Origin of the sequence: Enterobacter sp. GD03975 (assembly GCF_029838645.1) — a bacterium.
GTDB classification, from domain to species: domain Bacteria; phylum Pseudomonadota; class Gammaproteobacteria; order Enterobacterales; family Enterobacteriaceae; genus Enterobacter; species Enterobacter quasihormaechei.
In genome coordinates this window covers 1-97,536 of sequence record NZ_JAOBZC010000016.1, presented here as the reverse complement: position 1 = coordinate 97,536, position 97,536 = coordinate 1, and the positions used below count along the sequence as shown (strand labels likewise).

At 58.0% G+C, this 97,536-nt stretch carries 87 protein-coding genes and 3 tRNA genes; 61 read left to right on the top strand and 29 right to left on the bottom strand.

The window, feature by feature from the left end; translation table 11 throughout:
• The 3 genes from N5C09_RS19695 to queF all read right to left on the bottom strand — a co-directional run.
• Positions 1-1,265: HAAAP family serine/threonine permease (locus tag N5C09_RS19695; RefSeq protein ID WP_279749716.1), on the bottom strand; the 1,265-nt coding region annotated here is incomplete at its 3' end.
• A gap of 504 nt (positions 1,266-1,769) precedes the next feature.
• Positions 1,770-3,134, bottom strand: coding sequence for a nucleotide 5'-monophosphate nucleosidase PpnN (gene ppnN, locus N5C09_RS19690; protein ID WP_063451916.1), 1,365 nt, complete (start codon positions 3,132-3,134; stop codon positions 1,770-1,772).
• Positions 3,135-3,250: 116 nt separating this feature from the next.
• A complete protein-coding gene (gene queF, locus N5C09_RS19685) occupies positions 3,251-4,093 on the bottom strand; it encodes an NADPH-dependent 7-cyano-7-deazaguanine reductase QueF (RefSeq protein ID WP_279749715.1) in 843 nt (280 codons plus the stop codon).
• A 69-nt stretch (positions 4,094-4,162) separates the two neighbouring features.
• On the opposite strand from queF, the gene syd reads away from it, so the two are divergent.
• The 8 genes from syd to N5C09_RS19645 all read left to right on the top strand — a co-directional run bounded on the left by syd (position 4,163) and on the right by N5C09_RS19645 (position 12,483).
• Positions 4,163-4,708 (top strand): SecY-interacting protein, encoded by a 546-nt coding sequence (syd, locus tag N5C09_RS19680; protein WP_193034958.1) that lies wholly within the window; start codon positions 4,163-4,165, stop codon positions 4,706-4,708.
• 632 nt (positions 4,709-5,340) lie between these two features.
• On the top strand, positions 5,341-5,670 hold the full coding sequence (locus tag N5C09_RS19675) for a YqcC family protein (protein ID WP_063869323.1): 330 nt from the start codon (positions 5,341-5,343) through the stop codon (positions 5,668-5,670).
• Positions 5,667-6,452, top strand: a complete 786-nt coding sequence (truC, locus tag N5C09_RS19670; protein ID WP_236328615.1) for a tRNA pseudouridine(65) synthase TruC — start codon at positions 5,667-5,669, stop codon at positions 6,450-6,452. The genes N5C09_RS19675 and truC overlap by 4 nt, the downstream gene beginning before the upstream one ends.
• A gap of 15 nt (positions 6,453-6,467) precedes the next feature.
• The gene (locus tag N5C09_RS19665; RefSeq protein WP_279749714.1) at positions 6,468-6,917 is read left to right on the top strand and encodes a flavodoxin; all 450 of its coding nucleotides are present in this window, start codon (positions 6,468-6,470) and stop codon (positions 6,915-6,917) included.
• A 294-nt stretch (positions 6,918-7,211) separates the two neighbouring features.
• Positions 7,212-8,567 (top strand): galactarate/glucarate/glycerate transporter GudP, encoded by a 1,356-nt coding sequence (gene gudP / locus N5C09_RS19660; RefSeq protein WP_063451910.1) that lies wholly within the window; start codon positions 7,212-7,214, stop codon positions 8,565-8,567.
• Positions 8,567-9,907 carry an enolase C-terminal domain-like protein gene (locus N5C09_RS19655; RefSeq protein WP_193527756.1) on the top strand — a complete coding sequence of 447 codons (1,341 nt, stop codon included), beginning with the start codon at positions 8,567-8,569 and terminating at the stop codon, positions 9,905-9,907. The genes gudP and N5C09_RS19655 overlap by 1 nt, the downstream gene beginning before the upstream one ends.
• A gap of 15 nt (positions 9,908-9,922) precedes the next feature.
• Complete coding sequence (gudD, locus tag N5C09_RS19650) at positions 9,923-11,260, top strand: glucarate dehydratase (RefSeq protein ID WP_063869329.1); 1,338 nt, start codon at positions 9,923-9,925, stop codon at positions 11,258-11,260.
• Between the two features lie 77 nt (positions 11,261-11,337).
• Positions 11,338-12,483: a glycerate kinase gene (locus N5C09_RS19645; protein WP_193527700.1), complete on the top strand. Its 1,146-nt coding sequence runs from the start codon at positions 11,338-11,340 to the stop codon at positions 12,481-12,483.
• A 50-nt stretch (positions 12,484-12,533) separates the two neighbouring features.
• On the opposite strand, the gene barA is transcribed toward N5C09_RS19645, so the two are convergent.
• Positions 12,534-15,293: a two-component sensor histidine kinase BarA gene (barA, locus tag N5C09_RS19640; RefSeq protein WP_279749712.1), complete on the bottom strand. Its 2,760-nt coding sequence runs from the start codon at positions 15,291-15,293 to the stop codon at positions 12,534-12,536.
• Positions 15,294-15,350: 57 nt separating this feature from the next.
• Between barA and rlmD the strand changes: the two genes are divergently transcribed.
• From rlmD to eno, 5 genes are all read left to right on the top strand, one after another.
• Complete coding sequence (gene rlmD / locus N5C09_RS19635; protein WP_279749711.1) at positions 15,351-16,649, top strand: 23S rRNA (uracil(1939)-C(5))-methyltransferase RlmD; 1,299 nt, start codon at positions 15,351-15,353, stop codon at positions 16,647-16,649.
• A gap of 51 nt (positions 16,650-16,700) precedes the next feature.
• Complete coding sequence (gene relA / locus N5C09_RS19630; protein ID WP_063451905.1) at positions 16,701-18,932, top strand: GTP diphosphokinase; 2,232 nt, start codon at positions 16,701-16,703, stop codon at positions 18,930-18,932.
• Positions 18,933-19,000: 68 nt separating this feature from the next.
• Complete coding sequence (gene mazG, locus N5C09_RS19625) at positions 19,001-19,792, top strand: nucleoside triphosphate pyrophosphohydrolase (protein ID WP_063869337.1); 792 nt, start codon at positions 19,001-19,003, stop codon at positions 19,790-19,792.
• Positions 19,793-20,015: 223 nt separating this feature from the next.
• Complete coding sequence (gene pyrG, locus N5C09_RS19620; protein WP_063451903.1) at positions 20,016-21,653, top strand: CTP synthase (glutamine hydrolyzing); 1,638 nt, start codon at positions 20,016-20,018, stop codon at positions 21,651-21,653.
• An 82-nt stretch (positions 21,654-21,735) separates the two neighbouring features.
• Positions 21,736-23,034 carry a phosphopyruvate hydratase gene (gene eno, locus N5C09_RS19615; RefSeq protein ID WP_013098515.1) on the top strand — a complete coding sequence of 433 codons (1,299 nt, stop codon included), beginning with the start codon at positions 21,736-21,738 and terminating at the stop codon, positions 23,032-23,034.
• 52 nt (positions 23,035-23,086) lie between these two features.
• On the opposite strand, the gene N5C09_RS19610 is transcribed toward eno, so the two are convergent.
• Positions 23,087-23,911, bottom strand: coding sequence for a MurR/RpiR family transcriptional regulator (locus N5C09_RS19610; protein ID WP_279749710.1), 825 nt, complete (start codon positions 23,909-23,911; stop codon positions 23,087-23,089).
• Between the two features lie 168 nt (positions 23,912-24,079).
• Here N5C09_RS19610 and N5C09_RS19605 point away from each other — a divergent pair, with 168 nt between their 5' ends.
• From N5C09_RS19605 to queE, 3 genes are read left to right on the top strand one after another with little or no spacing between them, the layout of a single operon-like run.
• The gene (locus N5C09_RS19605; RefSeq protein ID WP_279749709.1) at positions 24,080-25,639 is read left to right on the top strand and encodes a maltose/glucose-specific PTS transporter subunit IIC; all 1,560 of its coding nucleotides are present in this window, start codon (positions 24,080-24,082) and stop codon (positions 25,637-25,639) included.
• Positions 25,639-26,346 (top strand): N-acetylmannosamine-6-phosphate 2-epimerase, encoded by a 708-nt coding sequence (locus tag N5C09_RS19600; protein WP_063869342.1) that lies wholly within the window; start codon positions 25,639-25,641, stop codon positions 26,344-26,346. The genes N5C09_RS19605 and N5C09_RS19600 overlap by 1 nt, the downstream gene beginning before the upstream one ends.
• A 54-nt stretch (positions 26,347-26,400) precedes the next feature.
• Positions 26,401-27,072: a 7-carboxy-7-deazaguanine synthase QueE gene (gene queE / locus N5C09_RS19595; RefSeq protein ID WP_006811780.1), complete on the top strand. Its 672-nt coding sequence runs from the start codon at positions 26,401-26,403 to the stop codon at positions 27,070-27,072.
• A gap of 17 nt (positions 27,073-27,089) precedes the next feature.
• Here the strand turns inward: queE and N5C09_RS19590 are convergent, their stop codons facing one another.
• The gene (locus N5C09_RS19590) at positions 27,090-28,487 is read right to left on the bottom strand and encodes an MFS transporter (RefSeq protein WP_204643343.1); all 1,398 of its coding nucleotides are present in this window, start codon (positions 28,485-28,487) and stop codon (positions 27,090-27,092) included.
• A 26-nt stretch (positions 28,488-28,513) separates the two neighbouring features.
• Complete coding sequence (locus N5C09_RS19585) at positions 28,514-29,683, bottom strand: M20 family metallopeptidase (RefSeq protein ID WP_279749708.1); 1,170 nt, start codon at positions 29,681-29,683, stop codon at positions 28,514-28,516.
• Positions 29,684-29,854: 171 nt separating this feature from the next.
• On the opposite strand from N5C09_RS19585, the gene N5C09_RS19580 reads away from it, so the two are divergent.
• Positions 29,855-32,209, top strand: coding sequence for a helix-turn-helix domain-containing protein (locus tag N5C09_RS19580; RefSeq protein ID WP_279749707.1), 2,355 nt, complete (start codon positions 29,855-29,857; stop codon positions 32,207-32,209).
• Here the strand turns inward: N5C09_RS19580 and queD are convergent.
• On the bottom strand, positions 32,194-32,559 hold the full coding sequence (gene queD / locus N5C09_RS19575) for a 6-carboxytetrahydropterin synthase QueD (RefSeq protein WP_006811776.1): 366 nt from the start codon (positions 32,557-32,559) through the stop codon (positions 32,194-32,196). The two genes, N5C09_RS19580 and queD, sit on opposite strands and share 16 nt — an antisense overlap.
• 303 nt (positions 32,560-32,862) lie before the next feature.
• Here queD and cysJ point away from each other — a divergent pair, with 303 nt between their 5' ends.
• The 3 genes from cysJ (at position 32,863) to cysH (ending at position 37,214) form a co-directional block, all read left to right on the top strand.
• The gene (gene cysJ / locus N5C09_RS19570) at positions 32,863-34,668 is read left to right on the top strand and encodes an NADPH-dependent assimilatory sulfite reductase flavoprotein subunit (RefSeq protein WP_063869351.1); all 1,806 of its coding nucleotides are present in this window, start codon (positions 32,863-32,865) and stop codon (positions 34,666-34,668) included.
• Entirely contained in the window at positions 34,668-36,380 is a 1,713-nt protein-coding gene (gene cysI, locus N5C09_RS19565; RefSeq protein WP_131636309.1) for an assimilatory sulfite reductase (NADPH) hemoprotein subunit, read from the top strand. Before cysJ ends, cysI begins: the two co-directional genes overlap by 1 nt.
• Before the next feature lie 99 nt (positions 36,381-36,479).
• Positions 36,480-37,214 (top strand): phosphoadenosine phosphosulfate reductase, encoded by a 735-nt coding sequence (gene cysH / locus N5C09_RS19560; RefSeq protein WP_003862694.1) that lies wholly within the window; start codon positions 36,480-36,482, stop codon positions 37,212-37,214.
• Positions 37,215-37,307: 93 nt separating this feature from the next.
• Here the strand turns inward: cysH and N5C09_RS19555 are convergent, their stop codons facing one another.
• Entirely contained in the window at positions 37,308-38,351 is a 1,044-nt protein-coding gene (locus N5C09_RS19555) for an aminopeptidase (protein ID WP_107533615.1), read from the bottom strand.
• Between the two features lie 237 nt (positions 38,352-38,588).
• Between N5C09_RS19555 and cysG the strand changes: the two genes are divergently transcribed.
• The 13 genes from cysG to rpoS all read left to right on the top strand — a co-directional run bounded on the left by cysG (position 38,589) and on the right by rpoS (position 49,591).
• Positions 38,589-39,947 carry a siroheme synthase CysG gene (gene cysG, locus N5C09_RS19550; protein ID WP_279749706.1) on the top strand — a complete coding sequence of 453 codons (1,359 nt, stop codon included), beginning with the start codon at positions 38,589-38,591 and terminating at the stop codon, positions 39,945-39,947.
• A gap of 9 nt (positions 39,948-39,956) precedes the next feature.
• Positions 39,957-40,865, top strand: a complete 909-nt coding sequence (gene cysD / locus N5C09_RS19545; RefSeq protein WP_008499613.1) for a sulfate adenylyltransferase subunit CysD — start codon at positions 39,957-39,959, stop codon at positions 40,863-40,865.
• 9 nt (positions 40,866-40,874) lie between these two features.
• On the top strand, positions 40,875-42,299 hold the full coding sequence (cysN, locus tag N5C09_RS19540; protein ID WP_193034938.1) for a sulfate adenylyltransferase subunit CysN: 1,425 nt from the start codon (positions 40,875-40,877) through the stop codon (positions 42,297-42,299).
• Positions 42,299-42,904 (top strand): adenylyl-sulfate kinase, encoded by a 606-nt coding sequence (gene cysC / locus N5C09_RS19535; protein WP_063451890.1) that lies wholly within the window; start codon positions 42,299-42,301, stop codon positions 42,902-42,904. The genes cysN and cysC overlap by 1 nt, the downstream gene beginning before the upstream one ends.
• A 58-nt stretch (positions 42,905-42,962) precedes the next feature.
• A complete protein-coding gene (locus tag N5C09_RS19530; protein WP_063869363.1) occupies positions 42,963-43,289 on the top strand; it encodes a DUF3561 family protein in 327 nt (108 codons plus the stop codon).
• Positions 43,290-43,368: 79 nt separating this feature from the next.
• On the top strand, positions 43,369-43,680 hold the full coding sequence (gene ftsB / locus N5C09_RS19525; RefSeq protein ID WP_003862095.1) for a cell division protein FtsB: 312 nt from the start codon (positions 43,369-43,371) through the stop codon (positions 43,678-43,680).
• Between the two features lie 19 nt (positions 43,681-43,699).
• Positions 43,700-44,410 (top strand): 2-C-methyl-D-erythritol 4-phosphate cytidylyltransferase, encoded by a 711-nt coding sequence (gene ispD, locus N5C09_RS19520; RefSeq protein WP_064909830.1) that lies wholly within the window; start codon positions 43,700-43,702, stop codon positions 44,408-44,410.
• Complete coding sequence (ispF, locus tag N5C09_RS19515) at positions 44,410-44,889, top strand: 2-C-methyl-D-erythritol 2,4-cyclodiphosphate synthase (RefSeq protein ID WP_063451887.1); 480 nt, start codon at positions 44,410-44,412, stop codon at positions 44,887-44,889. The genes ispD and ispF overlap by 1 nt, the downstream gene beginning before the upstream one ends.
• On the top strand, positions 44,886-45,935 hold the full coding sequence (truD, locus tag N5C09_RS19510; RefSeq protein WP_279749705.1) for a tRNA pseudouridine(13) synthase TruD: 1,050 nt from the start codon (positions 44,886-44,888) through the stop codon (positions 45,933-45,935). Before ispF ends, truD begins: the two co-directional genes overlap by 4 nt.
• Positions 45,916-46,677: a 5'/3'-nucleotidase SurE gene (gene surE, locus N5C09_RS19505; RefSeq protein ID WP_006811764.1), complete on the top strand. Its 762-nt coding sequence runs from the start codon at positions 45,916-45,918 to the stop codon at positions 46,675-46,677. Before truD ends, surE begins: the two co-directional genes overlap by 20 nt.
• Positions 46,671-47,297 (top strand): protein-L-isoaspartate(D-aspartate) O-methyltransferase, encoded by a 627-nt coding sequence (locus N5C09_RS19500; protein WP_063451884.1) that lies wholly within the window; start codon positions 46,671-46,673, stop codon positions 47,295-47,297. Before surE ends, N5C09_RS19500 begins: the two co-directional genes overlap by 7 nt.
• Positions 47,298-47,413: 116 nt before the next feature.
• Positions 47,414-48,538, top strand: coding sequence for a murein hydrolase activator NlpD (gene nlpD, locus N5C09_RS19495; protein WP_063869369.1), 1,125 nt, complete (start codon positions 47,414-47,416; stop codon positions 48,536-48,538).
• 60 nt (positions 48,539-48,598) lie between these two features.
• Positions 48,599-49,591 carry an RNA polymerase sigma factor RpoS gene (gene rpoS, locus N5C09_RS19490; RefSeq protein ID WP_022649182.1) on the top strand — a complete coding sequence of 331 codons (993 nt, stop codon included), beginning with the start codon at positions 48,599-48,601 and terminating at the stop codon, positions 49,589-49,591.
• 51 nt (positions 49,592-49,642) lie between these two features.
• Here the strand turns inward: rpoS and N5C09_RS19485 are convergent, their stop codons facing one another.
• A complete protein-coding gene (locus N5C09_RS19485; protein WP_279749704.1) occupies positions 49,643-50,020 on the bottom strand; it encodes a DUF4440 domain-containing protein in 378 nt (125 codons plus the stop codon).
• Complete coding sequence (locus N5C09_RS19480) at positions 50,017-51,219, bottom strand: MFS transporter (RefSeq protein ID WP_107533610.1); 1,203 nt, start codon at positions 51,217-51,219, stop codon at positions 50,017-50,019. The genes N5C09_RS19485 and N5C09_RS19480 overlap by 4 nt, the downstream gene beginning before the upstream one ends.
• A gap of 109 nt (positions 51,220-51,328) precedes the next feature.
• Here N5C09_RS19480 and N5C09_RS19475 point away from each other — a divergent pair, with 109 nt between their 5' ends.
• On the top strand, positions 51,329-52,216 hold the full coding sequence (locus N5C09_RS19475; protein ID WP_279749703.1) for a LysR family transcriptional regulator: 888 nt from the start codon (positions 51,329-51,331) through the stop codon (positions 52,214-52,216).
• Here N5C09_RS19475 and N5C09_RS19470 read toward each other — a convergent pair.
• Positions 52,213-52,620, bottom strand: coding sequence for a MarR family transcriptional regulator (locus N5C09_RS19470; protein WP_063451879.1), 408 nt, complete (start codon positions 52,618-52,620; stop codon positions 52,213-52,215). The genes N5C09_RS19475 and N5C09_RS19470 overlap by 4 nt on opposite strands.
• A gap of 172 nt (positions 52,621-52,792) precedes the next feature.
• Between N5C09_RS19470 and N5C09_RS19465 the strand changes: the two genes are divergently transcribed.
• From N5C09_RS19465 to N5C09_RS19455, 3 genes are read left to right on the top strand one after another with little or no spacing between them, the layout of a single operon-like run.
• Positions 52,793-53,395, top strand: coding sequence for a non-oxidative hydroxyarylic acid decarboxylases subunit B (locus N5C09_RS19465; RefSeq protein ID WP_063451878.1), 603 nt, complete (start codon positions 52,793-52,795; stop codon positions 53,393-53,395).
• Complete coding sequence (locus tag N5C09_RS19460) at positions 53,385-54,812, top strand: non-oxidative hydroxyarylic acid decarboxylases subunit C (RefSeq protein ID WP_063451877.1); 1,428 nt, start codon at positions 53,385-53,387, stop codon at positions 54,810-54,812. Before N5C09_RS19465 ends, N5C09_RS19460 begins: the two co-directional genes overlap by 11 nt.
• Before the next feature lie 10 nt (positions 54,813-54,822).
• Positions 54,823-55,044, top strand: coding sequence for a non-oxidative hydroxyarylic acid decarboxylases subunit D (locus N5C09_RS19455; protein WP_033146398.1), 222 nt, complete (start codon positions 54,823-54,825; stop codon positions 55,042-55,044).
• Between the two features lie 141 nt (positions 55,045-55,185).
• On the opposite strand, the gene mutS is transcribed toward N5C09_RS19455, so the two are convergent.
• Both mutS and N5C09_RS19445 read right to left on the bottom strand, forming a co-directional pair.
• Positions 55,186-57,747 (bottom strand): DNA mismatch repair protein MutS, encoded by a 2,562-nt coding sequence (mutS, locus tag N5C09_RS19450; RefSeq protein ID WP_107533607.1) that lies wholly within the window; start codon positions 57,745-57,747, stop codon positions 55,186-55,188.
• A gap of 113 nt (positions 57,748-57,860) precedes the next feature.
• Positions 57,861-58,091, bottom strand: coding sequence for a SymE family type I addiction module toxin (locus N5C09_RS19445; protein WP_063869382.1), 231 nt, complete (start codon positions 58,089-58,091; stop codon positions 57,861-57,863).
• A gap of 174 nt (positions 58,092-58,265) precedes the next feature.
• Here N5C09_RS19445 and N5C09_RS19440 point away from each other — a divergent pair, with 174 nt between their 5' ends.
• On the top strand, positions 58,266-58,610 hold the full coding sequence (locus N5C09_RS19440) for a nitrous oxide-stimulated promoter family protein (protein ID WP_063452023.1): 345 nt from the start codon (positions 58,266-58,268) through the stop codon (positions 58,608-58,610).
• 5 nt (positions 58,611-58,615) lie between these two features.
• Here N5C09_RS19440 and N5C09_RS19435 read toward each other — a convergent pair whose 3' ends face one another.
• The 10 genes from N5C09_RS19435 to hypA all read right to left on the bottom strand — a co-directional run bounded on the left by N5C09_RS19435 (position 58,616) and on the right by hypA (position 68,544).
• Positions 58,616-59,836, bottom strand: a complete 1,221-nt coding sequence (locus N5C09_RS19435; protein WP_279749719.1) for an MFS transporter — start codon at positions 59,834-59,836, stop codon at positions 58,616-58,618.
• 15 nt (positions 59,837-59,851) lie between these two features.
• Positions 59,852-60,613 (bottom strand): ABC transporter ATP-binding protein, encoded by a 762-nt coding sequence (locus N5C09_RS19430; protein ID WP_102750418.1) that lies wholly within the window; start codon positions 60,611-60,613, stop codon positions 59,852-59,854.
• Positions 60,613-61,650, bottom strand: a complete 1,038-nt coding sequence (locus N5C09_RS19425; RefSeq protein WP_063869386.1) for an iron chelate uptake ABC transporter family permease subunit — start codon at positions 61,648-61,650, stop codon at positions 60,613-60,615. The genes N5C09_RS19430 and N5C09_RS19425 overlap by 1 nt, the downstream gene beginning before the upstream one ends.
• A complete protein-coding gene (locus N5C09_RS19420) occupies positions 61,650-62,648 on the bottom strand; it encodes an ABC transporter substrate-binding protein (RefSeq protein ID WP_279749702.1) in 999 nt (332 codons plus the stop codon). The genes N5C09_RS19425 and N5C09_RS19420 overlap by 1 nt, the downstream gene beginning before the upstream one ends.
• A 150-nt stretch (positions 62,649-62,798) precedes the next feature.
• Positions 62,799-64,871, bottom strand: a complete 2,073-nt coding sequence (flhA, locus tag N5C09_RS19415) for a formate hydrogenlyase transcriptional activator FlhA (RefSeq protein ID WP_063451870.1) — start codon at positions 64,869-64,871, stop codon at positions 62,799-62,801.
• A 60-nt stretch (positions 64,872-64,931) separates the two neighbouring features.
• Positions 64,932-65,942 carry a hydrogenase expression/formation protein HypE gene (hypE, locus tag N5C09_RS19410; RefSeq protein ID WP_279749701.1) on the bottom strand — a complete coding sequence of 337 codons (1,011 nt, stop codon included), beginning with the start codon at positions 65,940-65,942 and terminating at the stop codon, positions 64,932-64,934.
• Positions 65,939-67,060, bottom strand: a complete 1,122-nt coding sequence (gene hypD / locus N5C09_RS19405) for a hydrogenase formation protein HypD (protein WP_279749700.1) — start codon at positions 67,058-67,060, stop codon at positions 65,939-65,941. Before hypD ends, hypE begins: the two co-directional genes overlap by 4 nt.
• A gap of 3 nt (positions 67,061-67,063) precedes the next feature.
• Entirely contained in the window at positions 67,064-67,336 is a 273-nt protein-coding gene (locus N5C09_RS19400; protein WP_063869393.1) for a HypC/HybG/HupF family hydrogenase formation chaperone, read from the bottom strand.
• Positions 67,327-68,190 carry a hydrogenase nickel incorporation protein HypB gene (gene hypB, locus N5C09_RS19395; protein ID WP_112792747.1) on the bottom strand — a complete coding sequence of 288 codons (864 nt, stop codon included), beginning with the start codon at positions 68,188-68,190 and terminating at the stop codon, positions 67,327-67,329. The genes N5C09_RS19400 and hypB overlap by 10 nt, the downstream gene beginning before the upstream one ends.
• Before the next feature lie 3 nt (positions 68,191-68,193).
• The gene (gene hypA / locus N5C09_RS19390; RefSeq protein WP_022649168.1) at positions 68,194-68,544 is read right to left on the bottom strand and encodes a hydrogenase maturation nickel metallochaperone HypA; all 351 of its coding nucleotides are present in this window, start codon (positions 68,542-68,544) and stop codon (positions 68,194-68,196) included.
• A 210-nt stretch (positions 68,545-68,754) separates the two neighbouring features.
• On the opposite strand from hypA, the gene hycA reads away from it, so the two are divergent.
• The 9 genes from hycA (at position 68,755) to hycI (ending at position 76,535) form a co-directional block, all read left to right on the top strand.
• Entirely contained in the window at positions 68,755-69,219 is a 465-nt protein-coding gene (gene hycA / locus N5C09_RS19385; protein WP_063451864.1) for a formate hydrogenlyase regulator HycA, read from the top strand.
• Positions 69,220-69,291: 72 nt separating this feature from the next.
• Positions 69,292-69,900 carry a 4Fe-4S dicluster domain-containing protein gene (locus N5C09_RS19380; RefSeq protein WP_279749698.1) on the top strand — a complete coding sequence of 203 codons (609 nt, stop codon included), beginning with the start codon at positions 69,292-69,294 and terminating at the stop codon, positions 69,898-69,900.
• The gene (gene hycC / locus N5C09_RS19375; protein ID WP_279749697.1) at positions 69,897-71,711 is read left to right on the top strand and encodes a formate hydrogenlyase subunit 3; all 1,815 of its coding nucleotides are present in this window, start codon (positions 69,897-69,899) and stop codon (positions 71,709-71,711) included. The genes N5C09_RS19380 and hycC overlap by 4 nt, the downstream gene beginning before the upstream one ends.
• 1 nt (position 71,712) lies before the next feature.
• Positions 71,713-72,636 (top strand): respiratory chain complex I subunit 1 family protein, encoded by a 924-nt coding sequence (locus tag N5C09_RS19370; protein ID WP_279749696.1) that lies wholly within the window; start codon positions 71,713-71,715, stop codon positions 72,634-72,636.
• 15 nt (positions 72,637-72,651) lie between these two features.
• Positions 72,652-74,361 carry a formate hydrogenlyase subunit HycE gene (hycE, locus tag N5C09_RS19365; RefSeq protein WP_236328594.1) on the top strand — a complete coding sequence of 570 codons (1,710 nt, stop codon included), beginning with the start codon at positions 72,652-72,654 and terminating at the stop codon, positions 74,359-74,361.
• A 9-nt stretch (positions 74,362-74,370) separates the two neighbouring features.
• Complete coding sequence (locus N5C09_RS19360) at positions 74,371-74,913, top strand: formate hydrogenlyase complex iron-sulfur subunit (RefSeq protein ID WP_063451859.1); 543 nt, start codon at positions 74,371-74,373, stop codon at positions 74,911-74,913.
• On the top strand, positions 74,913-75,680 hold the full coding sequence (locus N5C09_RS19355; RefSeq protein WP_028014210.1) for an NADH-quinone oxidoreductase subunit B family protein: 768 nt from the start codon (positions 74,913-74,915) through the stop codon (positions 75,678-75,680). The genes N5C09_RS19360 and N5C09_RS19355 overlap by 1 nt, the downstream gene beginning before the upstream one ends.
• Positions 75,677-76,087, top strand: a complete 411-nt coding sequence (locus N5C09_RS19350; protein ID WP_063869405.1) for a formate hydrogenlyase maturation HycH family protein — start codon at positions 75,677-75,679, stop codon at positions 76,085-76,087. Before N5C09_RS19355 ends, N5C09_RS19350 begins: the two co-directional genes overlap by 4 nt.
• Entirely contained in the window at positions 76,080-76,535 is a 456-nt protein-coding gene (hycI, locus tag N5C09_RS19345) for a hydrogenase maturation peptidase HycI (protein ID WP_107533599.1), read from the top strand. The genes N5C09_RS19350 and hycI overlap by 8 nt, the downstream gene beginning before the upstream one ends.
• 79 nt (positions 76,536-76,614) lie before the next feature.
• On the opposite strand, the gene N5C09_RS19340 is transcribed toward hycI, so the two are convergent.
• Together N5C09_RS19340 and ascF are read right to left on the bottom strand one after the other, a co-directional pair.
• The gene (locus tag N5C09_RS19340) at positions 76,615-78,039 is read right to left on the bottom strand and encodes a 6-phospho-beta-glucosidase (protein WP_107533598.1); all 1,425 of its coding nucleotides are present in this window, start codon (positions 78,037-78,039) and stop codon (positions 76,615-76,617) included.
• Between the two features lie 18 nt (positions 78,040-78,057).
• Entirely contained in the window at positions 78,058-79,509 is a 1,452-nt protein-coding gene (gene ascF, locus N5C09_RS19335) for a PTS cellobiose/arbutin/salicin transporter subunit IIBC (protein ID WP_063451854.1), read from the bottom strand.
• Positions 79,510-79,723: 214 nt separating this feature from the next.
• On the opposite strand from ascF, the gene N5C09_RS19330 reads away from it, so the two are divergent.
• The 4 genes from N5C09_RS19330 to N5C09_RS19315 all read left to right on the top strand — a co-directional run bounded on the left by N5C09_RS19330 (position 79,724) and on the right by N5C09_RS19315 (position 84,662).
• Positions 79,724-80,737, top strand: coding sequence for a LacI family DNA-binding transcriptional regulator (locus N5C09_RS19330; protein ID WP_279749695.1), 1,014 nt, complete (start codon positions 79,724-79,726; stop codon positions 80,735-80,737).
• A gap of 132 nt (positions 80,738-80,869) precedes the next feature.
• The gene (gene hydN, locus N5C09_RS19325) at positions 80,870-81,415 is read left to right on the top strand and encodes an electron transport protein HydN (RefSeq protein ID WP_063869411.1); all 546 of its coding nucleotides are present in this window, start codon (positions 80,870-80,872) and stop codon (positions 81,413-81,415) included.
• A gap of 6 nt (positions 81,416-81,421) precedes the next feature.
• Entirely contained in the window at positions 81,422-83,638 is a 2,217-nt protein-coding gene (gene hypF / locus N5C09_RS19320) for a carbamoyltransferase HypF (protein WP_279749693.1), read from the top strand.
• Position 83,639: 1 nt separating this feature from the next.
• A complete protein-coding gene (locus tag N5C09_RS19315; RefSeq protein ID WP_112792758.1) occupies positions 83,640-84,662 on the top strand; it encodes a HoxN/HupN/NixA family nickel/cobalt transporter in 1,023 nt (340 codons plus the stop codon).
• 113 nt (positions 84,663-84,775) lie between these two features.
• Here N5C09_RS19315 and norW read toward each other — a convergent pair whose 3' ends face one another.
• A complete protein-coding gene (gene norW, locus N5C09_RS19310; protein ID WP_279749692.1) occupies positions 84,776-85,909 on the bottom strand; it encodes an NADH:flavorubredoxin reductase NorW in 1,134 nt (377 codons plus the stop codon).
• Positions 85,906-87,348 carry an anaerobic nitric oxide reductase flavorubredoxin gene (gene norV, locus N5C09_RS19305; RefSeq protein ID WP_063869418.1) on the bottom strand — a complete coding sequence of 481 codons (1,443 nt, stop codon included), beginning with the start codon at positions 87,346-87,348 and terminating at the stop codon, positions 85,906-85,908. Before norV ends, norW begins: the two co-directional genes overlap by 4 nt.
• A 187-nt stretch (positions 87,349-87,535) precedes the next feature.
• Between norV and norR the strand changes: the two genes are divergently transcribed.
• Positions 87,536-89,050 (top strand): nitric oxide reductase transcriptional regulator NorR, encoded by a 1,515-nt coding sequence (norR, locus tag N5C09_RS19300; RefSeq protein ID WP_279749691.1) that lies wholly within the window; start codon positions 87,536-87,538, stop codon positions 89,048-89,050.
• On the opposite strand, the gene gutQ is transcribed toward norR, so the two are convergent.
• The gene (gutQ, locus tag N5C09_RS19295; RefSeq protein WP_279749689.1) at positions 89,047-90,012 is read right to left on the bottom strand and encodes an arabinose-5-phosphate isomerase GutQ; all 966 of its coding nucleotides are present in this window, start codon (positions 90,010-90,012) and stop codon (positions 89,047-89,049) included. The genes norR and gutQ overlap by 4 nt on opposite strands.
• 189 nt (positions 90,013-90,201) lie before the next feature.
• Here gutQ and mltB point away from each other — a divergent pair, with 189 nt between their 5' ends.
• The 9 genes from mltB to N5C09_RS19250 all read left to right on the top strand — a co-directional run bounded on the left by mltB (position 90,202) and on the right by N5C09_RS19250 (position 97,493).
• A complete protein-coding gene (gene mltB / locus N5C09_RS19290) occupies positions 90,202-91,302 on the top strand; it encodes a lytic murein transglycosylase B (RefSeq protein WP_279749688.1) in 1,101 nt (366 codons plus the stop codon).
• A gap of 132 nt (positions 91,303-91,434) precedes the next feature.
• Complete coding sequence (gene pncC / locus N5C09_RS19285; RefSeq protein ID WP_063869426.1) at positions 91,435-91,932, top strand: nicotinamide-nucleotide amidase; 498 nt, start codon at positions 91,435-91,437, stop codon at positions 91,930-91,932.
• Positions 91,933-92,021: 89 nt separating this feature from the next.
• On the top strand, positions 92,022-93,080 hold the full coding sequence (recA, locus tag N5C09_RS19280) for a recombinase RecA (protein WP_022649140.1): 1,059 nt from the start codon (positions 92,022-92,024) through the stop codon (positions 93,078-93,080).
• Positions 93,081-93,149: 69 nt separating this feature from the next.
• The gene (gene recX / locus N5C09_RS19275; RefSeq protein WP_193527730.1) at positions 93,150-93,650 is read left to right on the top strand and encodes a recombination regulator RecX; all 501 of its coding nucleotides are present in this window, start codon (positions 93,150-93,152) and stop codon (positions 93,648-93,650) included.
• Between the two features lie 131 nt (positions 93,651-93,781).
• Positions 93,782-96,409: an alanine--tRNA ligase gene (gene alaS / locus N5C09_RS19270; RefSeq protein ID WP_279749687.1), complete on the top strand. Its 2,628-nt coding sequence runs from the start codon at positions 93,782-93,784 to the stop codon at positions 96,407-96,409.
• A gap of 241 nt (positions 96,410-96,650) precedes the next feature.
• Entirely contained in the window at positions 96,651-96,836 is a 186-nt protein-coding gene (gene csrA, locus N5C09_RS19265; protein ID WP_000906486.1) for a carbon storage regulator CsrA, read from the top strand.
• 342 nt (positions 96,837-97,178) lie between these two features.
• Positions 97,179-97,271, top strand: a tRNA-Ser gene (locus N5C09_RS19260).
• A 4-nt stretch (positions 97,272-97,275) separates the two neighbouring features.
• Positions 97,276-97,352: transfer RNA gene (locus tag N5C09_RS19255), tRNA-Arg, on the top strand.
• Positions 97,353-97,416: 64 nt separating this feature from the next.
• Positions 97,417-97,493, top strand: a tRNA-Arg gene (locus tag N5C09_RS19250).
• The last annotated feature ends 43 nt before the right edge of the window (positions 97,494-97,536 follow it).

The window sequence follows — 97,536 nt, the reverse complement described above, 5'->3', positions numbered from 1 at the left end:
GCGGAGATGGCAATCAGACCCATCACAACAACGAAGACGTTGCTGATATGGCCGCTGTATTTGCGCATCGCAGGCACTTTCTGAATCGCGTACATCGGCATCAGGAACAGGATCATCGCGATAATCGGGCCGCCCAGGGTTTCAATCATGCCCAGAATGCTTGGGTTCAGGGTGGCTACCGCCCAGGTGGTCACCAGCATGAACAGCGCGGTGATTTTGTTCAGACGGTTGATTTCAATGCTCTTGCCCTTACCGCGCAGAGATTTAATCACCATACCGTTGAAGCCTTCACGTGCGCCCAGGTAGTGGCCCAGGAAGGATTTGGTGATGGCGATAATCGCGATAATCGGTGCCATCCACGCAATCAGCGGTGCGTTAAAGTGGTTTGCCAGGTAAGACAGAATAGAGATGTTCTGCTCTTTCGCCGCCGCCAGATCCGCCGGGGAGAGGCTCAGCACGCAGCTGAACACGAAGAACATTACGGTCAGTACCATCATGATGTGCGCGCGAGCCAGGATGCTGGAGCACTTCTTCTCTGCGCCGTCGCCGTACTCTTCACGCTTCGCTACCGCGAAGGAGGAGATGATGGGTGAGTGGTTGAAGGAGAACACCATTACCGGGATTGCCAGCCACAGGGTCAGCAGCAGGCCGTTACCGGTCGCGGATGCGCTGCTCAGAGACAGGGTTTCCAGGGCAGCACCGTTCCACTGTGGGATCAGGTACAGCGCCAGCACCATCAGGGCCGCAACAAACGGGAATACCAGCACGCTCATCGCTTTCACAATCATCTGCTCGCCGAAGCGCACGATGGTCATCATACCGACGATCAGGATCAGGGAGAGGATCGCGCGCGGCGGCGGGGTCATCTGAAGCTGATGCATCATGAAGCTTTCAACGGTGTTGGTGATAGCGACGCTATAAACCAGCAGAATCGGGTAAATCGCAAAGAAGTAGAGCAGGGTAATCAGCTTACCAGCGCCGACGCCGAAGTGTTCTTCAACAACTTCAGTGATGTCTTCGCCCGGGTTTTTACCGGACAGCACGAAGCGGGTCAGGCCGCGGTGTGCAAAGAAGGTCATCGGGAAAGCGATGATTGCCATGATGATCAGCGGGATCAGACCGCCGACGCCCGCGTTGATAGGAAGGAACAGTACACCAGCGCCGATTGCCGTGCCGTAAAGGCCAAGCATCCACATGGTATCCGTTTTGCGCCAACCGCTTCGGGAATCAATCGAAGCAACGGTGCTGGTTTGAGTGGTTTCCATCTGTATCTCCTGGAGGAAGCAAATTGTCAGGTTTTTAGTCAAATCCGATGAAAAAGTGCCTGACGGTAATATGAAATTCGTTCAGTGACGGTTTTTTAATAATTTTTGCCCGTAACTATTGGCGGGCGGAAAGATACATTCTAGTTATGAATCTATCAGTGATCGCGATCCCAAATGCAATAATCCACTTATGATGTGGGCATCTTTAGACCAATTATCTGTTAAAAAAACATCAAAGAGAATTTACGGGCGCGAAGGCTACCATTAGCAACATGTTTTAGAAAAGGCTGGCCCGCGAGATAGGTGTCTTTCGCTGTAAAGAAATGGGATTTTAGTATTTTCTGGCGGGTAATTTTGATTAAGGCTGATTATTTACGGTTTCAGAAACCAGGTAATCGTTTGCGTTGGCGTCAGATTAGCTAATAACATTTAAGAGCGCTATGAATTGCATCACTAATAAAAAAGCCGGATGACGATCCGGCTTGAGTGGAAGGAAATGACGCTTTACTTGATGATTTCGTAACACGGAATATAGGCGGAGCCTGGAAGCTTCATGCGGTGCTGGGCGACAAAGCCCTGCAACATGTCATCCATACGGCGCATCATCTCCGGGTCACCGTGGATCTTATACGGCCCGAACTCTTCAATCGCGCGGATCCCCACCTCTTTCACGTTCCCCGCCACAATGCCGGAGAAGGCGCGACGCAGGTCGGCAGCCAGCACTTCCACCGGCTGATCCGGATAGAGTTTCAGGTTCGCCATGTTCTCATGCGACGGCTCGAAGGGGATCTGGAGATCCGGTGCGATACGAATGGACCAGTTGAAGCTGTAGGCATCCCCGGTATCACGACGGTTCTCTTTCACCAGCGGCATCGCTTTTTTCATCTGGCGGGCCACTTCTGCGGCATCGTCAATGATGATGCGGTAGTGACGGCGCGCGTCTTCACCCAGCGTATGCACGATAAACTCGTCCAGCACGCGGAAGTAGTCGGCGCTCTCTTTCGGGCCGGTCAGGATCAGCGGCAGAACCTGGTCTTTGTTGGCCGGGTTCATCAGGATCCCCAGCAGATAAAGCAGCTCTTCCGCCGTGCCTACGCCGCCCGGGAAGATGATGATGCCGTGCGCGATACGGACAAACGCCTCAAGACGCTTTTCGATATCCGGCATAATAATCAGTTCGTTAACCAGCGGGTTAGGCGGCTCAGCGGCGATGATCGACGGCTCGGTCATGCCGATAAAGCGACCATCTTTATAGCGTTGCTGCGCGTGTCCTACTGCCGCGCCTTTCATCGGCGCTTCCATCGCGCCAGGACCGCAGCCGGTACAGATGTTCAGCTCGCGCAGGCCGAGCTGAGTCCCCACGCGGCGGGCGTACAGGTATTCGGTTTCGTTAATGGAGTGACCGCCCCAGCAGACGACCATGTTCGGCGCCTCGCCCACGTGCAGGGCACGGGCGTTACGCAGAATGGAAAAGACCAGGTTGGTGATATGAACGGAGCTTTCCAGATCAAGATGCTGGAAACGACCGGCGTTGCTGATCTGTCCGTTAACAAACAGAATATCGCGCAGCACGGCAAACAGGTTGGCCTGAAGTGAGCGAATAATACGCCCGTCGACAAAAGCGTCCTCCGGCGGGTTGATCACTTCCAGCTTCACGCCGCGCTCGCGGCGCAGCACGTTGATATCAAAACTTTCGAAGCGGGACAGCAGCTCTTTACTGTTGTCGGTCAGGCTTCCGGAGTTCAGTACGGCAAGTGAACAGTTACGAAACAGTTGATAAAGGTCGCTACTGGCGGTGCGTTTAAGCATGTCCACTTCCAGCTGCGACAACATATCCATAGAGCCAAGCGGGCTAATATGTGTAATCAAGTGAGCTCCTTATGGGACGATTATCGTCTTTCCCTGTTGATTACAATAGCCCTGGCTTATGACGTTTCACAACACTTCGGGCGGAATACCGCCCGCATATTGTGAAAATATTTATCTTACTGGCGTACCAGCCGTCCGGTGGCAGGCACAAAATCGGTATTGGTGCGCCACGGGTTGATATCCAGACCCCCACGACGGGTATAGCGGGCATAAACGCTCAGCTTTTCAGGCTGGCAGAAACGCTGGATGTCATTGAAGATGCGTTCCACGCACTGCTCGTGGAATTCGTTGTGGTGGCGGAACGACACCAGGTAACGCAGCAGCTTTTCCCGGTCAATTTTCGGGCCGCGATACTGAATCTGAACGGAGCCCCAGTCCGGCTGGTGGGTAATGAGGCAGTTGGATTTGAGAAGGTGGCTGACCAGCGTCTCGTCCACACGCTTTCCGCTCGCCGCGTTTTCGAGGTAGTCGGTGCTAAATTCGTAGCTCTCTATCTCAATATCCTGGTCGTCGATGCAGGTGCCGTGGAAATGGGCAATGGGCTGTCCTTCCAGCTCGTGCAGACGGTATAACGAGACGGATACGTTCCCCTGCGCGCAGGCGGCTAAATCCCGCTCCAGCGTTTGCTGAACCTCGTCCCAGCTGTTGAATCGGGTCTGGTTGAAGCTGTTGAGATAGAGCTTAAAGCTTTTGGACTCGACCAGGTTCACGCTGGCGTAGTCCAGCTCAACGTGGCCCACGGCCACCTGCGGCAGCCCGCGCGCGTTCAGCCAGGAGAGTTCATACAGCGTCCAGATATCGCCGCCAACAAACGGCAGCGCATCGGCATGAAGGCCAAGCGGATCGCGGTTCAGGCTGCGCGGCACGCCCTGAAGCAGGCTTGCGTCGTAGGTGTCGCGGTAATCGGTCGATTTACCCAGCGTTAAGCCCGTTAACGCCTGATGATTTACGTAAGACATGTTTCATAGCCACTTTACAGGTACACTTAGGGGCTGAGTTTATCCTGTCTTACAAGAAGAGAGAAATCGGTGGATATCGAAACTGCAAATGCCCTGACGAGCTTCACGACCCGCTATTGCGATGCCTGGCATGAAAAGCGGGGGACGTGGCCGCAAAGCACTGAATTATATGGCGTGCCGTCACCGTGCATTATCGCTTCGCAGGATGATTACGTACTCTGGCAACCGAAACCGTTCGCGGGCGAGCAGAACGTAAATGCGGTTGAACGCGCCATGGACATTGTGGTACAACCTGCGCTTCATGCGTTTTATACCACGCAGTTTGCCGGGGATATGACGGCATGCTTTGCACGACAGCCGCTGACGCTGCTGCAAACCTGGAGCGAAGACGATCTTCAGCGCGTTCAGGAAAACCTCATTGGTCACCTGGTCACGCAAAAACGCCTTAAGCTCTCTCCGACTCTCTTTATTGCGACGCTCGACAGTGAACTGGACGTCATTTCTGTCTGCAACCTCTCTGGCGAGGTGATTAAAGAGACGCTCGGCACCCGCAATCGCGACGTTCTCGCGCCTTCACTTGCGGATTTCCTCACCCGCCTTGAGCCGCTTCTGTAATCCATGATGCTACTGGACGTGTGAGAGATCTCTTACACGCTCTGTGAGACATCGCCGAAACAATTAGCATTGTCTTATGGATTTAAGATTAATATTAACTTTCCTTTCAACAGGTTAGCGATTTCCTTAATCGATAATACCCGTTTCGCCTGGCTTACACTGCGCACAAGGTGGGTTGTAAGACGACGCAGAATAGCGGATTCTATCTCTGTCGACAGGATGCCGACGCAAGAAACGAACATCAGGATGATGGCGTTTCTTATCAGGGACACGTCAGGACGACGCCGCAGGAAGGCTTCAGGATGAAGCAAAGTGGATCACGCAGGATGCGTAAGGGACACCTCCAGGAAGGAGAACGAGAGCCGGTCATGATGGTCGGTGGGTCAGGATGGCCAGGACGTTTCAGGATGAAACCTACACATCAGGACGATGTGAGCAGGAAGCAAAAGGTAAAGGGATGACCAGGCCTTCGGGCATCAGGAAAAGTTGTCACGGATGAGCAGGGAGCACGTATTGTAGCTGGAATGCTGCGAAACGAACCGGGAGCACTGTTTTTACAGTGCTCCCTTTTTTTATTTCTGTCTTCCGCAATGCTATGCTTCGCGCCATTCCGTTTTTCAGTTGAGGTTACTATGACGCATCACGATAGCGTTCGTGCGCAATTGCACGCCATCGAAGCCCTTATGCGCCAGCATCAGCTGTGGCAGGATAATGCGCCGCAGCCAGAAGCGTTCGCCAGCACCCAACCGTTTTGTCTGGATACGCTGTCCCCGTTCGAATGGCTCCAGTGGGTATTAATTCCGCGCATGCACGCGCTGCTGGAAGGGGGACACGCCTTGCCCCAGGCGTTTGCCGTCTCTCCCTATTACGAAATGGCGCTGGAGGCGACCCACCCGGCGCGCGACGTTATGCTGGTTGAGCTGGAAAAGCTGGATACGCTTTTCGCCGGTGACGATGCATGACGCTTGAGATCCTGTATCAGGATGAGTGGCTGGTGGCGGTGAATAAACCGTCCGGCTGGCTGGTACACAGAAGCTGGCTCGATCGCGATGAGAAAGTGGTGGTGATGCAAACCGTGCGCGATCAAATTGGTCAGCACGTCTTTACTGCCCATCGTCTGGATCGGCCAACCTCTGGCGTTCTGCTGATGGGACTTTCCAGCGAGGCCGGGCGCCTGCTGTCGCAGCAGTTTGAACAGCACCAGATCCAGAAGCGCTACCACGCCATTGTGCGCGGCTGGCTGACGGATTCCGCCACGCTGGATTATCCGCTGGTGGAGGAACTGGATAAAATCGCCGATAAATTTGCCCGCGAGGATAAAGGCCCGCAGCCTGCGGTGACGGAGTATCGCGGTATGGCGACCACAGAACTGCCGGTGGCGACCAGCAAATTTCCTACCACGCGCTACGGTCTGGTTGAGCTTTTGCCCAAAACCGGGCGCAAACATCAGCTTCGCCGCCACCTTGCGCACCTGCGCCACCCGATTATCGGCGACAGCAAGCACGGCGATCTGCGCCAGAACCGCAGTGCGGCAGAGCATTTTGGCTGTAACCGGCTGATGCTGCACGCCAGCGAGCTGCGCCTGACGCATCCGTTTACCGGCGAACCGCTGACTATTCGTGCGGGGCTGGATGAGGTCTGGATGCAGGCGCTGTCACAGTTTGGCTGGCTGGGACAACTCCCCGAAAATGAAAGGGTTGAGTTTGCCGCAGGCAACGTTCAGGATGAACAGCAAGCGAAATAATGACGGGAGCAAAGCATGGCTGAAGTAGGTATTTTTGTCGGCACGATGTACGGCAACTCGCTGCTGGTGGCGGAGGAAGCGGAAGCAATCCTCGTCAATCAGGGCCATAAAGCCACGGTCTATGAAGATCCGGAGCTGGCAGACTGGGAAAAGTACGCCGATAAATACATTCTTATCGTGACCTCGACCACGGGGCAGGGCGATTTGCCGGACAGCATCATGCCGCTTTTCCAGGGGATTAAAGATCGGCTTGGCTACCAGCCGGACGTGCATTACGGCATCATCGCGCTGGGAGACAGCTCGTATGCAAACTTCTGCGGCGGCGGCAAGCAGTTCGATGCGCTGTTGCAGGAACAGAGCGCTCAGCGCGTCGGCGAGATGCTGCTGATCGACGCAGGTGAGCACCCTGTACCGGAAAGCGTGTCGAACCCGTGGGTTGAACACTGGGCAACGCTTCTTAAATAGTTTCGTATGCCGGGTAAGGCGTAGCCGCCACCCGGCAACAAAGCCGCACCAAATCCTCAATTCCGTGAAGTATCTTCCATCACTTTGGGCTTATGCCCCAAACCACGTTCCCCACACTCTTCAATGTTGTGTTCCTGCACGGTGAGAGAACGCATCACTCCTTCATATACTTTTCTCGTCACTATAAAACGGCTTGATGCCGTACCAAAACCAAACACCAATCTCTCATTCTGATTACCCTACAGGTGCTGTACAGAATGAACCAGGCGAAAGCTATGTTTCAGGAGTGCAACAATGAGTACATTAAGCCACGCGGCGAGCAGCGCTGAGAAGCGCACCAACGCTCGCTACTGGATAGTGGTGATGCTGTTTATCGTCACATCTTTCAACTACGGCGACCGCGCCACGTTGTCCATTGCCGGCTCTGAGATGGCAAAAGACATCGGGCTCGATCCGGTTGGTATGGGTTATGTTTTCTCCGCATTTTCATGGGCCTACGTTATCGGCCAAATCCCTGGCGGCTGGCTGCTTGATCGCTTCGGCTCAAAACGGGTCTACTTCTGGTCCATCTTTATCTGGTCGATGTTCACCCTGTTGCAGGGCTTCGTGGATATCTTCAGCGGCTTCGGCATCATCATCGCGCTCTTTACCCTCCGCTTCCTGGTGGGCTTAGCGGAAGCACCGTCTTTCCCCGGTAACAGCCGCATCGTGGCCGCCTGGTTCCCGGCGCAGGAGAGGGGAACGGCGGTAGCCATTTTTAACTCGGCGCAATACTTTGCAACGGTCATTTTCGCGCCCATCATGGGCTGGCTGACGCATGAAGTGGGCTGGTCACACGTCTTCTTCTTCATGGGCGGGCTGGGGATCGTCATCAGCTTCATCTGGCTGAAGGTGATCCACGAACCAAACCAGCACCCGGGCGTGAACAAGAAAGAGCTGGACTATATTGCGGAAGGCGGGGCGCTGATCAACATGGATCAGAAAACCCAAAAGGCTAAGGTCCCGTTCAGCCAAAAATGGGCGCAGATCAAGCAGCTCGTCGGCTCACGTATGATGATCGGCATCTATCTCGGCCAGTACTGCATTAACGCGTTAACCTACTTCTTCATCACCTGGTTCCCGGTTTACCTGGTGCAGGCGCGCGGCATGTCGATTCTGAAGGCGGGGTTTGTCGCCTCCGTACCGGCCATCTGTGGCTTTGTGGGCGGGGTCCTCGGCGGGGTTATTTCCGACTGGCTGATGCGTCGTACCGGTTCGCTGAACATTGCGCGTAAAACGCCCATCGTGCTCGGGATGCTGCTCTCCATGACCATGGTGTTCTGTAACTACGTTAGCGCGGAGTGGATGATCATCGGCTTTATGGCGATGGCCTTCTTCGGTAAGGGCATTGGCGCGCTGGGCTGGGCTGTAATGGCAGACACCGCGCCGAAAGAGATCAGCGGCCTGAGCGGCGGTCTGTTCAACATGTTTGGCAACATTTCCGGCATTGTCACCCCAATCGCTATCGGGTACATCGTCGGCACCACCGGCTCGTTCAACGGCGCGCTGATTTATGTTGGCGTCCATGCGCTGGTGGCGGTACTCAGTTACCTGGTGCTGGTGGGCGATATCAAACGTATCGAACTGAAACCTGTTGGGGAGCGCGGATGATGACAACGCAATCAAGCCCTATCGTAACGGAGATGAAGGTCATCCCGGTGGCGGGGCAGGACAGCATGCTGCTCAACATTGGCGGCGCGCATAACGCCTGGTTTACCCGCAACATCGTGGTGCTGACCGACAGTGCAGGAAATACCGGCGTCGGGGAAGCGCCTGGCGGAGAGGTGATTTACCAGACGCTGGTCGACGCCATCCCGCAGGTGGTTGGGCAGGAGATCGCCCGCCTGAACAAGGTGGTCCAGCGCGTGCATAAGGGCAACCAGTCGGCGGATTTTGATACCTTCGGAAAAGGCGCCTGGACCTTTGAACTGCGGGTTAACGCGGTGGCGGCGCTGGAGGCGGCTCTCCTTGATTTACTGGGCAAGGCGCTGAACGTGCCCGTCTGCGAGCTGCTGGGGCCTGGCAAACAGCGTGATGCGGTAACGGTGCTGGGCTATCTGTTCTACATTGGCGACCGGACTAAAACCGATCTGCCGTATCTGGATCGCTCGCCGGGCAGCCACGAGTGGTATCACCTGCGTCATCAGGAAGCGCTCAACGCCGAGGCGGTGGTACGCCTGGCAGAGGCGGCGCAGGATCGCTACGGCTTCAAAGACTTCAAGCTGAAAGGCGGCGTCCTGCCGGGCGAGCAGGAGATTGACAGCGTACGGGCGTTGAAAAAACGCTTCCCGGAGGCGCGCATTACCGTCGATCCGAACGGCGCATGGCTGCTTGATGAAGCTATCGCGCTGTGCAAAGGGCTGGGCGACGTGCTGACCTACGCGGAAGATCCGTGCGGCGCGGAGCAGGGCTTCTCTGGCCGCGAGGTGATGGCGGAGTTCCGCCGCGCCACCGGACTGCCGGTCGCAACCAACATGATCGCCACCAACTGGCGCGAAATGGGTCACGCGGTGATGCTGAATGCGGTGGACATTCCGCTGGCAGACCCGCACTTCTGGACCCTTTCCGGCGCGGTGCGCGTGGCGCAGCTGTGCGATGACTGGGGGCTCACCTGGGGCTGCCACTCCAATAACCATTTCGACATTTCGCTGGCGATGTTTACCCACGTTGGCGCGGCGGCGCCGGGCAACCCGACCGCCATCGACACCCACTGGATCTGGCAGGAGGGCGAAGCGCGCCTGACCAAAAATCCACTTGAAATCAAAAACGGCACCATTGCCGTACCGGATGCGCCGGGGCTGGGCGTGGAGCTTGACTGGGATCAGATCCACAAGGCGCATGAAGCGTATAAAAAATTGCCGGGCGGCGCGCGCAATGACGCGGGCCCGATGCAGTACCTTATCCCCGGCTGGACATTTGACCGTAAGCGCCCTGTTTTTGGACGTCACTGAAAAAAGGATCGAACGATGAGCACATTTTCTACCCCCGTAGTCACCTCCATGCAGATTATCCCCGTCGCGGGACATGACAGCATGTTGATGAACCTGAGCGGCGCGCACGCGCCGTTCTTCACCCGCAATATCGTGGTGATCAAGGACAACTCAGGACACACCGGTGTGGGTGAAATTCCGGGCGGGGAGAAGATCCGTAAAACGCTGGAGGACGCCATTCCGCTGGTGGTGGGTAAAGCGCTGGGCGAGTACAAAAATGTGCTGACCAGCGTGCGTAACACTTTTGCCGATCGCGATGCGGGTGGCCGTGGTCTGCAAACGTTTGATCTTCGCACCACTATCCACGTGGTCACAGGCATTGAAGCCGCGATGCTGGATCTGTTAGGCCAGCATCTGGGCGTCAACGTTGCCTCCCTGCTGGGGGACGGCCAGCAGCGCAGCGAAGTGGAAATGCTCGGTTACCTGTTCTTTATCGGCAACCGCAACCTCACCCCGCTGCCGTACCAGAGCCAGCCGGACGAAAAATGCGACTGGTATCGCGTGCGCCACGATGAAGCGATGACGCCGGACGCGGTGGTGCGCCTGGCGGAAGCGGCGTATGAAAAATATGGCTTCAACGACTTCAAGCTGAAGGGCGGCGTGCTGGCCGGTGAACAAGAGGCGGAAGCGATTACCGCGCTGGCGAAGCGTTTCCCGCAGGCGCGCGTCACGCTGGATCCGAACGGCGCCTGGTCGCTTGATGAAGCGATCGGCATTGGCAAGCAGCTCAAGGGCGTGCTGGCCTACGCGGAAGATCCGTGCGGCGCAGAGCAGGGTTTCTCCGGACGTGAAGTGATGGCGGAGTTCCGTCGCGCCACCGGGCTGCCAACCGCCACGAACATGATCGCAACCGACTGGCGCCAGATGGGGCACACGCTCTCGCTGCAATCGGTGGATATTCCGCTGGCAGATCCGCACTTCTGGACGATGCAGGGCTCGGTTCGCGTGGCGCAGATGTGCCACGAGTTTGGCCTGACCTGGGGCTCGCACTCCAACAACCATTTCGACATTTCGCTGGCGATGTTCACCCACGTGGCGGCCGCTGCGCCGGGCAACATTACCGCCATCGACACCCACTGGATCTGGCAGGAGGGCAACCAGCGCCTGACCAAACGGCCGTTTGAGATCAAGGGAGGCATGGTGCAGGTTCCCGCCACGCCGGGTCTTGGCGTTGAGCTGGATATGGATCAGGTCATGAAAGCGCACGAGCTGTATCAGAAACACGGCCTGGGCGCACGTGATGATGCGCTGGCGATGCAGTACCTGATCCCTGAGTGGTCATTCGACAATAAACGTCCGTGCATGGTACGATAAGCGCATTGGGACCGCTCCCATGGGCGGTCCCTTACGTGGTGTATGCTTAACGTAACTAACATGCGTAAGGATGGCTTATGAAAATTGTTATCGCTCCGGACTCGTATAAGGAAAGCTTGAGCGCGCTTGAGGTGGCGACAGCGATAGAGGTCGGTTTTCGCGAAATCTTCCCCTCAGCGGAATACGTCAAATTACCGGTTGCCGATGGTGGCGAAGGGACGGTGGAGGCTATGGTGGCCGCCACGCAGGGGCGCCTTGTCCATGTTCCCGTTACCGGGCCTTTGGGTGAACGCGTGGAAGGGTTTTTCGGCTTATCCGGAGACGGGAAAAGCGCGTTTATCGAAATGGCGGCCGCGAGCGGCCTGGAGCTTGTTGCTCCGGCAAAGCGTAACCCGTTAATCACCACCTCGTGGGGAACCGGGGAACTCATCCGTCATGCCCTGGACGCGGGCGTTAAGCATATCATTATCGGCATTGGGGGCAGCGCGACCAATGACGGTGGCGCGGGCATGGTGCAGGCGCTGGGGGTAAAACTGCTGGATGCTAAAGCGCAGCACGTTGGGCCGGGCGGCGGTGAACTGGCTAGCCTTGCTCATATCGATCTCAGCGGGCTGGACAAGCGGCTGGCATCCTGCCGAATCGAAGTGGCCTGCGATGTGACCAACCCTCTGATCGGCGAGGCTGGCGCGTCTGCGGTATTCGGTCCTCAGAAAGGGGCGACGCCGGAAATGGTCAGGACGCTGGACGACGCGCTTGCGCATTTCGCAAAAATTATCGCTCGGGATCTGGATATTGACGTTTTAAACCTGGCGGGCGGCGGTGCGGCTGGCGGGATGGGGGCGGCGCTGTACGCTTTTTGCGGCGCGCAGCTTCGTCAGGGCATTGAGATTGTCACCGATGCGCTGCATCTTGATGAACAGGTCGCGAACGCCGATCTGGTGATCACGGGCGAAGGGCGTATCGACAGCCAGACGATCCACGGCAAAGTGCCCGTTGGCGTAGCGAGAGTCGCGAAACGCTACAACAAACCGGTTATCGGCATTGCCGGCAGCCTGACGGCGGACGTTGGCGTGGTGCACGAGCATGGGCTGGATGCCGTGTTCAGCGTGATTTACACCATCTGTTCCCTGGAGGACGCGCTGGAAAATGCGCAACAGAACGTGCAAATGGCCGCAAGGAATATTGCGGCGGTCATAAAGGTGGGGCAGGGGATTTCGCGTTAACGATCGTGCTCCTGTAGGCCCGGCAAGCGAAGCGCCACCGGGCTATTGTCTTAGTTCCCCAACACCTTCATCGCTTCCCGCGTCACGTTGTCCATCTCGTCCAGCAGCTCCAGGAATTCCGGTTCAAGATCTGTTTCCGGCGTACCCGCGCGGAGCTGCTGTTCAAGCAGCTGGCAGAGATTTTTCAGCCGCGGCACGCCGCTGTAGCCGCAGCTGCCGTGTAGCTTATGGATAGCCTCCAGCAGCCCTTCAGGATTTTCACCCACCAGCTGTTCTTCTACCTTATTTCGAATCTCAGGCAGGAAGTCCACCAGCATTTGCAGCATATCGCGCGCCAGATCGGCTTTGCCCGCCGCCTGCCGCAGCGCCAGTTGCCAGTCAAACGTGGCATTCTGGTTGACGCTGATTTCCGGCGATTCAGCTGAAATGGTGTATGTCCCGCCAATGTGACCCGGCTTGTAGCGCAGCAGCAGGCTGTGCAGCTTCTCTTCGTCGATCGGTTTCGCCAGATAATCGTTCATGCCCGCACCCAGCAGCTTCTCTTTTTGTCCCGCCATCGCGTGCGCCGTCACGGCAATCACCGGCGTCTGCTGCTGGTGCGGAAGCTGGCGAATCAGCTCGCAGGCGCGGATGCCATCCATGCCCGGCATCTGAATGTCCATCAGGATCAGGTCAAACTGCATCTGTTTGGCCTGCTCTACGGCTTCGGCGCCGCTGGTACACAGCTCAACGTGCTGAACCTGATCCTCAAGCAGCACGCCAATCAGCTTCAGGTTGGCCGGGTTATCGTCCACAGCCATCACCGTCATCGGCAGCTTACGTTCATCGTTCGCCAGCGGCAGGGGCTGATTCGTCAGACGGCAATATTCGGTCAACGCGGGTAACAGCCGTGTGGCGGTAAGGGGTTTCAGCAGACACGCCGCCGCCCCGTCGTTTTTCAGCTCTTCAGCATTAAGCTGGGCGTGGCACGGCAGAGCCAGCAGCAGGTAGTCCGTCATTGAGGCCGCCTTCGCCAGGCGTTCCTGCTGCATGGTGAGCTCTCCGGTAAACGTCACCGGAATACCCATCAAAAGGATATCGTAATGATCGTTCGCGAGCGCGGAGAAGGTCGGGCTGTAAACCACCTCCAGCGGCGTAGTGCTTAACACATCCAGCGTACACTGTGCCGCGGCGGCATTCGGTTCCACGTAGGCCAGACGCATCCCTTTCAGGCAGTCGGTGACCGGACCGTCGGTCTGCACGTTCGGATTAAGATCGAGATTGATATGGAACCAGAAGGTCGAGCCCCGGTTAGGCTGGCTGTGGAAGGAGATATCGCCTCCCATCTCTTTCACCAGCTTTTGGGTGATCACCAGCCCCAGGCCCGTTCCGCCGTGACGACGGGAAATGCTCGCATCGGCCTGGCGGAATGCCTGGAACAGACGCGACTGATCGCGCTCCGGAATGCCGATGCCGGTATCCCGGATCTGCACCTCAATCTGGACCTTGTTATTACTGAGTGCCCGTTTTTCGACCAGAATGTCTATGTTGCCGCTCTCGGTGAATTTGATCGCGTTGCCCACCAGATTGGTGATGACCTGTTGCAGGCGGAGCGGGTCGCCAATGACGTTATCCGGCACGTCGTTTTTAATATTGAGCGTCAGCTCCAGCCCCTTATCATGCGAGGAGTGGGCAAGCAGTGTGACCACGTCATCCAGGGTGCTGCGCAGCGGGAACGGAATACTCTCCAGAATCAGCTTGCCCGCTTCCAGCTTCGAGAAGTCCAGCACGTCGTTAATGATGGTCAGCAGGTTGTTGGCCGATCGTTCAATGGTATGCAGGTGATCGCGCTGGGTTGGATTCAGCTCGCTTTTGAGCGTCAGGCGGGTGAAGCCGATCACCCCGTTCAGCGGTGTTCGCAGCTCGTGCGACATGTTCGCCAGGAATTCAGACTTAATACGAGCCGCCTCCTGCGCGCGTTTTTTCGCCAGATCCAGCTCCACGTTCTGGATCTCCATCTGCTCCAGCGTTTCCCGCAGGTCGGAGGTTGCCTGGTCAACGTTGTGCTGCATCTCTTCGTGATAGGCCGCCAGCGACATCGCCATCGAGTTGATGCCGTTTTTTAGCATATCCAACTCGCCGAGCATAAAGCCTTCCACGCGGCTGTCGAGCTGACCCCGACGGATCCGGTCAACGGTATTCACCATGTTGCGAATAGGCCCCGTGACGTCGCGCATCAGTCGCCAGCCGAAGATTAGCGCAATGCCGATACAGAACAGCATCATCACGCCAGAAATGAATATTTCTTTGTACTGCTGGAGCCGCACCGACTTGAGATCCAGCTCCAGCGCCACGTATCCCAGCATATTATTGCTGGACTTCGCATCCGACTGGGCTGATTCATCGGGTGAATAGCTTTCCGAGATAATCGGCGTGCGCAGGATCATAATATCGCCGCGCCGCAGAACCGTGAGATGACGCGGGAAGGGCGTACCTTCCGGGATTTTCAGCGACGTGGGATCCAGATGAAAATTCGAGGTAACGAACAGGCGGTTATGTTCGTCGTAAACGGAAATGGCGCGCACGATCTCTGAATGTCGGCGGTGCAGCACGCTGATTAACTGACCAATGGATTCGCGGTTTTGTAGGTTCATGCCGTACTCGCTGGAGACGGCCAGCGGTTCGATAATGCTGGCCCCGGCATCTTCAAGCTGCCTCTGCAAATCGTTATAGCGATGCACCACAAAGAAAATGCTCAGCAGCAAACCGATGAGAACGGTAGGAGCGAGGATCAAAATCATCATGCGTGCGCGCAGGCTGTAGTTGGTCATGGAGTTCCGTTATGGGACAATCAGGCTAATTATGTTTATTTGAGAACAATCTCGGCGATGGCGCAATTCTACTCTGCAAAACGACGCGTGACGACGCGTCAGATCATAACTGTTGAAGCCACGGACCTCGATCCTTTCGGTCAGGGGGTGGCGCGTCATAACGGCAAGACGCTGTTTATCACCGGTTTGCTGCCCGGAGAGCGCGCAGACATTACGCTGACGGAAGACAAACGCCAGTATGCACGCGGCCAGGTTAAGCGCCGTCTTAACGATAGCCCGGAACGCGTGACGCCTCGCTGCCCCCATTTTGGCGTCTGCGGCGGCTGTCAGCAACAGCATGTCAGCACAGAATTACAGCAAAAAAGTAAAAGCAGCGCGCTGGCCCGCCTGCTAAAACATGACGTCAGTGACATTGTGGCTGACCAGCCGTGGGGCTACCGTCGCCGCGCTCGCCTGAGCCTCAGCTATCAGCCAAAAACCGAACGGCTGGAGATGGGTTTTCGCAAGGCTGGCTCCAGCGATATCGTCTCCATCACACAGTGCCCTGTTTTGGCGCCCCAACTTGAGGCGCTGCTCCCGGCTGTGCACCACTGTCTTGCATCGCTGGACGGGGTGCGTTCGCTGGGGCATGTCGAACTGGTGCTGGCTAACAGCGGCCCGCTGATGGTGCTGCGCCACACCGCGCCGCTCTCACCGGAAGATCGCGAAAAACTGGAACGCTTTTCGCATTCTCATGAGCTTGCGCTTTTCCTTGCGCCGCAAAGCGAGATACTTGAGCAGGTCAGCGGAGAAGCGCCCTGGTATGCGTCAGACGGACTACGCTTAACGTTCAGCCCACGGGATTTTATCCAGGTCAACGACGGCGTGAACCAGCAGATGGTGGCGAATGCGCTGGCATGGCTTGACGTCCAGCCCACCGATCGGGTGCTCGATCTGTTCTGCGGTATGGGGAACTTTACCCTGCCGCTGGCCCGCAAAGCAGCAAGCATGGTCGGCGTGGAGGGCGTTGAGGCGCTGGTGGCGAAAGGCCAGGAGAACGCCCGGCAGAACGGCTTGCAAAATGTGACATTCTTTCATCAAAATCTTGAGGATGATGTCACGCGGCAACCGTGGGCTAAGCAGGGCTTTGATAAGATCCTGCTCGATCCGGCGCGCGCGGGTGCGCCGGGCGTGATGCAACATATAATTAAACTCGCGCCTGAACGCGTGGTCTATGTTTCCTGTAATCCGGCGACGCTCGCCCGTGACAGTGAAGCATTATTGAGCGGGGGTTACCAGATTCGGCGTCTGGCAATGCTGGACATGTTCCCGCACACTGGACATCTGGAATCGATGGTGTTGTTCGAGCACATCTAATGAGTTTGGCTTGTCGACTTCGACAGGCCCTTGTCCCTAAAGGAGAGGACGATGGTTGCGGTAAGAAGTGCACATTTAAATAAAGCTGGTGAGTTTGACCCTCAAAAATGGATCGCAAGTCTGGGGATTTCCAGCCAGCAGTCGTGTGAACGCTTAACCGAAACCTGGGCCTATTGTTTACGCACAACGCAGGGGCATCCGGACGCTGAACTCTTGTTGTGGCGCGGCGTGGAGATGGTCGAAATTCTGTCCATGCTGAACATGGATATCGAAACGCTACAGGCCGCACTGTTGTTCCCGCTGGCGGATGCGAATGTGGTGACGGAAGACGTGCTGCGTGAAAGCGTCGGCCAGTCCGTCGTGGCGCTCATCCACGGCGTGCGCGATATGGCCGCCATCCGTCAACTGAAGGCCGCGCAAACGGATTCTGTCTCTTCCGAGCAGGTGGATAATGTCCGCCGGATGCTGCTGGCGATGGTGGATGATTTCCGCTGCGTGGTGATCAAGCTGGCGGAACGGGTAGCCCATCTGCGCGAAGTGAAGGATGCGCCGGAAGACGAGCGCGTCCTCGCCGCCAAAGAGTGTACGAATATCTATGCGCCGCTGGCGAACCGTCTGGGGATCGGGCAACTGAAGTGGGAGCTGGAAGATTACTGCTTCCGCTACCTGCATCCGGCGGAATACAAACGCATTGCAAAACTGCTGCACGAACGCCGCATCGACCGCGAGCACTATATCGATGAATTTGTCAGCGGGCTGCGCCAGTCGATGAAAGAGGAGAATGTGCGCGCCGAGGTCTACGGGCGTCCGAAGCACATCTACAGCATCTGGCGCAAAATGCAGAAGAAACACCTCGCCTTTGACGAGCTGTTCGACGTGCGCGCCGTACGTATCGTGGCGGAACGTTTGCAGGACTGCTACGCCGCGCTGGGGATCGTGCACACCCATTTCCGTCATCTGCCGGACGAGTTCGACGACTATGTCGCGAACCCGAAACCGAATGGCTATCAGTCCATCCACACCGTGGTGCTCGGCCCTGGCGGCAAAACGGTGGAAATTCAGATCCGTACCAAACAGATGCACGAAGACGCCGAGCTGGGCGTGGCGGCGCACTGGAAATACAAAGAGGGCACCTCCGGCGGCGGTCGCTCCGGTCACGAGGATCGTATCGCCTGGCTGCGTAAGCTGATTGCGTGGCAGGAAGAGATGGCCGACTCTGGCGAAATGCTCGATGAAGTGCGCAGCCAGGTCTTTGACGATCGCGTCTACGTCTTTACCCCGAAAGGGGATGTGGTGGATTTACCGGCAGGCTCCACGCCGCTCGATTTCGCCTACCACATTCACAGCGACGTGGGACACCGTTGCATCGGGGCGAAGATCGGCGGGCGCATCGTACCGTTTACCTACCAGCTACAGATGGGTGACCAGATTGAAATCATCACCCAGAAGCAGCCAAACCCAAGCCGCGACTGGCTTAATCCGAACCTCGGTTACGTTACCACCAGCCGCGGGCGCTCTAAAATTCACGCCTGGTTCCGCAAGCAGGATCGGGACAAGAATATCCTTGCCGGTCGCCAGATCCTTGACGACGAGCTGGAGCATATCGGGATAAGCCTGAAAGAGGCGGAGAAATTCCTGCTGCCGCGCTACAACTTCAACGAGCTGGACGAGCTGCTGGCGGCCATTGGCGGCGGTGATATTCGCCTGAACCAGATGGTGAACTTCCTGCAAGCGCAGTTCAACAAGCCTAGCGCGGCAGAGCAGGATGCCGCAGCGCTGAAGCAGCTCCAGCAGAAAACCTACGCTCCGCAGCAGCGCAGCAAGGACAATGGCCGCGTGGTGGTCGAAGGGGTGGGTAACCTGATGCACCATATTGCCCGCTGCTGCCAGCCTATCCCGGGGGACGATATTGTCGGCTTCATCACGCAGGGGCGCGGGATCTCGATTCACCGCTCCGACTGTGACCAGCTTGCAGAGCTGCAATCGCATGCGCCGGAACGTATCGTGGAAGCCGTCTGGGGGGAAAGCTACTCGGCCGGCTACTCGCTGGTGGTGCGCGTTACCGCTAACGACCGCAGCGGCCTGCTGCGCGACATCACCACTATTCTCGCTAACGAGAAGGTCAACGTGCTGGGTGTTGCCAGCCGCAGCGATACCCGCGAGCAGCTTGCCACTATCGATATGACCATCGAAATCTACAACCTTCAGGTGCTGGGCCGCGTGCTCGGCAAACTGAACCAGGTGCCGGATGTGATTGACGCGCGTCGTCTGCACGGCGGTTAACCGCACTTTCTTTTGTAGGCCGGGCAAGGCTTCGCCGCCACCCGGCTTGTTTTTTAATGGATAAGATTATGACTCAAATCGACCGCCTGCTCGGCATCATGAAGCGTCTTCGCGACCCGGAAAACGGCTGCCCGTGGGACAAAGAGCAGACTTTCGCCACCATCGCGCCTTACACGCTGGAAGAGACTTACGAAGTGCTGGACGCGATTTCGCGCGAAGATTTCGACGACCTGCGCGGCGAGCTGGGCGACCTGCTGTTCCAGGTGGTGTTCTACGCGCAGATGGCGCAGGAAGAGGGGCGCTTTAACTTTGACGATATCTGCGCCGCTATCAGCGACAAGCTGGAGCGTCGCCATCCGCATATCTTTGGCGACGCCACCGCAGGCAACAGTGCGGAAGTGCTGGCGCGCTGGGAGCAGATTAAAAGCGCCGAACGCGCTGAAAAATCTCAGCACTCGGCGCTGGACGACATTCCCCTGAGCCTGCCCGCGCTGATGCGCGCCCACAAAATTCAAAAGCGCTGCTCGGCGGTAGGATTTGACTGGCACTCTCTTGGCCCGGTGCTGGAAAAAGTGCACGAAGAGATCGACGAAGTGATGCACGAAGCGCAGCAGGCCGTTGTGGATGAAGCAAAGCTGGAAGAGGAGATGGGCGATCTGCTGTTTGCGACCGTCAATCTTTCGCGCCACCTCGGCGTAAAAGCGGAAACGGCGCTGCAAAAAGCGAACATTAAATTCGAACGACGCTTTCGCGAAGTGGAGAGGATTGTGGCCTCGCGCGGCCTGGAAATGAGCGGCATAGACCTCGAGGCGATGGAAGAAGTCTGGCAGGAAGTAAAACGCCAGGAACATGATCTCTAACGAAATTTTGCGATCAAGCGCAATTTGTGTGATTTTTTAAATGACAAGCGCTTGATTTGCGTCAAAAACATTTACCCAAAAGGGGCTATTTTCTCACTCCTTATGTTTGTCATGGCCTGGGAAGGAGACGGAGAATGAAAGTTTGTGGCGCTCGTCGTGTTCGGGTATACTACTTTCCCGTCCTGGTTATTCCATCGTTTCACCCTAACTTCTCAGGTTCAGCATGACAACGAACTATATTTTTGTGACCGGCGGGGTCGTATCCTCTCTGGGTAAAGGCATTGCCGCAGCCTCCCTCGCAGCCATTCTTGAAGCCCGTGGCCTCAATGTGACCATGATGAAACTGGATCCGTACATCAACGTCGATCCTGGCACCATGAGCCCAACCCAACACGGGGAAGTGTTCGTTACTGAAGACGGCGCTGAAACCGATCTGGATCTTGGCCACTACGAGCGTTTCATCCGTACCAAAATGACCCGTCGTAACAACTTTACGACTGGCCGTATCTACTCTGACGTGCTGCGTAAAGAGCGCCGTGGCGACTACCTGGGCGCAACCGTGCAGGTTATCCCACACATCACTAACGCTATCAAAGAACGCGTCCTTGCCGGTGGCGAAGGGCACGACGTTGTGCTGGTTGAAATCGGCGGTACCGTAGGGGATATCGAATCCCTGCCGTTCCTCGAAGCGATTCGTCAGCTGGCGGTAGATATTGGACGCGAACACGCGCTGTTCATGCACCTGACGCTGGTGCCATACATGGCAGCCGCGGGTGAAGTAAAAACCAAACCGACTCAGCACTCCGTTAAAGAGCTGCTCTCTATCGGTATTCAGCCAGACATCCTGGTTTGCCGCTCCGATCGCGCGATTCCGGCGAACGAACGTGCGAAAATTGCATTGTTCTGTAACGTGCCTGAAAAAGCCGTTATTTCAATGAAAGACGTCGATTCCATTTATAAAATCCCGGGCCTGTTGAAATCTCAGGGTCTGGACGATTATATTTGTAAACGATTCAGCTTGAACTGTCCGGAAGCTAACCTGTCTGAATGGGAGCAGGTGATTTACGAAGAAGCCAATCCGGGCGGCGAAGTGACTATCGGTATGGTCGGTAAGTACATTGAACTGCCGGACGCCTATAAGTCAGTTATCGAAGCGCTGAAGCACGGTGGTCTGAAGAATCGCGTCTCCGTGAACATCAAGCTGATTGATTCGCAGGATGTTGAAACGCGCGGCGTCGAAATTCTGAAAGATCTGGACGCTATCCTCATCCCTGGCGGCTTCGGCTACCGCGGTGTTGAAGGCAAGATCGCCACTGCACGCTATGCGCGTGAAAACAATATTCCATACCTCGGCATCTGCCTGGGTATGCAGGTTGCGCTGATCGAATTTGCGCGCAACGTAGCGGGAATGGAAAACGCGAACTCTACGGAATTTGTGCCAGACTGTAAGTACCCTGTCGTGGCGCTGATTACGGAATGGCGCGACGAAGACGGTAACGTCGAAGTCCGTACCGAGAAGAGCGATCTGGGTGGCACCATGCGTCTTGGCGCACAGGCCTGCCAGCTGTCCGACGATAGCGTAGTTCGCCAGCTGTATGGCGAGCCGGTCATCACCGAGCGCCATCGTCACCGCTATGAAGTCAACAACATGTTGTTGAAACAAATTGAAGCTGCGGGCCTGCGTGTTGCGGGCCGCTCCGGGGACGATCAGTTAGTCGAGATCATCGAAGTGCCTAACCATCCGTGGTTCGTTGCTTGCCAGTTCCACCCGGAATTTACTTCAACGCCGCGTGACGGACATCCGCTGTTTGCCGGCTTCGTGAAAGCCGCCAGCGAGTACCAGAAGCGTCAGGCGAAGTAAAAAAAGTTAGAACGGCAACGCGTACCCCTGGTACGCGTTGTTTGTCTGGAGTTTTAGTTTAACTTGTACTGAGGAAAATCTAATGTCCAAAATCGTTAAAGTCATCGGTCGTGAAATCATCGACTCCCGTGGTAACCCGACCGTTGAAGCCGAAGTTCATCTGGAAGGTGGTTTCGTCGGTATGGCAGCAGCTCCATCAGGTGCTTCTACAGGTTCCCGCGAAGCGCTGGAACTGCGTGATGGCGACAAATCCCGTTTCATGGGCAAAGGCGTACTGAAAGCGGTTGGCGCTGTTAACGGTCCTATTGCTCAGGCTATCATTGGCAAAGATGCCAAAGATCAGGCTGGCATCGATAAGATCATGATCGATCTGGACGGTACTGAAAACAAATCTAACTTCGGTGCGAACGCAATCCTGGCGGTTTCCCTGGCGAACGCCAAAGCAGCCGCGGCTGCTAAAGGTATGCCACTGTTCGAGCACATCGCTGAACTGAACGGCACCCCAGGCAAATACTCCATGCCAGTACCAATGATGAACATCATCAACGGTGGTGAGCACGCAGACAACAACGTTGATATTCAGGAATTCATGATTCAGCCAGTTGGCGCGAAAACCCTGAAAGAAGCGGTTCGTATGGGTTCTGAAGTGTTCCACAACCTGGCTAAAGTTCTGAAAGCTAAAGGTATGAACACTGCTGTTGGTGACGAAGGTGGCTACGCGCCAAACCTGGGTTCTAACGCAGAAGCGCTGGCTGTTATCGCTGAAGCGGTTAAAGCAGCAGGCTACGAGCTGGGCAAAGACATCACCCTGGCGATGGACTGTGCAGCATCTGAATTCTACAAAGACGGTAAATACGTTCTGGCTGGCGAAGGCAACAAAGCGTTCACCTCCGAAGAGTTCACTCACTTCCTGGAAGACCTGACCAAACAGTACCCAATCGTGTCTATCGAAGACGGTCTGGACGAGTCTGACTGGGATGGTTTCGCATACCAGACCAAAGTACTGGGCGACAAAATTCAGCTGGTTGGTGACGATCTGTTCGTAACCAACACCAAGATCCTGAAAGAAGGCATCGAGAAAGGCATCGTTAACTCCATCCTGATCAAATTCAACCAGATCGGTTCTCTGACCGAAACGCTGGCTGCGATCAAAATGGCGAAAGACGCTGGCTACACCGCTGTTATCTCTCACCGTTCTGGCGAAACTGAAGACGCGACCATTGCCGACCTGGCTGTGGGTACCGCTGCTGGCCAGATCAAAACCGGTTCTATGAGCCGTTCTGACCGTGTTGCTAAATACAACCAGCTGATTCGTATCGAAGAAGCGCTGGGCGAAAAAGCACCATACAACGGCCGTAAAGAGATCAAAGGTCAGGCATAAGCCCGAGCTTTCATTTCAATAAAAAAACCCGCTTCGGCGGGTTTTTTGTTTTCTATAACAGAAGCGGCAGCGTTGCGCTGGCCGTTTGCTGACTCACCTCGCCGTAACGGCCATCGATGGCGATAAGGGAAGTGGTAAGCAGCTCGATAAGCAGCATGACGCCAACTTTGGCATTCAGCGCACCCGCGCTCAGCGGCCCCTCGGGCTTTGCCGCAACCAGCTGCATATCGCTGAGGGACGCCAGCGGGCTGCGTGGCGTATTGCTGAGCGCCAGCACCTGCACGCCGCGCTTGCGGGCTAGCTTCACGACGTGGAGTAAATCGCGGGTCGATCCCGAACTTGAGATAGCGACCACCAGCGTCTCGTCAGACAGCGTTGCCGCATTCATGGCCGCGCGATGCATATCGCTAAACAGCTGCGCGGGTTTGCCCAGCCGCAGGAGCTTGTAATGCAGATATTCCCCGAGGATCGCGCTGGCGGCCACCCCGTAAATCTGCACCGACTGCGCCTGATGCAGCGCCTGCGCGGCCTTTTCCAGCAGCGCTCTGTCGAGGAGCCTGGCGGTATCCTGTAGGGCCTGCACGGATTCATCCACGACGTTATCGATTTCATCCCCGGCCTGACGTGCGGGCTGGCCCTGCTGAATATCCAGCGCCAGCGCCATTTTAAATTCGTTATATCCCTTACAGCCCAGCGTCCGGCACAGGCGCGTCACGCTGGCTTCGCTGGTGTGACTTTCGCGCGCCAGCTCGGTGATCGTCAAATACAGCACCCGCGCAGGATCGTTGAGAACAAATTCCCCCAGCTTTTGTTGCGTCGGGCTGTACCCGGAAGCCTCCTGGCGTAACTTCAGCAGCAGGTTTTCATGGTCTGACATGCTAGATCCTTAATGCGTTTCTCTGTCGACTAGTGTGGCGGAAAGCGGGGGAGAGATGCCAGCGATTTCGAAAAAGTATGATCCGCCTCCTGGATTTGTGATGATAATTTTCACTTTTAATTTTTATTGTGATAAAAATTTTCATCATTACACCAGGGGATGAAAAAAATGATGCACATGTTCAGCGGCGCTTCTTCCGGCGGATGGTTTGAAAAAGCGCAGCGCTTCGGCAAATCGTTTATGCTGCCCATCGCCGTTTTGCCGGCGGCGGGGCTATTACTGGGGATCGGCGGTGCGCTGTCGAACCCCAATACCCTCACGGCCTACCCATTTTTAAACGTGGGCTGGCTACAGGCCATCTTCACCATCATGAGCAGTGCGGGTTCGATTGTGTTTGCGAACCTGTCCGTGCTGTTCGCCGTTGGGGTTGCCGTTGGGTTAGCGAAAAACGATAAAGGCACGGCGGGGCTGGCGGCCCTGCTCGCGTATCTGGTGATGAACGCCACCATCAACGCCCTGCTGATCCTGACCGGAAAGCTGGCCCTTGAAAATCCGGGTGCCGCAGGGCAGGGCATGACGCTGGGCATTCAGACGCTGGAAACCGGCGTGTTTGGCGGCGTGGTTATTGGTCTGGTGACTTGCGCGCTGCACCATCGGTTTAACAAAATCGCGCTTCCGCAGTTCCTGGGCTTCTTTGGCGGCTCGCGCTTTGTTCCGATTATCAGCTCGCTGGCGGCGATACTCGTCGGGGCGCTCATGACCTTTGTCTGGCCGCACTTCCAGAAGCTGATCTTTGGCCTCGGCGGTCTGGTGGACGCCACCGGCTATCTGGGTACCCTGCTTTACGGTTTTATCCTGCGCATGCTTGGCCCGTTTGGTCTGCATCACATCTTTTATCTGCCGTTCTGGACCACCGCGCTCGGCGGCAGTGAAATCGTTAACGGACACCTGGTTGAGGGTACGCAGCGGATCTTCTTCGCTCAGCTCGCCGACCCGAACACCCAGCATTTCTATGAGGGCACGTCGCGCTTCATGTCCGGGCGCTTTATCACGATGATGTTTGGCCTGCTCGGCGCCTGCCTGGCGATGTACCACACGGCTAAACCCGAGAACAAAAAGCGCGTAGCCGGGCTGCTGCTGTCAGCGGCATTAACCTCTTTCCTGACGGGCATTACCGAGCCCATCGAGTTCTCATTCCTGTTTATTGCGCCGGTGCTGTACGTCATTCATGCGCTGTTTGACGGGCTGGCGTTTATGCTCGCGCACATGCTGCATATCACCATCGGGCAAACCTTCTCCGGCGGCTTTATTGACTTTGTGCTGTTCGGCATTTTGCAGGGGGAGGCGAAAACCAACTGGATGTTCGTCCCGCTGGTGGGCGTGCCGTGGTTCTTCCTCTACTACGTTACCTTCCGCTATCTGATTAACCGCTTTGATTTCGCCACGCCGGGCCGTGAAAGGGAAGCGGTGGCCGACGCCGAAGCCTTACCGCAAAGCGAGCGCGCCGCGGCGGTGATCGCCGGGCTGGGCGGGAAAGACAATCTCGAAGACGTTGACTGCTGCGCCACGCGCCTTCGCGTCACGGTAAAAGAGGGCAGCAGGGTGAATGAAGCGGCCCTGAAAGCGACTGGCGCGCGCGGCGTCATCGTACGAGGTAACGGCGTTCAGGTCATCTATGGCCCGCACGTCACCATCATCAGGAACGAAGTGGAAGAGATGTTATCGTAATGAAAACTGTACTGAATACCCTGAAGGGGAAACTGGTTGTCTCCTGTCAGGCGCTGGAAAACGAACCCTTACACAGCCCGTTTATTATGTCGCGAATGGCGCTGGCGGCGGCGCAGGGCGGGGCCGCTGCGATCCGCGCCAACAGTGTGGTGGACATTGAGGCGATCAAAGGGCTGGTTTCGCTGCCGGTTATCGGCATCATCAAGCGGGACTATCCCGATAGCGAGGTGTTTATCACCGCGACGATGAAAGAGGTGGATGAGCTGATGGCGGTCGCGCCGGACATCATCGCGCTGGACGCGACCGCCCGTAAGCGTCCCGGCGGGGAGACTCTGGAGACGCTAATCGGGCAGATCCGCGCCCGTTATCCCTCGCTGCTGCTGATGGCTGATATTTCCACCGTGCAGGAGGCCGTGACCGCGCAGGCGCTTGGTTTTGACTGCATCGGAACCACGCTCTACGGCTACACGGCGGAAACGGCGGGCCATTCGCTTCCGGAGAATGACTGCGCGTTTCTGAAAGCGGTGCTGGCGGCCGTTACGGTTCCGGTGATTGCGGAAGGCAACGTGGACACCCCCGAGCGTGCGGCAAAATGCCTGGCGCTGGGGGCGCATACGGTGGTTGTCGGGGGCGCAATCACCCGGCCACAGCAAATCACCGGGCGTTTTATGGCAGCGATAGGCGCGCAAAGCACCGATGGAGCATGATCATCCGGCGGGGATCTGCGATACTTATCGTTTATCCCCTTAACTGAGAAGATTATGCAGTACCCGATTAACGAGATGTTCCAGACCCTGCAAGGCGAGGGTTACTTTACCGGCGTTCCCGCTATTTTTATTCGTTTACAGGGATGCCCGGTTGGCTGCGCCTGGTGTGATACCAAACATACGTGGGATAAGCTCGCAGATCGGGAAGTGTCGCTGTTCAGCATTCTGGCGAAAACCAAAGAGAGCGATAAATGGGGGGCGGGCAGTGCGGAAGATCTGCTGGCCATTATTGGTCGTCAGGGCTGGACGGCGCGCCACGTCGTCATCACCGGCGGGGAACCCTGCATTCACGATCTGATGCCGCTCACCGAGCTGCTCGAAAAAAACGGCTATAGCTGCCAGATCGAAACCAGCGGCACCCATGAAGTGCGCTGCTCCCACTCAACGTGGGTAACGGTTTCACCGAAGGTGAATATGCGCGGCGGTTACGACGTGCTGTCGCAGGCGCTTGAGCGCGCGGATGAAATTAAGCACCCGGTAGGGCGCGTGCGCGACATTGAGGCGCTGGATGAACTGCTGGCAACGCTGACGGACGAAAAGCAGCGCGTGATTGCGCTTCAGCCCATCAGCCAGAAAGACGATGCGACCCGTCTGTGCATTGAAACCTGTATCGCCCGCAACTGGCGGCTGTCGATGCAGACGCACAAATATCTGAACATTGCCTGATGTTTCCGTGGCCCCGCTTAACGCGGGGCTTTTGACGTTGGCAGTAATGCCCAGGTCACGACGGCCGACCCAAGGCAAATCGCACTGTTGAAAAGTAAGGCATACTGCGCGGCGCTGGCCGCTCCCATCGGCAGCCACAGGGCGTACAGCGAAGCGGTGACCGCAATACCCATAGCTCCGCCCAGAGAGCTGCCCATCTTATAGATCCCTGAAGCCACGCCCACCTTATTTTCAGGCGCATTCATCACCGCCGTGTCCGTTGAGGGCGTGGCGTAACATCCTAGCCCCAGCCCGAATAAAATGTTGCTCAGAAAAACGGTGACGATGTAGACCTCTTTGCTTAAAAAGGTGCATGAAATTAACGTGATACCCGTTGCGGTCAGCAGCGGGCCGGTCATCATCGGCAGCCTCGCGCCGTAGCGCTGAAGCAGTTTTTCACCCACCCGGATCATCGCCAGTACGGTGACCAGATACCCCAGCGTCATCATGCCGGTCTGTAGCGGTGACAGATGATGCCCTTGCTGTAACCAGATGCTGGCGATCATCATGGTGCCAATGCAGCCGTTGAGCAGGAAGTTTGAGCATACCGAGGCGCTGTAGGCCCGGTTTTTAAACAGGGCAAAGTCAATCAGCGCCGCATCGCCTTTCCGTCGCCCGGTAATGACAAAGCACATCAGTGCAATCACTGCGCCAGACAGCACCAGAAGCGATACACCGCTGCTCCAGCCCCAGCCGTGTCCTTTGCTGATAAACAGATTAAAGAGCACCAGCATAAGGACAAAACTCACCAGGCCGCTGATATCCAGCTTGTGTCGACACGCATCAGGGCTGCGGCTTTCCGGGGTGGCGCGGATAAGCAATAGCGCGGCCAGAGCCACCACCATGGAGAAAATAAAAATCCAGCGCCAGCCCAGCGTGGTGGCGATGGCACCCCCTACAAACGAGCTCAGGCCACTGCCGCCCCAGGAGCCGATAACCCAAAAGCTGATGGCGCGTTGGCGTGCTTTACCGTCATACCAGGTCTTAATCAGCGCCAGCGTGGCGGGCATGATGCAGGCCGCTGACAGCCCCTGTATCGCTCTTCCCAACAGAAACAAGACGGGCTCCCATGAAATGAACAGCAGACCGCTCCCGATAATGCTCAGGAACAGGCCCATCATGGTCAGGCGCACGCGCCCAAACTTATCGGCAAACCCGCCGCAGGCAACGACGAAGCAGCCGCTGAACAACGCGCTCAGGCTGACGGCGAGCGTGAGGGTTTCGAGGGCAATATCGAGGCTATTCTGCATGGCCGGAACAACGTTGATAACTGACTGGGCAAAGAGCCAGAATGTCAGAACGCTCATGACGATACCGGCCAGCAGCCGATCGTTACCGGCGTAGGCGGAGGTGCCTGTCAGGGAAACGGTACTCATAATGTGCCCTCCCGGGAAGGTGCGAATCAGCGCAGATAGTGTTCGGTCAGTGCGGCCCACAGCGCCGCGCCGGTGAGGAGAATGTTGTCGTTAAAGTCGTAGCCCGGGTTATGCACCATGCAGCGGTCAGGCTCATCCCCGGCGCCAAGCGTGAAATAGCACCCATTGGGATTTTTCTCGAGCATGAATGCAAAGTCCTCGCTGCCCATAAACGCATTCACCTCCGCGACGGAATCCTGACCGAACAGATCGGTGGCGACGCTGCGCACCATCTCGTTGGCTTGCGGATTGTTTTTCAGCACCGGGCTGCCGTTAATGTGACGGATGGTGGCCGTAGCATTGAAGCTTTCCGCCTGCGCAACGGCAATATCGTGGATGCGCTGTAGCACGGTTTGCCGCACGCGTTCATCCAGCGTGCGCACGGTCAGTTTCATCAATACCTTGTCGTTGATAATGTTGGGCGCGTGCCCGGCCTGAATGCTGCCAACGGTAACGACGGCAGGCTGGAAGGGGGTGATGTTGCGCGAAACAATCGACTGCAAAGCGACAGTGATATGGCAGGCAACCAGAGTGGCATCAACGGTATGTTCTGGCACCGCGCCGTGACCACCCACGCCGTTAACCTCAATATGAAGGGTGTCGGAAGAGGCCATCATGGCGCCATCGCGCAGACCGATTTTTCCGACGGGCTGTGACGGCATATTGTGCAGGCCAAAAATATGGTCGCAGGGGAACAGGTCAAACAAGCCGTCCTCCAGCATGACGCGTCCGCCATACAGAAGCTCTTCCGCCGGCTGAAAAATAAGGTGCAGCGTGCCGTTAAAATTGCGGGTGCGCGCCAGGTACTCCGCTGCATACAGGAGCGTAGTGGTGTGGCCGTCATGACCGCAGCCGTGGAATTTACCTTCAACGGTGCTGCTCCACGCCTTGCCGCTGTTTTCCTGCATTGGCAGTGCGTCCATATCGGCGCGCAGGCCCAGGCGTTTATGCCCGTTACCCACCTTCAGCGTGCCGACCACGCCGGTTTTGGCCAGGCCGCGATGAACCTCATAACCCCATTCCTGGAGCAGCGCCGCTACGCGATCGCTGGTGTTGTGCTCTTCAAAACCAATTTCAGGATGCTGATGAAAATAGCGGCGTAGTTCAGTGAACTGAGCTTCTTTGCCGCGCAGGGCTTCGATGATTGGATGTGTCATTTTTGTTATCCCTTTTATGCCAAACGGTGATAATTTCGAGTCTATGACGATCGTACCGCCTGAAAATGCCCTTTTTTGTTGTAAATCGACGGTTTTGTTTTGATTGTTTTTCATACAATTCAGTTATGACAAAAAAGAGCAGGTCATTATTTGTCTTTGGTGAGGAAGAGGATGGAGCAGCGGGGAGATGAATTCCGGGTAGAGATTCAGGACTTTCGCCAGTGCGTGGAGGATGAAGGCGATACGCTGACGTTGCTCTGGGTGCTGGAAGGGCGGGCAGAGCTGAGCACCGATGTGGGGCGTGAGATCCTGGAGGCCAATAGCCTTGCCATCATCAACCGTCATCGGCGCTGGCAGTTCACGAGTGAAACGGCCAACGTCACCCTGCGCGTGGCCCTTGCCGGGCGCTGGGTCATCCAGCTCTGCAAGGATTTTTTTGCCCATGATTATGCCGTACCGGCAGAAGCCGGAGGCGTCTGGCCGCAGTGCGATGCGCTCCGCGATCTGTTGCGTCAGCTTATTGTGTTCACACTCATCAACGATCCGCACCGCTACCGGCTGGAGGCGTACCGCTGGCTGAGCGAGATATTGCTGTTGCTGACCAGCCGCTTTCAGCAGCCCGCCCGTATGCTGCCCCGTGAACTTTCCTCTGTGCACAGTAAACGCATCGCCCGGGTGATAGAGCGAATCAATGCCAGTTATACCCGCCGCATTACGCTCGCGGAAATCGCCGCGAGTGAATATGTCTCTGAAGCCTGGCTTTCTCGTCTCTTTCGAAAGGAGGTGGGGAGCAGTTTCATGCAGTACATCACCGCCCTGCGGCTGGAAAAGGCGGCTGATGCTCTGCGCCTGACCAATCGGCCGCTGCACCAGATTGCGCTTGAGCAGGGGTTCGCCAGCACGCGCATGATGAGCGATCGGTTTCGGCATGCTTACAATATGTCCCCGGGTGAGTTTCGTAAGGCCCGACGCCAGCACCCGGAGGCCGCACGCGTTCGTACGGACAGGCGTGAGCAGCACCATCCGGTCCCAGTGGACAAGCTGTTCAGCCTGCTCAATGAACCGGAGGCGCGCGGCTGGGGAGCCTCGCCGCTCATCGTTCACCCGCAGCAGGAGCAGAGTCTGGATCTGGAGCTGCTTAACCCTCTCTCCGCCTCGCTGCGCCGTATGCGGGTGGTTATTACCCTGCGCGAGCTCGACGATTTGCTGCGTGAGGACGTTCGTCATAATCTGGAGGCCATCGGTGAGACCCTGACCATTGAGGGCATTGATATCGCCGAGCCTTTTCTGAGCAGCCGTCTGTTTGCCGCCGGGTGGGATGACGCGCAGCGGGCGGGCTACGCCTGCTGGTACAATCTGCATCAGATCTTCACCTGGCTGGCAAAAAAACAGTGGACGGTACTGCTCCACACCGGCGTAACGACCCGTCGCGATCTTCTTACCCGCTTTTTACACCGGTCAGTTAATCATTTTTCGCCAGAGGTCACCGCGGGCTGGCACTTTGTGATGCACTGGTCAGCCCAGGCGAGTGAGGAGGCCCGGGAACAGGTCTGGCTGGCGCAGCAAAAGGTAATACGAACCTGGCTTCCGCAGGCAAAGTTTGGTTTATGGCACCGATTTTCACCCGTTAACGCGGGCGTGGGCGACGATACCCTGTTCAGCTCAGCCATTCTGAGGCAGGCCGATTTTCTTGCCTGTTCGGCCGATGCCAATGAACTTCTCGATCCGGCGCAGGGGGAGCCAACCGATCTCTCCTCCACGGAAAATTACCCGATACTGAAGATCCGCCAGATCCTCGCCGCCCTTCGCCTGCGCAAATGTTCGCTTCCGGTCTGGCTTCTCTCCTGGAATACCCTCACCGGCAGTACGCGGGCAACAAATGGCTGGTTTTTTCGGGGGGCGTTGCTGATGCAGAACCTGATCGGACTTTCGGAGCAGGTCTGGCTGGCGGGATTCTGGCTAGATTCGGGTCTTCAGGGCGAAGCCCGCGCGAACGATACCATTGATACATCAAGCCTTGCGCTACAGTATAACCATGGTCTGCCGCGTCCTGTTTATTGGGTACTCTGGCTCTGGCAACGCCTGCGGGGCGAGGTGCTGGTAAACGACGGGCGTGTTCTGCTCACGCGCCATCACAATGGTTACCAGCTGCTGCTGCGCAATGTGGTGGTTTTTAATCCGCTCCTTTCCAGTGAAGAAGCCTTCATCCAGCGCTTTCGCCAGCAGTATCATTTACACCTGAAGGGAATGCGCGGGAAATGGCGAATCAAGTGCCATCTTTTTGATCGGCACAACGGCGCGCTCTATCCATTGCTTGAAGGTATCGGCAGCGAAAGCGGCCCTGACGAAGAGATGTGGCGCTGGATAGCCCATAAAGCGCGTCCAACGCTTTCTGTACGCGATGAACGCCTTTTTGACGGCTGGCAAATGACGGAATCACTGGAGAGTAATGCGCTGGTGCTCTACGAATTTACGCCGCTCGTGCCGCTTGAGGGCGAAACGGAAGAGATTCACTCCCCGCGATAGACGCAGCCTGCGGTACAGGTCTCTTTGATCATGACCGCGCTCAGCAGTGGCACCAGCGGCTTCATCTGATCCCAAATCCATTTCGCCAGCACTTCGCTGGTTGGGTTTTCAAGGCCCGGAATATCATTCAGATAGTAGTGATCAAGACGATCGTAGGTCGGCTTAAACGCGGCTTTCAGTTCGGCGAAGTCCATGATCCAGCCCGTATGGGGATCGACTTCACCGGTGATTTCAAGACGCACCATAAACGAATGTCCGTGCAGGCGGCCACATTTGTGCCCGGCAGGAACGTGTGGAAGGTGGTGTGCGGCTTCGAAGGTGAAATCTTTAAACAGTGTGGTGGACATCATAGCTCTCAGGAATGCGGAAAAAACCGCCGCATAGTACCGGAAAGCACAATTTTTATCATTAACTAAAACGGCTCTGAACGGTCACCGCCTTGTATTCCCGGTGTTTATCGGGTTTTGTTGTTTTATTTCAGATATTTATTTAATCGCTTTTATCGTTAAGAACGATAACTAAAACAGGTTAGTCCATTTGGTTATTTATTATTTCCATCCCTTCTTTAATTGTTATTATCCCCGCCGTTAACCTTATCTTCAGTTTGGATTTATTCGCTTAAAGTCCGCTTTGCTACTGGAACATAACGACGCATGACAACACAGGCCCCACCTTCAAATTTGCTTCCCCTCAACCCGGAGCAGCTGGCGCGCCTACAGGCCGCGACTTCCGATTTTTCACCCACCCAGCTCGCCTGGGTTTCCGGCTATTTCTGGGGAATGCTGAACCAGCAGCCGGGTGCCGTGGCTGGCGTACCGCCAACTGCCGTTGAAATTCCTGCCATCACGCTGATCTCTGCCTCGCAAACGGGCAATGCCCGTCGCGTGGCCGAAGCGCTGCGTGATGACCTGCTCGCCGCGAAGCTGAACGTAAACCTGGTGAACGCCGGGGATTATAAATTCAAACAAATCGCATCAGAAAAGCTGCTGGTGGTTGTCGCCTCAACGCAGGGGGAAGGTGAGCCTGCGGAAGAAGCCGTCGCGCTGCACAAGTTCCTGTTCTCGAAAAAAGCGCCAAAGCTGGAGGGCACGGCCTTTGCCGTGTTCGGCCTCGGCGATACGTCCTATGAATTCTTCTGCCAGTCCGGTAAAGACTTCGACAGCAAGCTGGCGGAGCTGGGCGCCGAGCGCCTGCTGGATCGCGTAGACGCTGATGTGGAATACCAGGCCGCCGCCGCCGAATGGCGCGCACGCATCGTTGAGGTGCTGAAAGCCCGCGTCCCGAAAGAGACGCCGGCGCAGGCTGCCGTTACCGCAGCGGGCACCGTCAACGAGATCCACACCAGCCCTTACACCAAAGAGAGTCCGCTGACGGCGAGCCTGTCGGTTAACCAGAAAATCACCGGCCGCGATTCGGAAAAAGACGTGCGCCATATTGAGATCGATCTTGGCGATGCCGGCGTGCGTTATCAGCCTGGCGACGCGCTGGGCGTCTGGTATCAGAACGATCCGGCGCTGGTGCAAGAGCTCGTCGAGCTGCTGTGGCTGAAAGGCACCGAGCCGGTCTCCGTTGAAGGCAAAACGCTGCCGCTTTCCGAGGCGCTCCAGTGGCATTTCGAACTGACGGTCAATACCGCCAACATCGTGGAAAACTACGCCACCTTAACGCGCAGCGAGTCCCTCCTGCCGCTGGTGGGGGACAAGGCGAAGTTACAGCATTACGCCGCGACAACCCCGATTGTCGATATGGTGCGTTTCTCCCCGGCACAGCTGGATGCCGACGCGCTGATTGGCCTGCTGCGTCCGCTGACGCCGCGCCTTTACTCCATCGCCTCCTCTCAGGCTGAAGTGGAAAGCGAAGTCCACATCACCGTCGGCGTGGTGCGTTACGATATCGAAGGCCGCGCGCGGGCGGGCGGGGCGTCGAGCTTCCTTGCCGACCGCGTGGAAGAAGAGGGCGAGGTGCGCGTCTTTATCGAGCACAACGACAACTTCCGCCTGCCGGCAAACCCGGAAACGCCGGTAATCATGATTGGTCCGGGCACCGGCATTGCGCCGTTCCGCGCCTTCATGCAGCAGCGTGCGGCAGACGGCGCGCCGGGTAAAAACTGGCTGTTCTTCGGCAACCCGCACTTTACCGAAGATTTCCTCTACCAGGTGGAGTGGCAGCGCTACGTTAAAGAGGGCGTGCTGACCCGCATCGATCTGGCCTGGTCCCGCGATCAGAAAGAAAAAGTCTACGTACAAGACAAACTGCGCGAACAGGGCGCAGAGCTGTGGCGCTGGATCAATGACGGTGCACACATTTATGTCTGCGGCGACGCCAATCGCATGGCGAAGGACGTTGAGCAGGCACTGCTGGAAGTGATTGCCGAATTCGGCGGTATGGATGCCGAAACGGCGGATGAATTTTTAAGTGAGCTGCGCGTAGAGCGCCGTTATCAGCGAGATGTCTACTAATGAGCGAAAAACATCCTGGCCCACTGGTGGTCGAAGGCAAACTGACTGATGCCGAGCGCATGAAGGTAGAGAGCAACTACCTGCGCGGTACCATTGCCGAAGATTTGAATGACGGCCTGACCGGCGGTTTTAAAGGTGACAACTTCCTGCTGATCCGTTTCCACGGGATGTACCAGCAAGACGACCGCGATATCCGCGCCGAGCGTGCGGAACAGAAGCTGGAGCCGCGTCACGCAATGCTGCTGCGCTGTCGTCTGCCGGGTGGGATCATCACCACGAAACAGTGGCAGGCTATCGACAAGTTTGCCCATGACAACACGATTTACGGCAGCATCCGCCTGACCAACCGTCAGACCTTCCAGTTCCACGGCATTCTGAAGAAGAACGTGAAGCCGGTTCACCAGATGCTGCACTCCGTGGGCCTGGACGCGCTGGCGACCGCCAACGACATGAACCGTAACGTGCTCTGCACCTCGAACCCGTACGAGTCCGAGCTGCACGCCGAAGCGTATGAGTGGGCGAAGAAAATTTCCGAGCACCTGCTGCCGCGCACCCGCGCCTACGCGGAGATCTGGCTCGATCAGGAAAAAGTCGCCACCACCGATGAAGAGCCGATCCTCGGCCAGACCTATCTGCCGCGTAAGTTCAAAACCACGGTGGTGATCCCCCCGCAGAACGACATCGATCTGCACGCCAACGACATGAACTTCGTGGCGATTGCGGAAAACGGCAAGCTGATCGGCTTTAACCTGCTGGTGGGCGGCGGTTTGTCCATCGAGCACGGTAACAAGAAAACCTACGCCCGCACCGCGACCGAGTTCGGCTTCCTGCCGCTGGAGCACACCCTGGCCGTGGCGGAAGCGGTGGTCACTACCCAGCGCGACTGGGGTAACCGTACCGACCGTAAAAACGCGAAAACCAAATACACGCTCGAACGCGTCGGCGTGGAGACGTTCAAAGAAGAAGTGGAGCGTCGCGCGGGCATCAAATTTGAGCCGATCCGCCCTTATGAATTTACCGGCCGCGGCGATCGCATCGGCTGGGTGAAAGGCATCGACAATAACTGGCACCTGACGCTGTTCATTGAAAATGGCCGTATTCTGGATTATCCGGGCCGTCCGCTGAAAACCGGCCTGCTGGAAATCGCGAAGATCCACAAAGGCGAGTTCCGTATCACCGCTAACCAGAACCTGATCGTCGCCAGCGTGCCGGAAAGCGAAAAGGCGAGAATTGAAGAGCTGGCGCGCGAGCACGGGTTGATGAACGCGGTGAAGCCGCAGCGTGAAAACTCCATGGCCTGCGTATCGTTCCCGACCTGTCCGCTGGCGATGGCCGAAGCCGAGCGTTTCCTGCCGTCATTCACCGACAAAGTGGAAGCGATTCTGGAAAAACACGGCATTCCGGACGAGCATATTGTTATGCGCGTGACGGGCTGCCCGAACGGTTGTGGTCGCGCGATGCTGGCCGAGCTGGGGCTGGTGGGTAAAGCGCCGGGTCGCTATAACCTGCACCTGGGCGGTAACCGTATCGGCACGCGCATCCCGCGTATGTTCCGCGAGAACATCACCGAGCCGGAAATTCTCGATTCCCTCGACGTGCTTGTCGGACGCTGGGCAAAAGAGCGCGAAGCGGGTGAAGGCTTCGGAGACTTTACGGTACGCGCGGGTATCATTCGCCCGGTGCTCGATCCCGCACGGGATTTCTGGGAGTAATCCATCCTTTGCCCGGTGGCGCTTCGCTTACCGGGCCTACGGGTTTTGTAGGCCGGGCAAACGCAGTGCCGCCGGGCGAAACAGGCAAACGAGGTTCTTATGTCCGTACTCGATCTAAACGCCCTGAATGCGCTGCCAAAAGTCGAACGCATTCTGGCCCTGGCAGAAACCAACGCCCAGCTGGAAAAGCTCGACGCCGAAGGGCGCGTGGCCTGGGCGCTGGAAAATCTGCCGGGAGACTACGTGCTCTCGTCGAGCTTTGGCATTCAGGCGGCGGTCAGCCTGCATCTGGTGAATCAGATCCGTCCGGACATTCCGGTGATCCTCACCGATACCGGCTACCTGTTCCCGGAGACCTACCAGTTTATCGACGAGCTGACGGACAAGCTCAGGCTGAACCTGAAGGTTTATCGCGCAACGGAAAGCGCTGCATGGCAGGAGGCGCGTTACGGCAAGCTGTGGGAGCAGGGCGTTGAGGGCATTGAGAAATACAATGAAATCAACAAAGTCGAGCCGATGAACCGGGCGCTGAAAGAGCTGAACGCCCAGACCTGGTTCGCCGGCCTGCGCCGGGAGCAGTCCGGGAGCCGGGCAACGCTGCCGGTGCTGGCGGTGCAGCGTGGCGTGTTCAAAGTGCTGCCGATCATCGACTGGGATAACCGGACGGTGTATCAGTACCTGCAAAAACACGGGCTGAAGTACCATCCGCTGTGGGATCAGGGCTACCTGTCAGTGGGGGATACGCACACCACGCGCAAATGGGAACCGGGAATGGCCGAAGAAGAGACGCGATTCTTTGGGCTGAAGCGCGAGTGCGGGCTGCACGAAGGGTAATGTTTTTTCGCCCGGTGGCGCTGCGCTTACCGGGCCTATAACGGCACGAAACGTAGGCCCGGTAAGGCGTAGCCGCCACCGGGCTTAACGACATCAGGCTTTGCCCGCTTTCGCCAGCTCCTTCACCAGCGGCAGCATCACTTTCACGACATCCCGGCTGCGGTGCTCAATCCGCTGCGGCAGCGTTTTATCAATGTGCTGCTGATTATCCAGCCGCACGTCATGCCAGCTGGTCCCGTTCGGGAACGCCTTTGATTTGGCGCGCTGCTGATAGCCGTCCTTTTTGCCCAGCGTCCAGTTCGTCGCCTCGACGTACAGCACCGGGATGCCGGCCTTATCAAACACTTCACCGTCATTACAGCAGCCCGTGCCTTTTGGATAATCCGGGTTACCGCCCGGGTTTGTCGCGGCATAGACGCCATGCGAACGGGCAAGCGCCAGCGCGCGGTCGCGGGTGAGTTTACGCACGCTGCTCGGCGTGCTCTGTCCGCTATTAAAATAGAGCTTATCGCCCACGATCAGATTATCGAGGTTAATCACCAGCAGCGTATTTTTCTTCTCCGCAGGGCTCATACGTTTGAGGAGATTCTCAGCGCCGAGTTTTCCTTCTTCTTCGCCGCTGGTCGCCACAAAGCGAATGCTGTATTCCGTTGGAATATTCTTCAGGCGTTCGGCCAGCTCAAGCATGACGCCCAGCCCTGCCGCATTGTCATCCAGCCCCTGAAGCGTCAACCCGCCGAGGTTATTGTCAATATCGGCGTCGCTCATCGGGGCGTAGGTATCAAGATGCGCCATGATGATAATCTGCTCAGCCGCTTTCCCCTCATGCGCCGCAATCACCGTGCTACCGGTCACGTTATGCCAGTTTTGCGTTTTATTCCGTGAGGTAAAGATGTAGCGGCTGTGAAAAGCGCGAATGTTGCTTTCGTAGCCCATATCCGCAAACTGCTGACGAATATAGTCTGCCGAGAGCATCTCGGCTGGGGTGCCTGTCATGCGGCCCGGAAAGACAGTCGCAATATGCCGCGCCTGCATACTGGCTATTTCACCGTAAGATTGATTTTTTGCCTGAGCCGGAAGGATAAAGCAAACGCCGAGCGCCAGGGCAACGAATCGGTGGCGCATTGCGGAAAACATAGTGAGTCCTTAAAAACAGAGCAAAATTTTAACCCGCATAGTATGAAACTGTGATCGGGTAGACACAATTTGAATTGCTCTTAAATGCCCGAAATTTCGCGTGTTAAGCACTTTTTGATATTTGCTTTTCCACGGCGTTATTCCATTGAGTAACTACTCATTCCAATTCGTAATTTCATTCGATCTAAGCCGCCCCCTATAGTCCCCTTATTCCTTGTTGTTAGCGAGTTGTTGCCTGTGGACTATCTCCCCCTTTTTGCCGCCCTGAAAGACCGACCGGTACTGGTTGTCGGGACGGGTGAAATTGCCGATCGCAAAATCGCGTTTTTGCAGCGCGCAGGGGCGCAGGTGCAGGTCGTAGAAGAGGCGGATTTTGAAGCGTCACAGATAGACAGCGTAGTGCTGGTCATTGCGGCAACCGAAGATCGGGCGCTCAATCGCCGCATCTCCGACGCCGCCCAGGCCCGTCACCGTCTGGTTAACGTGGTAGACGACCAGCCGCTGTGTTCATTTATCTTCCCGTCGATTGTTGATCGCTCGCCGCTGCTGGTGGCGATCTCCTCCGGCGGTACCGCACCGGTGCTGGCGCGCGTGCTGCGGGAAAAAATCGAAGCGCTGCTGCCAACCAGCCTCGGACGCATGGCGGAGAAAGCCAGCTACTGGCGCAGCCACCTGAAAACCCGTCTCACCAGCGTGGCGGAACGCCGCCGCTTCTGGGAGCGCGTTTTTCGCGGACGCTTTGCCAGCCTGATGCATGCCGGCAACGAGACGGCGGCGCAGCAAGTCCTCGAGGATGAGCTGGATAACCACGGCAGTACGGGCGGGGAGATCATTCTGGTGGGCGCCGGGCCGGGCGATGCCGGGCTGCTGACGCTGCGTGGCCTCCAGGTGCTTCAGGATGCGGACGTAGTGTTCTACGACCATCTGGTCACCGACGGCATCCGCGAGCTGATCCGCCGGGACGCGGAGCAAATTTGCGTCGGCAAACGCGCCGGCGAGCACTCCGTCCCGCAGCACGACACTAACCAGATGCTGATTGCCGCCGCGAAAGCGGGCAAGACCGTGGTGCGCCTGAAAGGGGGTGACCCATTTATCTTCGGACGTGGTGGCGAAGAATTGCAGGCGGCAGCCGAAGCGGGCGTTCCGTTTCAGGTGGTCCCCGGCATTACGGCGGCATCTGCCGTCACGGCCTATGCCGGTATTCCGCTGACCCATCGCGATTACGCCCAGAGCGTAACCTTCGTGACCGGGCACTATAAAGCCGACAGCACGCCGTTTGACTGGTCGCATCTGGCCCAGAGTCGACAAACGCTGGCGATTTATATGGGCACGATGAAGGCGGCAGACATCAGCGAACAGCTTATTCAGCACGGTCGCGATGCGACGACGCCGGTAGCCGTGATTTCCCGCGGAACACGCGTCGATCAGCACGTCGCTATCGGCACATTACAAGACCTTGCAACCCTGGCGAAAGATGCCCCGATGCCCGCCCTGATCGTGGTGGGAGAAGTGGTGCAGCTGCACAGCACGCTCGCCTGGTTCCAGCACACAACCGACACAGAAGGCTTCGGGTCTTCTGTTATCAATTTGGCTTAAGGAACGGTTATGGACCAAAAACGACTGACTCACCTGCGGCAGCTTGAAGCGGAAAGTATCCATATTATCCGCGAAGTGGCCGCCGAGTTTTCTAACCCGGTGATGATGTATTCCATCGGTAAAGATTCCAGCGTCATGCTGCACCTGGCGCGTAAAGCGTTTTATCCGGGCACGCTGCCGTTCCCGCTGCTGCACGTGGATACCGGCTGGAAATTCCGCGAGATGTACGAGTTCCGCGACCGTACCGCCAAAGCCTACGGCTGCGAGCTGCTGGTGCACAAAAACCCCGAAGGGGTGGCGATGGGCATTAACCCGTTCGTGCACGGCAGCGCCAAGCATACCGACATCATGAAAACCGAAGGGCTGAAGCAGGCGCTGAATAAATATGGTTTCGACGCGGCCTTCGGCGGCGCGCGCCGCGACGAGGAGAAATCCCGCGCCAAGGAGCGAATCTACTCCTTCCGTGACCGCTTCCACCGCTGGGACCCGAAAAACCAGCGCCCGGAGCTGTGGCACAACTACAACGGCCAGATCAACAAGGGCGAAAGCATTCGCGTCTTCCCGCTCTCCAACTGGACCGAGCTGGATATCTGGCAGTACATCTATCTGGAAAATATTGAAATCGTTCCGCTGTATCTGGCCGCCGAGCGCCCGGTGCTGGAGCGCGACGGCATGCTGATGATGATCGACGACGATCGTATTGATTTACAGCCGGGCGAAGTGATCAAGAAGCAGATGGTCCGTTTCCGTACTCTCGGCTGCTGGCCGTTGACCGGCGCGGTGGAATCCAACGCGCAGACGCTGCCGGAGATCATCGAGGAGATGCTGGTGTCGACCACCAGTGAGCGACAGGGCCGCGTGATTGACCGCGACCAGGCAGGCTCCATGGAGCTGAAGAAACGTCAGGGTTATTTCTAAGGAGCCGCCATGAATACGACTATTGCCCAACAAATTGCCGATGAAGGCGGCGTGGAAGCTTATCTGCACGCCCAACAGTACAAAAGCCTGCTGCGTTTCCTGACCTGCGGCAGCGTTGATGACGGGAAAAGTACCCTGATTGGCCGTCTGCTGCACGACACGCGCCAGATTTACGAAGATCAGCTCTCTTCCCTGCACAACGACAGTAAACGTCACGGTACCCAGGGCGAAAAACTCGATCTGGCGCTGCTGGTGGACGGCTTGCAGGCGGAGCGTGAGCAGGGGATTACCATTGATGTGGCCTATCGCTACTTCTCCACCGAGAAGCGCAAGTTTATTATCGCCGACACCCCGGGGCATGAGCAGTACACCCGCAACATGGCAACCGGCGCCTCCACCTGCGACCTGGCGATCCTGCTGATTGACGCCCGCAAAGGCGTGCTGGATCAGACCCGTCGTCACAGCTTTATCTCTACGCTGCTGGGGATCAAACACCTGGTGGTGGCGGTCAATAAAATGGACCTGGTGGACTATAGCGAAGCGCGATTTGACGAGATCCGCCAGAGCTACCTGACCTTTGCTGAACAGCTGCCGGGCAACCTGGATATTCGCTTCGTGCCGCTCTCGGCACTGGAAGGGGATAACGTCGCCTCTCAGAGCGCGAAGATGCCGTGGTACAGCGGCCCAACGCTGCTGGAAGTGCTGGAAACCGTTGAAATTCAGCGCGTGGTTGAGACCCAGCCGATGCGCTTCCCGGTGCAGTACGTTAACCGCCCGAATCTCGATTTCCGCGGCTTCTCGGGCACCATTGCGTCCGGCTCCGTCAACGTGGGCCAGCGCGTGAAGGTGCTGCCATCCGGCGTGGAATCGGCCATTGCCCGTATCGTTACCTTTGATGGCGATCTGGACGAAGCCGGGGCAGGTGAAGCGGTGACGCTGGTACTGAAAGACGAGATTGATATCAGCCGTGGCGATCTGCTGGTTGACGCGCAGGAAACGCTGGCGGCGGTGCAGGGCGCGTCCGTGGACGTGGTGTGGATGGCGGAACAGCCGCTGACCGCAGGCCAGAGTTACGATATGAAAATTGCCGGGAAGAAAACCCGTGCACGCGTGGACGGCATTCAGTTCCAGGTGGACATCAACAACCTGACCCAGCGCGACGTAAGCGAGCTGCCGCTGAACGGCATCGGCCTGGTGGACCTGACCTTCGACGAGCCGCTGGTGCTGGATCCATATCAGCAGAACCCGGTGACGGGCGGGCTGATTTTTATCGACCGCCTGACGAACGTCACCGTCGGTGCCGGGATGGTGCGCGAGCCAAACGCGCAGGCTGCCGTGGCCTCTGAGTTCAGCGCGTTTGAGCTGGAGCTGAACGCGCTGGTGCGTAAGCACTTCCCGCACTGGGGCGCTCGCGATCTGCTGGGAGGCAAGTAATGGCTGCCCATGATGAGAACGTCGTCTGGCATCCTCATCCGGTCACCGTCGCCCAGCGCGAACAGCTCCACGGTCACCGTGGGGTTGTGCTGTGGTTTACCGGGCTGTCTGGCTCCGGTAAATCCACGGTGGCAGGCGCGCTGGAAGAGGCGCTGCATCAGCAGGGAGTAAGCACCTATCTGCTGGACGGCGACAACGTGCGTCACGGCCTGTGCAGTGATTTGGGGTTCAGCGATGACGACCGCAAAGAGAACATTCGTCGGGTGGGAGAGGTCGCCAGCCTGATGGCGGATGCCGGGCTGGTGGTGCTGACGGCGTTTATCTCGCCGCACCGCGCTGAACGTCAGATGGTGCGTGAGCGCGTGGGGCAGAATCGCTTCATTGAGGTGTTTGTGGATACGCCGCTTGAGATCTGCGAAGCGCGCGATCCAAAAGGACTGTACAAAAAAGCCCGTGCGGGAGAGCTGCGAAACTTCACCGGGATTGACGCGGTTTACGAAGCGCCTGAATCCCCTGAGATTCATCTGGAAGGCCAACAATTGGTAACAAATTTAGTAAGCCAATTATTAGACCTGCTCAGACGGGACGATATTATCAGATCCTGAGACGGTATCGTTCGGGAGCTGTCTTCCCGAGCGATGAGTCACGGTCACAGGATTAGCTATGCGCAACAGTGAAAACTACATTATTACCACCGGGTCGGAACCGTTAACGACCGACGACGAGACGACCTGGTCCTTTCCTGGGGCGATTGTCGGCTTCGTGTCGTGGTTACTGGCGCTGGGTATCCCGTTTTTGATCTACGGTGGAAACACACTCTTCTTCTTCCTCTATACCTGGCCTTTCTTCCTCGCGCTGATGCCCGTTGCGGTGGTTGTCGGCGTTGCGCTGCACTCCCTTTTCAACGGCAAGCTCCTGTATAGTACCCTCATCACTATTGCCACCGTTGTGGTCATCTTTGGTCTGCTGTTTTTATGGCTGATGGGCTAACTTACGGCATAATTAAAACCCCGCAGTAGAGTCCAGCGGAAAGTTATGGGATGATGATGCCGTTTTTTCAGGGGGCAGGATGGGTAAACTAACGCTGCTGTTGCTGGCTTTGCTGGTCTGGCTGCAATATTCGCTGTGGTTCGGCAAAAACGGACTGCACGACTACAGCCGGGTGAGCGATGACGTCGCGGCACAGCAGGCGACAAACGCCAAACTTAAAGCGCGTAACGATCAACTTTTTGCTGAAATTGATGACCTCAATGGCGGCCAGGAGGCGATTGAGGAGCGCGCACGCAATGAACTCAGTATGACTAAGCCGGGCGAAACGTTTTATCGTCTGGTTCCGGATGCGTCTAAACGCAATCAGGGCTCCGCACAAAACAATCGATAATCAGGCCCAGGATTACGACATGGCAGCAACTTTTTCGGACGTCTGTGCCGTGGTGCCGGCCGCAGGTTTTGGCCGGCGCATGCAGACAGAGTGTCCCAAGCAGTACCTCTCAATTGGTGATAAAACGATCCTCGAGCACGCCGTGGCGGCGCTGCTGGCGCATCCTCGGGTGACGCGCGTTGTGATTGCCATCAGCCCCGGCGATGCGCGTTTTGCGCAGCTTCCGCTGGCAAATCATCCTCAGATTACCGTTGTTGACGGCGGCGCCGAGCGGGCCGACTCCGTTCTGGCGGGCATTCAGGCTGCCGGACACGCGCAGTGGGTGCTGGTGCACGATGCCGCGCGTCCCTGCCTGCATCACGACGATCTGTCGCGTCTGCTGGCCCTGAGTGAAACCAGTAAAGTGGGCGGTATTCTGGCCGCGCCGGTGCGTGACACCATGAAGCGCGCCGAACCGGGTAAACCGGCGATTGCGCACACCGTTGAGCGCGTTGATTTATGGCACGCGCTGACGCCACAATTTTTCCCCCGCGAATTACTCCACGACTGCTTAACGCGTGCGCTTAAAGAAGGTGCGACCATTACGGACGAAGCCTCGGCGCTGGAGTATTGCGGTTTTCACCCCACGCTTGTTGAAGGGCGCGCTGATAATATAAAAGTGACGCGCCCGGAAGACTTACAGCTCGCGGAATTTTATCTTACCCGTACGACCTCTCAGGAGAAGGCATAATGCGTATTGGACACGGTTTTGATGTACACGCCTTTGGCGGCGTTGGCCCAATTATCATTGGCGGCGTGCGTATTCCTTACGAAAAAGGCCTGCTGGCGCACTCTGACGGCGACGTGGCGCTGCACGCGCTGACCGACGCGCTGCTGGGTGCCGCCGCGCTGGGCGACATCGGCAAACTGTTCCCGGACACCGATCCTGCTTTTAAGGGCGCGGACAGCCGCGAGCTGCTGCGCGAAGCGTGGCGCCGCATTCAGGCCAGGGGCTACACCCTCGGCAACGTTGACGTGACGATCATTGCTCAGGCGCCGAAGATGCTGCCGCATATCCCGCAGATGCGCGTGTTTATTGCCGAAGATCTGGGCTGCCATATGGACGACGTCAACGTCAAAGCCACCACCACGGAGAAGCTGGGCTTTACCGGTCGTGGCGAAGGCATTGCCTGTGAGGCCGTGGCGCTGCTGGTGAAGGCGGCCAAATGACGGATTTCGATAATCTGACGTATCTGCACGGTAAACCGCAGGGCAATGGGCTGCTGAAGGCCAACCCTGAAGATTTCGTGGTGGTGGAAGATCTCGGGTTTGAGCCGGACGGCGAAGGCGAGCACATTCTGGTGCGCATCCTGAAAAACGGCTGCAACACCCGCTTCGTGGCGGACGCGCTGGCAAAATTCCTCAACATTCACGCCCGCGAGGTCAGCTTCGCCGGGCAGAAAGATAAACACGCCGTGACCGAGCAGTGGCTTTGCGCCCGCGTGCCCGGCAATGCGATGCCTGATTTAAGCAAATTTGAGCTTGAAGGCTGTAAAGTGCTGGAGTACGCCCGCCACAAGCGCAAGCTGCGTCTGGGCGCACTGAAAGGCAATGCCTTTACCCTGGTACTGCGCGAAGTGACCGACCGCGAAGACGTTGAAAAACGCCTGAAGGCCATTAACGAACGCGGCGTGCCGAACTATTTCGGCGCGCAGCGCTTTGGGATCGGCGGCAGCAACCTGCTGGGCGCGCTGCGCTGGGCGCAAAGCGATGCACCGGTGCGCGATCGTAATAAACGCAGTTTTTGGTTGTCGGCGGCCCGCAGCGCGTTGTTTAATCAGATTGTGAGCGAACGGCTGAAAAAACCGGACGCGAATCAAGTTGTTGTCGGCGATGCGCTACAATTAGCGGGACGCGGAAGCTGGTTTGTGGCAACGGCCGAAGAGATGGCCGATGTCCAGTCGCGCGTGGACGCTAAAGCGCTGATGATCACCGCCGCCTTGCCGGGCTCAGGCGACTGGGGAACCCAGGGCGAGGCGCGGTTTTTTGAGGAGTCAGCGGTGGCGGATGCACCGGAATTACAATCATTGCTGGTGCGGGAAAAGGTCGAGGCGGCACGCCGTGCGATGCTCCTCTACCCGCAACAGCTGAGCTGGAACTGGTGGGATGACGTAACCGTCGAGTTACGCTTCTGGCTGCCGGCAGGTAGCTTTGCCACCAGTGTTGTCAGGGAACTTATCAACACGTCGGGTGATTATGCGAATATTGCTGAGTAACGATGACGGGATCCATGCGCCAGGTATTCAGACGCTGGCGAAACACCTCCGTGAATTTGCGGATGTGCAGGTCGTGGCTCCCGATCGTAACCGCAGCGGCGCGTCTAACTCATTGACGCTGGAGTCTTCACTACGCACCTTTACCTTTGAGAATGGCGATATTGCCGTTCAGATGGGGACGCCGACCGACTGCGTGTTTCTGGGCGTGAACGCGCTGATGCGCCCGCGACCGGACGTTGTGGTCTCCGGCATCAATGCCGGGCCAAATCTTGGCGATGATGTGATTTACTCCGGTACCGTGGCCGCGGCGATGGAAGGCCGTCACCTGGGGTTCCCGGCGCTGGCGGTCTCGTTAAACGGTCACACCCACTACGACACTGCCGCCGCGGTGACCTGCTCCCTTCTCCGTGCGCTTGGCCGCGAGCCGCTGCGTACCGGGCGTATCCTCAATATTAACGTGCCGGACCTCCCGCTGGACGAGATTAAAGGGATCCGCGTGACGCGCTGCGGCAGTCGCCATCCTGCCGATCAGGTTATTCCCCAGCAGGATCCGCGCGGCAATACCCTGTACTGGATCGGCCCGCCGGGAGATAAATGCGATGCGGGGCCAGACACCGACTTCGCTGCGGTGGATGAGGGATACGTTTCCGTTACGCCGTTGCACGTGGATTTAACCGCTTATAGCGCGCATGATGTGGTGTCGGACTGGTTAGATCGGGTCGGAGTGAACGCGCAATGGTAAGTAAACGTGTACAAACTCTTCTGGAACAATTACGCGCTCAGGGGATCGCCAGCGAGCAGGTGCTGGATGCGCTCGCTCAGGTTCCCCGTGAGAAGTTTGTAGATGAGGCGTTTGAACACAAAGCGTGGGAAAACGTGGCGCTGCCCATTGGGCAAGGCCAGACGATTTCGCAGCCCTACATGGTGGCGCGGATGACGGAGCTTCTGGAGTTAACGCCAGAATCCCGGGTGCTGGAAATTGGCACCGGTTCAGGGTATCAAACCGCGATCCTGGCCCACCTTGTGCATCATGTCTGTTCGGTGGAACGGATTAAAGGGTTACAGTGGCAGGCGCGCCGTCGCCTGAAACAGCTTGATTTACATAATGTATCGACACGCCACGGTGATGGATGGCAGGGTTGGCAAGCTCGCGCCCCGTTTGACGCCATCATTGTCACGGCAGCGCCACCTGAAATCCCCGCTGCACTTCTTTCGCAGCTGGACGAGGGCGGTATTCTTGTTTTGCCCGTCGGAGATGAGCAGCAGCTTTTGAAGCGCGTTCGTCGACGCGGCGGCGAGTATATTATCGATACCGTGGAAGCCGTGCGCTTTGTGCCCCTGGTTAAGGGCGAACTGGCCTGAGACTCGGATTTTTCCAGGGTTATTAAGGCAAATTCAGCGTATGGTGTGGCGCGATAGGTTCGTGCCATCACGGTTATTTTTAAGTCACTGGTAGTTAACACATTCCTGGGGGATAAATGAGCGCGGGAAGCCCAAAATTCACCATCAGCCGTGTTGCGGCATTATCACTGGTTTCGCTCTGGCTGGCAGGCTGTTCAAATTCGAATAACGCGCCTGCGCCCGTCAGTTCCGTGAATGGAACCAGCGGCTCGGGTAACACGTCCAGCGGAATGTTGATCACGCCTCCGCCTAAAATGGGCACCTCAACGGCGCAGCAAACTCCGCAGATCCAGCCGGTTCAGCGTCCAGTTACGCAGCCTACGCAGATTCAGCCAGTCGATCAGCCTGTTCAGACCGAAAATGGCCGCATAGTGTATAACCGCAAGTATGGGAACATTCCGAAAGGTAGCTATACCGGCGGCAGCACCTATACCGTGAAGCGCGGCGACACGCTCTTCTATATCGCCTGGATTACCGGGAACGATTTCCGCGATCTGGCACAGCGAAACAACGTCCAGGCCCCGTATGCTCTGGAAGTTGGACAAACGCTTCAGGTTGGCAACGCGACGGGGACACCGCTTACGCCAGGCAACACCGTTTCGGCTGCCGACGTCACCGCGCAAAATAACAGCGTTACCCCTGCACAAAAAACCACCACGACGGTTGCTTCCCAACCTGTAATTACGTATTCTGAGGATTCAGGTGATCAGAGTGCTAACAAAATGTTGCCGAATAATAAAGGTACTGCGACTGTTGTCACAGCACCGACTACGGCACCTGTGGTTAGCTCTACTGTACCGACTGCAAGCAGTCAGAATGCCAGCTCGTCAATCAATACCTGGCGCTGGCCAACTGACGGCAAGATTATCGAGAACTTTGCAACCTCTGAGGGGGGGAATAAAGGGATCGATATCGCAGGCAGTAAAGGACAGGCAATCATCGCGACCGCAGACGGACGCGTTGTCTATGCCGGTAACGCACTGCGCGGTTACGGTAATCTTATTATCATCAAACATAATGATGATTACCTGAGTGCCTACGCCCATAACGACACGATGCTGGTCCGGGAACAACAAGAAGTTAAGGCGGGGCAAAAAATCGCTACCATGGGTAGCACCGGAACCAGTTCTACACGCTTGCATTTTGAAATTCGTTACAAGGGGAAATCCGTAAACCCGCTGCAATATTTACCGCAGCGATAAATTGACGGGGCATGCCAGCCAGGGTGTCTCGTCCAGGGATCACGGGTAGGAGCCACCTTTATGAGTCAGAATACGCTGAAAGTTCATGATTTAAATGAAGACGCGGAATTTGATGAGAACGGATCAGAGGCTTTTGACGAAAAAGCCTTAGTAGAAGAGGAACCCAGTGATAACGATTTGGCTGAAGAAGAGCTGTTATCGCAGGGTGCCACACAGCGTGTGCTGGACGCGACTCAGCTTTACCTTGGGGAGATTGGTTACTCCCCACTGCTAACGGCCGAAGAAGAAGTCTATTTCGCACGTCGTGCTTTGCGTGGTGATGTTGCCTCGCGTCGTCGCATGATCGAAAGTAACCTGCGACTGGTCGTGAAAATTGCCCGCCGTTACGGCAATCGTGGTCTGGCTCTGCTGGATCTGATTGAAGAGGGCAACTTAGGTCTCATCCGCGCAGTTGAGAAGTTTGACCCGGAACGCGGGTTCCGTTTCTCAACCTACGCGACCTGGTGGATTCGTCAGACCATCGAACGGGCTATTATGAACCAGACCCGTACGATTCGACTGCCGATTCACATCGTCAAAGAGTTGAATGTTTATCTGCGTACCGCGCGCGAGTTGTCCCATAAGCTGGACCACGAGCCAAGTGCGGAAGAGATTGCAGAGCAACTCGACAAACCGGTTGATGACGTAAGCCGTATGCTGCGTCTCAACGAGCGCATTACCTCGGTTGACACCCCGCTGGGTGGCGACTCCGAAAAAGCGCTGCTGGACATCCTGGCCGATGAAAAAGACAACGGCCCGGAAGACACCACGCAGGACGATGACATGAAACAGAGCATCGTTAAATGGCTGTTCGAACTGAACGCCAAACAGCGTGAAGTGCTGGCACGTCGTTTCGGTTTACTGGGGTATGAAGCTGCGACACTGGAAGACGTCGGCCGTGAGATTGGCCTGACCCGTGAACGTGTTCGTCAGATTCAGGTTGAAGGTCTGCGCCGCTTGCGTGAAATCCTGCAAGGGCAAGGTCTGAATATCGAAGCGCTGTTCCGCGAGTAAGCAACCATTCGTCAGAAAAAGGTCCGTCGTGAGACGGGCCTTTTTTATGCCTTACGATTGCGCCGTTTCGTGCAGCAAACGCCAGGTGATGGTATCGCCTTCCTGATTGAGCACCGCGGTTGACCAGCGTACGTTAACGGGCTGGCCTGGTCGGGTTTGCGTCTCCCGGTAATGAAGCACCGCGCTGTTGTCCCACGTCTGTAGCGTCCTTAACGCATCAATGCCGATCCTGAGCCCAGGCCGGGCTCCACGCTGCGCGTTTAAAAATTGAGCAAGGGCGTGATGGTCTAAAGGTGTGCCACCTGGCGTTACCATCAGAAAGTCCGGGTGGAAACGGGCGAGCAGGGCATCGGGATCGCCTTTGCCTTCACCTAACCAGTTTTCAAGTGCGACGTGGATGTCGAAGATCTCTTGTTCGAAATGCGTCATGGTTGCTCCTGTTGCAGATGCGCAAGCAGCTGCGCGTTGTTAAGACGACAGACGTACAGTATGGGCAGCAGGGTGATGGCTGCGGCAAAAATAAACATCCCGTGCCAGGCGGCCAGCGGCGCGATATTCGCCTGCATGGTGCTCAGCACCTGAGCCAGCAGCAGGGCGCCCATAAAAAAGCTCAGCTGACGATTCAGATTCCACAGCGCGCTGGCATCTGGCATATCTTCCCGCCGCACCGTCAAAAACGCGCTGCTCTGAGCCGTGCTGCTACACAGGCTTCCCCCGGCTCCCATCAGCGCAAACGCAACGGCAGGTAACAGCATTGCCGAGGTGACGTTAATTAAAAGCAGAATGCCCGCCGCCTGCAAAAGGCAACCGATGACCACCAGCGGCCGGGGGCCGATACGGTTGAAATAGCGTCCTGTCGCGGTGATAGCCAAAAATGAGGCCACAGACCACGGCAGCATAAGCATCCCCGTTGCGGCGGGTGTCATATTGGCCTCGTTCTGGAGGTAATACATGCCCGTTACGTTTACGCCAATAAAGATGCCGGGTACGCACACATAGATGAGCATGGATAAGCGCAAAAGCGGATCCGCCAGCAAAGACAGATTTACTCTCCTGGTGGTTTTTATCGGTGACACTTCTGTTTTAAGCCACGCGCAGGCCAAAACAAAGGTAACGATGGCGACGGGCAGGGTGGCAAAAAATATCCAGCGCCAGCTTAATGTCTGAACCAGCATGCCGCCCACAGCCGGTGAGCAGGCCGGGGCAAGCAGTGCGACCAGCATCACCGCCGAGGAGAGTCTGGCCCGCTCGTGAGGCTTAAACTGTTGCCAGGTCAGCGCCTGGCCAACCGGGATCAGTAAACCGCCTCCGGCCCCCTGCGCTACTCGCCATGCAATCAGACTTTCCAGCGAAGAGGAGAGACCCGCCGCAACGGAAGCCGCGCTAAAGAGGGCCAGCGAGAGCAGGATAACGCGCTTCGGCCCGACGCGGCGCGTCAGGATGCTGCTGAAAGGGATGACTAACGTCAGCCCGGCAATGTATCCGTTACTGACCCAGGCAAGCGCAGATGGCGTGGTATTAAACGCGTGGGCCATTGCCGGAAAGGCGACGCTGGCAATAAACATGTTTATCAAATCAAGGAAAAAGCCGAGCAGAAAGACAACGGCGATTTTGCTGCGATACGTCATGGAAGTTCCTCCGGTGAGGTGGCGTATCGTATCGGCCCCGGCGTTACGGATAAACGCGACAAAGCACGATATACTGTCAACATTATTTTGACAGTAAGCCAGGCAAGCGATGCTTAATCTACAGCGAACGGCGATGTTTATCGCCGTAGCGGACACCGGCAGTTTCACCGCCGCGGCGGAGGCGATGGGGCTGACAAAAGCGGTGGTCAGTTTCCATATTCGTCAGCTTGAAGAGGAGCTGGGTGTAACTCTGCTGCTGCGATCCACCCGTCGCCTGACGCTGACCGAGGCAGGAAGGCTTTTTCATCAGCGAAGCGTGATGCTGTTAAGGGATGCCGAGCGATTGCAGGATGACGTTCGCGCCAACCATGCCGGGCTGACGGGAGAACTGCGGATCACTACCACGCCTGAGTATGGCTCGCACGTTGTGGTGCCTTTGCTGGCTGAATTTAGCCAGCAGCATCCAGACCTTCGCGTGCGGCATGTCTCGTCCTCTGTGCATGCCGATCTTATCGCGGAGCGCTTCGATGTCGCTATTCGGCTGGGTACGCTTGCCGATTCGCGCTATCACGCCGCATTGATTACCACCTTCACCATCCTGCCCGTGGCAACGCCAGGCTGGCTGGCAAACCATCCGGTTGAATCGCTGGAGCAGCTGGCAGACGCTGACTGGATTATTCACGAGCGTTTAACTTCGCCGCTGCGCTGGCAGGTGAAAGGCGTTGATAGACATCCGGTGTCCTTTGAGATTAAAAAAGCACCGCGCCTGTATGCTGACAGTGCCCAGGCGCTGATGGCTTTTGCCCTCGCCGGATGTGGGGTGGCACTGTTGCCGGCGTGGCTGGTGCGAAACGCACTGGAGGCGGGTGATCTGGTCTCGCTGTTGCCTTCGTATACGTTTGCTCAGCAGGGCATTTATGCCGTCTATCCCGATGCCCAGCATGTGCCGGCAAAAGTGCGCACGTTTATCGATTTCATGCGCGTCAGGGCTGGTTAATCGTGCATCATCTTTATGATGAGCGCAACAAATTGCTCTCGTTCTGCGTCGTTAAGGCGCCCTAAAAACGCCTCATCCACCTTATTTCCAATCGGTTTACTGCTTCCCAGCAGGGCCTCACCTTCAGCCGTCAGGAAGACAAAGCGACGGCGCTTGTCCGCAGGATCGTGCTCGCGCCTGACCAGACCGCGTGATTCCATACGGCTCAGCATTTCCGCCAGCGTCGCTTTGGTGCTCACCGCGACGTCAGTCAGTGCAACCTGCTCAATGCCAGGATTTTCAGCTATCGACCGCATCACCGCATATTGTGGCTTGGTCAGCTCGGGTAAAGCGTGCTGCCACTGGGCGGTATGCTGTTGAAAAAGCTGGCGTAGCAGGTGAAAAGCTTCTTGTCTTAACTCCATGAACACTCCGACGGAAAAATACTCCTTCTATGATAGCCGCTCTCGGCCTGAATTTTAACGCGAGAGTTTTTAGCGATAAGTGTGATCGTGTACGAACGATCTTGTCAGGCGCAGGATCCAGGAGTAGTTTAATTAATATGTTCGTATACGAACGAATTTATTGAGGTGCTGAATGAGACTGATTGTAGGAATGACGGGCGCGACGGGTGCGCCATTAGGCGTGGCGCTGTTGCAGGCGCTGCGGGAAATGCCGGAGGTGGAAACGCATCTGGTGATGTCGAAGTGGGCAAAAACCACGATTGAGCTGGAAACCCCCTTCACCGCGCATGACGTTGCTGCACTGGCGGATGTCGTTCATAGCCCTGCCGATCAGGCTGCCACCATCTCCTCCGGCTCGTTTCGCACCGACGGCATGATCGTCATCCCGTGCAGCATGAAAACGCTGGCGGGTATCCGCGCGGGCTACGCCGAAGGGCTGGTGGGGCGTGCGGCAGACGTGGTGCTGAAAGAGGGACGCAAGCTGGTGCTCGTCCCTCGTGAAACGCCGCTCAGCACCATTCATCTTGAGAACATGCTTGCCCTTTCACGCATGGGCGTGGCGATGGTGCCGCCTATGCCTGCGTACTACAACCACCCGCAAACCGCCGATGACATCACCCAGCATATCGTGACCCGGGTGCTCGACCAGTTTGGTCTGGAGCATAAAAAAGCCCGACGCTGGAAGGGTTTGCAGGCAGCGAAACATTTTTCACAGGAGAATAACGATGGCATTTGATGATTTGAGAAGCTTCTTGCAGGCGCTCGATGAGCAAGGGCAGCTGCTGAAAATTGAGGAAGAGGTTAACGCGGAGCCGGATCTGGCGGCGGCCGCCAACGCTACCGGGCGCATTGGCGATGGCGCGCCTGCGCTGTGGTTCGATAATATCCGCGGCTTCACCGATGCCCGCGTGGTGATGAACACCATTGGCTCGTGGCAAAACCACGCCATTTCGATGGGGCTGCCGGCGAATACCCCGGTGAAAAAACAGATCGACGAGTTTATTCGTCGCTGGGACAAATTTCCGGTCGCGCCAGAGCGTCGTGCAAACCCGGCCTGGGCGGAGAATACGGTTGACGGAGAAGACATCAACCTGTTCGACATTCTGCCGCTGTTCCGCCTGAACGATGGCGACGGGGGTTTTTATCTTGATAAGGCGTGCGTTGTCTCGCGCGATCCGCTCGACCCCGATCACTTCGGCAAGCAGAACGTCGGTATTTATCGGATGGAAGTGAAGGGCAAGCGTAAGCTCGGCCTGCAACCGGTGCCGATGCATGATATCGCGCTGCATCTGCATAAGGCCGAAGAGCGCGGCGAAGATTTGCCCATTGCGATTACGTTGGGTAACGATCCGATCATCACCCTGATGGGCGCCACGCCGCTGAAATACGATCAGTCCGAATATGAGATGGCCGGCGCGCTACGCGAAAGCCCGTATCCGATTGCGACGGCCCCGCTGACCGGTTTCGATGTGCCGTGGGGGTCAGAAGTGATCCTGGAAGGGGTGATTGAAGGCCGGAAACGCGAGATTGAAGGGCCATTCGGCGAGTTTACCGGGCACTACTCCGGTGGACGCAACATGACGGTCGTGCGCATCGATAAAGTGTCTTACCGCACCAAACCCATTTTCGAATCTCTCTACCTGGGGATGCCGTGGACCGAAATTGATTATCTGATGGGGCCCGCCACCTGCGTGCCGCTTTATCAGCAACTGAAGGCAGAATTCCCGGAAGTGCAGGCGGTTAACGCCATGTACACACACGGCCTGCTGGCGATTATCTCCACCAAAAAACGGTACGGCGGTTTTGCTCGTGCGGTCGGGCTCCGCGCCATGACCACGCCGCACGGTCTGGGCTACGTGAAGATGGTGATTATGGTGGATGAGGACGTCGATCCGTTTAACCTGCCGCAGGTGATGTGGGCGCTGTCATCAAAAGTCAATCCGGCGGGCGATCTGGTACAGCTACCGAATATGTCTGTGCTGGAGCTTGACCCCGGCTCCAGCCCGGCGGGGATCACTGACAAGCTGATCATTGATGCCACCACGCCTGTCGCCCCGGACAACCGTGGCCACTACAGCCAGCCGGTACAGGATCTCCCTGAAACCAAAGCCTGGGCCGAAAAACTGACCGCGATGCTGGCGGCACGTCAATAAGGAGGAAAAAATGATTTGTCCACGTTGTGCCGATGAACATATTGAAGTGATGGCAACATCACCGGTGAAAGGTGTCTGGACGGTATACCAGTGTCAGCACTGTCTGTATACCTGGCGCAATACCGAACCGCTGCGCCGGACCAGCCGTGAACACTATCCTGAAGCATTCCGTATGACGCAGAAGGATATTGACGAGGCACCGCAGGTGCCGACTATCCCGCCTCTGCTGTAAAGGAAAAGCCCGGTGGCGCCAGGCTTACCGGGCGATGATATTGTGCGGCCTTCTGCCCGGTGGCGCTGCGCTTACCGGGCCTACGGGTTTTGTAGGCCGGGTAAGGCGAAGCCGCCACCCGGCAAAACAGACCGCAGAGAACTAAACCAGACTCTTCAGCCGATAAATCCACTCCAGCGCCTGGCGCGGCGTCAGCGAGTCCGGGTCGAGGTTTTCCAGCGCTTCCACGGCTGGAGACGTCTCTTCCGGGGCCGCCAGCAGCGACATCTGCGTGCCATCTATCTGCGTGGCTGCCGCATTCGGTGACAAACTTTCCAGCTCACGCAATTTCTGACGCGCGCGCTTAATCACCTCTTTCGGCACGCCCGCCAGCGCGGCGACGGCCAGGCCATAACTCTTGCTTGCCGCGCCGTCCTGCACCGTGTGCATAAAGGCGATGGTATCGCCGTGCTCAAGTGCATCAAGATGGACGTTAGCCACGCCTTCCATTTTCTCTGGCAGCTGTGTCAGTTCGAAATAGTGAGTCGCGAACAGCGTCAGCGCCTTGATTTTATTTGCCAGACTTTCCGCACACGCCCAGGCCAGAGACAGGCCGTCATAGGTGGACGTACCGCGTCCCACTTCATCCATCAACACCAGACTGTTCTCTGTTGCGTTATGCAAAATGTTGGCGGTTTCGGTCATCTCGACCATAAAGGTGGAGCGACCGCTCGCCAGATCGTCCGCCGCACCTACACGGGTGAAGATTCGGTCGACAGGACCAATCTCAACCTTCTGCGCAGGAACGTAGCTGCCAATATAGGCGAGCAGCGCGATAAGGGCTGTCTGGCGCATATAGGTACTTTTACCGCCCATGTTAGGGCCGGTAATGATCAGCATTCTTCGCTGCGGTGACAGGTTCAACGGGTTGGCAATAAATGGCTCGTTCAGCACCTGCTCAACCACAGGGTGGCGGCCTTCGGTAATGCGAATACCGGGTTTGTCAGTGAAGGCTGGGCAGGTGTAATTCAGCGTCTCGGCGCGCTCGGCCAGGTTTACCAGCACATCCAGCTCGGCCAGCGCGGCGGCGCTCTGTTGCAGGTCAGCCAGGTGCGGCATCAGGATATCGAACAGCTCGTCATAAAGCTGTTTTTCCAGCGCCAGCGCTTTACCTTTCGACGTGAGAACTTTGTCCTCGTACTCTTTCAGTTCGGGGATAATATAGCGCTCGGCGTTTTTCAGCGTCTGGCGGCGAACGTAGTGAATCGGTGCCAGGTGGCTCTGGCCACGACTGATCTGGATATAGTAGCCGTGTACGGCGTTGTAACCCACTTTAAGGGTATCGAGCCCCAGACGTTCACGCTCGCGGATTTCCAGCTTATCCAGATAATCCGTCGCGCCATCGGCCAGCGCGCGCCATTCGTCCAGCTCTTCGTTGTAACCCGGGGCAATGACGCCGCCATCGCGCACCAGAACAGGTGGCGCATCGATGATGGCGCGTTCCAGCAGCTCGCGAAGCTCGTTAAATTCGCCCATTGTTTCGCGGAGCTTTTGCACCGGCGCGCTGTCGACTTCTTCCAGCTGAGCGCGCAGTTCCGGCAACTGCTGGAAAGCGTGACGCATACGGGCGAGATCGCGTGGACGCGCGGTGCGCAATGCCAGACGTGCAAGGATTCGCTCAAGATCACCCACCTGACGCAGCACCGGCTGCAACTCGGTGTAACGATCCTGCAATGCGGCAATGGTTTGCTGGCGGCCGATGAGCGTTTCGGTATTGCGAATCGGCATATGCAGCCAGCGTTTGAGCATACGGCTGCCCATTGGGGTAACCGTGCTGTCGAGAACCGACGCCAGCGTGTTTTCAATGCCGCCAGCGAGGTTCTGTGTGATCTCCAGGTTGCGGCGCGTGGCGGCATCCATGATGATGCTGTCCTGCTGACGCTCCATGGTAATGGAACGGATATGGGGCAGGGCGGTACGTTGCGTATCCTTCACGTACTGCAACAGGCAGCCTGCTGCACACAGCCCGCGCGGTGCATTTTCCACGCCAAAGCCAATCAAATCGCGCGTGCCAAATTGCAGGTTCAGCTGCTGGCGCGCGGTATCAATTTCGAACTCCCACAGTGGACGACGACGCAGGCCGCGGCGGCCTTCGATCAGCGCCATCTCGGCGAAATCCTCTGCGTAAAGCAGTTCTGCCGGATTGGTGCGCTGTAGCTCGGCCGCCATGGTTTCACGGTCAGCCGGTTCACTCAGGCGAAAACGACCGGAGCTGATGTCCAGCGTGGCGTAGCCAAACCCTTTACCGTCCTGCCAGATGGCCGCCAGCAGGTTATCCTGGCGCTCCTGAAGCAGGGCTTCATCGCTGATGGTTCCCGGCGTGACGATGCGCACGACCTTGCGCTCAACGGGGCCTTTCGACGTTGCCGGGTCGCCAATTTGTTCGCAGATGGCGACAGACTCGCCCTGGTTCACCAGTTTCGCCAGATAGTTTTCAACCGCGTGATGCGGGATGCCCGCCATCGGGATTGGCTCACCTGCCGACGCGCCACGTTTCGTCAGGGAAATGTCGAGCAACTGAGACGCACGTTTCGCATCGTCATAAAAAAGCTCGTAAAAATCGCCCATACGGTAAAACAGCAGAATTTCTGGATGCTGTGCTTTCAGCTTCAGATACTGCTGCATCATCGGCGTATGTGCGTCGAAATTGTCGATTGTGCTCATGGAGTTATGATATCCATTTCTTTGAAAATATTACGCTTTGAGCGGCTCAATGGCCGATTGTTCCTTCTATTGTCGCATGAAAAAAAGGTGCGGCGCAGAAAAAAGTCACGACTTTACGAGGCTTCTTCCGCCATCAATTCAATGACGATTTTCCCGTGCTCGACGCCCACCCGAACCTGAGAGTTGGTGGTAAACCCCGCCTTTTCAAGCCAGTCGCCCTTCAGGCTCAGCGCGGCGTGTACGCTGTAGCGTTTTGGGATTTTCGTTTTACGATCTTCATGGCGTTTTCTGAAGTAACCCACTTTTAAGTGACGATAGGGTTTGGCGATCGCGATCTGCTGCATAGGCTCTCCGGTGAACAGGGCAAAGGTAGTACTTCATGCCTGTATAAAATACCAGTAAAAAGCAGCGTAGGAGCGGGTAATTCTGGAAGGACGATTCAGAAATTGGAATGCAATGACTGAAAATGCGCAGATAAAAAGGTATTATAAATGCACTTTATTGTTGAGGACGACGTCATGTCCGGTAAACGTATTTCACGCGAAAAAAAGACGATCGCCAGAATGATCGCGCTGTATGAACGCCAGTGTCCTGAGGCTTCAAGGGAAGAAGGACATTATCAGGCGCTGAAGGCGTATGCCGATAAGCGGCTGGATAAATGCGTGTTCGGTGAGGAAAAGCCAGCCTGCAAACAGTGTCCGGTACACTGCTATCAGCCCGCCAGACGGGAAGAGATGAAGCAGGTGATGCGCTGGGCAGGGCCACGGATGTTATGGCGTCATCCGATTCTGACTATCCGTCATCTGATCGACGATCGCCGTCCGGTGCCGGAATTACCGGAAAAGTATCGGCCCAAAAAATAATTGACTCAGCGCTGCAATGGGCGACAAATCACGCTCAGGGCGACGGCGCTACACAGCGGAAATACCGCCAGCAGCAGCCAGGGGTAAATGGCTTGCGTTGAGGGCACCAGCGCCTTGTCCAGCAGACTGCCTAACCCTAAATTTCCCGCCAGCACCGCAACGCCGCCGGCGGTGGAGAGCGCGCCATAGTGCGCCCCAAGCGTCGACTCCTCGGCAAAATATGGGATCAAATCTTTTGCCGACGGCACCAGCAACATCTGTCCGAGCGTTAACAGCGTGACGAGGCTTGCGGAGGGCAGCAGGCGCAGCCAGCCTTCCGGTGGCTCAGTCGCCGCAAAGAGCGCCACGCTGGCAAACGAGGCGGAGAGCAGCAAAAAGCCCACCGGTAAAATCCTCACCGCGCCCACTTTTCGGGCGAAGCGGGCGAGGGGCAATTGCAGAACGATAATCAGCACTGAGGCCAGCATAAACAGCGGTCCCAGGTCTTTCTCGCTGCCACCGGCGCGCTGGATCTCCACCGGCAGCGCCAGATAAAGCTGGTTATAGCTTAACAGCCATGAGCTGTACGCAATGATAAAGGCGACGAAACGCGGCTGACGGAACGTCGTCCACCAGGGCAGAATTTTCAGCGGCTTCGTGCTGTGGGGCGCCGCAGGCAGGCAGAAAAAGAGCACCACCAGCGCAACGATAAATATCCCTGCGCCAGCGAGCGCAACCTGGCGAAAACCCAGCCCCGTCAGCAGGGCACCTATCACCGGGCCGAGTACGGCGCCGAGTTCACCGCACACCGCAAACAGCGCAAACCACTCCGCACGGCTGCGTTTACCCGTTGCCTCACTTTGCGTTCCCGCTTTTGCCAGCAGGGCTTCTATTGACGGTGAGAACAGCGCGCCGCCAATGCCCGTCAGACAGGCCCCCAGAATGATGGGCCACAGCGATTGCCCAAAGGCCAGCAGCAGATAACCCGCCACGCGGACAATGCAGCCGCTGAGGATCACGCTCTTCGCGCCAAACCGGTCTGAAAGCGCGCCGCCGACAATAAACATTCCTTGCTGGGAGAAGGTGCGCAGCCCCAGCACCAGCCCGATCAGCCCGCCGGAGAGCAGCATATCGTCACGTAAGAAGATCGCCAGGAAGGGAACGACCGCGTAAAAGCCGATATTAAACACAAACTGGCTGCCCAGCAGAACGGGCGGCCAGAGGGTGGTGGCAGGGCGAAGAGGCATCATTTTAACTTGTCCCTACACGATAAAATGAATGTGCTTTTTGCCGTGGTACGGCGAGATCTCGATTCTGGTTTTCACTCTGAATACGTCCCAGAGGAGTTCCTCGGATAAAATGGCCTGCGGGGTTCCGGTCGCTACAATCTGCCCTTGCTGCATCACGATCAGCGAATCGCAGAACATGGACGCGTGATTAAGATCGTGAATGGCGACGATGCTGGTCACCGGCAGCTCGCTGATGAGCTGCATGAGCTGCATCTGGTGATGAATGTCCAGGTGATTGGTCGGTTCATCCAGCAGGATCTCGGTAGGCGTTTGCGCCAGGGCGCGGGCGATATGTACCCGCTGACGCTCGCCGCCGGATAAGCTCAGCCAGCCCTGTTCGCTGCGATCCAGCATATCCACGCGTTGCAGGGCGGCGGTGACGGTTTCGTCATCCTGCGCGCTCCAGTTCGAGAAGGGGGAGTGGTGCGGAATACGCCCCAGTTTGACCACGTCACGCACGCGCATATTGGCGTCGGTCATTCCGTGCTGTTCAACAAACGCCACGCGGCGCGCCAGCTGCTTTTTGGCGATGCGGGCAATGTCCTGTCCGTCGAGCGTTACGCATCCGGCATCCGGGCGACGCAGGCCCGCCAGAATGCGCAACAGCGAGGATTTACCGCAGCCGTTAGGGCCAAGCAGACCCACCGTTTCGCCCTGGGAAACCTTCAGCGAAACATTATTCACGATAACCTTTTTACCTACCTTCCAGGTGATATTGTCGGCGCAGATGCTCATCATTTATTCCTTGAGCGGTAGATAATCACGGCGAAGAACGGTACGCCCACCAGCGCGGTAACGACGCCAACCGGCAGGCTTTGCGGGGCAATCAGCATCCGCGAGGCGATGTCGGCCAGCACCATCAGGATCGCCCCCGCCAGCGCGCTGGCTATCAGCAGCGTGCGGTGCAGCGGCCCGAACAGGAAACGCATAACGTGCGGCACGACCAGCCCCACAAAACCAATCGAGCCCGCCATACTGACGATGGTCGCGGTGATCAGGGCCGTGGTGGTGAACAAGGCCAGGCGCACCCAGGGCACGGCAATGCCCAGCGAGGCGGCGGCATCATCACCAAAGGTAAAGGCGTCCAGCGCGCGGGAGTAGTAAAGACAGACGGCAAGCCCCGCCAGCACGACCACCAGCGCCAGCTGAAACTCAGGCCAGCGTACGCCGCTAAAGCTGCCCAGCAGCCAGAACATCACGTCGCGCGCCTGCTGTGCGCTGGCAGAGGTGCTGATGGTATAGGCGGTGATGGCGTTAAACAGCTGAGAGGCCGCCACGCCCGCCAGAATGGTACGTTCATTGCCGCCGCGCGCGCCGTTCGTCAGAAAGGCGACAAACGCAAAGGCGGCGAACGCCCCGGCAAACGCACCCGCAGAAAGGGACACCGCGCCGGTGCCGAGACCCAACACGACGACCGAGACTGCGCCCGTTGACGCCCCCGCCGACACGCCGAGCACGTAAGGTTCCGCCAGCGCATTCTTCAACAGGCTTTGCAGCACGGCGCCGCAAATGGCTAACCCGGCGCCGCAGCACGCCGCCACCAGCGCCCGGCTGAGGCGAAAGTCCCAGATCACGCTCTCATAGATGCGGTTGAGCGGAACGTCGGTCAGCCCCAGCTTATTGCTGATGGCGTAGAACACGTTGTTCAGCGGGATAGACAGCTCGCCGAGGCTCACGCCAAAAGCGATCGCCAGAAACAGCAGCACGAACGCGAGCAGGCACGACGCGGTCAGGAAGACGCCCTGACGCATCTGAAGTACGGCGGTGGTCATCAGTTCAGTCCCAGTTTTCTGAGCTGTTCGCCGACCTGTTCAGCACCGTAAAGCGTGCGGATCGTCGGGTTCATGGCCTGACCATCCATTATCACGATATGACCTTTCTTCACCGCGTCGAGCTGGCTGACGGCAGGATCGCTTTTCAGGAATTTGATTTTTTCTTCGGCGTTATCCAGTGCCCAGCGGTTACGATCCAGGCTTGAAACCACAATCACGTCCGGATTGGTGGCAATAATGCTTTCCCAGCCCACGGTCGGCCATTCGGTTTCAGAAGTAATGGCGTTATGGCCGCCCAGCACGTTGGCAATAAAGCCGGAGGCACTGTTTTTACCGCCTACATAGGCGTCAGCCGAAGGCGAGGAGCTTGAGAACCAGAAAACAAAGGAGAGGTCTTTTTTGTTTTTGCCAAATTCCTGGCGCAGGTCTGCTTCACGTTTTTTGAAATCGGCGATAACGGCCTGGCCGCGCGCTTCGACGTTGAAAATTTTAGCGAAATCTTCGATCTCTTTATAAAGGTAGGTCATGTCCCACAGCTTCTGACGGCTGCCGTACATGTCGCCCGCTGCTTTTTTGGTGGCGCACATGCCCGGCGACAGGTAGCTGTTTACCCCCACGGTCGCCAGATCTTCTCGTTTGGCAACCTTGCTTTCCGGTCCGAGCAGCAGCGGCAGCTGAGCAGGTACGAAGTCGGGGTTTTGCGAAAGGATGGATTCAAGGGTCGGGATTTCTACCGTCAGGGTGTTGATTTTGGCATTTTGCTCCGCCAGCTGCGGCAAGACTTTGGTCGGCCAGAACGCGCTGGCTTTCACCTTATCTTCCAGACCCAGCAGCAACAAAATCTCAACGGTATTCTGACCCAGGGCAACGACGCGCTCGGGCGCTTTGGTGAATGTCTCTTTATACCCGCAGTTTTCTATCGTGAGCGGGTACGTGGTAGCCAGAGCTGTACTCATTGATGCAACCGCCAGGCCTAACGCACAGAGAACCTTTTTCATTAAACGCTACCCTTCATTAAAATTATGTTGATGCAAATGAAACGCATTATTAAGGCGGAATTTTATACAGAGGAAAATATATTGTGTCAATGTGGAACAATTACGCAGAGTAATGAAAAGCGGCGCCATGAAAGGCGCCGGAATGACGGGTTAAATCAGGCTCTCTTTATCAATTCCCAAACGCTTCATGCGCGAGAGCAGGGTGGTGCGCTTCAGCCCCAGCCGTTGCGCCGCGCCTTTCGGTCCGGCCACCACGCCGTTGGTCTCTTTCAGTACGCGCAAAATCAGCTGATATTCATCTTCGCCTTCCTGCGCGACTTCTGCCGAAAGCGTGGGGGCTTCCTGATGGGTGACCTCAGGCAAAGAGAGCTGAAGGACGTTCCCGCGCGTCAGCAGTACCGCGCGCTCAATAACGTTTTCCAGCTCGCGGACGTTCCCCGGCCACTCCATCGCCGAAAGGGTACGTAGCGTTTCAGCAGGAATACTGTCGATATTCCGCCCCATCCGGCGGGCAATCTTCGCGGTAAAGGCCTTCACCAGCAGGGGGATATCTTCCGGGCGCTCGCGCAGCGGCGGCAGGCAAATCGGGAACACGTTCAGGCGATAGTAAAGATCGCTGCGAAACTCGCGGTCGGCGACCATTTTTTTCAGATCGCGGTTGGTGGCGGCAATCAGACGCACGTCGGTCTGGATCAGCTTATTGCTGCCGAGACGCTCAAACTCCTGCTCCTGCAAAACGCGCAGCAGCTTAGGCTGAAGCTCCAGCGGCATATCGCCCACTTCGTCGAGGAACAAAGAGCTTTTATCCGCCAGCTCAAAACGGCCCAGCCGCTGGCTGCTGGCGCCGGTAAAGGCGCCGCGCTCGTGGCCGAACAGATCGCTTTCCAGCAAGCCAGCTGGCATCGCCGCGCAGTTCATCTTCACCATCCGGCGGCTGTTGCGGTTACTCAGGTTGTGGATCGCCCGGGCAATCAGCTCTTTCCCGGTGCCGGTTTCACCGAGGATCAGCACCGTGCTGTCGCTCTGGGCCACCATCTCCACCTGCTTAAGCACGCTGTACATGGCATCGCTGCGCCCGATGATTTCGCCAAACTCGCTGTCCACGTTGTTGAGCTGCTCGGTCAGCGCCAGGTTTTCGTCCACCAGCCGCTCTTTCAGGCGGTGGATCTCCTGATAGGCGAGGGCGTTATCCAGCGCGATGGAGATACGCTCGGCGATCTGGCGCAGCAGCTTCAGGTTGGCGGTGGTGAATACGGCTTCATCGCACTGCGCCAGTTTGAGCACGCCGAGCATGGTGTTGCCGGACATCAGCGGCAGCAGGCACAGGGTCTGGATCTTGTTGCCCCAGGTGTTAAACAGCATCCGCTCGTAGGGTGCTACCGGATCCTGCTCGCTCAGGTTCAACAGCAGGATCTCTTTGCTTTTAAATACCCGTTCAGACAAGGTTCCCGCTTCGTCCACCTCGCTCTGCTCGTGCGCCGGGTTAGCTTCATCAAGGTAGTGGGTGGAGTAGATGTTCAGCTTGCCTTTCCGGTTCCCGCGCAGCGCGATGCTGATGGCGTCGATCCTGAAATAGTGATGGATCTCTTTGGCGACTTCGCTCACCAGCTCGTCCATATCGAGACGCGAGAGTACGGCATTGGTGATGGCGACCAGAATGCGGAAGTTATCGCGCTCGCGGCTCAGCAGGTCGTAATCCACGTTATTGGTGACGCGGCTTTGGATCTGCTCTGCCACGACGGACACAATCTGCGTGAAGGTATGCAACCGCTCGTACTCCGCCTCGGTCCAGGGCTGGTCGGTAGTGCGGATAAACTCGCAGCCGCCAAAAATTTGCCCCTCCACCGCCAGCGGCAGCATGCTGTAGTGGCCGAACGGATGATAAAGGTTGCTCTCTGCCAGCTTCGGCCAGGCCTGGCGAAACTGATCAAAATTGCAGTGCAGGGCTTCCGGGCGGGAGAGAATACGCCGCACCGGGCCGTGGGCCAGAAACGTTTCATCTTCATATTCGAAGATTTTGCCGTTATCACGCGTTGAGAAATAGCTCGCGCGGTGGGTTGCGCTATGCCAGAGCACAATGGCGGCGCTGTCCGCCAGCGCTGACTGCCTGACCAGCCGGGTCAGGGCATCGCTCAATGCGCCAAGGTCGGGCTGTTGTAAAAGTATGCGCGTGATGTCAAACAGGCCCTGCTGTCCAAGATCGCTCATCGGTGTATACGGCATTATTGCTTTCCAATAGAAACTGGCAAAAAAAACGTCAGCGCTGACCGCTTTTGGCGCGGTCTAGCAAATTCGGGGTAACGGTTCAGCGTGCGGCAGATCCAGCGTGCGCTTCACGCCGTATAGCCCGGTCAGGCGCACCCCTTTGCGCTCAACCACTTCACCTATAATGGCGGCCTCTTTCCCTAAAGGATGGGCACGTAGCTGCTCCAGCACCGCCCCGGCAGGCTGGCGTTCCACGCCAATCACCAGCTTGCCCTCGTTGGCAAAGTTAAGCGGGTCAAGTCCCAGCAGTTCGCACAGGCCGCGAACGGCAGGCCTGACGGGCAGGCTGCGCTCGTTAAGCTCAACACCACAGCCACTGCTGGCGGCAAACTCATGCACCACGGCATTGACGCCGCCTCGGGTGGCGTCGCGCAGCGCTTTTACGCCGGGCACCGTTCGCAGCGTCTGGATCAGCGGCGTGAGAACCGCGCAGTCACTGCGCAGATCGCCGTCCAGCCCCAGGCCTTCGCGCAGGTTCAGGATGGTTGCCCCGTGGCAGCCCAGCGTTCCGCTGACGATCAGCACGTCGCCCACCGAAAGCCGCTGCGCGCCCCAGTGAATGTCGGCAGGGATAGCGCCCATGCCGGCGGTGTTAATGAAGAGCTTATCCGCCGCGCCGCGCTGTACCACCTTGGTATCCCCGGTCACGATAGCGATCCCCGCCTCGCGGGCGGTGTGCGCCATGCTGTTGACCACTGCCGCGAGCGTCTCCATCGGTAATCCTTCTTCGAGGATAAACCCGCACGAGAGGTAGCGCGGAATGGCGCCGCTGACGGCCACGTCGTTTGCCGTGCCGCAGACGGCGAGCTTGCCGATATCGCCGCCCGGGAAGAACAGCGGGTCAATCACGTAGCTGTCGGTGGAGAACGCCAGCCGGTCGCCGTGTGCGGTGAGGGTTGAGAGCGCGATGCGCGCCTGATCCTCCTGCTCGGCGAGCCAGGGGTTATTAAAGGCTTCCATGAACAACCGGTTAATCAGCTGCTGCATCGCCTGTCCACCGCTTCCGTGCGCCATTTCCACCGTGTTCATGCTTCACACTCCTGGTTGCGATAGTGATACCACGCGGCGCATGCCCCTTCGGAGGAGACCATCAGCGCGCCAAACGCGGTTTGCGGGTTACAGGCGTTGCCAAATAACGGGCAGTGATGAGGTTTACATTTGCCGGTGAGCACGTCGCCACAGCGGGCGCGGGGATCGTCGCACGCCTGCTGCGGCTGCGGGCGGAAATGCGCTTCGGCGTCGAAGGCGCGATACGCAGGCGTCAGGTGCACACCGGATTCCGCAATCAGCCCCAGCCCGCGCCATTCGCCGTCGCCTTCCACCCTAAACACGTCGGCTATCGCCTGCTGTGCCCGTCTATTTCCGGCATCGGGCACCACGCGGCGATACTGATTTTCCACCGCACTCAGGGCCGCTATTTTCTGCTCAACCAGCATGGTCACGCCTTGCAGTAGATCAAGTGGCTCGAATCCAGCCACCACTAACGGACGATTGTACTGTTCAGCAATAAAACCGTAGGCGTCTGTGCCGATGACCATGCTGACGTGGCCCGGCGCCAGAAACGCGTCGATGCCGTTATCCGGCGCGTCAAGCAGGCTGCGCAGCGTGGGGATCAGCGTGATGTGCTGGCAGAAAAAGAAAAAGTTAGTGATGTTGCGGGCTTTCGCCTGCTGGAGGGTGATGGCGGTGGCGGGCATGGTGGTTTCAAAACCCAGCCCGAAAAAGACGACCTTGCGGTCAGGATTAGCCTCTGCCAGCGTCAGGGCATCCATCGGGGAGTAGACAATCCGCACGTCCGCGCCCCGCGCCTTCGCCTGGAGCAGCGAGCCATTTTTCCCCGGCACGCGCATCGCGTCGCCAAAGGTGCAAAAAATCACGCCGGGCCGGCTGGCGATGTCGAGACAGCTGTCGATGCGCCCCATCGGCAGCACGCACACCGGACAGCCGGGGCCGTGGATAAACTCGATGTTCTCCGGCAGTAGCTGGTCGAGACCAAATTTGAAGATGGCGTGGGTGTGGCCGCCGCAGACTTCCATGATCCGCAGCGGTCGGTCTGCCGTGTAGTCCAGCAGCGACGCGCGGGATTTCAGGCGATCGATAAGCTGCAACACCCGCTCAGGCGCCCGATATTCATCAACGTAACGCATGTGCTATCGTTCCTCCCCATACAGCAGGGCGCCCACGTCCGGCTCAACGTCGAACATATTCTGTAGCGCGTCCAGCGTGTCGCGGGCTTCTTCTTCATTAATCACGCTCATGGCAAACCCCACGTGGACCAGTACCCACTGGCCGAGACGCGATGCGCCGGTTTCGTCGTGGCTGCCCACCAGCGTCAGGTCGACATCACGCAGGATGCCGCAGACCTCCACCCTGGCCTGATTGCCGTCAATGGAATGAATTTGTCCGGGAACGCCTATGCACATCGTTCGCTCTCCAGCCAGTTCAGCCAGGCGTCCATCCCGTCACCGCGCGTGGCGGAAACCAGCAGGATCTCAATGTCCGGGTTCACTTCCCGGGCGTAAGCCACGCACTTATCCACGTCGAAGTTGAGGTACGGCAGCAGGTCGACTTTGTTCAGCAGCATGAGGGAGGCGGCGGCAAACATATGCGGATACTTCAGCGGCTTGTCCTCTCCTTCCGTAACGGAGAGCACCGCCACTTTATGCCGTTCGCCAAGGTCGAAGCTTGCCGGGCACACCAGGTTGCCGACGTTTTCGATAAACAGAATGCCGTGCGCTTCCAGCGGCAGGCGCGGGGCGGCGTCGGCAATCATCTGCGCATCCAGGTGACAGCCCTTGCCGGTGTTAACCTGAATGGCGGGCGTGCCGGTTTCGCGGATGCGCGCCGCATCGTTAACGGTTTGCTGATCGCCTTCGATCACCGCGCACGAGATGCGTTGGTTCAGCCGTTTGAGGGTTTCGGTCAGCAGGGTGGTTTTACCGGAGCCGGGGCTGGAGACCAGGTTGAGCACCACCTGTTGACGGGCCGCAAAGCGGGCGCGGTTGCGGGCGGCGAGCTGGTTATTTTTATCCAGCACGTCGATCTCCACCTCCAGCATCTGGCGCTGGCTCATGCCCGGCGCGTGGGTACCCGCTTCGCCGTGGCCGTAATGCAGGTCGCCCGCGTCGGAACGCTGCGGCGCAAAGGTGATGCCGGTCAGTGTCGCCGCGGGACGCGGGGCAGGGGAAAAGGGCGCGGAGCGAAACGCGGAGTGAGGACGGTGTTCATCCCCTTCTATATACAGGTTGCCTTCGGCGCAACCGCAGGTACTACACATAACTTACTCCTTCTCGATTTCGAGGCGCTGGATCTGCATGCCGTCATCCGCCACGATGCGCAGCCCGCTGCTCTGGCACTGCGGACAACGCTGCACTTTCGATGAAAGCAGCGTGACGTACTGCTGACACTGCTCGCACCAGCACTCAGCCTGCTGCTCCTCGATATGCAGCGCGCAGCCTTCCGCCAGCGTGCCGCGGCACACCAGTTCAAAACAGAAGGTGAGGGCGCTGGTCTCGACGCAGGAAAAGGCGCCGACCTTCAGCCAGACGCCGGTCACGCGTTTTGCGTGGTTCTGCACAGCCTGCTGTTCGATAAGTTCCAGGGCCCGCTGGCAGAGGGTGATTTCGTGCATGACGCCTCCTTAATGAATTGCCCCTTCAATGCAATAACGGTGCCAGCTTGGTTTTGGTTACGGCGTGACGATGTCAACGCTGTCGAAATGACACGTCGACACCGCGGCGGTGACAGTATGCTTCCCTATATAATCCATTTAAATCAATCAATTAAAAACTGGCACGAAATCTGCTTAACAGCCGCTAACTCCATTAACCGGATACCTTTTATGACTATTTGGGAAATTAGCGAAAAAGCGGATTACATCGCGCAACGTCATCAGCAGCTCCAGGAGCAATGGCACCTGTACTGCAATTCACTGATCCAGGGGATTACGCTGTCGAAGGCCCACCTGCATCACGCCATGAGCTGTGCAGCGCAGGGGGACATGCGCTTTGTGCTGTTCGGTCACTTTACGATTTACGTCACCCTGGCGGAGACCTTCAACAGCCACACGATTGAGTACTACGTCGAGACGAAAGAGGGCGACAGGCACTGCATCGCCCGGGCGCAGCTGATGGCCGACGGCATGGTGGACGGTCACGTCAGCAACCGCGATCGCCAGCAGGTGCTGGAGCACTATCTGGAGAAAATCGCGCCGGTTTACAACGGCCTCTACGCCGCCGTTGAGCATGATCGGCCGATCAACCTGAAACAGCTGATCGACGGAAAATCCTCAGCGAACGTGGCCTGAAAAACGCGTGTCGAGAAGTGTCGATAAGACAGTTTTTTTCGTCAAAAATGACCATCACCAGAGGATTGCCCGGTGAACCGTTTTGTAATTGCTGACTCGACGGTCTGTATTGGCTGTCGGACCTGTGAGGCGGCGTGCTCGGAAACGCACCGCCTGCACGGGCTCCAGTCCATGCCGCGCCTGCGCGTCATGCGTAATGAGAAAGAGTCTGCCCCGCAGCTCTGTCACCACTGTGAAGATGCCCCGTGCGCGGGCGTCTGTCCCGTCAACGCCATCACCCGCGTCGATGGCGCAGTGCAGCTGAACGAAGGCCTGTGCGTGAGCTGCAAGCTGTGCGCCATCGCCTGTCCGTTCGGTGCCATTGAATTTTCCGGCAGCCGTCCGCTGCATATTCCGGCGAATGCCAACACCCCGAAAGCGCCGCCTGCGCCACCGGCTCCGGCACGCGTGAGCACGCTGCTGGACTGGGTGCCGGGCGTGCGTGCCGTCGCGGTGAAGTGCGACCTGTGCAGCTTTGATGAGCAGGGCCCGGCCTGCGTGCGGACCTGCCCGACCCGGGCGCTGGTCCTGGTTAACATTCGCGATATTGCCCGCACCAGCAAGCGTAAGCGCGAGCTGACCATTAATACCGACGTCGGCGATCTTTCGCTGCTGCGGGCGCTAAACGAGGGGGCGAAATGAACGCGATAGTAATGATGACCAGCGGCGTGGCCTGGTTTGCCGCCGCCGCGGTCCTGGGGCCGATCGTCTCCTTCCATAAAACGCTGAGCGGCTGGATCGCCGGCATCGGCGGGGCGGTCGGCAGCCTGATGACGCTGGCGGCGGGCGGCGTTGTCCTGATCGACGGCCAACCCGTCGACACAACCCTTCCGCTGATTCACCACGCCGTTGAACTCACGCCGCTGAACGCCATCTGGCTGGTGACCTTTGGCCTGTGCGGGCTGTTTATCAGCCTGTTTAATATCGACTGGCACCGCCATCAGCAGACCAAAGCGAACGGCCTGCTGGTTAACCTGCTGATGGCCGCCGCGGTCTGCACGGTTATCGCCAGCAACCTTGGCGCGCTGGTGGTGATGGCCGAAATCATGGCGCTGTGCGGCGTGTTCCTGACCGGATGCAGCGCCTCCGGCAAGCTGTGGTTTGCACTCGGACGCCTCGGCACGCTGCTGCTGGCGCTGGCCTGCTGGCTGGTGTGGCAGCGTTTCGGCACCCTGGACTTTGCCGCGCTTAACGGCCAGACGCTGGGCAACGACGTCTGGCTGCTGGGCGTCGTCGGCTTTGGCCTGCTGGCCGGGATTATCCCGCTGCACGGCTGGGTTCCGCAGGCGCATGCGAACGCCTCTGCGCCCGCCGCTGCGCTGTTTTCGACGGTGGTAATGAAGGTCGGTCTGTTCGGCGTTCTTATGATAACCCTGACGGGCGGTCAGCCGCCGCTGTGGTGGGGCGTGGCGCTGCTGATTGCGGGGATGATCACCGCCTTTGTCGGCGGGCTGTACGCCCTGATGGAGCACAACATCCAGCGCCTGCTGGCGTACCACACCCTGGAAAACATCGGGATTATCCTGCTCGGCATGGGCGCGGGCGTCACCGGGCTGGCGCTCAACCAGCCAGCGCTGATTGCCGCCGGGTTTATCGGCGGTCTGTATCACCTCGTCAACCATAGCCTGTTTAAAAGCACCCTGTTCCTCGGCGCGGGCAGCGTCTGGTTCCGCACCGGGCACCGCGATATCGAAAAGCTCGGCGGCATGGGTAAAAAGATGCCCGTCATTTCGCTGGCAATGCTGGTGGGGCTGATGGCGATGGCCGCGCTGCCGCCGCTGAACGGCTTTGCCGGAGAGTGGGTGATTTACCAGTCCTTCTTCGCGCTCGGTCAGAGCGACGCGTTTATCGGGCGTTTACTTGGCCCGCTGCTGGCGGTGGGCCTGGCGCTCACCGGCGCGCTGGCGGTGATGTGCATGGCGAAGGTCTACGGCGTCACCTTCCTCGGCGCGCCGCGCACCCGCGAAGCGGAAAACGCCTGCTGCGCCCCGGTACTGATGGCCACCAGCGTGGTCGCGCTGGCGCTGTGCTGCATCGCGGGCGGGGTTGCTGCGCCGTGGCTGCTGCCGCTGCTGGGCCACGCCATTCCGCTGCCGCTGGCGACGGCGCATACCGTCGTTTCCCAGCCGATGATGGCGCTGCTGCTGATTGCCGCACCGCTGCTGCCGTTCGTGCTGATGCTGTTCTTCAGACGTGACCGTCTCGCCTCCCGCTCGCGCGGCGCGGCGTGGGCCTGCGGTTACGAACACGAGCCGTCGATGGTTATCACCGCCCACGGTTTTGCCATGCCGGTGAAGGAGAACTTTGCCGCCGTGCTGAAGCTGCGCCAGTGGCTTAATCCGCAGGGCTGGGTGCCGGGCTGGCAGAGCGCTGCCGTGCCCGTGCTGTTCCGCCGACTGGCGCTGATCGAGCTGGCGGTGCTGGTGGTGATTGTGATTTCACGAGGAGCCTGACATGAGTCTGTTACTGGCAATTCTTCAGGCGGTGGTGCTGTTCGCCGCCGCGCCGCTGCTGTCGGGCATCACGCGCGTGGCGCGCGCCCGAATGCACAACCGTCGCGGGCCTGGCGTGCTCCAGGAGTACCGCGATCTCTTCAAGCTGCTCTCCCGCCAGAGCGTTGCGCCGGATGCCGCAGGCTGGGTGTTCCGCCTGACGCCGTTTGTGATGGTCGGCGTGATGCTGACCATAGCCACCGCGCTGCCGGTGATCACGGTAGGCTCGCCGCTGCCGGTGCTCGGCGATCTGATCACGCTCATCTACCTCTTCGCTATCGCGCGCTTCTTCTTTGCGATTGCGGGCCTGGATACCGGCAGCCCGTTTACCGGGATCGGCGCCAGCCGCGAGGCGATGCTCGGCGTGCTGGTGGAGCCGATCCTGCTGCTGGGGCTGTGGGTGGCCGCGCAGGTTGCAGGTTCGACCCACATCAGCTTTATCACCGACACCGTTTACCACTGGCCGGTGGCCCGCTCCATCCCGCTCGTGCTGGCACTCTGCGCCTGCGCGTTTGCCACGTTTATTGAGATGGGTAAGCTGCCATTCGATCTCGCGGAAGCGGAGCAGGAGCTACAGGAAGGGCCGCTTACCGAGTACAGCGGCTACGGCTTTGCGGTGCTGAAGTGGGGCATCAGCCTTAAGCAGCTCGTCGTGTTGCAGATGTTCGTGGGCGTTTTCTTCCCGTGGGGGCAGATGACGCACTTCTCTGCGGGCGGCCTGCTGCTGGCCGTGGTGGTGGCCGCGCTCAAGCTGATTATCGGCGTGCTGGTCATCGCCCTATTTGAGAACAGCATGGCGCGCCTGCGTTTTGCAGCAACCTCGCGCATCACCTGGGCCGGTTTTGGTTTTGCATTTTTAGCGTTCGTCTCCTTGCTGGTGGCGTGATTAAAGAGAGTATTTATGTCTGAAGAAAAGAAAGGTCAGCAGTATCTCGCCGCGTTGCATCAGGCTTTCCCCGGCGTGGTGCTGGAGGAATCCTGGCAAACCAAAGACCAGGTAACCATTACCGTAAAGGTGAACTATCTGCCGGAAGTAGTGGAGTTTCTTTACTACCAGCAGGGCGGGTGGCTGTCGGTGCTGTTCGGCAACGACGAGCGCCAGCTCTGCGGCAACTATGCGGTGTATTACGTGATGTCGATGGAGCAGGGCGAGAAGTGCTGGCTCACCGTGCGCGTCGAGGTCGACCCGAATAAGCCGGAATACCCGTCCGTGACGCCGCGCGTTCCTGCCGCCGTCTGGGGCGAGCGCGAGGTGCGCGACATGTACGGCCTGGTGCCGGTCGGCCTGCCGGACGAGCGTCGTCTGGTGCTGCCGGACGACTGGCCGGATGAACTCTATCCGCTGCGCAAGGACAGCATGGACTACCGCCAGCGTCCGGCCCCGACCACCGACAGCGAAACCTACGAGTTCATCAACGAGCTGGGCAGCAAGAAGAACAACGTGGTGCCGATCGGCCCGCTGCACGTCACCTCTGACGAACCGGGCCACTTCCGCCTGTTCGTTGACGGCGAAAACATCATCGACGCCGACTACCGCCTGTTCTACGTCCACCGCGGCATGGAGAAGCTGGCGGAAACCCGCATGGGCTACAACGAGGTCACGTTCCTCTCAGACCGCGTGTGCGGCATCTGCGGCTTCGCCCACAGCACCGCCTACACCACCTCGGTGGAGAACGGCATGGGGATCGTGGTGCCGGAGCGCGCGCAGATGATCCGCGCCATTCTGCTGGAGGTGGAGCGCCTGCACTCGCACCTGCTGAACCTCGGCCTGGCCTGCCACTTCGTCGGCTTTGACTCCGGGTTTATGCAGTTCTTCCGCGTGCGCGAAGCGTCGATGAAAATGGCGGAAATTCTCACCGGGGCGCGTAAAACCTACGGCCTGAACCTGATCGGCGGGATCCGCCGCGACCTGCTTAAAGACGACATGATCAAGACCCGCCAGCTGGCGCAGCAGATGCGTCGCGACGTGCAGGAGCTGGTGGACATGCTGCTCAGCACGCCAAACATCGAGCAGCGCACCGTCGGGATTGGTCGTCTTGATCCGGAAATTGCCCGCGACTTCAGCAACGTCGGCCCGATGGTGCGCGCCAGCGGCCACGCCCGCGACACCCGCGCAGATCACCCGTTCGTCGGCTACGGCCTGCTGCCGATGACCGTGCACAGCGAACAGGGCTGCGACGTGATTTCTCGTCTCAAGGTGCGTATCAACGAGGTCTACACCGCCCTGAACATGATCGACTTTGGCCTGGATAACCTGCCGGGCGGTCCGCTGATGGTGGAAGGCTTCACCTATATTCCAAACCGCTTTGCCCTCGGCTTTGCCGAAGCGCCGCGCGGGGATGATATCCACTGGAGCATGACCGGCGACAACCAGAAGCTCTACCGCTGGCGCTGTCGTGCGGCGACCTACGCCAACTGGCCTACCCTGCGCTATATGCTGCGCGGCAACACGGTCTCTGACGCGCCGCTGATCATCGGCAGCCTCGATCCGTGCTACTCCTGCACCGACCGCATGACGGTGGTGGACGTGCGTAAGAAGAAAAGCCAGGTGGTGCCGTACAAAGAGCTTGAGCGTTACAGCATTGAGCGCAAGAACTCGCCGCTGAAATAAGGACTCGCCATGTTTACCTTTATCAAAAAAGCGATCAAAACCGGCGCGCAGACCAGCAGCTATCCGCTGGAGCCGATCCCGGTGGATAAAAACTTTCGCGGCAAGCCGGAGCATAACCCGCAGCAGTGCATCGGCTGCGCGGCCTGCGTCAACGCCTGCCCGTCGAACGCCTTAACGGTGGAAACGGACCTCAAAACCGGCGAGCTGGCCTGGCAGTTTAACCTCGGGCGCTGCATCTTCTGCGGGCGCTGCGAGGAGGTTTGCCCGACGGTCGCCATCCGACTTTCTCAGGAGTACGAGCTGGCGGTGTGGAAAAAAGAGGATTTTCTCCAGCAGTCGCGTTTTGCGCTGTGCACCTGCCGCGTCTGCAAGCGTCCGTTCGCCGTGCAAAAAGAGATCGACTACGCTATCGCGCTGCTGAAGCACAACGGCGACGCCCGCGCGGAGCAGCACCGTGAAAGTTTCGAAACCTGCCCGGAGTGTAAGCGTCAGAAGTGCCTGCTGCCGTCTGACCGCATCGATTTAACCCGCCATATGAGAGAGGCCAGCTGATGGAAAACTTACTCGGCCCGCGCGACGATAACGGCATTCCGGTGCCGCTGACGGTGGAGGAGTCCATCGCCAGCATGAAGGCGTCGCTGCTGAAAAAAATCAAACGCTCGGCCTACGTTTACCGCGTGGACTGCGGCGGCTGCAACGGCTGTGAGATCGAGATCTTCGCCACCCTGTCGCCGCTGTTTGACGCCGAGCGCTTCGGCATCAAAGTGGTGCCGTCTCCGCGCCATGCGGACATTCTGCTGTTTACCGGGGCGGTGACCCGCGCCATGCGATCGCCCGCGCTGCGCGCCTGGCAGTCTGCGCCGGACCCGAAAATCTGCATCTCCTACGGCGCCTGCGGCAACAGCGGCGGCATCTTCCACGATCTTTACTGCGTCTGGGGCGGCACCGACAAAATCGTGCCGGTGGATGTCTATATTCCAGGCTGCCCGCCGACGCCCGCCGCCACGCTGTACGGCTTTGCGATGGCGCTCGGCCTGCTGGAGCAGAAGATCCACGCCCGCGCCCCTGGCGAGATCGACAACCAGCCCGCGGCCATTCTGCATCCGGACATGGTGCAGCCGCTGCGCGTGAAGGTGGACCGCACGGCGCGCAGGCTGGCGGGCTACCGATACGGGCGTCAGATTGCCGACGATTACCTGCGCCTGCTGAGCCAGGGCGACCATCAGGTGGCGCGCTGGCTGGAGGCGGAAAACGATCCGCGTCTCAATGAAATCGTGGCGAACCTGAACAGCATTGTGGATGAGGCGCGTATCCGATGAGTGAAACGGTGGTGTTCAGCCAGCTGAGCCGTAAATTTATTGATGAGAACGACGCCACGCCGGATGCGGCGCAGCAGGTGGTCTATTACAGCCTGGCGATTGGGCACCACCTCGGGGTGATCGACTGCCTTGAAGCGGCGCTCAGCTGCCCGTGGCCGGAATATCTGGCATGGATCGCCACGCTGGAGGAGGGTAGCCCGGCGCGGCGCAAGATGGAGGGCGTACCGAAGTACGGCGAGATCGTTATTGACGCCAACCATATCACGATGCTCGCCAACGCCTTTGACGCGGCGCTCGGCAGGCAAACCCCGGCGCAGCAGGCGTGGAGCAAAACGCTGCTCGGCATGCTGCACGATATTCATCAGGAGAGCGCCATCTACCTGATGGTGAGGAGATTACGTGACTGACGTTTTACTGTGTGTCGGCAACAGCATGATGGGCGACGACGGCGCGGGCCCGCTGCTGGCGGAGATGTGTGGCGCAAAACCGCAGGGCGACTGGGTGGTAATCGACGGCGGCAGCGCGCCGGAAAACGACGTGGTGGCCATTCGCGAGCTGCACCCGGAAAGGCTGTTGATTGTCGATGCCACCGATATGGGGCTGAACCCGGGCGAAATCCGCCTGATTGACCCGGACGACATCGCCGAGATGTTTATGATGACCACCCACAATATGCCGCTGAACTACCTGGTCGATCAGATTAAAGGTGATGTGGGCGAGGTGTTGTTTTTAGGGATCCAGCCGGACATTGTCGGGTTTTATTACCCGATGACGCCGCCGGTGAAGGCGGCGGTGGAGGAGGTGTATTCGCGGCTGGCGGGGTGGGTTGGGGACGGCGGGTTTTCTCCGCTCTGAGCAGTGCCGGGTGGCGGCTACGCCTTACCCGGCCTACAAAACCGTAGGCCTGGTAAGCGCAGCGCCACCGGGCAACTGGCTACGCCAGATCCGCCCCGTTACTCGCAATCACCTTCTTATACCACCAGAACGATTTCTTACGCTTTCTCTCCAGCGTCCCGTTGCCGGCGTCGTCGCGGTCGACGTACACAAACCCGTAGCGCTTGCTCATCTCCCCCGTTGAGGCAGACACCAGGTCAATGCAGCCCCAGGTGGTGTAGCCCATCAGCGGCACGCCGTCCGCAATTGCATCGCCCATCGCGCGGATATGCTCGCGCAGGTAGCTGATGCGGTAGTCGTCGTGGATCTCGCCGTTTTCATCAATGACGTCCTTCGCGCCGAGGCCGTTTTCCACCAGGAACAGCGGCTTCTGGTAGCGGTCGTACATCATGTTCATGGTGATGCGCAGGCCGAGAGGATCAATACCCCAGCCCCACTCGCTTACCTGAACGTGCGGGTTACGCAGAGACTTCACAATGTTCGCCGCGCTGGTGTTGCCCGCGTTCATGTCCGCCGACGCACAGCGCGAGGCGTAATAGCTGAACGAGACAAAATCGACGGTGTTTTTCAGCAGTTCGTCGTCGCCGGGATCTTTCACAATCACGACGCCTTTTTCGCGGAACACGCGAGCAGAGTAGGCCGGATAGCTGCCGCGCGCCTGCACGTCGATGAAGAACAGGTTCTCGCGATCTTTCTCCAGCGCCGTCCACACGTCTTCCGGCTTGCAGGAGTACGGGTAAAAATTGCCGCCCGCCAGCATGCAGCCGACCTGGTTTTCCGGGTTGACCTCGTGGGCGATTTTGGTCGCCAGCGCGCTCGCCACCAGCTCGTGGTGCGCGGCCTGGTATTTCACCTGATCCTCGTTTTCACCTTCCTCAAACACCAGCCCCGCGCCGGAGAACGGGCTGTGCAGCATGATGTTGATTTCGTTGAAGGTCAGCCAGTATTTCACCAGCCCGTTAAACGCCTCGAAGCAGGTGCGGGCGTAGCGGGCGAAGAAATCCACCATTTTGCGGTTGCGCCAGGAGCCGTATTCCGTCACCAGGTGCATCGGCACGTCGAAATGGCACAGGGTCACCAGCGGCTCGATGTTGTACTTTTTGCACTCCTCAAACACCGCCCGGTAGAAGGCGATGCCCTCTTTATTTGGCAGCGGCTCGTCGCCGTTCGGATAGAGGCGGCTCCAGGCAATCGAGGTGCGGAACACCGTAAAGCCCATCTCCGCCATCAGGGCGATGTCTTCTTTGTAGCGATGGTAAAAATCAATCGCCTCGTGGCTCGGGTAAAATTCGTCGTCACGCAACGAAAACCGTTTTTCCTTACCGACCTTTACCGCCAGACGGTGTGCGCCATGGGGGATCATATCGACCGTCGTCAGTCCTTTGCCGCCTTCACGGTAAGCACCTTCACTCTGGTTGGCGGCAAGCGCGCCGCCCCATAAAAATCCTTGTGGAAAAACAGACATTCTTACCTCGCTTTCAGTTTATGCTTCTGCTGCTTTGTTCTGGACCGGTGCGGTTTGCAGGGCGCGTGCTTTTTCGGCTTCGTCTTCAACCGGAATATCCTCGAACCCTAACAGCAGGGTCAGGACAAACGACAGCACGACCGCCAGCCCCATCACGCCAAACACCCAGACGATAGTCATCGGGTTGGCCGGATCGAAGAACTGCACGCTGGTGAACAGCCCCGGCGCCGCCATTGAGTGGCTGGCAAGGCCTGCCATGCCTGCGACCGCACCGCAGATAAAGCCACTGATCAGGCTCGCAATCAGCGGGCGCTTCAGACGTACCGCCACGCCGTACAGGGCCGGTTCAGAGATCCCCGCCATGATGGCGGAGGCCGCTGCCGCCAGCGCCGTCTGGCGCAACTCCGGGTTTTTCGTTTTCCACGCCACCGCCAGCGACGAGCCGCCGAGCGACAGGTTAGCGCCGATTTCCGACGGCATTACCATCCCTTCTTTGCCCGTTTCGGCAATGGTCTGGATGATGGTTGGCGTAAAGACGCGGTGCATCCCGGTCATCACCAGCAGCGGCCACAGCGCGCCCATGATGGCAACGGACAGCCAGCCCAGATAGCCGTGGATGGTGTAGACCAGCGCCGAGATGGCGCTACCGATCCAGATCCCCAGCGGGCCAATCAGCACGATGGCGAGCGGGGCGGCAATCAGCACGATCAGCATCGGCTTCAGGAAGTTTTTCGTCACCGCCGGGGTAATTCTGTCCACCCAGCGTTCGATATACGACAGGCACCAGGTCATGACCAGGGCCGGGATCACCGTGTAGGTGTATTTCACCGCCGTCACCGGGATCAGCGCGAACTCAACGTGCTCGCCCTGCGCGGCTTTCGCCATCAGCTCGATAAAGCTCGGGTGAACCAGCACGCCCGCAATGGCAATCGCCAGCGACATGTTGGTTTTGAACTTCACCGCTGCGGAAGCCGCCACCATCAGCGGCAGGAAGAAGAAGGCTCCGTCGCCGATGACCGTCAGAATGGTGAGCGTCGGCGCGCCTTTTTCCAGCACGCCGGTCATTTCGAGGATCATCGCCAGCAGTTTGACCATCGAGCCACCGATGATCGCCGGGATCAGCGGCGACATAGTGCCGATCAGCGCGTCGAGGATCCCCGCGCCAATCCGGCGCAGCGTGAGTTTCTGTGGACCTTCCGGTACGGCAGGTTGCAGGTTGGCTGGCAGCAGGTTCACCACTTCACGGTACGCCTGGGACACGGTATTGCCAATAATCACCTGGCACTGGTTGTCGTTGCGCACCACGCCGAGCACGCCGCTGATGCTTTTCAGGCGCGCGGCGTCGGTAAGGCTTTCGTCTTTCAGAACGAAGCGCAGGCGCGTCATGCAGTGGGTGACGGCGACGATGTTGTCTTTGCCGCCCAGCGCGCTGACAACGTCGTTTGCCAGCGCGGCGTAGTTTTTGGCCATCGGAAATGTTCCTGTTATCGTTGTGTGAAATGTAGGAAACCGGTTTCACATAATCATCATGAGTTTCTTTTGATCGCACAAGATCGCTTTTTATGCATTTTTTCGTTTCGTGATGACGATCACTCGTGACCGTAAAAAGCGTGACAACGCTGCTGCGACAATTTTTCTGCGGTGAAGTACACTGCGGCTCATCGGTTTTGAAGGGAATAACACTATGACCACGATGCTGGAAGTGGCGAAGCGGGCGGGCGTGTCGAAAGCGACGGTTTCCCGGGTGCTGTCGGGTAACGGTTACGTTAGCCAGGAGACCAAAGACCGGGTATTTCAGGCCATCGAAGAGAGCGGGTATCGTCCCAATTTGCTGGCGCGTAACCTAGCGACCAAACGCACCCAGACCCTGGGGCTGGTGGTGACGAACACCCTTTACCACGGCGTCTACTTTAGCGAGCTGCTGTTTAACGCCGCGCGGATGACGGAAGAAAAAGGGCGGCAGCTGATCCTCGCCGACGGCAAGCACAGCGCCGAAGAAGAGCGCGAGGCGATCCAGTACCTGCTGGATATGCGCTGCGATGCGGTGATCATCTACCCGCGTTTTCTGAGCGTGGAAGAGCTGGACGAGATTATCGACAAATGCGAGCAGCCGATCGTGGTGCTCAACCGCCGTTTGCGGAAAAACAGCAGCCACAGCGTCTGGTCCGATCATAAAGCGTCGTGTCAGGACGCGGTTTCGCAGCTGATCGCGAAAGGCCACCGGGGCATTGCGTTTATCACCGGCTCGCTGGATTCACCGACCGGCGTGGAGCGTCTCTCCGGCTACCGGGACGCCCTGGCGCAGCACGGCATTGCCCTGCGCGACGCGCTGATCGCCGAAGGGAAGTGGAGCCCGGCCAGCGGCGCGGCGGCGGTCACACAGCTGCTCAGCCGTGGCGAAGCGTTTACCGCACTGGTGGCGAGCAATGACGATATGGCGATCGGTGCCATCAAGCAGCTGCACGAGAGCGGCGTCGCCATGCCGGACGCGGTGTCCGTCATCGGCTTTGACGACGTGGCGATTGCGCCCTACATCGTGCCGTCTCTCTCCAGCGTGCGCATTCCGGTGACGGCAATGATCCAGGAGACCATCAGCCGCCTGATTTTCATGCTCGACGGCGGTGAGTTTAAATACCAGCAAACCTTCTCCGGCGAGCTTGTCCTGCGCGACTCCGTTACTGACGGCCCGCATCGCTGACGTCGACATCTGTCATCGTCACTAATGACGATGACAGCGATCAACGTTATTTATCTTCTATTAAATCAATAAATTAAAAACTGGCACGGTTTATGAATAGCTTCGCGCATAACAGTGATGCCGGAGAAGCAGATGAACCGTTTTATCATGGCCGATGCCAGTAAATGCATTGGTTGCCGTACCTGTGAGGTTGCGTGCGTGGTGTCCCATCAGGCAGAGCAGGATTGCGCCGCTCTGACTCCCGACACTTTCCTGCCGCGCATTCACGTCATTAAAGGCGTGAATATTTCCACCGCCGCTATCTGTCGCCAGTGCGAAGATGCGCCGTGCGCCAACGTCTGTCCGAACGGCGCGATTAAGCGCGAGAAAGGTTTTGTACACGTGATGCAGGAACGCTGCATCGGGTGCAAAACCTGCGTGGTGGCGTGTCCGTATGGCGCGATGGAGGTGGTGGTTCGCCCGGTGGTGCGCAACAGCGGTATCGGGCTGAGCGTGCGCGCGGAGAAAGCCGAAGCCAATAAATGTGACCTCTGCTACCACCGCGACGCCGGTCCGGCCTGTATGGAAGCCTGTCCGACGCATGCGCTGGTCTGCGTCGATCGCGACAAGCTCGAACAGATGAGTGCCGAAAAACGCCGCCGCGCGGCGTTCGACACCTCGTCATCGCTGCTGTTTTAAGCTGCAATGCGCGTGAACGGCGTACAGCTTCGGGTGCGCGGCAAAGTACAGGGCGTGGGGTTTCGGCCCTTCGTCTGGCAGCTGGCGCATCGGCTGAAGCTGACAGGCGACGTGTGCAACGACGGAGAGGGGGTCCTGGTGCGTCTCGCGGGCAGTGGGGGTGACTTTACCGCGAGACTGCGCCAGGATTGCCCACCGCTGGCGCGTATCGATCACGTTGAAACGCAGCCGTTCAGCTGGACGACGCTGCCGGACGCGTTTGTCATCCGCCACAGCGAGAGCGGGGCGATGGACACGCAAATCGTCCCGGATGCCGCCACCTGCCCCGCGTGCCTGGCGGAAATGCGCGATCCCCGCGAACGTCGCTATCGCTACCCGTTTATCAACTGCACCCACTGCGGCCCGCGTTTCACCATCATCCGCGCCATGCCGTATGACCGACCGGCCACGTCGATGGCCCCATTTCCCCTCTGTCCGCCGTGCGAAACGGAATACCGCAATCCGGCCGATCGCCGTTTTCACGCCCAGCCGGTGGCCTGCCCGGACTGTGGACCGCAGCTGGAGTGGCGAGCCGGAGACACAGTTGCCACTCGCGAATCGGCCTTAAACGCGGCGGTGGAGAGGCTGAAAAACGGCGGGATCGTGGCGGTTAAAGGGCTGGGAGGATTTCATCTGGTCTGCGACGCGCTTAACCCCCGGGCGGTACAGACGTTGCGGGCACGCAAGCAGCGCCCGACGAAGCCGCTGGCGGTGATGATCCCCCATGCGGATGATCTGCCGCAGGCCATTCAGACGCGGTTACGCTCTTCCGCTGCGCCGATTGTGCTGGCGCCAAAAGCCTCTCTTCCCGCGTTTCCTGAGGAGATTGCCCCGGGGCTGAATACGGTCGGCGTGATGCTGCCCGCGAACCCGATCCAGCACTTGTTAGTGATGGCGTGCCGGCGCCCGCTGGTGATGACCTCCGGTAACCTCAGCGGTCGCCCGCCCGCCATCACCAACCCGCAGGCGCTGGAAGCGCTCCGCGACGTGGCTGACGGTTTCCTGCTGCACAACCGCGACATTCTGCAACGGATGGATGATTCGGTGATGGATCAGGAGGGCGCAATGCTGCGTCGCGCGCGGGGTTTTGTGCCGGATGCCATCACATTACCCGCCGGATTTCGCGATATCCCTCCCATGCTGTGCACCGGCGCGGACATGAAAAATACCTTCTGCCTGGTGCGCGGCAGCCAGGCGGTGCTGAGCCAGCATTTTGGCAACCTTCGCGACGAGGGCGTTGACGCCCAGTGGCGCGCGGCGCTGGCGCTGATGCAGCAGATTTACGCTTTTCAGCCGGAACGCGTGGTGTGCGATGCCCATCCCGGATATCACGCCCAACGGTGGGCGCAGGCGCAGGGGCTGCCCGTTGCAACCGTGCTGCATCATCACGCGCATGCGGCAGCGTGTCTGGCGGAGAACGGCTGGCCGCTGGACGGCGGGGATGCTATTGCCCTGACGCTGGACGGGATAGGCATGGGCGAGAATGGCGCGCTGTGGGGCGGCGAGTGCCTGCGGGTGAACTATCTCGACTGCGAACGGCTGGGCGGTCTGCCAGCCGTTGCGCTGCCCGGGGGCGATCTGGCAGCGAAACAGCCGTGGCGCAATTTGCTCGCCCACTGTCTGGCGTTCGTACCCGACTGGCAGCAGTACCCGGAAACAGAGGCGGTACAGCGTCAAAACTGGCCGCTGCTGGCAACGGCGGTGTCACGCGGTATCAATGCGCCGCTGGCCTCTTCCTGTGGTCGTCTGTTCGACGCCGTGGCCTGTGCGCTGGGCATTGAAACGCAGCGCTATGAGGGCGAAGCCGCGTGCCGGCTGGAGGCGCTGGCCGAACGGTACGCGGGAGTCGATCATCCGGTGACGCTACAGGCGGATAACCTCACGCTGTTCTGGCAGCAGTGGCTGGCCTGGCGGGCGGAACCCGGCGAGCGCGCCTGGGCATTTCACGATGCGCTGGCGAAGGGGCTGAGTGAACTGGCGGCAACGCATGCGCGCCGACTGTCGCTCTCTACGGTGTGCTTCAGCGGAGGCGTCCTTCACAATCGCCTGCTGCGCGCGCGCCTTCGTCATTACCTTTCTGATTTCACGCTTCTGTTTCCTTCGCGCCTGCCCGCAGGTGACGGAGCGATCTCCTTCGGGCAGGCGGTGGTTGCTGCCGCCCGGTCATGTTCACAAAGGATTTAAAATGTTACGACTTTTACGCAATGAACCTCGTGCAGCGTGCCTGCTGCTGGCTCTGGTGATGGCTAATCTGCTGGCCTGGGGGCTGGCGTGGCAAACCTTTAGCGGCAGTACGGCGCTGATGGCGGCCAGCCTGCTGGCCTGGTGTTACGGGCTGCGCCACGCGGTGGATGCCGACCATATCGCGGCGATTGATACCGTCACGCGTAAGATGATGCAGCAGGGCAAACGCCCGTCCGGCGTGGGCGCATGGTTTTCCCTCGGACACTCCACCATCGTGGTGCTGGCGTCCATCGCCATTGCGGCGACCGCCACGGCGTTTCAAAAAAATATGGCGTGGTTCCACGAAACCGGCAGCCTGATTGGCACCGCCGTCTCCGCCACCTTCCTGCTGGCGATGGCGCTGGTGAATATGGTGATCCTGCGCGGCGTCTGGCGCAGTTTCCAGTCGCTTAAAAACGGCAGGCCGGTGCAGGGTGACATTACGCTGCCTGCGCAGGGTGGCGTCATGAACTGGCTGTTCGGCAAAACCTTCCGCCTCGTCAATAAAAGCTGGCAGATGTATCTGGTGGGTTTCCTGTTTGGCCTCGGCTTCGACACGGCCACCGAAATTGGCGTGCTGGGGATCTCCGCCGCCAGCGCCTCCAGCGGGATGTCGGTGTGGTCGATCATGATCTTCCCGGCGCTCTTCGCCAGCGGCATGGCGCTGGTGGATACGCTCGATAATCTGCTGATGGTGGGCGCCTACGGCTGGGCGTTCAACAAGCCGCAGCGCAAGCTGTACTACAACATGACCATCACCGGCACCTCGGTGGTGGTGGCGCTGTTTATCGGCGGGCTGGAAGCGCTGGGTCTGCTGATGGATAAGTTCGCCCTCAGCGGCGGCGTGTGGGATCTGATTGGCGCGGTGAACGACAACCTGGGTGACGCCGGGTTTGTGGTGGTCGGGCTGTTTGTCGCCTGCTGGCTGATCTCGATGGTGAACTACCGCTGGCGCGGCTATGACGGGCTGGTGGTGCGGTCCTGAACCACGCAGCCCTGTTTTTGCCCGGCGGAGCTACGCTTGCGCGGGCCTACAAGGTTTGCCGTTTTGGTGTTGAGTAGGCCGGGTAAGCGGAGCGCCACCCGGCATTACGAGGGTTAAGCAGGAAGCGATTTCAGCAGCGCGAAGGCCTCTTTCATTCTGTCTTCGCTGACAACAAAGGCGCGCATCTGACCCTCAGCATCCGTACCGCGCGCCACCATGCCCTGAGGCTCTATGGTTATTTGCCAGTTCAGATCCTGACGCTGCGTTTCACCGGCGAGATGCAGCGGTAATTCCGGCGTTTTTACTTTCACCAGCATGGCGGGTAACTTCACCGGTGCGCTGCCGCCGAGCAGGTTTTTCGCCAGGAACATGGCGCTTAACTGAATCGGTTGCAGGAACGGCAGCACCTTTCCGTTAATTTCCGCGCAGTCGCCCAGGGCATAAATGTCCGGCTGGGTGGTTTGCAGGTAGCTGTCTACCTTCACGCCGCGGTTTATTTCGGCCCCTGCGCGGTGCGCCAGCGCGGTTTCCGGGCGCAAACCCGTCGCCGCGATAACCACATCCACTTCCACGCTGCGATGGCGGTCGAGCGTTGCAAGAACGCCGGTTTCGGTTTTGCTCAGGCTCTGCAACTGCGATTTCAGCAGCAGGTGCACGCCCATGTCGGTCAGACGATGCTGTAAGCGACTGCTTACTTCTGCCGGCATCAGCGCCGACAGAATGCTGGCCGCGTGGTCAACCAGGGTGACGGATTTACCCGCCCGACAGAAGTCCATCGCCAGCTCGGTGCCAATCAGCCCGCCGCCGACAATCATCACCCTGGCGGCATCGCGTAGCCGGGTTTCGCTGGCCTGATACTCCTGCTGGCTGTTGAGCGTGACCATCAGCTCGCGGCCCTCAACCGGTGGCACAAACGCAGAGGCGCCCGTCGCCAGCACCAGCTTGTCGTACTGCCAGGTATGATCTTTCGCTTTCACCACATGGGCGTCGGCGTCAATATCCGTAACCCAGGTGTACGGAAACAGACGCAGGTTAAACTGCTCTGCGAACTCCCCCGCCGTCTGGCGGGTGAGATCTTCGGCGCGCTGATTCTGGCTAATGACGTGGCTTAAATCAGGCTTGTTGTACTCGTCCATGCTGTCGGCGGCAATCACCGTCAACGGCACGTTAGCATCCTGTTTGCGGATATTTTTCACCAGCTGGCGGGCGGCAAAGCCCGAGCCGATAATGACGATGCCGTGGCTCATTTTGCCTCCGTTGCCAGTTCATCAAAGACGTCTTTGCCGAGGGAACATTCAGGGCAGAGGAAGTTGTCCGGCACCTCGCTCCACGGCGTACCCGGCGCGACATCCTGCAACGGCTCGCCCAGTTCAGGATCGTAAATCCACTGACAGACGCTGCACTGCATGCAAGGACCGAGGTCGGCAGCGGCAGCTTCTGCTAAGGCTTCCGGCGCAACCGCCGCGGCGGGGGCGGTTTCCGGCAGCGGCGCAAGCGCCCACTGGCGTGCAATGTCGCGGCCATGCTGGCGACAGATTTCCAGCGCGTCGAGGTCCGGACGCCATTTCGCCTTCAGGCTCATGGACATCTCAAAGCCGGCATCCTGTAAACGGGTGGAGAGACGGTCTACCGCGCCGCCGCTCCAGCCGTGAGAGCCAAAGGCGCTGGCGCGTTTGTTACGAAAGCGCAGGCCGGTCATCTCTTCCACCAGTCCGGCAATCTTCGGCATCATCACGTTGTTCATGGTGGAGGTACCCACCAGCACGCCCTTGGAGCGGAAGACGTTGGTCAGGATTTCGTTTTTATCGCTACGCGCCACGTTGAAGATTTTCACCGCCACGTTCGGGTCAACTTCGTTGATACCCTGGGCAATCGCGTCCGCCATCATGCGGGTGTTGTTGGACATGGTGTCGTAGAAGATGGTGATGCGGTCTTCCTGGTAATCCGCCGCCCATTTCAGGTACAGCTCGACGATCTGGGTTGGGTTTTCACGCCATACCACGCCGTGGGAGGTCGCAATCATATCCACCGGCAGGTTGAAGCCGAGGATCTCGGTGATTTTTGGCGTGACCAGACGGCTGAACGGGGTCAGGATATTGGCGTAGTAGCGCTGGCACTGTTCGAACAGCTCGGTCTGATCCACTTCATCATTGAACAGACGTTCGTCGCAGTAGTGCTGGCCGAAGGCGTCGTTACTGAACAGCACCGCGTCACCGGTCATGTAGGTCATCATGCTGTCCGGCCAGTGCAGCATCGGAGTTTCCACGAAGATCAGCTGCTTGCCGTTGCCGATATCCAGCGAATCGCCGGTTTTTACGGTGTGGAAGTTCCACTCCGGATGGTGGTGGTGACCGTTGATGGAGTCAATGGCGTTGGTGGTGCAGTAGATCGGAGTATCCGGAATATAAGACATCAGCTCGGTCAGGGCCCCGGCGTGATCCTCTTCCGCATGGTTGATGATGATGTAATCGATGTCGTTCAGGTCGATTTCACCGCGCAGGTTCTGCACGAACTCACGGCTGAATTTGTGATCGACGGTATCGATCAGGACGTTTTTACCTTCACGGATGAGATAGCTGTTATAGCTGCTGCCGCGCAGCGTTTTGTATTCCGTGCCGTGAAAATCACGTACTTCCCAGTCACGTTGACCCACCCAATGAATGTTATTTTTAACCAGAATAGACATAGCAACCTCAGCTTAATACAGCGTTTTCAAATAAGATGGTTTGCTTATATCAAGTTGCGTGCCAACTTTTTATTTATTTGAATTTTAAGCATTTATTATTTTATGGCACATAATGGATAGTCATTATGACTATCTTAAAAATTGTCAATATGACATTATGTATTGTCAAAATGACAGTGAGGCAGACATGAGCTTTTCCGTAGACGTCCTGGCGAAAATCGCCATAGAACTGCAAACCGGTATTGGTCATCAGGACCGCTTTCAACGGCTGATCTCCACGTTGCGCCACGTGCTGGATTGCGATGCGTCGGCGCTGCTGCGTTACGAAGGGCGGCAGTTTATTCCGCTGGCTATCGACGGCCTGGCGAAGGACGTACTCGGGCGGCGCTTTACGCTGGAGGGCCACCCGCGTCTGGAAACCATTGCCCGCGCGGGCGATGTGGTGCGTTTTCCGGCAGACAGCGATCTGCCCGATCCGTACGACGGCCTGATTCCCGGGCAGGAGAGCCTGAAGGTGCACGCCTGTATTGGCCTGCCGCTGTTCGCCGGGCAGAATCTGATTGGCGCATTAACCCTCGACGGCATGTCGCCGGATCAGTTCGATACCTTCAGCGACGAAGAGCTACGGCTGATTGCCGCGCTGGCCGCCGGGGCGCTGAACAATGCGCTGCTGATAGAACAGTTGGAGAGCCAGAATATTCTTCCCGGTAGCCCGACGGTGTTTGAGCAGGTGGCGCACACCGAGATGATCGGCCTTTCGCCGGGCATGGAGCAGCTCAAAAAAGAGATTGAGATTGTCGCCGCGTCTGATTTGAACGTGCTGATCTTCGGGGAAACCGGCACCGGTAAAGAGCTGGTGGCGAAAGCGATCCACGAAGCCTCGCCGCGCGCGGTGAACCCGCTGGTGTACCTCAACTGCGCGGCGCTGCCGGAAAGCGTGGCGGAAAGCGAGCTGTTTGGTCACGTCAAAGGGGCGTTTACCGGGGCGATCAGCAACCGCAGCGGCAAGTTCGAAATGGCCGACAACGGCACGCTGTTCCTGGATGAAATTGGCGAGCTCTCCCTTTCTCTCCAGGCCAAGCTGCTGCGCGTGTTGCAGTATGGCGATATTCAACGCGTGGGTGACGATCGCAGCTTACGCGTGGATGTGCGCGTGCTGGCGGCGACGAACCGCGATCTGCGCGAAGAAGTGCTGGCGGGGAATTTCCGCGCCGATCTGTTCCACCGCCTGAGCGTGTTCCCGCTCACGGTGCCGCCGCTGCGCGAGCGGGGCGACGACGTGGTGCTGCTGGCGGGCTTTTTCTGCGAACAGTGTCGGCTCAGAATGGGGCTCTCCCGCGTGGTGCTAAGCCCCGGTGCGAGGACGCACCTTCTGAGCTACGGCTGGCCGGGTAACGTGCGTGAGCTGGAACATGCGATCCACCGTGCGGTGGTGCTGGCACGGGCAACGCGTTCGGGGGATGAAGTGGTTATTCATGCGCGCCATTTTGCACTGCATGAGGAAACGACGCCGGCCGTTAAGCCAGTTATACCGGAGAGCGTGAACGAAAACCTGCGCGAGGCGACGGACGCGTTCCAGCGCCAGATGATTACCCGCGCGCTGGAGCAGAATAACCGCAGCTGGGCGGCGTGCGCGCGGGCGCTGGAGATGGACGTCGCCAACCTCCACAGGCTGGCGAAACGTCTGGGGCTTAAGGGTTAAAGTATTCCCGCCTGGTAGAAGTCTTGCAGGTTGATTGCGCCGCAAAGCCTGCCGTGCTCGTCCACCACCGGTGCGGCGGTGATTTTACGCTTCATCAGCACCTCTTTGGCTTCAATGGCGCGGCTCTCGGCATTCAGCGTCAGCCCCCCCTGGGTCATTGCTTCGGATACCCGCGCCTCCAGTTTGCCGCTGCCCACCAGCCAGCGGCGCAGGTCGCCGTCGGTGAAGACGCCCTTCACCTGGCGGTCGTTGTCGCACACCGCAACCAGCCCCAGCCCGGTGCGGCTCAGCTCCAGCATGGCGTCCATCACGCTGGTGTCGAGCTTGACCTGCGGAATGGCATCGTCCGTGCGCATCAGGTGGTGTACCTTGTTGAGCAGACGTGCGCCGAGCGCGCCCGCAGGGTGAGAGCGGGCAAAATCTTCTTCACTAAAACCGCGCGCCTGCATCACCGCCATGGCCAGCGCGTCGCCCATCATCAGCGTGTTGACGGTGCTGGAGGTGGGGGCCAGGTGCATCGGACAGGCTTCGCGCTCAACGGAAATATCCAGCGTTGCTTTCGCGGCCAGCGCCAGCGGCGAGCGGGGTTTTCCGGTCATCGCTAACAGGGCTACCGATTTTTCTTGCAGGCGAGGGATGATGAGATCCAGCTCTTTGGCTGAACCGGAGTAGGAGATAAACAGCATCACGTCGCGGCTTTCGATCATCCCCAGATCGCCGTGCAGCGCTTCGGCAGGGTGAACGAAAAACGCCGGAGTGCCGGTGCTGGCAAGCGTCGCGGCAATCTTCTTGCCGATATGGCCGGATTTACCGATACCCGCCACGATGACCTTGCCTTCGCAGTGAATAATAGCGTTGGCTGCACGAACAAAATCCTCACCCAGACGCTCCGGCAGGCGGCTGGCTTCCTGGAGTTCCAGCAGCAGGGTCTGACGGCCTGCGTTTAACAGAAAATCACTCATTTTTCTCTCCGGTTACGATCGTTCCCATCCCCCCCTCTGACAGAAGGGGCGCTTATCATAATGCATTCTCCCTGCGCAGACCGTGGTCAATGATAAAGATTTTGCTTACGGTCATATAACCGCTTCCTTGAGGAGTCGGGGATGCTTTACCATACTGGGTTCTTACCGAACTCGTTAAATGGATGCCACATGTTCAAGCGTCGTTATGCAGCGCTGTTACCTGCGCTTATTCTTCTGTCCGCCTGTAGTAGCAAACCCAAAACTGAAGCCGTTCAGCCAACGGCTGGCGCGCCTTCCGGCGGGTTCCTGCTGGAACCACAGCATAATATGATGCAGATGGGCGGCGACTTCGCGAATAACCCTGCGGCCGAACAGTTCATCGATAAAATGGTGAGCAAGCACGATTTTGACCGCCAGCAGCTGCATGCCATTTTGTCTCAGGCGAAGCGTCTGGACTACGTGCTGCGCCTGATGGACAGGCAGGCACCGTCGGCCCAGGTGCCGACCGGGCCAAACGGCGCGTGGCTGCGCTATCGCAAACAGTTTATTACTCCGGATAACGTGCAGAACGGCGTGGCGTTCTGGAATCAGTATGAAGACGCCCTGAACCGCGCCTGGCAGGTCTACGGCGTGCCGCCGGAAATTATCGTCGGGATTATTGGGGTAGAGACCCGCTGGGGCCGCATTATGGGCAAAACCCGCATCCTCGACGCGCTGGCGACGCTCTCCTTCAACTACCCGCGCCGCGCGGAGTATTTCTCCTCCGAGCTGGAAACCTTCCTGCTGATGGCGAGAGACGAACAGGACGATCCGTTGGATCTGAAAGGTTCGTTTGCCGGAGCCATGGGCTACGGCCAGTTTATGCCGTCTTCCTATAAGCAGTACGCGGTAGATTTTAACGGGGACGGTCACATCAACCTGTGGGATCCCGAAGACGCCATCGGCAGCGTGGCCAACTACTTTAAAGCGCACGGCTGGACGCCGGGCGGCCAGGTGGCGGTGCAGGCGAACGGCGAGGCGTTCGGCCTGGAAAACGGATTTAAGACCAAATACAGCGTTGCACAGCTGGCAGCGGCAGGCTTAACGCCGTCGCAGCCGCTGGGTAACGTTGACCAGGTGAGCCTGCTGCGCCTGGATGTCGGAACGGGCTACCAGTACTGGTTCGGACTGCCGAACTTCTACACCATTACCCGCTACAACCACAGCACGCACTATGCGATGGCGGTGTGGCAGCTGGGCCTGGCGGTGTCTCAGGCGCGCGTGCCGGCGGCGTCACCGTTCAGTCAGTAATTGCCTTCTCCGCAGCCGGTGCGCCCGCACCGGCTATTTTTGAAGCCCCCTCGTAAAACCCGACGCGCATCCCCATATCTTTCGAGAAAGTGCTATCTTGTGCTGCATGTTTTTCTAAGGCCTGGAGCGAGAATGACTGACCATGAATTGATGCAGCTTAGCGAAGTGGTAGGGCTGGCGCTGAAGCAGCGCGGCGCGACTATCACGACCGCAGAATCCTGCACCGGTGGCTGGGTGGCGAAAGTGATTACCGATATTGCCGGCAGTTCCGCCTGGTTTGAACGCGGCTTTGTGACCTACAGTAACGAGGCTAAAGCGCAGATGATTGGCGTGCGTGAAGCCACGCTCGAACAGCATGGCGCGGTCAGCGAGCCGGTGGTGATCGAGATGGCAATTGGCGCGCTGAAAGAGGCGCGCGCAGATTACGCTATCTCAATCAGCGGCATCGCGGGGCCGGACGGCGGCAGCGACGTGAAGCCTGTCGGCACCGTCTGGTTTGGCTTTGCCACCTCAAAAGGTGAAGGGATCACCCGCCGGGAATGCTTCAGCGGCGATCGCGAAAGCGTGCGTCGTCAGGCAACGGAATACGCGTTAAAAACGCTCTGGCAACAATTTCTACAAAATACTTGATACTGTATGACTATACAGTATAATTGCCTCAACAGAACAGAAGTCCATGGTGAAGCGCAGTTGCTTCTCCCGGCATGACAGGAGTAATAATGGCTATCGACGAAAACAAACAGAAAGCGTTGGCGGCAGCACTGGGCCAGATCGAAAAGCAATTCGGTAAAGGCTCCATCATGCGCCTGGGTGAAGACCGTTCCATGGACGTGGAAACTATCTCCACCGGTTCGCTTTCTCTTGATATCGCACTGGGCGCTGGCGGTTTGCCGATGGGCCGTATCGTAGAAATCTACGGTCCGGAATCCTCGGGTAAAACCACCCTGACGTTGCAGGTTGTTGCGGCGGCACAGCGCGAAGGTAAAACCTGTGCGTTTATCGATGCCGAGCACGCGCTGGACCCAGTCTATGCCCGTAAGCTGGGCGTTGATATCGACAACCTGCTGTGCTCCCAGCCGGATACCGGCGAGCAGGCACTGGAAATTTGTGACGCGCTGGCGCGCTCAGGTGCGGTTGACGTGATCATCGTCGACTCCGTTGCGGCGCTGACGCCAAAAGCGGAAATTGAAGGTGAAATCGGTGACTCTCACATGGGCCTCGCGGCACGTATGATGAGCCAGGCGATGCGTAAGCTGGCGGGTAACCTGAAGCAGTCCAACACGCTGCTGATCTTCATCAACCAGATCCGTATGAAAATTGGTGTGATGTTCGGTAACCCGGAAACCACCACCGGTGGTAACGCACTGAAATTCTACGCTTCTGTCCGTCTGGATATCCGCCGTATCGGCGCGGTGAAAGAGGGTGATAACGTAGTCGGTAGCGAAACCCGCGTGAAGGTTGTGAAGAACAAAATCGCGGCACCGTTCAAACAGGCTGAGTTCCAGATCCTCTACGGCGAAGGTATCAACTTCCTCGGCGAGCTGGTTGACCTGGGCGTGAAAGAGAAGCTGATTGAAAAAGCGGGCGCATGGTACAGCTACAACGGTGACAAGATTGGTCAGGGTAAAGCGAATGCGATCTCCTGGCTGAAGGAGAACCCGGCGGCAGCGAAAGAGATTGAGAAGAAGGTGCGTGAACTCCTGCTGAGCAACCAGGACTCCAAACCTGATTTCGTGGTCGATGGCGCGGATGCTGAAGAAACCAACGAAGACTTTTAATCCTCTCGGATAAAAATGAAGGGCTGCTGATGCGGCCCTTTTTGCATTTCTGAATCGACAGGTTTTTTTATGAGTGAACCGACATCACGCCGACCAGCTTACGCGCGCTTGCTGGATCGGGCCGTGCGAATTCTTGCCGTGCGTGACCATAGCGAACAGGAGCTACGGCGGAAACTGTCAGCGCCCGTCATGAGCAAAAATGGGCCAGAAGACATTGATGCCACCGCGGAGGATTATGACCGTGTGGTTGCCTGGTGCTATGAGCATCACTATCTGGATGACGGCCGTTTTGCCGCTCGCTTTCTCGCCAGCCGCGGCCGCAAAGGTTACGGCCCCGCGCGTATCCGCCAGGAGCTGAACCAGAAAGGCGTAGCCCGTGAATCGATTGAAAAAGCCATGCGTGAAAGTGAAATCGACTGGTGCGAACTGGCGCGCGAACAGGCAGTACGTAAGTACGGAGAGCCGCTGCCGCGTGAATTTTCAGAAAAAGTTAAAATCCAGCGCTTTTTGCTCTACCGCGGCTTCCTGATGGAAGATATTCAGGATATCTGGCGTAATTTTACCGATTGAACGCATGCGGGATTTTACTTCCCACTAAAGAAAACTTATCTTATTCCCACTTTTTCCAGTAGCTGGTCCGTCCAACTGTTTACAGATACAGATCTGCTGCGACATTTCGTTAGCTTGATTTCAGGATAATTATGAGCAAGAGCACCGCTGAGATCCGTCAGGCGTTTCTCGATTTTTTCCATAGTAAGGGACACCAGGTTGTTGCCAGCAGCTCCCTGGTACCGAACAACGACCCGACTCTGCTGTTTACCAACGCCGGGATGAACCAGTTCAAGGATGTATTCCTTGGTCTCGACAAGCGTAATTATTCCCGCGCTACAACCTCACAGCGTTGCGTGCGTGCGGGCGGTAAACACAACGATCTGGAAAACGTCGGTTACACCGCGCGCCACCATACCTTCTTCGAAATGCTGGGTAACTTCAGCTTCGGTGACTACTTCAAACACGACGCCATTCAATACGCGTGGGAACTGCTGACCGGTGAAAACTGGTTCAATCTGCCGAAAGAGCGTCTGTGGGTGACCGTGTACGAGACCGATGACGAAGCGTTCGACATCTGGGAAAAAGAAGTGGGTATCCCTCGCGAACGTATCATTCGTATCGGTGACAACAAAGGCGCGCCTTACGCGTCCGACAACTTCTGGCAGATGGGCGACACCGGCCCTTGCGGTCCGTGCACTGAGATTTTCTACGATCACGGCGACCATATCTGGGGCGGCCCTCCGGGCAGCGCGGAAGAAGATGGCGATCGCTACATTGAGATCTGGAACATCGTCTTCATGCAGTTTAACCGTCAGGCCGACGGCACCATGGAGCCGCTGCCAAAACCGTCCGTCGATACCGGTATGGGTCTGGAGCGTATCGCGGCCGTTCTGCAACACGTCAACTCTAACTATGAGATTGACCTGTTCAGCACCCTGATCAAAGCCGTTGCCGACGTGACGGGCGCAACCGATCTGAACAACAAGTCTCTGCGCGTTATCGCAGACCATATTCGTTCCTGTGCGTTCCTGATTGCCGACGGCGTTATCCCGTCGAATGAAAACCGTGGCTATGTGCTGCGTCGTATCATTCGTCGTGCGATCCGTCATGGCAACATGCTGGGCGCGAAGGACACCTTCTTCTATAAGCTCGTTGGGCCACTGATTGGCGTGATGGGCTCTGCCGGCGAAGAACTGAAACGCCAGCAGGCGCAGGTCGAGCAGGTTCTGAAAACCGAAGAAGAGCAGTTTGCCCGTACGCTGGAGCGCGGACTTGCGCTGCTGGACGACGAGCTGGCGAAACTCCAGGGCGACACGCTGGATGGCGAAACGGCTTTCCGCCTGTACGACACCTACGGCTTCCCGGTTGACCTGACGGCTGACGTTTGCCGCGAGCGCAACATCAAAGTTGACGAAGCCGGCTTCGAAGCCGCAATGGAAGAGCAGCGTCGTCGTGCGCGTGAATCCAGCGGTTTTGGCGCAGACTACAATGCAATGATCCGCGTTGATAGCGCGTCTGAATTTAAAGGCTACGAAGAGCTGGCCCTGACCAGCAACGTGACCGCGCTGTTTGTTGACGGGAAAGCCGTAGACAGCATTAGCGCGGGCCAGGAAGCGGTTGTCATCCTGGATAAAACGCCATTCTATGCGGAATCCGGCGGCCAGGTTGGCGATAAAGGCGAACTGAAGGGCAATGGCTTTAGCTTCAGCGTAAGCGACACCCAGAAATACGGTCAGGCGATTGGTCACCAGGGCAAACTGGTTTCTGGTTCTCTGAAAGTGGGCGAGGGCGTTCAGGCCAACGTTGATGAAGCTCGCCGCGCGCGCATTCGTCTGAACCACTCGGCAACCCACCTGATGCACGCTGCCCTGCGCGATGTGCTGGGTACGCACGTTGCACAGAAAGGTTCACTGGTTAACGACAAAATGCTGCGTTTCGACTTCTCGCATTTTGAAGCGATGAAGCCGTCTGAAATCCGTGCGGTGGAAGATCTGGTGAATGCGCAGATCCGTCGTAACCTGCCAATCGAAACCCACGTTATGGATCTCGAGGACGCGAAGAAGAAAGGTGCGATGGCGCTGTTTGGCGAGAAATATGACGACCGCGTTCGCGTGCTGAGCATGGGCGACTTCTCTACCGAACTGTGCGGCGGTACTCACGCATCGCGCACCGGTGATATCGGTCTGTTCCGTATCGTTTCTGAATCAGGCACCGCGGCGGGCGTTCGTCGTATCGAAGCGGTGACCGGGGAAGGCGCCATCGCCAGCCTGCACGCGCAGAGCGACCAGCTGCATGAGATCGCGCAGCTGCTGAAAGGCGATAGCCAGAACCTGGGCGAGAAAGTGCGTGTCGCGCTGGATCGTACCCGTCACCTGGAAAAAGAGCTCCAGCAGCTGAAAGAACAGGCTGCGGCGCAGGAGAGCGCAAACCTCTCCAGCAAAGCGGTAGACATTAAGGGCGTCAAACTGCTGGTCAGCGATCTGGCGGGCGTTGAGCCTAAGATGCTGCGTACGATGGTCGACGATCTGAAGAACCAGCTTGGTTCAACGGTTATCGTGCTGGCAACGGTCGCAGAGGGTAAGGTTTCTCTGATTGCGGGCGTCTCTAAGGATGTGACGGACCGTGTTAAAGCAGGGGAATTGATTGGCATGGTCGCCCAGCAGGTGGGTGGCAAAGGTGGCGGTCGTCCGGACATGGCGCAAGCCGGTGGTACGGATGCGGCGGCACTTCCCGCGGCATTGGCCAGCGTTGAAAGCTGGGTAAGCGCGAAACTGTAATAACTAAAAAGCACAAGCAGACGCCATAACGGTAACGTTATGGCGTCTTGCTCACTGCGCTATCGATAACGATAAAGTCAGGTTGAGTTTGTGTATATCGGCTAAACTTACGTTTAACAGAATGTGATGCCGTGACTGCTTACACTTTACGTGTTTGTCATCGCTTACTTTTTGGCGTTATATGATGGATAATGCCGGGATACAAGAGACCCGACTCTTTTAATCTTTCAAGGAGCAAAGAATGCTGATTCTGACTCGTCGAGTTGGTGAGACCCTCATGATTGGGGATGAGGTCACCGTGACAGTTTTAGGGGTAAAGGGTAACCAGGTACGTATTGGTGTTAACGCTCCTAAAGAAGTATCTGTCCACCGTGAAGAGATCTACCAGCGTATCCAGGCTGAAAAATCCCAGCAGTCCAGTTACTGATATTGTCGCGTCTCGCTGTCGGGCGAGACGCAACCCTCCTGCTATTTTTCCTGCATAAAGTTACCGTTCTATTTCAAACGCTTCGTTTTTGACCACTCTCATAATCTTATCTCGTCGAAATGACCCGCTTCTCTCAACAGATTTCTGTGAAGATGCCTGCAAAATCCGCTTATAAAACACTCTCTTTGCGGCTTTTACATGCGAATTGCGTGCGAATTGTGCAAACGGAAAAAGCATGTGGAAAATTGTTTGACTTATAAGTCCCAGAAAGTAATATATGCGCCACGCAGCGACGAGAAACTCTTAACGAGTTACTCGAAGCACTCGAAAGAGGCGTTGTGTGGTGAGGTGGCCGAGAGGCTGAAGGCGCTCCCCTGCTAAGGGAGTATGCGGTCAAAAGCTGCATCCGGGGTTCGAATCCCCGCCTCACCGCCATTTTGCATCCGTAGCTCAGCTGGATAGAGTACTCGGCTACGAACCGAGCGGTCGGAGGTTCGAATCCTCCCGGATGCACCATCTATTACTTCATATTGCTTTCGAAGTGATATGAATATCGAGCAGTACAGTAGTAAATCCCGATGCATCCGTAGCTCAGCTGGATAGAGTACTCGGCTACGAACCGAGCGGTCGGAGGTTCGAATCCTCCCGGATGCACCATTTACTATTTCTGAAAGCAGTTCCCTGATGCATCCGTAGCTCA

Bases quoted from the DNA above. Each gene is read 5' to 3' on its own strand.
- ftsB (WP_003862095.1), top strand. From the start codon at position 43,369: ATGGGTAAACTAACGCTGCTGTTGCTGGCTTTGCTGGTCTGGCTGCAA.
- mutS (WP_107533607.1), bottom strand. From the start codon at position 57,747: ATGAGCACAATCGACAATTTCGACGCACATACGCCGATGATGCAGCAG.
- cysC (WP_063451890.1), top strand. From the start codon at position 42,299: ATGGCTGCCCATGATGAGAACGTCGTCTGGCATCCTCATCCGGTCACC.
- N5C09_RS19350 (WP_063869405.1), top strand. From the start codon at position 75,677: ATGAGTGAAACGGTGGTGTTCAGCCAGCTGAGCCGTAAATTTATTGAT.
- alaS (WP_279749687.1), top strand. From the start codon at position 93,782: ATGAGCAAGAGCACCGCTGAGATCCGTCAGGCGTTTCTCGATTTTTTC.
- hypE (WP_279749701.1), bottom strand. From the start codon at position 65,942: ATGAACACGGTGGAAATGGCGCACGGAAGCGGTGGACAGGCGATGCAG.
- recA (WP_022649140.1), top strand. From the start codon at position 92,022: ATGGCTATCGACGAAAACAAACAGAAAGCGTTGGCGGCAGCACTGGGC.
- pyrG (WP_063451903.1), top strand. From the start codon at position 20,016: ATGACAACGAACTATATTTTTGTGACCGGCGGGGTCGTATCCTCTCTG.
- truC (WP_236328615.1), top strand. From the start codon at position 5,667: ATGACGCTTGAGATCCTGTATCAGGATGAGTGGCTGGTGGCGGTGAAT.
- csrA (WP_000906486.1), top strand. From the start codon at position 96,651: ATGCTGATTCTGACTCGTCGAGTTGGTGAGACCCTCATGATTGGGGAT.
- surE (WP_006811764.1), top strand. From the start codon at position 45,916: ATGCGAATATTGCTGAGTAACGATGACGGGATCCATGCGCCAGGTATT.
- hypD (WP_279749700.1), bottom strand. From the start codon at position 67,060: ATGCGTTACGTTGATGAATATCGGGCGCCTGAGCGGGTGTTGCAGCTT.
- N5C09_RS19470 (WP_063451879.1), bottom strand. From the start codon at position 52,620: ATGGAGTTAAGACAAGAAGCTTTTCACCTGCTACGCCAGCTTTTTCAA.
- N5C09_RS19460 (WP_063451877.1), top strand. From the start codon at position 53,385: ATGGCATTTGATGATTTGAGAAGCTTCTTGCAGGCGCTCGATGAGCAA.
- N5C09_RS19675 (WP_063869323.1), top strand. From the start codon at position 5,341: ATGACGCATCACGATAGCGTTCGTGCGCAATTGCACGCCATCGAAGCC.
- queD (WP_006811776.1), bottom strand. From the start codon at position 32,559: ATGATGTCCACCACACTGTTTAAAGATTTCACCTTCGAAGCCGCACAC.
- cysD (WP_008499613.1), top strand. From the start codon at position 39,957: ATGGACCAAAAACGACTGACTCACCTGCGGCAGCTTGAAGCGGAAAGT.
- relA (WP_063451905.1), top strand. From the start codon at position 16,701: ATGGTTGCGGTAAGAAGTGCACATTTAAATAAAGCTGGTGAGTTTGAC.
- cysJ (WP_063869351.1), top strand. From the start codon at position 32,863: ATGACAACACAGGCCCCACCTTCAAATTTGCTTCCCCTCAACCCGGAG.
- barA (WP_279749712.1), bottom strand. From the start codon at position 15,293: ATGACCAACTACAGCCTGCGCGCACGCATGATGATTTTGATCCTCGCT.
- N5C09_RS19370 (WP_279749696.1), top strand. From the start codon at position 71,713: ATGAGTCTGTTACTGGCAATTCTTCAGGCGGTGGTGCTGTTCGCCGCC.
- eno (WP_013098515.1), top strand. From the start codon at position 21,736: ATGTCCAAAATCGTTAAAGTCATCGGTCGTGAAATCATCGACTCCCGT.
- N5C09_RS19355 (WP_028014210.1), top strand. From the start codon at position 74,913: ATGGAAAACTTACTCGGCCCGCGCGACGATAACGGCATTCCGGTGCCG.
- N5C09_RS19315 (WP_112792758.1), top strand. From the start codon at position 83,640: ATGTTACGACTTTTACGCAATGAACCTCGTGCAGCGTGCCTGCTGCTG.
- pncC (WP_063869426.1), top strand. From the start codon at position 91,435: ATGACTGACCATGAATTGATGCAGCTTAGCGAAGTGGTAGGGCTGGCG.
- N5C09_RS19400 (WP_063869393.1), bottom strand. From the start codon at position 67,336: ATGTGCATAGGCGTTCCCGGACAAATTCATTCCATTGACGGCAATCAG.
- hypA (WP_022649168.1), bottom strand. From the start codon at position 68,544: ATGCACGAAATCACCCTCTGCCAGCGGGCCCTGGAACTTATCGAACAG.
- N5C09_RS19465 (WP_063451878.1), top strand. From the start codon at position 52,793: ATGAGACTGATTGTAGGAATGACGGGCGCGACGGGTGCGCCATTAGGC.
- N5C09_RS19445 (WP_063869382.1), bottom strand. From the start codon at position 58,091: ATGCAGCAGATCGCGATCGCCAAACCCTATCGTCACTTAAAAGTGGGT.
- rlmD (WP_279749711.1), top strand. From the start codon at position 15,351: ATGGCGCAATTCTACTCTGCAAAACGACGCGTGACGACGCGTCAGATC.
- hypB (WP_112792747.1), bottom strand. From the start codon at position 68,190: ATGTGTAGTACCTGCGGTTGCGCCGAAGGCAACCTGTATATAGAAGGG.
- truD (WP_279749705.1), top strand. From the start codon at position 44,886: ATGACGGATTTCGATAATCTGACGTATCTGCACGGTAAACCGCAGGGC.
- queE (WP_006811780.1), top strand. From the start codon at position 26,401: ATGCAGTACCCGATTAACGAGATGTTCCAGACCCTGCAAGGCGAGGGT.
- N5C09_RS19555 (WP_107533615.1), bottom strand. From the start codon at position 38,351: ATGTTTTCCGCAATGCGCCACCGATTCGTTGCCCTGGCGCTCGGCGTT.
- N5C09_RS19480 (WP_107533610.1), bottom strand. From the start codon at position 51,219: ATGACGTATCGCAGCAAAATCGCCGTTGTCTTTCTGCTCGGCTTTTTC.
- mltB (WP_279749688.1), top strand. From the start codon at position 90,202: ATGTTCAAGCGTCGTTATGCAGCGCTGTTACCTGCGCTTATTCTTCTG.
- ispD (WP_064909830.1), top strand. From the start codon at position 43,700: ATGGCAGCAACTTTTTCGGACGTCTGTGCCGTGGTGCCGGCCGCAGGT.
- N5C09_RS19605 (WP_279749709.1), top strand. From the start codon at position 24,080: ATGATGCACATGTTCAGCGGCGCTTCTTCCGGCGGATGGTTTGAAAAA.
- N5C09_RS19655 (WP_193527756.1), top strand. From the start codon at position 8,567: ATGACAACGCAATCAAGCCCTATCGTAACGGAGATGAAGGTCATCCCG.
- N5C09_RS19425 (WP_063869386.1), bottom strand. From the start codon at position 61,650: ATGACCACCGCCGTACTTCAGATGCGTCAGGGCGTCTTCCTGACCGCG.
- N5C09_RS19500 (WP_063451884.1), top strand. From the start codon at position 46,671: ATGGTAAGTAAACGTGTACAAACTCTTCTGGAACAATTACGCGCTCAG.
- N5C09_RS19330 (WP_279749695.1), top strand. From the start codon at position 79,724: ATGACCACGATGCTGGAAGTGGCGAAGCGGGCGGGCGTGTCGAAAGCG.
- hycA (WP_063451864.1), top strand. From the start codon at position 68,755: ATGACTATTTGGGAAATTAGCGAAAAAGCGGATTACATCGCGCAACGT.
- N5C09_RS19600 (WP_063869342.1), top strand. From the start codon at position 25,639: ATGAAAACTGTACTGAATACCCTGAAGGGGAAACTGGTTGTCTCCTGT.
- N5C09_RS19430 (WP_102750418.1), bottom strand. From the start codon at position 60,613: ATGAGCATCTGCGCCGACAATATCACCTGGAAGGTAGGTAAAAAGGTT.
- queF (WP_279749715.1), bottom strand. From the start codon at position 4,093: ATGTCTTACGTAAATCATCAGGCGTTAACGGGCTTAACGCTGGGTAAA.
- N5C09_RS19360 (WP_063451859.1), top strand. From the start codon at position 74,371: ATGTTTACCTTTATCAAAAAAGCGATCAAAACCGGCGCGCAGACCAGC.
- gudP (WP_063451910.1), top strand. From the start codon at position 7,212: ATGAGTACATTAAGCCACGCGGCGAGCAGCGCTGAGAAGCGCACCAAC.
- hycE (WP_236328594.1), top strand. From the start codon at position 72,652: ATGTCTGAAGAAAAGAAAGGTCAGCAGTATCTCGCCGCGTTGCATCAG.
- N5C09_RS19420 (WP_279749702.1), bottom strand. From the start codon at position 62,648: ATGAAAAAGGTTCTCTGTGCGTTAGGCCTGGCGGTTGCATCAATGAGT.
- gudD (WP_063869329.1), top strand. From the start codon at position 9,923: ATGAGCACATTTTCTACCCCCGTAGTCACCTCCATGCAGATTATCCCC.
- mazG (WP_063869337.1), top strand. From the start codon at position 19,001: ATGACTCAAATCGACCGCCTGCTCGGCATCATGAAGCGTCTTCGCGAC.
- rpoS (WP_022649182.1), top strand. From the start codon at position 48,599: ATGAGTCAGAATACGCTGAAAGTTCATGATTTAAATGAAGACGCGGAA.
- N5C09_RS19610 (WP_279749710.1), bottom strand. From the start codon at position 23,911: ATGTCAGACCATGAAAACCTGCTGCTGAAGTTACGCCAGGAGGCTTCC.
- N5C09_RS19665 (WP_279749714.1), top strand. From the start codon at position 6,468: ATGGCTGAAGTAGGTATTTTTGTCGGCACGATGTACGGCAACTCGCTG.
- N5C09_RS19435 (WP_279749719.1), bottom strand. From the start codon at position 59,836: ATGCCTCTTCGCCCTGCCACCACCCTCTGGCCGCCCGTTCTGCTGGGC.
- flhA (WP_063451870.1), bottom strand. From the start codon at position 64,871: ATGCCGTATACACCGATGAGCGATCTTGGACAGCAGGGCCTGTTTGAC.
- N5C09_RS19475 (WP_279749703.1), top strand. From the start codon at position 51,329: ATGCTTAATCTACAGCGAACGGCGATGTTTATCGCCGTAGCGGACACC.
- norW (WP_279749692.1), bottom strand. From the start codon at position 85,909: ATGAGCCACGGCATCGTCATTATCGGCTCGGGCTTTGCCGCCCGCCAG.
- hycC (WP_279749697.1), top strand. From the start codon at position 69,897: ATGAACGCGATAGTAATGATGACCAGCGGCGTGGCCTGGTTTGCCGCC.
- hydN (WP_063869411.1), top strand. From the start codon at position 80,870: ATGAACCGTTTTATCATGGCCGATGCCAGTAAATGCATTGGTTGCCGT.
- N5C09_RS19340 (WP_107533598.1), bottom strand. From the start codon at position 78,039: ATGTCTGTTTTTCCACAAGGATTTTTATGGGGCGGCGCGCTTGCCGCC.
- cysN (WP_193034938.1), top strand. From the start codon at position 40,875: ATGAATACGACTATTGCCCAACAAATTGCCGATGAAGGCGGCGTGGAA.
- ispF (WP_063451887.1), top strand. From the start codon at position 44,410: ATGCGTATTGGACACGGTTTTGATGTACACGCCTTTGGCGGCGTTGGC.
- nlpD (WP_063869369.1), top strand. From the start codon at position 47,414: ATGAGCGCGGGAAGCCCAAAATTCACCATCAGCCGTGTTGCGGCATTA.
- recX (WP_193527730.1), top strand. From the start codon at position 93,150: ATGAGTGAACCGACATCACGCCGACCAGCTTACGCGCGCTTGCTGGAT.
- hypF (WP_279749693.1), top strand. From the start codon at position 81,422: ATGCGCGTGAACGGCGTACAGCTTCGGGTGCGCGGCAAAGTACAGGGC.
- norR (WP_279749691.1), top strand. From the start codon at position 87,536: ATGAGCTTTTCCGTAGACGTCCTGGCGAAAATCGCCATAGAACTGCAA.
- N5C09_RS19455 (WP_033146398.1), top strand. From the start codon at position 54,823: ATGATTTGTCCACGTTGTGCCGATGAACATATTGAAGTGATGGCAACA.
- cysI (WP_131636309.1), top strand. From the start codon at position 34,668: ATGAGCGAAAAACATCCTGGCCCACTGGTGGTCGAAGGCAAACTGACT.
- norV (WP_063869418.1), bottom strand. From the start codon at position 87,348: ATGTCTATTCTGGTTAAAAATAACATTCATTGGGTGGGTCAACGTGAC.
- N5C09_RS19530 (WP_063869363.1), top strand. From the start codon at position 42,963: ATGCGCAACAGTGAAAACTACATTATTACCACCGGGTCGGAACCGTTA.
- N5C09_RS19585 (WP_279749708.1), bottom strand. From the start codon at position 29,683: ATGACACATCCAATCATCGAAGCCCTGCGCGGCAAAGAAGCTCAGTTC.
- cysH (WP_003862694.1), top strand. From the start codon at position 36,480: ATGTCCGTACTCGATCTAAACGCCCTGAATGCGCTGCCAAAAGTCGAA.
- N5C09_RS19590 (WP_204643343.1), bottom strand. From the start codon at position 28,487: ATGAGTACCGTTTCCCTGACAGGCACCTCCGCCTACGCCGGTAACGAT.
- N5C09_RS19645 (WP_193527700.1), top strand. From the start codon at position 11,338: ATGAAAATTGTTATCGCTCCGGACTCGTATAAGGAAAGCTTGAGCGCG.
- N5C09_RS19485 (WP_279749704.1), bottom strand. From the start codon at position 50,020: ATGACGCATTTCGAACAAGAGATCTTCGACATCCACGTCGCACTTGAA.
- N5C09_RS19440 (WP_063452023.1), top strand. From the start codon at position 58,266: ATGTCCGGTAAACGTATTTCACGCGAAAAAAAGACGATCGCCAGAATG.
- N5C09_RS19580 (WP_279749707.1), top strand. From the start codon at position 29,855: ATGGAGCAGCGGGGAGATGAATTCCGGGTAGAGATTCAGGACTTTCGC.
- gutQ (WP_279749689.1), bottom strand. From the start codon at position 90,012: ATGAGTGATTTTCTGTTAAACGCAGGCCGTCAGACCCTGCTGCTGGAA.
- ascF (WP_063451854.1), bottom strand. From the start codon at position 79,509: ATGGCCAAAAACTACGCCGCGCTGGCAAACGACGTTGTCAGCGCGCTG.